At 53.9% G+C, this 88,142-nt stretch carries 84 protein-coding genes, 2 tRNA genes and 4 pseudogenes; 43 read left to right on the top strand and 47 right to left on the bottom strand.

Annotated features, from left to right (window positions below; all coding sequences use genetic code 11):
* Positions 1 to 487: 487 nt before the first annotated feature.
* Positions 488 to 688: pseudogene (locus BTJ39_RS19265) on the bottom strand (tyrosine-type recombinase/integrase); the annotation flags it as partial.
* A 198-nt stretch (positions 689 to 886) separates the two neighbouring features.
* Between BTJ39_RS19265 and yafN the strand changes: the two are divergent.
* From yafN to BTJ39_RS24655, 4 genes are all read left to right on the top strand, one after another.
* A complete protein-coding gene (gene yafN, locus BTJ39_RS19260) occupies positions 887 to 1,180 on the top strand; it encodes a type I toxin-antitoxin system antitoxin YafN (RefSeq protein WP_078004342.1) in 294 nt (97 codons plus the stop codon).
* A complete protein-coding gene (locus BTJ39_RS19255) occupies positions 1,177 to 1,581 on the top strand; it encodes a type II toxin-antitoxin system YafO family toxin (protein ID WP_078004341.1) in 405 nt (134 codons plus the stop codon). Before yafN ends, BTJ39_RS19255 begins: the two co-directional genes overlap by 4 nt.
* A 619-nt stretch (positions 1,582 to 2,200) precedes the next feature.
* Positions 2,201 to 2,830, top strand: coding sequence for a hypothetical protein (locus BTJ39_RS19250; RefSeq protein ID WP_078004340.1), 630 nt, complete (start codon positions 2,201 to 2,203; stop codon positions 2,828 to 2,830).
* A gap of 506 nt (positions 2,831 to 3,336) precedes the next feature.
* On the top strand, positions 3,337 to 4,029 hold the full coding sequence (locus BTJ39_RS24655) for a hypothetical protein (RefSeq protein ID WP_139356384.1): 693 nt from the start codon (positions 3,337 to 3,339) through the stop codon (positions 4,027 to 4,029).
* 91 nt (positions 4,030 to 4,120) lie between these two features.
* On the opposite strand, the pseudogene BTJ39_RS19245 reads toward BTJ39_RS24655, so the two are convergent.
* From BTJ39_RS19245 to BTJ39_RS19235, 3 genes and pseudogenes are all read right to left on the bottom strand, one after another.
* Positions 4,121 to 4,393: pseudogene (locus tag BTJ39_RS19245) on the bottom strand (transposase); the annotation flags it as partial.
* A 136-nt stretch (positions 4,394 to 4,529) separates the two neighbouring features.
* Complete coding sequence (locus BTJ39_RS19240) at positions 4,530 to 5,171, bottom strand: hypothetical protein (RefSeq protein ID WP_078004339.1); 642 nt, start codon at positions 5,169 to 5,171, stop codon at positions 4,530 to 4,532.
* A gap of 394 nt (positions 5,172 to 5,565) precedes the next feature.
* On the bottom strand, positions 5,566 to 5,952 hold the full coding sequence (locus tag BTJ39_RS19235) for a VOC family protein (RefSeq protein ID WP_078004338.1): 387 nt from the start codon (positions 5,950 to 5,952) through the stop codon (positions 5,566 to 5,568).
* 352 nt (positions 5,953 to 6,304) lie between these two features.
* Between BTJ39_RS19235 and BTJ39_RS19230 the strand changes: the two genes are divergently transcribed.
* On the top strand, positions 6,305 to 6,787 hold the full coding sequence (locus tag BTJ39_RS19230; RefSeq protein ID WP_078004337.1) for a cold shock domain-containing protein: 483 nt from the start codon (positions 6,305 to 6,307) through the stop codon (positions 6,785 to 6,787).
* Between the two features lie 105 nt (positions 6,788 to 6,892).
* Here the strand turns inward: BTJ39_RS19230 and yajD are convergent, their stop codons facing one another.
* Positions 6,893 to 7,240, bottom strand: coding sequence for an HNH nuclease YajD (yajD, locus tag BTJ39_RS19225; protein WP_078004336.1), 348 nt, complete (start codon positions 7,238 to 7,240; stop codon positions 6,893 to 6,895).
* A 235-nt stretch (positions 7,241 to 7,475) separates the two neighbouring features.
* The gene (locus tag BTJ39_RS19220; RefSeq protein WP_078004335.1) at positions 7,476 to 8,750 is read right to left on the bottom strand and encodes an AGE family epimerase/isomerase; all 1,275 of its coding nucleotides are present in this window, start codon (positions 8,748 to 8,750) and stop codon (positions 7,476 to 7,478) included.
* 451 nt (positions 8,751 to 9,201) lie between these two features.
* Here BTJ39_RS19220 and cspE point away from each other — a divergent pair, with 451 nt between their 5' ends.
* Together cspE and ymcF are read left to right on the top strand one after the other, a co-directional pair.
* On the top strand, positions 9,202 to 9,414 hold the full coding sequence (gene cspE, locus BTJ39_RS19215; RefSeq protein ID WP_078004334.1) for a transcription antiterminator/RNA stability regulator CspE: 213 nt from the start codon (positions 9,202 to 9,204) through the stop codon (positions 9,412 to 9,414).
* A 4-nt stretch (positions 9,415 to 9,418) separates the two neighbouring features.
* Positions 9,419 to 9,562 carry a cold shock small protein YmcF gene (ymcF, locus tag BTJ39_RS25190; protein ID WP_422386052.1) on the top strand — a complete coding sequence of 48 codons (144 nt, stop codon included), beginning with the start codon at positions 9,419 to 9,421 and terminating at the stop codon, positions 9,560 to 9,562.
* A 153-nt stretch (positions 9,563 to 9,715) separates the two neighbouring features.
* Here ymcF and BTJ39_RS19210 read toward each other — a convergent pair whose 3' ends face one another.
* The 8 genes from BTJ39_RS19210 to BTJ39_RS19175 form a co-directional block, all read right to left on the bottom strand.
* Positions 9,716 to 10,786: an ABC transporter ATP-binding protein gene (locus BTJ39_RS19210; protein WP_078004333.1), complete on the bottom strand. Its 1,071-nt coding sequence runs from the start codon at positions 10,784 to 10,786 to the stop codon at positions 9,716 to 9,718.
* Positions 10,779 to 12,548: an ABC transporter permease gene (locus tag BTJ39_RS19205; protein WP_078004332.1), complete on the bottom strand. Its 1,770-nt coding sequence runs from the start codon at positions 12,546 to 12,548 to the stop codon at positions 10,779 to 10,781. The genes BTJ39_RS19210 and BTJ39_RS19205 overlap by 8 nt, the downstream gene beginning before the upstream one ends.
* A gap of 88 nt (positions 12,549 to 12,636) precedes the next feature.
* On the bottom strand, positions 12,637 to 13,725 hold the full coding sequence (locus BTJ39_RS19200; RefSeq protein ID WP_078004331.1) for an ABC transporter substrate-binding protein: 1,089 nt from the start codon (positions 13,723 to 13,725) through the stop codon (positions 12,637 to 12,639).
* 167 nt (positions 13,726 to 13,892) lie between these two features.
* On the bottom strand, positions 13,893 to 14,603 hold the full coding sequence (locus BTJ39_RS19195) for a response regulator (RefSeq protein WP_078004330.1): 711 nt from the start codon (positions 14,601 to 14,603) through the stop codon (positions 13,893 to 13,895).
* Entirely contained in the window at positions 14,596 to 16,248 is a 1,653-nt protein-coding gene (locus BTJ39_RS19190; RefSeq protein WP_078004346.1) for an ATP-binding protein, read from the bottom strand. Before BTJ39_RS19190 ends, BTJ39_RS19195 begins: the two co-directional genes overlap by 8 nt.
* A 341-nt stretch (positions 16,249 to 16,589) precedes the next feature.
* Positions 16,590 to 17,972, bottom strand: a complete 1,383-nt coding sequence (locus tag BTJ39_RS19185; RefSeq protein WP_078004329.1) for an aspartate aminotransferase family protein — start codon at positions 17,970 to 17,972, stop codon at positions 16,590 to 16,592.
* A 94-nt stretch (positions 17,973 to 18,066) separates the two neighbouring features.
* Positions 18,067 to 19,464, bottom strand: a complete 1,398-nt coding sequence (locus BTJ39_RS19180; protein ID WP_078004328.1) for a purine-cytosine permease family protein — start codon at positions 19,462 to 19,464, stop codon at positions 18,067 to 18,069.
* A gap of 474 nt (positions 19,465 to 19,938) precedes the next feature.
* Positions 19,939 to 20,772: an oxidoreductase gene (locus BTJ39_RS19175; protein ID WP_078004327.1), complete on the bottom strand. Its 834-nt coding sequence runs from the start codon at positions 20,770 to 20,772 to the stop codon at positions 19,939 to 19,941.
* Between the two features lie 245 nt (positions 20,773 to 21,017).
* Here BTJ39_RS19175 and BTJ39_RS19170 point away from each other — a divergent pair, with 245 nt between their 5' ends.
* Positions 21,018 to 21,953, top strand: a complete 936-nt coding sequence (locus BTJ39_RS19170) for an AraC family transcriptional regulator (protein ID WP_078004326.1) — start codon at positions 21,018 to 21,020, stop codon at positions 21,951 to 21,953.
* A 39-nt stretch (positions 21,954 to 21,992) separates the two neighbouring features.
* Here BTJ39_RS19170 and BTJ39_RS19165 read toward each other — a convergent pair whose 3' ends face one another.
* From BTJ39_RS19165 to BTJ39_RS19155, 3 genes are read right to left on the bottom strand one after another with little or no spacing between them, the layout of a single operon-like run.
* Positions 21,993 to 23,543: a tripartite tricarboxylate transporter permease gene (locus BTJ39_RS19165; protein ID WP_078004325.1), complete on the bottom strand. Its 1,551-nt coding sequence runs from the start codon at positions 23,541 to 23,543 to the stop codon at positions 21,993 to 21,995.
* 11 nt (positions 23,544 to 23,554) lie between these two features.
* The gene (locus BTJ39_RS19160) at positions 23,555 to 23,989 is read right to left on the bottom strand and encodes a tripartite tricarboxylate transporter TctB family protein (RefSeq protein ID WP_176110377.1); all 435 of its coding nucleotides are present in this window, start codon (positions 23,987 to 23,989) and stop codon (positions 23,555 to 23,557) included.
* 32 nt (positions 23,990 to 24,021) lie between these two features.
* Positions 24,022 to 25,038 carry a Bug family tripartite tricarboxylate transporter substrate binding protein gene (locus tag BTJ39_RS19155; protein ID WP_078004323.1) on the bottom strand — a complete coding sequence of 339 codons (1,017 nt, stop codon included), beginning with the start codon at positions 25,036 to 25,038 and terminating at the stop codon, positions 24,022 to 24,024.
* A gap of 394 nt (positions 25,039 to 25,432) precedes the next feature.
* On the opposite strand from BTJ39_RS19155, the gene BTJ39_RS19150 reads away from it, so the two are divergent.
* From BTJ39_RS19150 to BTJ39_RS19130, 5 genes are read left to right on the top strand one after another with little or no spacing between them, the layout of a single operon-like run.
* Complete coding sequence (locus tag BTJ39_RS19150) at positions 25,433 to 26,803, top strand: MmgE/PrpD family protein (RefSeq protein WP_078004322.1); 1,371 nt, start codon at positions 25,433 to 25,435, stop codon at positions 26,801 to 26,803.
* 24 nt (positions 26,804 to 26,827) lie between these two features.
* Positions 26,828 to 28,153: an MmgE/PrpD family protein gene (locus BTJ39_RS19145; protein WP_078004321.1), complete on the top strand. Its 1,326-nt coding sequence runs from the start codon at positions 26,828 to 26,830 to the stop codon at positions 28,151 to 28,153.
* A 57-nt stretch (positions 28,154 to 28,210) separates the two neighbouring features.
* Positions 28,211 to 29,131, top strand: coding sequence for a LysR family transcriptional regulator (locus BTJ39_RS19140; RefSeq protein WP_078004320.1), 921 nt, complete (start codon positions 28,211 to 28,213; stop codon positions 29,129 to 29,131).
* Positions 29,128 to 29,715, top strand: coding sequence for a cysteine dioxygenase family protein (locus tag BTJ39_RS19135; RefSeq protein WP_078004319.1), 588 nt, complete (start codon positions 29,128 to 29,130; stop codon positions 29,713 to 29,715). The genes BTJ39_RS19140 and BTJ39_RS19135 overlap by 4 nt, the downstream gene beginning before the upstream one ends.
* Positions 29,712 to 31,307, top strand: a complete 1,596-nt coding sequence (locus BTJ39_RS19130) for a rhodanese homology domain-containing protein (protein ID WP_078004318.1) — start codon at positions 29,712 to 29,714, stop codon at positions 31,305 to 31,307. Before BTJ39_RS19135 ends, BTJ39_RS19130 begins: the two co-directional genes overlap by 4 nt.
* Here BTJ39_RS19130 and BTJ39_RS19125 read toward each other — a convergent pair.
* The 5 genes from BTJ39_RS19125 to BTJ39_RS19105 all read right to left on the bottom strand — a co-directional run bounded on the left by BTJ39_RS19125 (position 31,304) and on the right by BTJ39_RS19105 (position 39,516).
* The gene (locus tag BTJ39_RS19125; protein ID WP_078004317.1) at positions 31,304 to 34,495 is read right to left on the bottom strand and encodes an autotransporter family protein; all 3,192 of its coding nucleotides are present in this window, start codon (positions 34,493 to 34,495) and stop codon (positions 31,304 to 31,306) included. The genes BTJ39_RS19130 and BTJ39_RS19125 overlap by 4 nt on opposite strands.
* 186 nt (positions 34,496 to 34,681) lie before the next feature.
* Positions 34,682 to 36,100, bottom strand: a complete 1,419-nt coding sequence (locus tag BTJ39_RS19120; protein ID WP_078004316.1) for an HNH endonuclease — start codon at positions 36,098 to 36,100, stop codon at positions 34,682 to 34,684.
* Between the two features lie 135 nt (positions 36,101 to 36,235).
* Positions 36,236 to 39,205, bottom strand: a complete 2,970-nt coding sequence (locus BTJ39_RS19115; RefSeq protein ID WP_078004315.1) for a hypothetical protein — start codon at positions 39,203 to 39,205, stop codon at positions 36,236 to 36,238.
* 159 nt (positions 39,206 to 39,364) lie between these two features.
* Positions 39,365 to 39,439, bottom strand: a tRNA-Gly gene (locus tag BTJ39_RS19110).
* Position 39,440: 1 nt separating this feature from the next.
* Positions 39,441 to 39,516 (bottom strand) — tRNA-Lys (locus BTJ39_RS19105).
* A 258-nt stretch (positions 39,517 to 39,774) separates the two neighbouring features.
* On the opposite strand from BTJ39_RS19105, the gene BTJ39_RS19100 reads away from it, so the two are divergent.
* Positions 39,775 to 40,215, top strand: coding sequence for an Ivy family c-type lysozyme inhibitor (locus BTJ39_RS19100; RefSeq protein ID WP_078004314.1), 441 nt, complete (start codon positions 39,775 to 39,777; stop codon positions 40,213 to 40,215).
* A gap of 135 nt (positions 40,216 to 40,350) precedes the next feature.
* Complete coding sequence (locus tag BTJ39_RS19095; RefSeq protein WP_078004313.1) at positions 40,351 to 41,079, top strand: YoaK family protein; 729 nt, start codon at positions 40,351 to 40,353, stop codon at positions 41,077 to 41,079.
* 835 nt (positions 41,080 to 41,914) lie between these two features.
* On the opposite strand, the gene BTJ39_RS25455 is transcribed toward BTJ39_RS19095, so the two are convergent.
* On the bottom strand, positions 41,915 to 42,175 hold the full coding sequence (locus BTJ39_RS25455; protein WP_078004311.1) for a helix-turn-helix domain-containing protein: 261 nt from the start codon (positions 42,173 to 42,175) through the stop codon (positions 41,915 to 41,917).
* Positions 42,176 to 42,245: 70 nt separating this feature from the next.
* Between BTJ39_RS25455 and BTJ39_RS24650 the strand changes: the two genes are divergently transcribed.
* Positions 42,246 to 42,452: a hypothetical protein gene (locus BTJ39_RS24650; protein WP_139356383.1), complete on the top strand. Its 207-nt coding sequence runs from the start codon at positions 42,246 to 42,248 to the stop codon at positions 42,450 to 42,452.
* 384 nt (positions 42,453 to 42,836) lie between these two features.
* Here the strand turns inward: BTJ39_RS24650 and BTJ39_RS19075 are convergent, their stop codons facing one another.
* Positions 42,837 to 43,691: an alpha/beta fold hydrolase gene (locus BTJ39_RS19075; RefSeq protein ID WP_078004309.1), complete on the bottom strand. Its 855-nt coding sequence runs from the start codon at positions 43,689 to 43,691 to the stop codon at positions 42,837 to 42,839.
* On the bottom strand, positions 43,688 to 44,320 hold the full coding sequence (locus tag BTJ39_RS19070; RefSeq protein ID WP_078004308.1) for a pyridoxamine 5'-phosphate oxidase family protein: 633 nt from the start codon (positions 44,318 to 44,320) through the stop codon (positions 43,688 to 43,690). Before BTJ39_RS19070 ends, BTJ39_RS19075 begins: the two co-directional genes overlap by 4 nt.
* A 123-nt stretch (positions 44,321 to 44,443) precedes the next feature.
* Between BTJ39_RS19070 and BTJ39_RS19065 the strand changes: the two genes are divergently transcribed.
* The gene (locus tag BTJ39_RS19065; RefSeq protein WP_078004307.1) at positions 44,444 to 45,364 is read left to right on the top strand and encodes a LysR family transcriptional regulator; all 921 of its coding nucleotides are present in this window, start codon (positions 44,444 to 44,446) and stop codon (positions 45,362 to 45,364) included.
* Between the two features lie 12 nt (positions 45,365 to 45,376).
* Here the strand turns inward: BTJ39_RS19065 and BTJ39_RS19060 are convergent, their stop codons facing one another.
* From BTJ39_RS19060 to BTJ39_RS19030, 7 genes are all read right to left on the bottom strand, one after another.
* On the bottom strand, positions 45,377 to 46,612 hold the full coding sequence (locus tag BTJ39_RS19060; protein WP_078004306.1) for an MFS transporter: 1,236 nt from the start codon (positions 46,610 to 46,612) through the stop codon (positions 45,377 to 45,379).
* Between the two features lie 21 nt (positions 46,613 to 46,633).
* Positions 46,634 to 48,337, bottom strand: coding sequence for a D-lactate dehydrogenase (gene dld, locus BTJ39_RS19055; RefSeq protein ID WP_078004305.1), 1,704 nt, complete (start codon positions 48,335 to 48,337; stop codon positions 46,634 to 46,636).
* 27 nt (positions 48,338 to 48,364) lie between these two features.
* A complete protein-coding gene (locus tag BTJ39_RS19050; RefSeq protein ID WP_078004304.1) occupies positions 48,365 to 48,697 on the bottom strand; it encodes a SymE family type I addiction module toxin in 333 nt (110 codons plus the stop codon).
* Between the two features lie 280 nt (positions 48,698 to 48,977).
* Positions 48,978 to 49,202, bottom strand: a complete 225-nt coding sequence (locus BTJ39_RS19045; protein ID WP_078004303.1) for a hypothetical protein — start codon at positions 49,200 to 49,202, stop codon at positions 48,978 to 48,980.
* A gap of 90 nt (positions 49,203 to 49,292) precedes the next feature.
* Positions 49,293 to 49,499, bottom strand: coding sequence for a hypothetical protein (locus tag BTJ39_RS19040; RefSeq protein ID WP_078004302.1), 207 nt, complete (start codon positions 49,497 to 49,499; stop codon positions 49,293 to 49,295).
* A 59-nt stretch (positions 49,500 to 49,558) separates the two neighbouring features.
* Positions 49,559 to 49,738, bottom strand: coding sequence for a hypothetical protein (locus BTJ39_RS19035; RefSeq protein ID WP_078004301.1), 180 nt, complete (start codon positions 49,736 to 49,738; stop codon positions 49,559 to 49,561).
* Positions 49,739 to 49,916: 178 nt separating this feature from the next.
* Positions 49,917 to 50,552, bottom strand: a complete 636-nt coding sequence (locus tag BTJ39_RS19030) for a LexA family protein (protein WP_078004300.1) — start codon at positions 50,550 to 50,552, stop codon at positions 49,917 to 49,919.
* 89 nt (positions 50,553 to 50,641) lie between these two features.
* Here BTJ39_RS19030 and BTJ39_RS19025 point away from each other — a divergent pair, with 89 nt between their 5' ends.
* Positions 50,642 to 51,061, top strand: coding sequence for a hypothetical protein (locus tag BTJ39_RS19025; RefSeq protein ID WP_139356382.1), 420 nt, complete (start codon positions 50,642 to 50,644; stop codon positions 51,059 to 51,061).
* A 19-nt stretch (positions 51,062 to 51,080) separates the two neighbouring features.
* Here the strand turns inward: BTJ39_RS19025 and BTJ39_RS24915 are convergent, their stop codons facing one another.
* Positions 51,081 to 51,251, bottom strand: a complete 171-nt coding sequence (locus tag BTJ39_RS24915) for a hypothetical protein (protein ID WP_096777765.1) — start codon at positions 51,249 to 51,251, stop codon at positions 51,081 to 51,083.
* 659 nt (positions 51,252 to 51,910) lie between these two features.
* On the opposite strand from BTJ39_RS24915, the gene BTJ39_RS19020 reads away from it, so the two are divergent.
* Together BTJ39_RS19020 and BTJ39_RS19015 are read left to right on the top strand one after the other, a co-directional pair.
* Positions 51,911 to 52,477: a class I SAM-dependent methyltransferase gene (locus BTJ39_RS19020; RefSeq protein ID WP_176110375.1), complete on the top strand. Its 567-nt coding sequence runs from the start codon at positions 51,911 to 51,913 to the stop codon at positions 52,475 to 52,477.
* A 136-nt stretch (positions 52,478 to 52,613) separates the two neighbouring features.
* Positions 52,614 to 52,844 (top strand): hypothetical protein, encoded by a 231-nt coding sequence (locus tag BTJ39_RS19015; protein ID WP_078004298.1) that lies wholly within the window; start codon positions 52,614 to 52,616, stop codon positions 52,842 to 52,844.
* Positions 52,845 to 52,954: 110 nt separating this feature from the next.
* Here the strand turns inward: BTJ39_RS19015 and BTJ39_RS19010 are convergent, their stop codons facing one another.
* Positions 52,955 to 53,968: an acyltransferase gene (locus BTJ39_RS19010; RefSeq protein WP_241825944.1), complete on the bottom strand. Its 1,014-nt coding sequence runs from the start codon at positions 53,966 to 53,968 to the stop codon at positions 52,955 to 52,957.
* Between the two features lie 550 nt (positions 53,969 to 54,518).
* Here BTJ39_RS19010 and copM point away from each other — a divergent pair.
* Together copM and BTJ39_RS19000 are read left to right on the top strand one after the other, a co-directional pair.
* Complete coding sequence (gene copM, locus BTJ39_RS19005) at positions 54,519 to 54,872, top strand: CopM family metallochaperone (RefSeq protein ID WP_078004297.1); 354 nt, start codon at positions 54,519 to 54,521, stop codon at positions 54,870 to 54,872.
* A gap of 278 nt (positions 54,873 to 55,150) precedes the next feature.
* Positions 55,151 to 55,450, top strand: a complete 300-nt coding sequence (locus BTJ39_RS19000; protein WP_078004296.1) for an I78 family peptidase inhibitor — start codon at positions 55,151 to 55,153, stop codon at positions 55,448 to 55,450.
* A gap of 188 nt (positions 55,451 to 55,638) precedes the next feature.
* Here the strand turns inward: BTJ39_RS19000 and BTJ39_RS18995 are convergent, their stop codons facing one another.
* Positions 55,639 to 55,923: a hypothetical protein gene (locus BTJ39_RS18995; RefSeq protein WP_078004295.1), complete on the bottom strand. Its 285-nt coding sequence runs from the start codon at positions 55,921 to 55,923 to the stop codon at positions 55,639 to 55,641.
* Positions 55,924 to 56,098: 175 nt separating this feature from the next.
* Positions 56,099 to 56,767: a MarC family NAAT transporter gene (locus BTJ39_RS18990; protein ID WP_078004294.1), complete on the bottom strand. Its 669-nt coding sequence runs from the start codon at positions 56,765 to 56,767 to the stop codon at positions 56,099 to 56,101.
* A gap of 207 nt (positions 56,768 to 56,974) precedes the next feature.
* Here BTJ39_RS18990 and ppnP point away from each other — a divergent pair, with 207 nt between their 5' ends.
* Positions 56,975 to 57,259, top strand: a complete 285-nt coding sequence (ppnP, locus tag BTJ39_RS18985) for a pyrimidine/purine nucleoside phosphorylase (protein WP_078004293.1) — start codon at positions 56,975 to 56,977, stop codon at positions 57,257 to 57,259.
* Positions 57,260 to 57,295: 36 nt separating this feature from the next.
* Here ppnP and rdgC read toward each other — a convergent pair whose 3' ends face one another.
* Both rdgC and BTJ39_RS18975 read right to left on the bottom strand, forming a co-directional pair.
* Positions 57,296 to 58,207, bottom strand: coding sequence for a recombination-associated protein RdgC (gene rdgC / locus BTJ39_RS18980; protein ID WP_078004292.1), 912 nt, complete (start codon positions 58,205 to 58,207; stop codon positions 57,296 to 57,298).
* Positions 58,208 to 58,356: 149 nt separating this feature from the next.
* Entirely contained in the window at positions 58,357 to 58,749 is a 393-nt protein-coding gene (locus BTJ39_RS18975) for a hypothetical protein (RefSeq protein WP_078004291.1), read from the bottom strand.
* A gap of 151 nt (positions 58,750 to 58,900) precedes the next feature.
* On the opposite strand from BTJ39_RS18975, the gene BTJ39_RS18970 reads away from it, so the two are divergent.
* The 3 genes from BTJ39_RS18970 to BTJ39_RS18960 are packed head-to-tail and all read left to right on the top strand — an operon-like array spanning position 58,901 to position 60,596.
* Complete coding sequence (locus tag BTJ39_RS18970) at positions 58,901 to 59,587, top strand: CsgG/HfaB family protein (protein ID WP_078004290.1); 687 nt, start codon at positions 58,901 to 58,903, stop codon at positions 59,585 to 59,587.
* A gap of 14 nt (positions 59,588 to 59,601) precedes the next feature.
* On the top strand, positions 59,602 to 59,952 hold the full coding sequence (locus BTJ39_RS18965) for a DUF4810 domain-containing protein (RefSeq protein WP_078004289.1): 351 nt from the start codon (positions 59,602 to 59,604) through the stop codon (positions 59,950 to 59,952).
* Positions 59,952 to 60,596 (top strand): DUF799 domain-containing protein, encoded by a 645-nt coding sequence (locus tag BTJ39_RS18960; protein WP_078004288.1) that lies wholly within the window; start codon positions 59,952 to 59,954, stop codon positions 60,594 to 60,596. The genes BTJ39_RS18965 and BTJ39_RS18960 overlap by 1 nt, the downstream gene beginning before the upstream one ends.
* Before the next feature lie 45 nt (positions 60,597 to 60,641).
* On the opposite strand, the gene BTJ39_RS18955 is transcribed toward BTJ39_RS18960, so the two are convergent.
* Both BTJ39_RS18955 and sbcD read right to left on the bottom strand, forming a co-directional pair.
* Positions 60,642 to 64,307 carry an SbcC/MukB-like Walker B domain-containing protein gene (locus BTJ39_RS18955; RefSeq protein WP_078004287.1) on the bottom strand — a complete coding sequence of 1,222 codons (3,666 nt, stop codon included), beginning with the start codon at positions 64,305 to 64,307 and terminating at the stop codon, positions 60,642 to 60,644.
* A complete protein-coding gene (sbcD, locus tag BTJ39_RS18950; protein ID WP_078004286.1) occupies positions 64,304 to 65,530 on the bottom strand; it encodes an exonuclease subunit SbcD in 1,227 nt (408 codons plus the stop codon). Before sbcD ends, BTJ39_RS18955 begins: the two co-directional genes overlap by 4 nt.
* A 197-nt stretch (positions 65,531 to 65,727) precedes the next feature.
* Between sbcD and phoB the strand changes: the two genes are divergently transcribed.
* From phoB to proY (BTJ39_RS18920), 6 genes and pseudogenes are all read left to right on the top strand, one after another.
* Positions 65,728 to 66,417, top strand: a complete 690-nt coding sequence (gene phoB / locus BTJ39_RS18945; protein WP_078004285.1) for a phosphate response regulator transcription factor PhoB — start codon at positions 65,728 to 65,730, stop codon at positions 66,415 to 66,417.
* A 24-nt stretch (positions 66,418 to 66,441) separates the two neighbouring features.
* Positions 66,442 to 67,764, top strand: a complete 1,323-nt coding sequence (gene phoR, locus BTJ39_RS18940; RefSeq protein ID WP_078004284.1) for a phosphate regulon sensor histidine kinase PhoR — start codon at positions 66,442 to 66,444, stop codon at positions 67,762 to 67,764.
* Between the two features lie 11 nt (positions 67,765 to 67,775).
* Entirely contained in the window at positions 67,776 to 68,729 is a 954-nt protein-coding gene (locus BTJ39_RS18935; protein WP_078004283.1) for a PstS family phosphate ABC transporter substrate-binding protein, read from the top strand.
* A 338-nt stretch (positions 68,730 to 69,067) separates the two neighbouring features.
* Complete coding sequence (gene brnQ, locus BTJ39_RS18930; RefSeq protein WP_078004282.1) at positions 69,068 to 70,387, top strand: branched-chain amino acid transport system II carrier protein; 1,320 nt, start codon at positions 69,068 to 69,070, stop codon at positions 70,385 to 70,387.
* A 64-nt stretch (positions 70,388 to 70,451) separates the two neighbouring features.
* Positions 70,452 to 71,817: pseudogene (gene proY / locus BTJ39_RS18925) on the top strand (proline-specific permease ProY).
* Positions 71,818 to 71,991: 174 nt separating this feature from the next.
* Positions 71,992 to 73,380, top strand: a complete 1,389-nt coding sequence (gene proY / locus BTJ39_RS18920; protein WP_078004281.1) for a proline-specific permease ProY — start codon at positions 71,992 to 71,994, stop codon at positions 73,378 to 73,380.
* 6 nt (positions 73,381 to 73,386) lie between these two features.
* Here the strand turns inward: proY (BTJ39_RS18920) and BTJ39_RS18915 are convergent, their stop codons facing one another.
* The 3 genes from BTJ39_RS18915 to BTJ39_RS18905 form a co-directional block, all read right to left on the bottom strand.
* The gene (locus BTJ39_RS18915) at positions 73,387 to 74,652 is read right to left on the bottom strand and encodes a histidine-type phosphatase (protein WP_078004280.1); all 1,266 of its coding nucleotides are present in this window, start codon (positions 74,650 to 74,652) and stop codon (positions 73,387 to 73,389) included.
* A gap of 185 nt (positions 74,653 to 74,837) precedes the next feature.
* Positions 74,838 to 75,440, bottom strand: coding sequence for a peroxiredoxin C (locus BTJ39_RS18910; RefSeq protein ID WP_078004279.1), 603 nt, complete (start codon positions 75,438 to 75,440; stop codon positions 74,838 to 74,840).
* Positions 75,441 to 75,588: 148 nt separating this feature from the next.
* On the bottom strand, positions 75,589 to 76,170 hold the full coding sequence (locus BTJ39_RS18905; protein ID WP_078004278.1) for an acyl carrier protein phosphodiesterase: 582 nt from the start codon (positions 76,168 to 76,170) through the stop codon (positions 75,589 to 75,591).
* 147 nt (positions 76,171 to 76,317) lie between these two features.
* Between BTJ39_RS18905 and queA the strand changes: the two genes are divergently transcribed.
* The 5 genes from queA (at position 76,318) to secF (ending at position 81,824) form a co-directional block, all read left to right on the top strand.
* Positions 76,318 to 77,388, top strand: a complete 1,071-nt coding sequence (gene queA / locus BTJ39_RS18900) for a tRNA preQ1(34) S-adenosylmethionine ribosyltransferase-isomerase QueA (RefSeq protein WP_078004343.1) — start codon at positions 76,318 to 76,320, stop codon at positions 77,386 to 77,388.
* A gap of 100 nt (positions 77,389 to 77,488) precedes the next feature.
* Complete coding sequence (gene tgt, locus BTJ39_RS18895) at positions 77,489 to 78,619, top strand: tRNA guanosine(34) transglycosylase Tgt (protein ID WP_078004276.1); 1,131 nt, start codon at positions 77,489 to 77,491, stop codon at positions 78,617 to 78,619.
* A gap of 18 nt (positions 78,620 to 78,637) precedes the next feature.
* Entirely contained in the window at positions 78,638 to 78,970 is a 333-nt protein-coding gene (yajC, locus tag BTJ39_RS18890) for a preprotein translocase subunit YajC (RefSeq protein WP_078004275.1), read from the top strand.
* A 27-nt stretch (positions 78,971 to 78,997) separates the two neighbouring features.
* Positions 78,998 to 80,845 (top strand): protein translocase subunit SecD, encoded by a 1,848-nt coding sequence (gene secD / locus BTJ39_RS18885; RefSeq protein ID WP_078004274.1) that lies wholly within the window; start codon positions 78,998 to 79,000, stop codon positions 80,843 to 80,845.
* Positions 80,846 to 80,855: 10 nt separating this feature from the next.
* Entirely contained in the window at positions 80,856 to 81,824 is a 969-nt protein-coding gene (gene secF / locus BTJ39_RS18880; RefSeq protein ID WP_078004273.1) for a protein translocase subunit SecF, read from the top strand.
* A 57-nt stretch (positions 81,825 to 81,881) separates the two neighbouring features.
* On the opposite strand, the gene BTJ39_RS18875 is transcribed toward secF, so the two are convergent.
* Together BTJ39_RS18875 and lysM are read right to left on the bottom strand one after the other, a co-directional pair.
* Positions 81,882 to 82,427 carry a DUF3251 domain-containing protein gene (locus BTJ39_RS18875; RefSeq protein WP_078004272.1) on the bottom strand — a complete coding sequence of 182 codons (546 nt, stop codon included), beginning with the start codon at positions 82,425 to 82,427 and terminating at the stop codon, positions 81,882 to 81,884.
* A gap of 20 nt (positions 82,428 to 82,447) precedes the next feature.
* Positions 82,448 to 82,873 carry a peptidoglycan-binding protein LysM gene (gene lysM / locus BTJ39_RS18870; protein WP_078004271.1) on the bottom strand — a complete coding sequence of 142 codons (426 nt, stop codon included), beginning with the start codon at positions 82,871 to 82,873 and terminating at the stop codon, positions 82,448 to 82,450.
* A gap of 175 nt (positions 82,874 to 83,048) precedes the next feature.
* Here lysM and nrdR point away from each other — a divergent pair, with 175 nt between their 5' ends.
* From nrdR to pgpA, 6 genes are all read left to right on the top strand, one after another.
* On the top strand, positions 83,049 to 83,498 hold the full coding sequence (gene nrdR, locus BTJ39_RS18865; protein WP_078004270.1) for a transcriptional regulator NrdR: 450 nt from the start codon (positions 83,049 to 83,051) through the stop codon (positions 83,496 to 83,498).
* A 2-nt stretch (positions 83,499 to 83,500) separates the two neighbouring features.
* Complete coding sequence (ribD, locus tag BTJ39_RS18860; RefSeq protein WP_078004268.1) at positions 83,501 to 84,604, top strand: bifunctional diaminohydroxyphosphoribosylaminopyrimidine deaminase/5-amino-6-(5-phosphoribosylamino)uracil reductase RibD; 1,104 nt, start codon at positions 83,501 to 83,503, stop codon at positions 84,602 to 84,604.
* Positions 84,605 to 84,693: 89 nt separating this feature from the next.
* Positions 84,694 to 85,164 carry a 6,7-dimethyl-8-ribityllumazine synthase gene (ribH, locus tag BTJ39_RS18855; protein WP_078004266.1) on the top strand — a complete coding sequence of 157 codons (471 nt, stop codon included), beginning with the start codon at positions 84,694 to 84,696 and terminating at the stop codon, positions 85,162 to 85,164.
* A gap of 16 nt (positions 85,165 to 85,180) precedes the next feature.
* Positions 85,181 to 85,600: a transcription antitermination factor NusB gene (gene nusB, locus BTJ39_RS18850; protein WP_078004265.1), complete on the top strand. Its 420-nt coding sequence runs from the start codon at positions 85,181 to 85,183 to the stop codon at positions 85,598 to 85,600.
* A 51-nt stretch (positions 85,601 to 85,651) separates the two neighbouring features.
* Positions 85,652 to 86,629 (top strand): thiamine-phosphate kinase, encoded by a 978-nt coding sequence (gene thiL, locus BTJ39_RS18845; RefSeq protein WP_078004263.1) that lies wholly within the window; start codon positions 85,652 to 85,654, stop codon positions 86,627 to 86,629.
* Complete coding sequence (pgpA, locus tag BTJ39_RS18840) at positions 86,616 to 87,110, top strand: phosphatidylglycerophosphatase A (protein ID WP_078004262.1); 495 nt, start codon at positions 86,616 to 86,618, stop codon at positions 87,108 to 87,110. The genes thiL and pgpA overlap by 14 nt, the downstream gene beginning before the upstream one ends.
* Positions 87,111 to 87,246: 136 nt before the next feature.
* On the opposite strand, the pseudogene BTJ39_RS18835 reads toward pgpA, so the two are convergent.
* Both BTJ39_RS18835 and BTJ39_RS18830 read right to left on the bottom strand, forming a co-directional pair.
* Positions 87,247 to 87,864: pseudogene (locus BTJ39_RS18835) on the bottom strand (aldo/keto reductase); the annotation flags it as partial.
* 54 nt (positions 87,865 to 87,918) lie between these two features.
* Positions 87,919 to 88,142, bottom strand: a 224-nt coding sequence (locus tag BTJ39_RS18830) for a DDE-type integrase/transposase/recombinase (RefSeq protein ID WP_139356381.1), incomplete at its 5' end; no start/stop codon positions are given.

The raw sequence follows: 88,142 nt of genomic DNA, 5'->3' as shown, positions 1-88,142 counted from the left end.
CGCAGTGGCAATGGTTTTATAATCACGAACGTCCGAATATGGCGCTGAATGGCTACACGCCAATGCAGCATATTCAACGTATGACCTGATTCTACTTATCACCTCCGTTAAAAATGGGGGGATTACCCATAGAGTGATATCGCAAGAAGAATCTATAGGACTTGAAGAGCGCTGGCGTATTTCATCTTCTTTGAAGTGTAGAGGTATAGCTATAGCTTAAAGTGCTTCAATTCTAAACGGACCAGATGCTTCTACTAAATGGCATACCATTAGCTACAAGCTCGCCCAAAACCAGATTCGGGATGATAGGGGCATTGGTGCATATGTTATGCGTGTTTTTGAGCTTCGGTGATAGTGGGGGCATTATTGGGGGCATGTGATTATTCGAAATGTGAAATATTCATCTTTATCAGTAGTTTGTGAGTTTGGTTCCATTCCTATTATCGCACCAATAATTTCAATGGGTTAGGCGTGCTTAGTGCCTGGCTTATTTTCCATGTGGGACAGATTTGAGACAGACGCCAAAAAGAGCGTCAATCTGCTCAGCGTGCCCGGTCAGGTGGTTCGGTGCCAGGTGCGTATACCTGCGAACCATCTCGATTGATTCCCAGCCCCACATCTCTTGCAATACGGATATTGGCACTCCAGCCTGAATCAGCCAGCTCGCCCACCTATGCCGAAGATCGTGGCCTTGCAGACTTTGGCAACGCAAACAGAACCATACCTTCACAACACATATTGCGCTGGTAAGTAGACTTTAGTTATCTCCATATATTTTATAAACACAAAATTGATGCACACTTTGATATGTATTATTCTGTGCGTAATTAATTGTTCCTTGATGTACATTATACTGTCGTAAATTAAGCATACTTTTAGGTGGGTTATGGAACGCATCCTTGCAGAAAAATCTATCAACATCACCGAGTTAAGAAAGAACCCGGCGAAATATTTTATTGATGAACCGGTTGCTGTTCTCTCCAACAACCGTCCCGCTGGCTACATGGTCAGTGCCAAGGTGTTTGAAGAGCTAATCGATCTGTTGGAAGAAAAGCAGGGCCGGGTGCATACCGCTGCGCGATTCAGGCCAACGGCTGAACGTTTAAGCGATATTGCGGATAGCGGGCAGAAACTGCTGCAAAACGCTTCTGGCAAGGATCTGACCGAGTTCACGGAATGAGTGTCAGGATTTTCAAGTCAGCACTTATGCGCCAGCAACTAAGCCAACAAGAGCTTGATGATTTGGCGGCAGATTTTCTGTACTATAAAAAAGACGGCGTGTTGCCAGATACCTTTGGGCGTGATGCGCCCTATGATGATGACCGCACCTATCCCTTGGTAAAAGAAGAACAAGTGGCCCACATTCATCTTGCCGATGCGGATGCCCCTTTCCCGAAGTTTTTACGCCAGTTCAAACGAACCAGCGATCAGGCCCATTTGGTATACTGCCAAGGTGCGATGGATCCTGATGCCTACCTGCTGATTATCATCCTTAAACCCGAAGCGCATAAAATGGCTCGCAACAATAACCATATGCATAAGATCGGGATGATGGCCGAAGCGTTCAGGATGAAGCATTAAATTGGTCAAAAAACACCCTGTCATTTAGGGCAGAAAAACATATGGGGACATGTTGATAATTGAATCATAATATTATCAATGTGATATATGTCAGGTATTGTTCCTATTATCCACTTATACAAAAAATAATTAAAAAAAAAACAATAATTTGAAAAATTATTCGCTGCAAGGCAGCGATCTTTTTTTTAAGTTTTCAATGTCCAACAATTGCCACTATGGTTAACAGTGTTTATTCAAGGATGTTATCACGTAGCGGGTCTGTGGATGTAAAGCTAGAACAGATACACAGCGTGAACAGTCCTCTAGAACTGCTATTAACTCGAAGCTGATGATGCAGCCTACGTTTCCAAGTTATCCCGAAACAGATCGGTGACACGCATTTAAGCCCAATGCGTGGCTCTGTGAGCCACGTAAATAGGTGTTGAACGCGATATGCAGATTCTGTCAGTGCTTCACTCACATTCCGATAGGTACACGAGCACTCTGATAAGGTGTGAACCTTATGACAATCTGATGAAGTCTCTAAGCTTGTTGCTTATACTACTAATGGGGCTGAGTGCATTGTATAAAATCAGATCGCTGAGTAAAAAGCTGAATAAGTTTCTCATAAAGGACGTCGATGAAACACATTAAATTGGGCAAGTACGTGTTAATCTATCTTGCAGGGTTTCTAACCAGTTTTAGCGGGGTTTTAGATAGTTTAGTAAAAATTCCTTTGTCCTATGAGGAATTGAAGAAATCGTACGTCTACGATAATAAATTTTTAACGGGTCAATGGACAACAAACGCAGAATACTTGGCGAATAGTAGTGAGCTTGGATTAGATCCTTCACAACCAAAAATGACTCTGAGTATGAAGGTATTCGAGGACGGAAGCGCGAGCGGTGAAATGATGAGTGAAAAAATTTGTGACGCCTTACCGCTCACATGGAACATAAGACTTGAAGCCGACGCTCCAACATTTCGTGATTTCTTTTTTAATAGAAAGTTCTATTTGAAGCAGCTGCATAAGGGCAGAATACAAACTGTTGCAGAATTAGAGTTAGTCAATAAGGATAGAAAACACGGTTCAATGAAATTTAATGTTATTGGTGATGGCACCGGTGCATTACCTAAAAAAATAACGCTGGCTAAAAATCTTCCGCAGTATATATCTGACTTCAAAGAGTTATCTGATTATTGTGGAGAATCGCCGATACAATACTGGAAAGATTTTTATCCTAAGCGAGGAAAAAACATCCATAAATAGGGCATTGCTCCTTTGCTTTTCATTCTCGGAGATATCGAACATCCTGGAGTAAGAGCAGTACTTTTAGTGTGCTACAACTGTAAATAGGTAAATGCTGTTTTCGTATATGCAAAGTCGCTTCCTGCCCGATAACTCCTGTTCGTTGGGATTAGTCATCGTGGTTTTGCTTGCATGAGCAACCAACGACAGCAGGTTAAGTACAGAAATTAAGACATTCTTCATTTTCGTCATCCCCTACCTGTGGGAGCTTTCAGTTTACATGACATCCTCCCGTTGAAAATATCCCATGCTCTCTTATAGATTTGTCTGGCGTAGAGCGCACGCCAACAAGTTATTTAAAGCTTATCTGAGAAATATCAACTGGCTTCCTATCCCGACTCAGGGATTGCTGCCGGTAACGCCAATTTCATAAGTGATAATCTGGTGCTGGTAAGGGGAAGTGAAAATCTGTTGTTTTAACATTTTTGATGGCATAATTAAGGTATCGTAATTACTTGGATACCAAAATGTTCAAAAAAGAAATCCCCTTAGTAACCATCGCATTGATATTTTCCTATGCACTAGCGTATACTTTCCAAAAAGGAATGGCATCATTTTATGGTTTCCCATCGGATTTTATTGCAATTGATATTAACGTATTAGTTACATCTTTTTTTTCAGTGGCACTAATAGCAGTAGCCTTTCTAGGTTTATTACCTTTGGATATTTATAATCTTGAAATGACATTTTTTCGGTGGGTGGTTATTTTTGTTTTTATATGCTTACTCTCTTTCGTCCCATTTATTTTTTCTGCATCAGAGAGTTATGCTAAAATTCATCTTGAAAGAAGGTTGTACTTATCTATTATTGTTTTCTCTCTTTCCTTGGTTTTTTTGATTTCTGTTACGTATTATTGGATTAAGGGGGCGCGCATAGTTACATCGAGGAGAATTATAGTAGTAACTTTTTCAGCGGTATCGTTGTCTATGACTTTGGGGTGGATCTCTGCGTACTGGAACTCAACTATCTATTACGTAGGTGAAAATACGTATGTCATAACATCTTTTTCTGGTAAGTATGTTTTTGCTTCATGCAAAAAAGATAAAGCTGTATATCATATTGGTGATTTAGATAAATCCGTTAGTGTTGAAGCTGTTTCACGTAAGGTAAGTGATGAAATAAAAGTATGCTTAAACAACTCCGCTAACAATAGCTATTAACCTAATGGCCATAAAGTATCCTTCAAATTTTTGCTGTCCAGCACAGCCACGTTAAGGCCACCACGTGCAGCTGGTCAGTACGGCGGCTTGTCCGGTTCTCAAGGCTTAAATTAGCGAACATCTGCTTTAGACGATGGTTCTCGTCTTCCAGGTCTTTGGCCTTTTTAATATCACATGCTTCCATATCACCGTACTTAACCTTCCGGTTGTAGTAACGGGCTTCTGAAATTTCAGTTTCCCGGCAGACCTCCTTCACGGTTCTGATTGTTTCGACAGACTTCAGGAGGGTAATGATCTGGTGTTCAGTGAAACGGGCTTTGAGCGTGGTACTCTCCTTTGAGGCAAAGTGAGTATGTTGGAAGATCTCTAAATGTTGATGGCGCCATTATGCGGGATGGTTACACTTTGGATGGTCAAGTGACAGAAGCGGACATGCTAAAAAAATACCATGAGAACACTCTGCTTACCTATGTTATGCATAATAATTTTTAGATTATTAGTTAGTCTGATTTTAATTTTCCGGCTTTTACAAATATCTCACAGAGTGCTGTTGGGAGTATTGCACCACCATCGAACCTGCCATTATTTTGTCCAAGCCCCGCATTAACAAATGCAAGCAGAAGAGATTGCTCCATTCTTACAGACGCAGAAATATCACACGTCGAAAACGCAGCCAATGTAGGAATGTCAAACGCAGGAATACGTTCCAAAGCGACCAGCACACGGCGAAACTCAGAAAAACTAATCTCTTCACAGGCGAATGCCTTAAAAAAGTTTGCTGCCAACTCTGGCTTATCTTCACTCTCCATTCGATCGATTATTTCGATTATTCTTGCGCCAGCCTTTCCGGTAAATTTATCGTCCTCATTCAATTTATCGACCATAGCTTCTCGCTCGCTTTTCGAAAGCTCAGAAAATTGAGTCAAGAAACGAATGAGTTTCTCAGTGAATAGATAATCTCTTACAGAACCAACAGCATTAAATATCCCAACAGCAGTATTAACAAAAGGAATGTCTTTCAGAACGTCTGAGTCAATCAACATATCTAGTCCGTACTCAGCGTACTCCTTGCTAAGATTGACGACTGACTCTGATTTAATAGCACTTATCAATGCGGAACCGCGTTTGGTATCTTTTTCCATGTTTCCTCCGATGAGAATCAAGGCAGTCAATTTTGTTTAATTTAAGACGCCAACGAGGACAATGTTTAGGCGTCGAACATCATGAATGCGATAAATTCTATTTTACCTTATTAAGCATCGACTTTAAATCGACAAAGGGGCTATATCTAGCGACGTCCAAATGAACGCGACACATGGCCACGTTTTTGAGTTGTCCTGATCCCTTTGATTCATATAACGCGATACCAACATAGGAAGATATGTCCGCACCTCGCTCAGAGCGGACTGAGTACCTAACACCGACAGCAAGATATGCCAACTAGCGCCGGTAATCAGAAGCATGCTGTTACCGCGCGCCGTCATGTTGTAAGCGCCGTCTGTGAGGTCGGTCATGCTAATGTTCAAGGCTAGAATGTCAGGCAGGGATGCGCGCGAAGATAGCGAGTTTATTTCCGTAAGGATCACGCACATAGCTGACATAAAAATCATTGCCATATCTGGACCTGAACCCAGGCGCGCCTTCATTAGTACCTCCGTTCAAAAGCGCCGTTTGATGCAGCTTATCAACCATTTGCGAGGAGGCGACATCAAAAGCCAGCATCATGCCATTACCCTCGGTGGCTGGCAGACCATTAAATGGGACAGAAAGATAGAGGCTGGGTGAAAACGCTTTATCGGGATGACGGAAGGCCGGTAATGAATGCTCGGTGATGTATTCATATCCCATCGGACATAGCAGCGCTTTATAAAAACGCGTACTGACAGTAAGATCGTTTGAGCCAATATAAATATAATCCAGCATGGTTATTCCAGTTTTTGTTCTGTCCCTGAGGGCAGATTAATGACGGCTTAAGCCTATTTTAGTTGCAGTTGATACCTATGCGAAAATTCTCCTTTCGTGGCCACGGACGCTTATCCGGCAAAAAAGGACGGGTTTCACATCCGCAGCAGATTTGGCGCGATGTTGATACCCTTCTTGCACAGATGGGCACGGCGTTTCCCCAGCCAGAATGCATCTGCCGGGTCATTCAGACGGCGGCGTCTTTCGCTCGCCGCTGTCTGCCAGCAAGTCTTAAACCAAAGGCATAGTCTACGCAGGCATTGTGTTTTACACTTCACTGCAAAACTGAGTAGGTAACGATTGAGTAGGCGAAATGGCGATGAAAGGCACGATCACATCCTGGTTTAAAGACAAAGGCTTTGGCTTTATCAAAGATGAAAAAGGTGAAAACCGTTATTTTCATGTGATTAAAGTCACCAATCCCGACCTGATTAAGAAAGATGCCGCGGTGACTTTCGAACCCACTACCAATAACAAAGGGCTGTCCGCCTATGCGGTGAAAGTCTTGCCGGAGAGCAAATATATCTACATTGCGGGTGAGCGCCTTAAACTCACCGCGATCAAGTCTTATCTGGTTTACAGCGAAGAAGTGCCTGCCGATGGCCGTATCGATAAAGAAAATGCGGTACTGTCGGTGGGGGCGCTTATGGGAAATATCAGACCGAAATCAGCCGCCGTGCCTGGTGAAATGCGCTCGGTGAAAAAGCTGGCGATCACCACCTTTCAGGGAACGATATTAATTTTCTCGGAAGATGAGATCGATGTGGACGCCACGGTAAAACTGCTCAAGGTATGAAATAAATCAGGCAGGCTGTTTGCCGCAGCAGCGTTTTAGCCATTTCAGGCGCTGCTTTAAGAAAACAGCCAATCTGTACGCCAGCCCCGCCTGCGTCGTTCGCGTCTATTTCTTGTTGTTAAGTAATGACTTTAAATCAGCAAAGGGATTATAGGTGGCGGCGGCGACGTCTTTTTGCGCATCCTCCCCGGCCACAACGCTGGTGCCGTACTGGTCAGCCTCGGTGTACTTCGAGTGCTCGTGGTCGTGGCAAAACAGGCACAACAGCTCCCAGTTACTGCCATCCTCCGGATTATTGGTGTGGTCGTGATCGATATGGTGCGCCGTTAATTCGCGCAGGTTTGAATAAACAAACTCCCGCGAGCAGCGCCCGCAGACCCACGGATAGATTTTCAGTGCTTTTTCACGGTAGCCGCTTTCCAGTCGTCCGTAGTTTTTGGGGATTACTGCCATGGCCGATGTTACCTGTTATAGGAGGATAAAATTTCACAATAATGTTGCCAATATATCCCATAATCGCGCGCAAGGTGCAATGGAAGGGAAACGGGATATTTGTGTCAACCGAGAGGGAACCGGCGCTGGCCTCTGAGCTGTTGCCATTTACGCGCCAGCTGCGCCGGGAAAGCGGCAGCCCAGCCGTCTGTTTTTTGCTGTTTTGATACGGAATTTCCCGCTACGATCCAGCCTGCTATTGTTCTGATGGCTGGCCGCAAAGGGCAATAATCAGCTGTAGATTGCGCATGATGTGGAAGGGATCTTTCACCGGCAGCGCCACGACCTTATTCAGCGGCGCGCCGTAGCGGTCGCGGATTTGCGTCCATTCGCCGTGTTCGCGGTTCGGAAAGGTTTCCAGCACGTAGTCGGCGGTCTGCTGATAAAGAGAGAAAAATTCAGCGTTATCGCTGCGATCGGCCATCAGCAGCAGGGTATACAGGGCTTCGGAGTGTACCCACCAGATTTTGCTGCTCCAGGTTTCAGCAATCAGCGCTTCAAACGGGTCACCGCCCAGCAGCCGTCCGCTGGGTGGTGACCCGTCTGCCTGAACGTAGCGAAACAGGCCGCCGTAGGTTTTATCCCAGCCCATATGCCACATCATCGCGGTGATTTTTTCAATGGCGGGCAGGTATTTCCCGGTTTCGCCCAGTAACTGTGCGGTGTGCAAACAAAACCACATGTTCTCCAGCGTATGCCCCGGCGTTTTATGGCGCGCCAGCAGCGTATCGCTCAGTTCGGCAGAGACCTTCATTTCCAGCGGCATCAGCGTCTGCGGCTGGTGAAAGTCGCTAAACACGTGCGCCAGGCTGTGCCGGGCGATCGCCGTCAGCCGCGCCAGCGCCGGATGCTGGTGACGCTGCGCGTAACGCAGCAGTTCGCTAACGGTGCTGAGCATGATCATTTCATAGCCATACGGCTCGAATCCCGGCGGCGCAGGGTAGGGTTCGCTGCGCACCCGCCCCGATGACAGCCGCTGACGAACGTTGTCATACAGCGCTAAGGCCTGCTCAAAATACCGGCTCTCACCGGCGACAAACGCATACTCACATAGCCCGGCCACCACAAAACAGTCGGCATAAAAAGAGCTGTCGTATCCTTCTCCGGGAATCATTTCCAGCTTATTACCACGGCGATCGAGCAAAAATGCACAGTGGCCATTATCGAGAACGGCATGCGCCAGCAGAAAATCCGCTGTTTGCCGGGCATGCTCCAGCAGGGGGGCGGCGTCTCCCTGACATAATTCCGCCTGAATAAGCGCGGCCTGGCGGCTTTCATTCCACAGAAAGCGCCCCTGCGACCAGGTGAATTTATTGTCGCTTAGCAGGGTTGCGCCATCATTCCTAAAGCAGGTAAACACGCCGCCGTAGCTGGTATCCATTGCCCGCAGCCAGAATGGCAGAATATTTTGCTGCAGTTCCTGCAGCCAGAGTTGGTAGCAATGCGCGCGCTGTGCGGCGGTTAAACTCATCCTTATTACCCTCCGGCGTGACCCGGCGCGTGCGTCCGGGCTGTCGCCTGCAATGGTTCGATGTTGCTGCGCGCCAGTCGCGACGCGTCGCTATGACAACCGCTAAAGCATAGCGCAGCGGGACGTCGTCATGGGGGACATCTTCAGCGTTTTCCCACCCCCGTCACGGCGGCTGATGGGCGAACCGCCAGGATTTTAGCCTGCGGCCCGCGCCAAAGCGGTGTAGTTCCGCTGCCCGGCGTCAGCGGTTATTTTTTAGCTTGCATAGAAAATGTAGATGTGCGTTAATGCCGTGTTGGTCTGATTAGCAGACGGTTTCAAAGTTAGTTTTTTATTTCTCATCTATGTTAGTGCCGCCCTTAGCCTTTCTCTTTGAGTTTTATTCGAAATTTGATTTGTTTCTGCAACTCAGCCTCTATCGCCGAAAGGCTCATTGAAAAAGGTAATAATTATGTCTGATAAAATCACTGGCACCGTAAAATGGTTCAACGCTGAAAAAGGTTTTGGCTTCATCTCTCCTGAGAATGGCAGCAAAGACGTTTTCGTTCACTATTCCGCTATTCAAAGCAATGATTTTCGTACGCTTGACGAAGGCCAGCGCGTTGAGTTCTCAATTGAGAACGGCCCTAAAGGCCCGGCAGCAGCGAATGTAACAGGAATTTAAGATTATTTTAATTTTACAACATTTAAGATGTCCGCACTGTCATGGTTCACAGTACCGGACTTCTGCTTTTGATATTACTAAAGCGAATCCTTATGGTGCGAAATGTATTTTTTGCAAATCAATAATGGTTGCGCTTAAAGCCAGCTAGCTGGTGATTGAATTAAAAACTATGAGAAGGTTTAAATAAAAACCTTACAGGTTATCTTAGTTCTTGATATAGCATCGCCCCGGCGATGCTTTTTTTATGGCTGTTTGCCCGCGCGTCATCTGTTTGCGGGAGCGGAAAACCGCTCCCTGACTATCAGACTTTCGGGAAAATCCAGACGTGATTTTCTGGTAATGACAGGTGGCAATGCTGCGGATCCTGAACATCACTGCCATAGGCGCGGATAGCGAAGTCATCGCCTGACGTACGGAACAGGTATTCCCAGCGATCGCCAAGATACATGCTGGTCAGCAGCGGCAGCTCCAGCTGGTTTTCACCCGGACCATCGACCAGCGCAACGCGCTCTACGCGAATCACCGCCGTTGCTTGCTGGCCGTTTTGCACGCCTTCGCCAGCGCGTCCCCACAGCGCCCAGCCGTTACCTTCGATGCGCGCTCTGCCTTGGTGAATTTCCGTTATCTTGCCGTGCAAACGGTTGTTACTGCCCATAAACTCGGCGGTAAACAGGGTTTTCGGCGAGCCGTACATTTCCTGTGGCGTGCCCTGTTGCTCAATCTTTCCGTTGTTGAGTAGCAAAATGCGATCGGAAATCGCCATCGCCTCATTCTGGTCATGGGTAACCATCAGCGCAGAGAGACCCAGCTTAATAATCAGCTCGCGCAGAAAAACGCGCGCTTCTTCACGCAGTTTGGCATCCAGGTTAGACAGCGGTTCATCGAGCAGGATCACCGGCGGGTTATAGACCAGCGCCCGGCCAATCGCCACTCGCTGCTGCTGGCCGCCGGACAGCTGATGCGGATGGCGTTTGGCGAGATGTCCAAGACCGAGCTGATCGAGTACCTCCTGCACCCGCTGGCTTATCTCCTTTGCGGCGACTTTGCGCAGCTTCAGCGGGTAGGCGACGTTATCAAACACGGTTTTGTGCGGCCACAGCGCGTACGACTGAAATACCAGCCCGAGGTTACGCTCCTCGGCGGGGATCTCACTGCGCGGGCTGCCGTTGTAAACCGTATTTTTGCCGATGACAATCGAACCCTGGGTGGGCTTCTCCAGCCCGGCGACGGCGCGTAATAGCGTGGTCTTTCCGCTGCCAGACGGCCCTAATAAGGACACTACCTCGCCGCGCTGCAAATTCATCGAAACGCCTTTTAATACCGGGTTGTCACCGTAAGTTAAGTGCAGATTTTCGACCGATAATTCAATCATGTAATTTGACTCCGAAACGAAGGGCAATCCCCAGACCTAACACCACCAGCAGGATGTTAATAAACGACAGCGCGGCGACGATATCGATAGCGCCGGCGGCCCACAAAGAAACCAGCATCGAGCCAATGGTTTCGGTACCCGGAGAAAGCAGATAGACGCCGGTTGAATACTCGCGTTCAAAGATCAGGAACATCAGCAGCCATGAGCCAATCAGGCCGTAGCGTGAGAGTGGGATCGTCACGTGGCGGGTAATCTGTCCGCGCGTGGCGCCGGTGCTGCGCGCGGCTTCTTCCAGTTCCGGCCCTACCTGCAACAGCGTTGAGGAAATCAATCTTAGTCCGTAGGCCATCCATACCACGGTGTAGGCCAGCCAGACGCTGAAAATGGTACTGCGCAGCGATCGCAGCCAGACGATAAAGTGATCGCGCAGCCACTGCGACCAGGGAAGATCGGAAAGCCAGCCGGATTTCAGTGCGTTATCCAGCCACATCGGCAGGAACAGGAAAACCCAGAGAAACGCCAGGCCGGCGAGCAGGCCTGGCACCGCGCGCGGGACCAACACGCTGTAATCGAGAAAGCGGGTGGTATTGTCGGGCTTGCGGTGCATGGCGATGCCGACAAACAGATAGCAGACCACCGCTAACGCGCCGCCAATCACCCCGATGGACATTGAGTTGACGATCGCGCGCAGCAGGTTTGGCTGGGCCCAGATGGTGCGAAAGGTGCTGAGCGACAGCTCATCCCAGATGGAGACGCCAACGCCCCAGTTGGAGATAAACGCGCGTAGCGCCACGCCAATTAACGGCACGCCGATAGTGACGGTCAGCCATAACGCCACCACCGCGCCGGCTATCCAGCGCCATTTGCCCAGCGGCAGCGCCCGGGCCTGCGAAGCCTTGCCTTTAACGGTGACAAAGCGGTTAGCGGTACGCATCAGGCGGCGTTGCAGCGTGACCAGTGGAATGGTGATGCAAATCAGCACCACGGCAACCGCCGCCATCAGATGATAGGAGGGGGTGCCGAGGCGGTTGGTCAGCTGATACAGGTAGGTCGCCAGCACCATATTGCCTTCCGGATCGCCCAGCACCAGCATCAGACCGAACACTTCCAGTCCAAGGAAGAACAGCAACACCATGGCATACAGAATCGAGGGGCGCACCATCGGTAAGCTGACCGCGGTCATCACCTGCAGCGGCGATGCGCCGGCGACGCGTGCGGCTTCTTCGACATCTGAGCTGACGCTGCGCAGCGCTGAAGAGATATACAGATAGGCGTGGGGGACGTGGGTTAAACCGGCAATCACCACGATGCTCGACATGTCATAGATGTTCCAGGGGACGAAGCCAAGCAGTGATTGCGCCCATAGCGAGAAGAAGCCGACCGGCCCGGCGGCCACCACGTAGCCAAACCCCAGAACCATCGGCGAAACAAAGATCGGCACCAGGATCAGCGGCTCAATGATGCGCCTGCCCGGTAAATCGGTGCGCACCATCAGAAACGCCAGAATGCCGCCGAGCGGAATGGCGATGACCACCAGGCCGAATGCCAGGATAAAGCCGCTTTTAAGGGCTTTATAAAAATCGGGATCGGTAAATATGAAGCCGAAAGACTCCAGGCTCCACTCTTTGGAGGGCGCAAAGAACGGGGCGGATAAGAAACTTTGAATCACGATAAACGACAGGGGAGTGTAGATAACCAATGCCGTTATCAGCACCACAATGCCGCGCGGCAGGCTTTGCCACTTTCTGCGCAATGCATTCATATTGTGTTCCTGGTTTAGAGACCCAGAATGATGGAATCAGATAAGCGAAACCGGAGCGCGCCAACGGTTGGCGCCTCCGGCAACGAACTTATTTGGCAGCGGCGGCACGCCACTGTTTGATGTAATCCAGACGTTTTTTCGGCTGCAAGTATTCCAGCAGGGTTTCATCAACCGGAATCGGCTTCAGCGCTTTACCCAGCCGTTTGGTCATGCCGTCGATATCATTATTGCCTTCAATATCGTTGCGGATGGAGGGGATATCAGCCTGATTTGCCAGAATGCTTTGCCCTTTTTCAGATAATACGTAATCCAGCCACAGTTTGGCGGCGTTGCTGTTCTGCGCCTGTTGGCTAATAAAGGAAACCCGTGACAGCACCAGGGTGTAATCTTTCGGATAGGAAATGCCCAGTGACGGGTCGGTTTTGGCGCGGGCTTCGGCGTAGGAACCGAGGATGTTGAAACCAATCAGGTTCTCGCCGGAGGAAACCCTTTCCATCATGGTGCCGGTAGAAGACTGCACCGTTAAGCCACCTTTGGCGACGTCGGTCAGGGTTTTAAAGTAGTTGGGATCGGCTTTGGAATCCTGTACCGAAAGCATAAAGCCCAGGCCCGATTTTTCGATATCGTAAGTGGTTACTTTGCCTTTGAATTTGTCGGTCTGGCTGGCGATCAACTTCGCCAGGGCGGTGTGCGAATCGGGGACATCAGCGGCCGGAATCAGGCGTTTGTTATAGATAAACACCACCGGCTCGTAAGTGGTGCCATAAGCTTTGTCACTCCAGACCGCCCATTTTGGCAGCTGGCCCTGCTCCGGTGACTTGTACGGCTGGGCATAATCGGTTGCCAGCTTCAGCGCGGTGTCCATTGACGAGCTCCAGACCACGTCTCCGCTACCGCCGCCGGAAGCCTGTTCGCTAATATAACGGTTGTACAGCTCGGTGCTGTTCATATCGTTATATTCAACTTTAATGCCGGGGTAAGTCGACTCGAAGCCTTTGATCAGCGGGCCGGCGGCTTTAGTATCAGTGGTGGAGTACACCACCACTTTGCCTTCTTTTTTCGCCCCATCGACGACTTTTTGATAATCAGCGGGATAGCCTTGCGGTAAGGCAGACATTGCAGAGAAAGAGACCATAACGGCAGAGGTAATCAGCGAGATACGGAAGATGTTCGTCATTATTATTAACCTTTTAGTTACATTTACGGAACTAAGGGTCAACATAACCGATGGCTTTTCGCAGACAATAGGGCAGCAGATGTCATCTTGCCGAAGTGTGATTGTCGGCCTTTTTTCGGCAATTAACACCATTAAAACTACGAAAACGCAGCGGGCGGTGGTCGGTTTTACGACGGATCGTTTCCTTCGGTTGTTTTACGATACAGCCGCCGCGGATGGCCGATATTTCCGTAAAGCATTTCGACGCTGATAAAACCGGTTTCCACGCAGTATTCCAGATAGCGGCGGCCCGTGGTTTTGCTGATGCCAACTTCTTCTACGATTTGATCGACTGACCAGTTAACCTGCGGATTATTGGCAAAAAAGCGCTGGACGCGCTCCAGCGTGTTGGGCTCGATCCCTTTGCTGGACGGCGTCAGCGGTTTTTCGCCAGCGGGCAGATTAAACAGCCGATCGAGGGCGTGTTGATCAACCACCTTTACCTGGCGCATGGCGTGCATCAGCAGCATAAAGCGCTGTAGCGAAGCCTGCAGGCGATGGAAAAATACCGGCTTAATCAGGTAGTCGAACGCGCCGCTGCGCATCGCAAGGCTACAGGTTTGCATATCGCTGGCGGCGGTAATAAAAATCACCGAGCACTCAAAGCTTTTCAGCAGCGGGCTGGCGATAAGCTCAACGCCCTGACCATCCGGCAAATAGTTATCAAGCAGCACCAGCCGCGGCTGATGCTGGCGAATCAGCGTGCGGGCCTGCTCCAGCGTGGTGGCAATGCCAACCACGCGCAGATGAAAATTTTGCTCAATAAATTCACGGTGCAGCTCGGCAAGATGCGGTTCATCTTCCACAATGACAACATCAAGCGCCTGGGTGTTAGTCATGCTTTTGCCCTGATGAAATTGCAGTCGCGTAGGGGATAAACACCGAAAAAATGGTGCCTTGCGGCCGGTTGTCGGTTACTTCGATGCTGCCGCCAGCCTGGCTAACGTAGCCTGCCACCAGATACAGGCCGATACCGTGCGCTGAGCCGGCTATTTCGTCGTCGTTCGCCGGTTTACTGGTGAAGCCCTGTTCGAAGATATGTGATTTCATTGCGTCATCGACGCCGCAGCCCCGATCGGCAACTTCGATCAGCAGCTCCTGGTTACGGTCTGAAATATACACTTCCACCGACGCGCTGGCGGGCAGGGCTTTCAGCGTGGCATCCACGGCGTTATCCAGCAGGTTGCCAATGACCGACATCAGTTCGGTTTCGTTGATGCCGGGTGGCAGCCTGGTCAGGCGGCAGGCGGGATCAAACATCAGCTCAATGCCTTTTTCCCGCGCGCTGACGTATTTTCCCAGAAGCAGCCCGCACAGCGTCGGCGAGGTGAAATGCGCCGAGACAAAATCCAGCACTTTCTGCGCGCCTTCCGACTGCGCCTGAATGTAACGCATCGCATCGTCATAATGCTGCATTTGCAGCAGGCCGACGAGGGTTGCGGTCCAGTTCAGCTGCTCGTGGCGCATAATGCGCAGATTGTCTGCGTAATGCTTAACCTGGCTCAGCTGACTGCTGAGGGTATTGATATCGTTTTTATCGCGAAAGCTAAATACCCAGCCGCTTTCGCTACCCGGTTCCAGCTCAATGGCTACCCGGTTAACAATGACCTGCCGCTGATTAAGCACGGCGATCATATCGTGGCGGCCGCTATTATCCGGCGCCTCGTTCAAAGCAAAGAATCCCGGCGGCGTTTGCATCACTTCCACCAGCGGTTTGCCGATCAGCTGTTTCTCATCCTGACGAATATCCAGCAGCTCTCTTGCCGCGCGATTAATTAAAATCAGCTGTTTCTCTTCGTTAACGGCAAAAACGCCTTCATACATGGCTTCGAGCAGGGCTTTTTGTTGCAGAACCAGCAGCGCGATAGCTTTTGGCTCCAGCCGGAACATCTGTTTTTTAACGTTGCGGGTAAAGGTCCATGAGAAAATAAACAGCAGCAGCAATAATGCCAGGCCATATAAACCAGCCTGCCAGAGAATGCGGGCGTTAATATTGGCAATATAGGAAGTAAGATAGCCGACCGAGACGATGCCGATAACCCGGTGCTGAGCATCAAAGATTGCTGCTTTACTCCGTAATGAAACGCCGATCCCGCCCTGACGCACGGAAATAATGGTTTTGCCCTGCAGGACTTCAGCGTTATCACCGCCTATCATTGGCAGATTAAGACGTTCGGGTGATTCTGAGTGATATAAATGCTGCTCCTGCACGTCGCCAATGACAATATAACTGGCATCGCTTTGATCGCGCAGCGGCTGAATTAAATGGGCAATACCGGGAATATCCCGTGCCGCAACCCTCTCGGCCAGACCCGGCATTAAGGCGATTTCACTGGCCTGAACCCGTGCGCGCTGGCCCAGATCGTGATGGAGCTGCCTTTCCATAAAATGGAACAGGATAATGCCCAGCAGCGCCAGCAGCAGGGACGAAAATACCACCAGAGATAAAAATAGCTTTACCTGAAAAGGCAATCTGAGCGTCATATCACCTGCAGCAGAAAACCAGCGTGAATAATTATCTGAGCAGCCTACCATGTGATAATGATGCTGTGCGCCGGCAATCGCAGAGTTGTGAGCTGGCTACGCTCCCGGGGACATCGGCGGGTGGCGCATCGGGATGCAATGGCGCTAGCAAACCTTCAGCAGAGGGGAAATATTATCTGCCCGCTACGCATCAGCGATGCAAGCCCGCCCCCGATGATAACGGCAAGAAGAAATCGACGCCGCGCGCAGCTGACAAGGTTTACCCCCTGCGGGATGCCGCCAGCAGCGCGGCTGCGGCGGCGAATCGGACGGCGGTTTACCGTGAACTGCGGGCCGCCGGATTACAGAACGCCAATTTCGCGCGCCGTGCGATCCACGGCCTTTTGGGTTTTCTCCACCAGCTCTTCCAGCTCGCTGCGGTTAGCGATCAGCGCCGGGGCCATGATCATGCGTCCCAGGGTTGAGCGGATGATGACGCCTTCCTCAAAGCCAAGGGTGCGACAGCGCCACGCCAGCTCGTTTTCATTGGCGAAGCGTTTTCGCGTGGTTTTATCTTCGGTGAACTGCAGGGCCGCGACCAGACCCGCCCCCTGGATCTCGCCGACCAGCGGATGCTGGCTAAAAACCTCGCGCAGCAGGCTTTGCAGATAGGGTCCGCTGTCGTTTTTTACCTGCGGCACCAGCGCCTCATTTTGAATCGCCTGGATATTCGCAATCGCCACCGCGGCGGCAACGGGGTGGCCGGAGTAGGTCAAACCGTGGGCAAAGAGGCCGCCGCGCTCAACCAGCGCGTTAGCGATGCGTTTACTGAGCACCAGCCCGCCCATCGGCACGTAGCCTGAGGTCAGTCCTTTGGCGAGCGACAGGGTATCCGGCTCGAAGCCAAAGTGCTGGTGGGCAAACCATTCGCCGGTGCGGCCAAAGCCGCCGATCACCTCATCGGCGCAGAGTAAAACATCGTACTTGCGACAAATGCGCTGAATCTCTGGCCAGTAGCTTTCCGGGGGAAATATCATGCCGCCGGCGCCCTGGAAAGGCTCCGCAATAAATCCGGCCACGCGATCTGCGCCAAGTTCCAGGATTTTATCTTCCAGCTGCCGCGCGCACTGTAAGCCAAACTCTGCCGGAGAAAGGTCGCCGCCCTTCGCGTACCAGTAGGGCTCCTCAATGTGGGCAACGTCCGGGATCACCCCGCCCATCTCATGCATGAATTTCATGCCGCCCAGCGCGGAGGCTGCCAGCGTCGAACCGTGATAACCATTCCAGCGACCAATCATGATCTTTTTATCGGGCTTGCCCTCAACCTGCCAGAATTTGCGGACTGTCCTGATAAGCACTTCGTTCGTTTCAGAGCCGGAATTGGTATAAATCACGTGGCTGTAGTGGGCCGGCAGGAGGCTGAACAGCAGCTCGGATAGTTCGATAACCGGCGGGTGCGTGGTATGGAAAAACATATTGTAATAAGGCAGCTTGGCAAACTGCGCCGCCGCCGCTTGCGCCAGGTCCGCTCTGCCATAGCCGAGCTGGGTACACCACAAGCCGGACATGCCATCAAGGTAGCGTTTGCCTTCGTTATCCCACAGGTTCAGCCTGTCGCCACGCACGATCACCCGCGCGCCTTCCGCGTTTAACGCTTTCTGATCTAAAAAGGCGTGAATATGGTGGGCGGCATCGGCCTGCTGATAGTCCTGGGTACTGCGTTGACCGTTAATTGAATTTTGCATTGTCATATTCCTGATTATAAGCACTCATCGTGGCTTGTTTTCTGGTCGGTAACCGTTATGAACAGGTCATAAAGACCGGGATGCTACCGGCAGTTTAGGTCTTGCTTAATGCCGCGCTTTTTACGGACTTCATTTTAGACAGGTAATAATAAACCGGAGAGACGATGACCAATCCTATAATCCATGACAGGTCGGCACCGCCGAATGAAATGGCAACCGGGCCGGTATAAATCGAGGTAGACATAAAGGGAACCTCAACCATAATGCCCAGCGCATAGCAGAAAATGGCCGTCATATTAAAATAGCCATACTCCCCGCCATCTTTTTTGAAGAAAGACGCGACGTTATATTCGCCATGGGCCACCAGGTAATAATCGACGAGGTTTATTGCCGTCCACGGCACCAGGACATAGAGCAGGATGGTGATAAAGTTGGTGTAAATAACGAGGAAGTTCTCCTGACCATAAATGGCGAGGGTTATTTCCAGCATCATGGTGAAAATGGCCGTTATAATGCGGGCGCGCGCTTTGGGTGACCATCCGTCAATAAAGGTTTGTCCCAGCGTTAACGTGCAGAGCACGCCGCAGTACAGCATCATCGAGTTCGTTGCCGCGATGCCGAGGGCAAAGGCGATAATAACGATCGCGCCAAAGCTGCCGGTCAGCGTCATTATTCCGCCGATAATGTCATCGCCGCTAATGCAGCTGGCGACCAGCACGCCGAGCAGCATAGGAAGGTACGATCCCAGAATGCAGCCGGAATAGCTGGCGTAGAAGACGCTGCGATCGTTGGTGTTATAAGGCATATACCTCGAGTAATCAGAGACGTAAGGGGCATATGCCAGCTGCCAGAGCGCGGCGATAGACACTGCGCCGAGAAAGCCCACGCGGTTAAGCTCGCCGCGCTGGAAAAAGTCCGCCGGCAGTCCGTGGACAAAGATAATCCATATAAAGGTGGCGGCCAGAATAATGCCAGATATCCACGACATGATTCTGGCGTAGGAGTGAATAATTTTATAGCCGAAAATCGTGGCGAACAGGCTCAGCATACCAACAACAATAATGCCGATATCTGAATTCAGCGGACGATAAATCGCGTGTATTGACTGGCCGCCTAATACCAGACTGGATGCGGTAAAGCCGATGTACATCAGCACCACGATAGAGATAACTAACACCGATCCATAGGAGCCAAACTGGCCTTTGGTCTGCACCATTTGGGGCACGCCAAGCTTCGGACCCTGCGCCGAATGCAGCGCCATAAATAGCCCGCCAATCAGGCTACCGATAAAAAGCGCCAGCATTGCCCACAGGAAAGACAGATGGAAAATTGAGACTGACATCGCACCGGTAATAACCGTGAGCAGCATGATATTGGAACCAAACCAGATGGTGAATAAATCGCTGGCCTTACCATGGCGCATGTTTAAAGGGATCGGACGAATAGTATTGCTTTCAAGATTCTCAACAGGAACGGGTTGATGTTTAGTCATGATGCTCTCTCATTTTCCTAATCCACAAACGTTTAGGTTATTTATTCCAATGAGGAGTGCTTCCCTTAGCTCGTCATCGCCACATTACGACTGTCAATGTTGCAATTCTGTTGTGTTTTATAAATTAATAAAAATATTGCTAAGGCGTATAAAAAAAATCTATTTACACGGCGATAAAATTCACCTCCCAGTTTTTATGGTTTTATGTGCTTGTTTTGGTGTTTTTATCTTTCCGTGCAACTGCCATTGAGAATATTATTAGATAATAATGCTGGTTGTGATGCGATATGAAGGTGGATAGTCTTTCCTGAGGGTGATCGTCCGCTCACTATCTGGCCGGTTACGCTGGCTGAGAACGGTGCGAATTCGTGCGTCTGTTAACACTTTAAGATAATGGTTATTTATATGTTAAATATCGCCGCGCGGTAAGGCGTGAGCGCTTGCCTGCGGCGGCGCTTTGTTTACTGGCGGTTGCTAGCCGTCAGTTGAGCGGCTGAGGGTTTCCCAGGCGTCAATGTCAGCGGCCATCTGCTGCAGCTTTTCTCTGACCAGGGTGAGGGCGTCGCTGCCCAGCAGCAGAAATTCCGGCGGCTGCGGGCTATCAATGAGCTGTAACATCGCGCGCGCGGCTTTTAGCGGGTCGCCGGGCTGATGTCCGCTGCGTTTCTCGCGCGTTTCACGAATCGGCCCGAAGCTCAAATCGTAATCGCTGATGCTGCGCGGCGATCGCACCATCGAACGCCCGGCCCAGTCGGTACGAAACGATCCCGGTTGAATGGCGGTCACCGCGATGTTAAACGGCTTTAGCTCTTTGCTCAGGGTCTCGGATATGCCCTGCAAGGCAAACTTGCTGCCGCAATAATAGCTAATGCCGGGCAGGGTAATGAAGCCGCCCATTGAGGTGATATTCAGAATATGTCCGGCGCGACGGGTGCGAAAGTACGGCAGAAAGGCTTTGATGAGCGCCAGCGTGCCGAAAACGTTGACGTCGAACTGGCGCAGCGCATCCTCAAGCGGCGACTCTTCCATGATGCCTTCGTGACCGTAACCCGCGTTGTTAACCAGCACATCGACCGCCCCCACCTCCCGCTCAACTCTTTCGACCAGTGAGGCGGCACTGGCAAAATCGGTCAGGTCAAAGAGATAAGCGACGCTGCGACCCGGCGCCAGCGCTTCGAATTCCTCTTTCGCCTGCTGATTGCGCAGCGTACCCGCGACGCGGTGGCCGGCTTTCAGAGCCTCCTGCGCCAGCGCGCGTCCGAAGCCGCTGCTGACGCCGCTAATAAAAAACAGTTTGTCAGATTTCATTTAATTCCCCTCGCTAAGTTACAGGGGCAGGATAGGGGGAAGAGCAAAAAATCAGTAGCCCGGTTCCTCTGTAATCTTTGCCTGTTCCTATGAGCCATCTGGACGCATTTCGCCGCAGATGTCACACTCAGATCGCTTAGCCAGCGGCCCTGTTAACGGCAAACATCAACGTTGTTGTGCGCCCTGGCGGGCTTCGTGAAATGCGGCCGTTCGACCGCGTTAACCACTGTTTGCAGGGGCTTGTAATGGATACATCGTCAGTGATTGCCAGCCAGATGGTGGCGCTTTTGCATCAGCTGGCGCCGCGGGAAGGCTATAACCTGACGCCGCTGGCAGATGTGCGCTTTTTGCGATCTAATCGCCCGCTGATGCGCACGCCGGTGCTGTATGAACCGGGGATCGTTATCGTGGTGCAGGGCAGAAAGCGCGGGTTTTGGGGCGATGAAGTCTATTTATATGATGCCCGGCACTATCTGGCCGTGTCGGTTCCGGTGCCGTTTACGATGGAAACCGACGCCAGCGACGCCGAGCCGATGCTGGCAATCTATATCCGGCTGGATTTCAGCATGGCGGCGGAACTGATGTTGCAGCTGGGGGAAAGCGGGATAGCGACAGCGGCGCCAAAGAGTATGGTCTCCAGCCCAATGGATGATGCGATGAGCCGTTCAGTGCTGCGTTTTTTACAGGTGATGGCCGCGCCGCTGGACGCTGAGATGCTGGGACAGGCGATGCTGCGCGAACTTTATTACCGGGTGCTGACCGGCGCCCAGGGTCATGAGCTGCGCGCTGCGCTTAGCCTGCAGGGCCAGTTTGGCAAGGTCGCCAGGGCGCTGAAAAAACTCCACGCTGAGTATGACGCCCATCTGGATGTGGCCGCGTTGGCAAAAGAGGCCGGAATGAGCCTGCCAACTTTTCACAGCCACTTCAAAAGCGTAACAGACACCTCGCCGATGCAATACCTCAAGACTACCCGCCTGCATCAGGCCAGGCTGTTGATGCTGCGCAACGACCTTACCGCTTCTGCCGCCAGCGCGCAGGTCGGCTATGAAAGCGTTTCGCAGTTCAATCGCGAATTTAAACGCCTGTTTGGCCTGACGCCGGTCAATGAGGTTGCGCGTATGCGGCGCAACTTTGCCCTGCCGGCAGCCTCAGTTGCTTCCGGGTTTGTTTCTTCACATTGAAATAAAACGGCGTTACGCCGCTTTATGGTTTTTCGCGTGCTAGTCCTGCTGGCTGAGGGCTGAGCGTTCATCAATTGACTGAGACTGACGCTGCGCCTGCTCGCGACGGCGGGTGCGCCAGAGGGGAATGCCGAGGCTCAGCACCAGCGACAGTAGGGTTAAGATAAGAAACGTCAGGGCAATCGGGCTGGTGAAAAATACCCGCATATCACCGCCGGACAGGGTTAATGACTGGCGAAACGACTGCTCAAGGTTATTGCCCAGCACCAGTGCCAGCACCATCGGCGCCAGCGGCACATCGATCTTGCGCAGCACATAGCCCAGAATGCCAAAGCCGAGGACCAGATAGAGATCAAAGGCGCTGGACTGAATCGACCAGACGCCAATGCTGGCAATGGTCACAATCCCCGGCAGCAGCATGCCAGTCGGAATATATAACAGGCGGATAAACAAAAAGACCAGCGGCAGGTTAAGGATCAGCAGCACCAGGTTGCCGACGTACATGCTGTCGATCAGCCCCCAGACCATTTGCGGATGCTCCTGCATCAATAGCGGGCCTGGCTGAATGCCGAACATCACGAAGGCGCCGAGCAGCAGGGCCGAAGAGCTGCTGCTGGGGATCCCCAGCGTCAATAGCGGAACCATATGACCGCCCACGGCGGCGTTATTGGCGGCTTCCGGTCCGGCAACGCCTTCAATCATCCCTTTACCGAACCGTTCCGGCTGTTTGCTAAGCGACCGCTCCATACTGTAAGACAGCACCGTGGCAATAGTGGCGCCGCCCCCTGGCAGGATGCCTTTAGCAAACCCCAGGAAGGTTCCGCGCAGAATCGGCATACGCGAGCGCCGCCACTCCTGCCTGGTTAACCACAGCGACCCTTTAATCGGCTGCACAGGCTCGCTGCCTTTCAGATGGCGTTCAAAGTTAATTAACACTTCTGATATGGCAAACATGCCGACTGACGCCACCATAAAGGGAATGCCGCCCTGTAACTCGGCAATACCGCCGGTAAAGCGCGGCATCCCGCTTTGTAAGTCGATGCCGATAGTGGCGATAATCAGCCCCAGCACCATGGAAAACAGCCCGCGCGCGACGGATTTACCGCTGAGCGACGCTACCGCGCTAAGGGAAAACAGCAACAGCGCTGCAAACTCTATCGGGCCGATTTTCAGCGCGAAGGCAGAGAAAGGTCCGGCGAAGAAGCTCAGCAGCACGACGGCGATAGTCCCGGCAATAAAGGAGCCAAGGGCCGACACCGCCAGCGCCGCCCCGCCCCGGCCCTGGCGCGCCATCTGGTAGCCGTCGAGCGCGGTCATGACCGACGAGGATTCGCCTGGGGTGTTGATCAGTATGGATGCCGTCGAACCGCCATACATGGTGCCGTAATAAAGGCCACACAGCATGATCAGCGCGCCGCCTGGCTCCAGCCCGAAGGTGATCGGCATCATCAGGGCAATGCCCGCCGTCGGGCCTAATCCTGGCAAGACGCCCACGGCGGTGCCCAGCAGGCAGCCGATCAGAATATACATCAGGTTCTCTGGCTGAAAAGCGATGCTGAAGCCATGTAATATTTGTAACCACGAATCCATGATTGCCTCATTCAGGAAAAGAGCAGCCCGCCGGGCAGGGGAACGTCCAGCAGCTCGCGAAACAGATACCAGCTGGCGATCGGAAAGAGGATGGCGACCGTCACCGCCTGTCGCCGCTTCGGATGGCACCAGCCCATCGTTAGCAGTAAAAACAGGGTGGTATCGACCACGTAGCCTAGCGGTTTAAAGCCGATGAAATAGAGCGCAATGACCACCAGTGCCGCCAGCACCGGCGTGAACGAGCCGGAAAGGGCCGGGCGCGACGCCATTTTTTTACGCCCTTCCAGCAGTAGCAGCAGGCAACTAAACAGCATGGCAATGCAGAGTAATTGCGGAAACGCACGCGGCCCGAGCGGATCGCCCATACTCAGCTGGGGAATCGCCTGGATTCCCCAGTAGTAAATGGTCGTAATGATGATGCCAGCTAACGCCAGCAGGTAACTCACAGCGGAAGATCCTGCGCTGGCGGCGTTATTTTTCATGATTTTATAATACCCAGCGATTTATACAGTGCGCTCAGACGACGGGCGCTGTCATCGATCGCCTTGCTGGCCGCAGTATGGTCGCCATAGCCGGGATCGATATATTCCTGCTTAAGCTGCGCGCGCCATTCCGGCGTTGAGGTGATCTGCTGCAGCGCAGACTCCCAGAAGCGCACCTGTTCCGGTTTTAATCTCGGCGGGCCAACGACGATGCGCCAGCCGCTGGTCACGATATCCACGCCCTGTTCGCGCCATGTTGGTACCTCCGCCAGCGCGCCGCCCAGGCGTTGTTCGGTGGTGGAGGCTAATACCCGCATGCGGTGCGCCTGGTAGAAAGGCACCACGCTGGAAACGGTGGTGATCACCACGTCAACATGGCCCCCCAGCGTCGCGGTGACCCCTTCTGCGGCGGAGTTAAAGCTAAGCGCCTTTATTTTATGGATATCCGCGCCTGCGGCGCGAGCCAGCTCCATGGCGGCTGCGTAGTTTAACGTGCCAAGTCCGCTGGAAACCGAGAAGGAGACGCTAGCCGGATCCTTTTTCAGTCTGGCAATTAAATCTTTACCGTCTTTAATCGGCGAGTCGCTGCGCACGGCAAACAGAAAGTTTTCGCTAAACAGCAGACCGAGCGGGGTGAATTTTTTGTAATCGATCGGACTACGCCCCAGCAGTTTATTGGTGACAAATGGGCTATTAACAACCTGAATACTTTCGCCATCGGCAGGCTGACTTTGCAAATAACTCAGCGCCAGGGCGTGACCCCCGCCAGGACGATTGACCACTTCACTTGCGGCGGGAACTAATTTCGCGCTTTTCAGCCCGTCGCTGACCATTCTTGCGGTGCGATCCATCGAGCCGCCGGGACCGACGCCAACGATAATTTGTACCGGACGTTGCGGTCGCCACGCACTGTCGTCTGCGGCAACCGTCGCGGCGGAAAATAGCGCTGAGGTTATCAGCGGTAATAATAACCGCCAGCGTAAGGTGCCGGCGCGAAACGCACTTTTTTTCATTCTGTTTCCTTTTTCACTCAAGGCACGCTAAAGGGCTGTTACGGGTTTTATCTTAAAAATGGATAGCTGCCTGAAGACGCTATCACCGTAAATTAAATAAATTAAATGCATTTTACGTATAAGGTAATATGCGTAACTGTAATAATCGCTAAGCACAGAAAATTGCTGGCATTCTGCTTTTTTATCCGCGCGTTATTTATTTTACTCATTTGCAAAGCTGAAAATTTAATAAGACTTTTTTATATTTTTGCGGATTATTATCCCGTTAATTCATATTAGTTTTCGGCAATAAGCCGCCGCTGCGTTGGCGATAACGCCCGGCGCTGAGGGGAATTTTTCTTTTATTTATATGCCAGCAATTGCTGTTATTTCACCATTTAATTAAGGAGAGGCGATGTCTGCGACTCTGGCTCCAGCGGCTGCCCACCAAAGGTCAGGCGAATTAACCCGCTTTATTCAGCAAATGCGCGTACAACCGCTGCCCCCCGCCGTGCTGATGGAAGCCAAACGCGCGCTGGTTGACTGGCTGGGCGTCTCTATCGGCGCGCACCGCGCACCGGTAGTGAAAGCGGTACGTCAGGTAGCGCTGGGCTGGCAGGCAGCGGGCAGGGCGCAGATAATTCTCGGCGGTCAAACTACGCCGGCACTGGCGGCGCTGGTTAACGGCACGATGGCGCACGCCGCGGATTTTGACGATACCCATCCGGCCGGAGCCGGTCACCCCAGCGGCCCCTGCTGGTCAACGGCGCTGGCGCTGGGTCAATCGTTGCTGGCGACAGAACAGCAGGTGCTGCGGGCTTTTATCACCGGCTATGAAGTTATGGCCAGGCTGGGCGGCGGCGATTTTCACGGCGTCGGCAGAAATTTACAGCGGCGGGGGTTTCATCCAACGGCGATCGTCGGACGGGCTGGCGCGGCGGCGGCGGCGTCATCGCTGCTGGCGCTTGATGAGTCAGAGGCGGCCAATGCGCTGGGGGCGGCGGCAACCATGATGGGCGGATTAATGAAATCATCCGGCACGCACGGTAAGCCGTTTCACGCCGGCAAAGCGGCGATGGATGGCATTATGGCCGCTGAGCTGGCGAAGTCCGGCTTTATTGCCGCCCCGCACTTTTATGAGCCAGCCGGCTGGCTGAAATCGTTTATCCAGAGCGGTGAAACCAACGTGCCTCCGCTGGATTTTGACGCTGGCTGGGCGATCGCGTCTAACGGCTATAAGCTGTATGCCAGCTGCCGCGCCACCCACGCCTCGATTGAAACGGCGCGCGGCCTTTTCAACCAGCTTAACGGGCGGCAGATTGCGCGTATTCACGCACGCGTACATCCCATGTGTTTAGTTAACGCCGGGAATCCCCATCCGCAGACGCCGCTGGAAACCAAGTTCAGCGTGCAGCACTGCATTGCGCTGGCGCTGAGCGGCTATCAGCTCGGCGATCAGGATTTTACTGATGAAAAAACCGCCGATCCCGCCGCCAGCGCGCTGCTGGAAAAAGTTAGCGTCGAGGCAATTGAAGGTCAGGCGCCTCACGCGGCGATTATCGATATCGGGTTTACCAATGGCGAACAGCTGCGCGGTGAAACCAAAATCGTGCGCGGTCATCCGCTCAATCCCCTGACGCTTGATGAACTGCACGAAAAGTTCTCCCGGCTGACAAGGCCGGTGATTGGCGAGCGTAACAGCGAGACGCTGTTTGATACGGCGCTGGGCTTCGAACAGCCGGGCGCCCTGAATACCCTTAGCGGCCTGCTGGCCGGGCCGCGTTAAAACGCCAACATCCGGGAAAACACCATGACAATCGCTTTGCAATTTGCGCGAAATATCCACCATTTCTATCGCCGCCCGCTGGCCGCTGAAGCCGTTGAGCGCGCCCGCTATGCGCTTACTGACACGCTGGGGGTCATGCTGGCGGGCAGCGTACAGCCCGGCGCCCTTAAGCTGCGCCAGGTGATTGAACCCTATGCCGCCGCCGGCAGCAGCCGCGTTTTTGGCGGTGATTTACGCCTCAACGCCCCGGATGCCGCGCTGCTGAATGGCATGGCGGCCCATATGCTTGATTTTGATGATTCCAACTCGCGGTTGTATGGCCATACCTCGGTGGCGATACTTCCCGCCTTGCTGGCGCTGGCTGATGAAACGCAGGCGCCGCAGGAACAGGTGATTAAGGCCTATATTACCGGCTTTGAAGCCGCTTCACGGCTTGGGGATGCGGTTGGCCGCTATCAGTACACCCACGGCTGGCATCCGACCACGTCCCTTGGCCTGTTTGCCGCCGTTGCCGCCTGTGCCGCGCTGCTGGCGCTCAGCGAGGCGCAAACGGCGGTGGCGCTTTCCATCGCCACCTCATTTTCCTGTGGCATTAAGGCCAACTTCGGTAGTGAAACCAAGCCGCTGATCGTCGGACATGCTAATCGCAATGCGCTGATTGCCGTTAAGCTGGCACAGCAGGGTTTCACCGCCGGCGCGCAGGCCTTTGAGCATCATCACGGCTATCTCAACGTGTTCAACAGCGGCGCGGATAATTACGATATCGCACTGCTTACCGCGCCCTGGGAGGGCGATCCGGTTTTGCTGGACAGAACCCGGGGCATTAAGCAAAAGCGCTTTCCCTGCTGCTACGCCATTCTGCCGCCGATCGACGGCATCTTAGCGCTGCGGCAACAGCATGACCTCAAGCCGGAGGATATCGCCAGCATTCGCGTTGGCGTGCATCCGATCCGCTTTCCGCATATTAACGTGGCTGCGCCCGCCACGCCGCTGGCGGCAAAGTTCAGCCTGCATTACTGCGTTGCCCGCGCGCTGGAAGAGGGCGAGCTGGTGCTGGCGGATTTTATTGACGAGGCGCGTTTCTCCCGCGCGTCGACGCGCGCGCTGATGCAAACCGTGAGCCTGGAGCCCTATCAGTCTGATAACGCCGGCGGCGCAGAGGTGGTGATTACCACCCGCGATGGCCGCCATCTGAGCACCTTTATTCACAGTGCGATTGGCGCATCTTATGACAACCCGCTGCCGGCGGCGGAGAATCAGGCAAAGTTTCTGCACTGTGCGGCACTGGCTATCGGCGAAGCGGCCGCCGCTGAATTTTATCAGCGTCTCAGTCGCGGCGAGCTGTACTGATGAGCGGCCACGTCAGGCGCTGAAAAAGCCCGGCGACTTACTCTGAACGGAAATGCTATGAAACTTGACGATATGCAGGCTTTTATTGCGCTGGTGGAATTGCAGTCCACGCAGCAGGCCGCCGCGCACCTCGGCCTGACGCAGCCGGCGGTCACCCGGCGGGTACAAAATCTTGAACAGGCGCTGAACGTGACCCTGCTTGACCGGCAAACCAAACCGCTGACGCCGACCAGCGTTGGCCTGCAGGTTTATCGCCAGTGTCTGCGTATTGCGCAGGAGGTGCGAAACCTCCAGCATCAGGTCGCCAGCGATAACTTGCCGCACGGTGCGCTGAACATCGGCCTGCCTTACGTCCTTTCCGACGGCGGCGTGCTTGGCGCGCTCTCCCGATTGCAGCAGCGCTATCCCGACCTGAAACCGCAAATCCGCAGCGGCTGGGGACGGGATTTGCTGCGCCAGCTGCAACAGCGGGCGCTGGACGCCGCGCTGCTGCTTTTTCCTGCCAGCCAGCATTTTTCCGGAATATTACATGCCAGCTCGCTGGGTGACGTCGAGCTGGCGATCGTCGTCGCCGCCGATGCCGCCCGCAAGCCAAAAACCCTCGCCGAGTCTGCGCAATACGGCTGGGTGTTGAACCCGGACGGATGTGGATTCCGCGCCTCGGTGATGCGCGCGCTGGAGGATCGTGGGGTTCCCCTGCGGCTGAATGCCGAGGTGCAGGGCAGCGCGCTGCAGCTGGCGTTTATCGCCGAGGGACGCGGACTTGGCATTATGCCGCTTTCGGTGGTGAAAAAGGCGCGGCAGCGTTTTCCCCTTTCCGTGCTGTCGCTGCGTGATTTTAAACCGCATACCCAGCTGTGGCTGGTTCATCCCTCGCTGACGGCAAGCCAGCAGGCGGCAATGACGCTGTTTGGTAACCAGCTGGCCGCTGAGTTTCGCGGGGGCGCTTCTGCACACCTGAATGGAGCCGGATTATGAGCATATCTTTGTACCAGCCATTACGTCAGTTCGTTAACGACCTGGCCTGCCTGCTCGACCGTACCCGCGAGGAGGAACAGATACTGGCGCAGGGCACAACTCTACTGCAAACCCTGATCGCGCGTGATGACTGGCTGGACGCTGAATTTACCCGGCCGGACCCTGAACGTTATCAGCAGTATCTGCTGCATGCCGATGCGCAGCAGCGCTTTTCGGTGGTGAGCTTCGTCTGGGGGCCGGGTCAGACCACGCCGGTACACGATCACCGGGTCTGGGGGTTGATCGGCGTGCTACGCGGCGCGGAAATATCGCAGAACTACCGGCAAAATTCGGACGGATTACATCTTCACGGCGCGCCGGTGCGGCTGGAGGCCGGTAGCGTCGAGGCGGTTTCGCCGCAGGTCGGCGATATTCACAAAGTCAGCAATGCCTTTGCCGATCGGACCTCGATCAGCATTCATGTGTATGGCGGCAATATCGGCGGCATAAAGCGCGCCGTCTACCGGCCAGACGGTGAACAGAAGCCGTTTATTTCCGGCTACGACAACCACCACTTGCCTAATATTTGGGATTTTTCAAAATGAGCACAGCATTTTCATCACGTTCGGCGCAGACCATTTTGCAGGCGCTGCGTCAGGGGCAGGAAGTGGCGCTGATCGATCTGCGCGACGAAGCACAGTTCGCCAGCGGTCATCCGCTGTTTGCTGCCAATATCGCCTTTTCCCGCCTGGAAATTGAAATTGGCGATCGCGTGCCGCGCCTGAGCGCGCCGGTAACCTTGTACGATAACGGCGAAGGCCTAACCCAGCTTGCCGCGCACAGGCTACAGCAGCTGGGCTATAGCGATGTAGCCCTGCTGGAAGGCAATCTGGACGGTTGGCGACAGGCTGGCGGCGAGCTGTTTATTGACGTTAATTCGCCCTCTAAAGCGTTTGGCGAGCTGGTCGACAGTCGAAACCCTACGCCTTCGCTAACGGCTGAAGAGGTTGATGCGCTGCTTAAGGGCAAGCAGGACGTGGTGGTGCTGGATAGCCGTCGCTTTGATGAATATCAGACCATGTCGATTCCCGGCGCCATCAGCGTACCGGGCGGTGAACTGGCCTTAAGAATAAAAGACCTGGCGCCTTCAGCGCAGACAACGGTTATCGTCAACTGCGCCGGACGCACGCGCAGCATTATTGGCACCCAGTCGTTGATTAATACCGGCATAAGCAATCCGGTCTACGCACTGCGCAACGGCACTATCGGCTGGACGCTGGCCGGTCAGCCCCTTGAACACGGGCAGTCGCGTCGCTACGGCGCGCTAAGCGACGATGGGCGTCAGCTGGCGCGCCTCGCTGCCCGACGTCTGGCGGATCGCGCTGGCGTGGCGCGTATTGATGTCGCCACCCTGGCGAGATGGCAACAGGATGAAACCCGCACCAGCTATCTGTTTGACGTACGCGATCCGGCGGAATATGAAGCCGGGCATCTGCCCGCCAGCCGCCCGGTTCCCGGCGGTCAGCTGGTGCAGGAAACCGATCACTACGCCAGCGTGCGCGGCGCGCGGTTGGTGCTGGTTGATAATGAAGGCGTGCGCGCCGACATGACCGCCAGCTGGCTGGCGCAAATGGGCTGGGAAGTGGCGGTACTCGACGGGCTAAGCCCGACGGCATTGAGCGAAACCGGGCAGTGGAAGCCCCGCGCCGTGGCGCCGTCCGGTCTGGAGGAGGTCGCGATTCAGGAACTGGCTGACTGGTTGCAGCAAGGCGGAACCCGGATAATCGATTTTACCGCCAGCGCGAGCTTCGTACAGCAGCATATTCCCGGCGCCGCATGGCTTACGCGCGCGGCACTGCTGGCCGATCCCTCGCTGCTGCCAGCGGCGGAGCGCTACGTCGTGACCTGCGGCAGCAGCCTGCTTGCCCGCTTTGCATGGCAGGACGTTGCCAGCCTGACGGATAAACCGGTATACGTGCTGAGCGGCGGCGACTCCGCGTGGTTCAGCGCCGGTTATCCCCGCCAGACAGGCGAGGAAGGGCTGCTGATAGCGCGCCAGGATCGCTATCGTCGCCCTTATGAAGGGCTTGATAATAGCCTGCAGGCGATGCAGGCCTATCTTGACTGGGAATATGGGTTAGTCGCTCAGCTTGAGCGCGACGGCACCCATGGTTTCTTTGTACTGGGGTCTGATTAAAACGCGACGTTAACCCGCAGTAGGATACTTTGCGAACGTGAGTTGTTGTTATCCAGCCCCAGCATGCCTTGCCAGGCAATGCCTGGCGTAATGCCATGGGCTAGCAGGAAATCGACGCCGACGCCGAGCGACAGGGTGCTTTTACTCATGTCGCTCAGCTTCATATTCCAGCTGTCATTGCCGGTATCGGCATAACCAAGCCGCGCGTAGCCGGTATCATTCATCAGCTGCGCGTACTCAACACGACTTTGTAAACGCATCAGCCCCCAGTGAAGAGGCACGCCATACTGGCCGCGAATACCGGTCACGGCGGTGAATTGTGAAAATGCCTGCGGTGCAAACGCCAGGTTAAAGGCATCGGCATCTTTTTCTGCATAGCCGTCAAGCCAGGTGCGGTAGAACTGCAAGCCGACATAGGGAGAAACCACATGGCTCGGCGTCCGGAAATCGTAGCCTGAAATAACCGCGCCGAACAGCTGGCGGCCGCTGCGTTCGCCGCGAGCATAAGCGCCGGTTTCGCTGACGTAGCGCCGGCTGTCAAAATCCAGCCGGCTGTAGCCCAGCAGGCTGTCGACAAAAAACGCGTCAGGATGATAGCTGCTGTACAGCGCGGAGCTGATAGAACGGCCATTGTTGCGCGTCCCGTTATCGCCAATATCGCTGACATCGCGGCCAAACCCAATCCCCATACCTGCGGTAAAGTCTGGCGTCAGGCGATAATCGGCACCGGTACTGATCCCCACCAGCGTATGGCTAAAGCGAACCGAATTGTCTTTATCGGAACCAAAGTCAACGTAACCGCCGGTCCAGTATGCGAGCCGGCTATTGGCGGCGGCGGTCGGACCAAACGGGGAGGGCGGTGGTGGTGGCGCGTCGGCCAGCTGATTGTACTGCTGCAATCCGTCGCCGGGACGATCATTATCGGTGGTGCGTTGCTGGTGCGAGGTTGGCAGCGCAAAATGGATACCGTCTAAATTCGAGGTACTGTCCATGCCGTTGTGTAATTGTGTCAGGCGATCGCTGAAATTGCGGATCTGCGCCTGAGCAAAGTTTTGCGCTGCGCGTAGCTGCGCGCTGATCATGCCGATGACGTCGGCATCTTTTGACGGGTCCGGCCTGGCGGCTATGGTGATGCTCACCTGCGCAGGCTGTGAGGCGCCGCCGTTAGCGAGCAGCACATAGCGCAGCGCTGTCGTGCCGCTGGCCTGCGGCGCGGCTTTAAATACCAGGTTATAATCGCTGCCCGCCGACTCAACTTCCGCCGTTCCTACCGACGATGCCGGCTGGTCTAACAGCCTGGCGCCGGTAAATGCGCCGCCGGTCGCCCCTGCCGACAGGTTAATTTTCACCGATTGCCCGGCGTAAAGCGAAGCGGCATGATCCACGGCGACCGGCGCGGCAGCGTTAATTTCCAGCTGCCAGGTGGACTGCGCGCTAGCGCCGTTGGCATCGGTGGCCTGTAAGGTAAAGGCTACCGATGCGGCGGCCAGCGGCGTGCCTTTCAGCTCGCCATCCGCGAACGTCAGGCCATCCGGCAGGTTGCCGCTCAGATGCCAGCTGTAAGGCGCGCTGCCGCCGGAAACGCTGAAGGTCTGGCTGTATGCCGTGCCGACCGTGGCGCGCGGTAACGCGCCTGCCGCCGGAGAGAGCGTCAGGACTGCCGGATTAACCGTCAGCGTAACCGTGGCTTCCTGGGTGGTGCCAAAGTTGTTGGTGGCGGTGTAGGTAAAGCTGTCGCTGCCGGCGTAGCCACGCAGCGGCGTATAGCGGATTTTTAACCCGACGGCGGTTGCCGTGCCGTGTGAGGGCGGCTGTACCACGGCAACCGAGGTCGCTTCTCCTCCGGACAGCGGCAGGGTAATCAGGTTATCGCTGCTGTCGGTTGCAATCACTTCACTCACCGGTGCGGCTGAGGGCGGCAGAGCGTTAACCACCAGTGTATAGCTAGCGTTGACGCTATAGCTGGCGCTGTCGGTGGCGGTTATCTGGAAAGTATAAGTCCCTGCGCTAACCGGCGAGCCGGAAACCTCACCGCTGGCGGGATTCAGCGAGAGTCCGGGAGGCAGCCCGCTGGCGCTGTAAGTGTAGGGGCCGCTGCCGCCGGAGGCGGTGAAGGTCTGCGTCCAGACGCTGCCCAGCGTGGCGGGCGTCAGGGTTCCCGCTGTTGGCGTAAGGCTAAGGGTCGGCGCGTCAATCGTTATGGTTACGCTGGCATCCGCCGAGGTCCCCGCGTTGTTGCTGGCGTTATAGCTAAAGCTGTCGCTACCGGAATAGCCGGGCGTGGGGGTATAGATTATCTGTAAGTTATCGACCGTCACGCTGCCGTGGGCTGGCAGGGTGGCGATGGCAACGGAGGTGGCGCTGGCGCCGGAAAGCGCCAGAGTAATCGGATTATTACTGCTGTTTATCATTACGTTAGCAGCTACCGGACCGGCGGTGGGGAGCTGGCCGGCGCGGATCGCGTTGATGCTGTAGCTGGTGGTCGTGGCGCCGTCTGCCGCCATGACGACCACTGAAAGGGTATTGCTGCCTTCGGCCAGAGGAACGCTGGGCGACGGAGAACCGGAGATGACCGGCGTACCGTTAACGGTGATGCTGGCGCCGCTGTCGGTCGCCACCGGCGTCACCTGCAAGCTGCTGATGTTGTTGGCGACGTTGAGGCTGTAGCTGGTTCTGCCGGCGGAAAAAGAGGGGGACAGAGGGCCGGCGCTAACCGTAAGGTTGCTCAGGCTGGCATCCGTGGAGGCGGCCGGCGGCGTCGACGCCGAGGTGCAGCTGACGGTGACCGGACTGATATAGCCATTAGACGTGCTCACTTTAAAATAAAGCCCGTTAGCGGTCAGCTGCGCGCTGGTGGCCTGCAACATAAAGCTGCCGGCATGGGATGTGTCGCTGGTGTGTCTGCTATAGCTGGGAAAGCCGCCGTTACCGGCAAGAATAACGCTATCGGCGGTTGTGGGGTTGCCATTAAAGCCTAAACCGGTATCGCTGGAAGATACCGTCAGGCTCTCGCCGCTTTCAAAGTCTGACGGCTGATAGCGTAATAATCCCGAACTCAAAGGGCTGGCATTATTCAGCGCGCTACAGGCGGCGGACATTGCCTGCGCGGGCGCAGCGGCGAATAGCGAAAATATGGCGGCGGCGGTAATGAAGCTGGCTGCCGCTTTCCACGGGTTTAGCAGAGGCACGATGAATTCACCCTAAATATATTTATAATCAGCGGGATAGGTTATTTTAAATGATTTTATCACGCGACGGCTAAGCGCAATGCGGCTATAACCTGCGAATAAACGGCTATTTCCACCTATAGATGTTTTTTGTCGCGGGCTGAGCTAATTCTGCGTCGGGGCAGGCCAGCCAATGGCGTCTTGTTATCAGGTTGTCTGATCATCCGGATCTTCAATTTCAATGGTCGGCGGGCGGTAGGTGAAGGAGACGGCGGTTGCCTGACGGCCATTACGTATTGCCTCCATCCATTCATCCAGCTTGGGAATAACCTTATCTAAATAAGAAAGATCGGTGCCGGAAAAATGATGATGTAACACTTTAACCTGTCCGTAAGCGGCATATTCATCGGCAGATATTTGTGATGAAAATCCCAGGTTTTGCGCGGATTCAATGCCGATAAGATATTTGCTCCAGCTCTTTCTTTCTTCGATTAATTCTTCCAGCAAACGCAGGCTAAGCTTTTTATGTTGTTTTTTAGTATTGCAGCCGAGACATACCGCCAGCAGATTATTGCCATCGTGATATTGCACTTCATTCAGGCTGGATGGCTTAATATGATCGAGATGGAAGGCGCTTTCCGGATAAATACCCAGGCAATAGTAGCAGCCAAGGGCGAGATAGCCTTTTTGGGGTTCCGACATGACCTGCTGTTCGCCGAGATGAATGCGTAGCGCCATACCGCTTAGCGGTATTTCGCCATCGGTGCTGATGCGTTTGTCTCTTTTCTGTATCTCCTGCTCGGTTTCTATCAGCCTTTTTAACCGGCTTTGAGAGGGGAAATTAACTTTTAACGCCACGTTTTCAATCATCTGACTGTGGATTTCAGGCGCGCTGTCGGCAAGCATGGTGATGTCGTACAAGCTGTCGCGATCGTCATATTTGTAGCTGCGCGTGGAGACGCGCAGGCTGTAGGTATAATCAATATTGACCTTTACTGAAACAAATTCAGCCAGCCAGCTCACTGCCTCAAGCGGATAAAGCGGACGTTTATCTTCATAAGACTTAAAATGCAGCCGCTGGCTGGTCAGAAAGTCCATAATATCGCCCTGGGTGGTATAGTCACGCCCACCCGACCAGTAGTGGCCTATTTTGCAATACATACTCTGATGCGGCGGCATTGTATGGTTTATTTCATCGATTATTTTCGCTGACCGAATAAATTTATCCTCTGCCGGCGTATTTCTGGTGTGATCTTGTCCGGTAATAATCAGCGCGCGATTCAGGGTGTCGCTTTTTTTGGTATTGCAACTCTGACAGCAGAGGATAAAGTTATTTTCATCGGTTTCCGCATCTTCAAGTATTTTTTTTACGGATTTTTCGTTCTCGGTTAACACTTTATAACGGGCATAAACCGCATAGGGAATGATATGATCGACGTGTGCAGCACGCGGATGAATATCTTCATTGCAGTAAGGGCATTTAAAAAAGGCAACGTCGTCGAGCTTAAAGATCGGCAGCCGGTGAATAAAGTGCTCCCGCTCGGCGCTGCTAAACCCTTTGATGTTTTTATTACCGCTAATATCAAAGGGATTGTGATTAAAGCTGTAGTCCAAAAACGCTCTCATTGTTTTTCTCACGTTTCTTAGCGAGCCGACAGCGGCAGCCAGCGGCCCTGTGACCTGAAGTGATTAACCCCTGTCCCCGACGGACGGGCGCGAGATTTTTCCACGCACGCCGCTGCCGGTGACGCCGCCCCGATGTTACACCGGTTTACTGACCAGCATTTTCGGCGCCAGCAGCTGCTTGCTGCTGTCGTAATGCAGACCGATGCCGATCAGCGTTTCGCCCGCCGCTAAGGCTTTGCGAATAATTGGCTCGCAGGCAACCGCCAGATCTTCTGTCGGCACCTGAGATTTGGCCTGTGAACCGTTGCCGCTGCTTATCCACGGTCCCTTATCATGCTCCTGGTAACTGAATGTCAGCACTTTGCGTACATCGCCCTCAATCGACAGGCGAATGGCGTAGATCGGCCAGTCCGGCAGGTAGAGGAAATCCTCGTCGATATAAACCGGCGCGTATTCCGAAAACAGCTGGTTAGAAGCATTGGGCGCGGCGCCAATATGGCTGGATACATGATTGCCGCCGGCGGCCAGATCGGCGGTAATATGCATTTGCAGCGCATAGCCTTCGCCCGCGCCGAGGCCCATAAAGTTATACATTTTGCGGTCGGTTACGAAAAGCTGTAGCGAGGTCAGGGTGCCGTTGACCACCAGCGGACGGGAATCAACGGTAAACACGTCTTCGGTATGAACATTCCCCGTCAGCGTGCGGCTCTCATAAGTCTGGATCGGCGGATTTACCGCTGTCACTACCTGCTTCCAAATGACGTCGGCTGCGCTGACGTCTTCTGTCATTTCAATCGCATTACAAAAATCGCGCCGTTTGATGGTGGCTTTCGCATTAAAAAAGGGACCGGATGCGGGAGATAAATGGTCATTGAAGTTGCTCTTCCAGCGCTGATGGCGCCAGTTATCATAAGAGCTGGCGACCAGGCGAGGATCGGCCGCTTCGCCGGACGTTGACAGATAAATATCCGCGGAAGCGTCGGTTTGCAGCAGCGATTTAATATCGCCATCGGCGCCAATTCGCCACAGCTGGTGCAGGCCGTTAATATCTTTCTGCGCGCATACCGTATAGCTGGTTCCTTGCTGCAGGTGGTCTTTACCGGCGCCTTCAAGAATCGACAGCACCATTTTGCTATTGGCGCAAAGAAACTTAACGAGGGTATCGGCCACCGCCGGTGGTTTCAGCGCGGCGATTTCTTCCACGCTGTATTCATGAAAACTCCACAGCAGGCTGAGCGGCGCCTTGCCGGCGCGTTTCGCCAGCACCAGTTTTTCTGCGCTTTCGGCAATCAGCAGATAATCACTGGCGAAGCCGACGCAGGTAATTTCTCCGGCGTCGGAGCAGTTCCAGCGCTGATGGTCTGCGCGACCGAGCTGTTTAACCACCACCGGATAGCTATCTGTGTTGTCTCCCTCGGAGCGATCGACGCTGAGGGCAAAGGCAATGTTCTGGCGTTTGCCCGTGGCGCCGGGTTGCACGGTGATATAACTCACCAGATGACCTTCGGCCGATAGCCGCCAGAGCTGAGCATGGGAAAGCGCCGGACGCGAAAGAATTGTCGCGTCGTTTTGACGTGGTGGAAATGATGATAAAGATATCGCCGCAGGCCGCGCCACGTTCTCAATCGTGAAATAGACTTCGCTGGCAAGGCTGCCTACTTTGTCGCCGTAGGCGCCATAGAACAAAAAGGCGGCGTTATCTTCATGCAGCAGCTGCCTTTTAGTGGCATTAGCGGCGTATTTAGCCAGTAGCGCCCATGCATCCTCGCTCAGAGTCTGCGGCAGCAGATCAATCGTCGGGATCAGATTTTCGCGTTGAACCACTGACCAGCGGCGGTAGTCATACAGCGACTCAGCCCACAACGCGGCATTTTGCACCACGGCGCCTTCGCCGCCGACCGCCTGGAAAGTCAGCTTTTGACTCTCATTTGCGTTCTTCTGGCTGGTGGCATTCTGGGTTGATACCTCCCTGCTGGCTGAGATTTCAGCGCCGACGGAGGGGGTCGCCAGGCTGGCTTTAACCGCGCCGGCAAAGCGCGAGGTGATATCAGATTCCTTTTCGCCGGCGACGAAAACTTTCTCTTCGGTGGCATACAGGCGACCGCCGATCAGGGTCTGGCTGGCAACAAAGTGGCCGAAGGTATCCAGCACTTTTTTCAGCGCTCTGAAGCGCGCGGCGCTAATAGTCGCATCATTGGGGTTGTTATCTGCAACCTGCAGCGTCAGTGCGTGGGCGCAGGCGTGCATAAATTTATCGTTAGCGCAGGGCGCGGCATCATCAAACGACAACTCAATCTGCGGCAGAAAGAAATTAGCGGTGGTGTAAATGGTTTTACCAATGGCGCCGCTGCTGCTGTTCTCCAGCTGGCTGGTACTCGCGCTGATGCCAACGCCGCCCGCTTTGACCAGCCCGCCCGCCGATACCGCGAGTGAAAAGCTGAGATTAGTGATGCCATTTTTTTGCATCTGATGAACGGATTCATCGCTGGTAAAGTGGTTTTCAAAATAGCCAGAAAAGTTCGGGCGGCGATAAAGCACGCTTGCCGCTTCGGTCTGCGGCGCTTGCTGCTCGTTGTCGGCCATATCGGGGCGTTTAAGCACTTCCCGGAATCCCGGCTCAACCGGGTTAGACAGGCTCTGGTCGATAACAATACCGCGATAAAATCCAATACGATCGAGTAAATCCTCACGCTGTGCCGGATTAAGATCGAAAAAATCATGGGCTTCTTTCAGGCTGACGTTGGCCACTTTCAGCAGCTCTACCGCATCGCGGCTGCTGAAGCCACGATCCTGATAAGCCAGGGTTTTCATCTTGTCGAACAGCGGATGGCTGATATCTGGCGTACTGACGCGCACCGCATTCAGCAGCTGAGAGCGACGGTCGGCGGCCTCTTTTTCCTGTGCGCGTTTACTTTGCGCAGCCTCACGCTCTTCTTTTTCAATATGGTTAATTTCTTTCTGATTTTGCAGGTCGGCAAGGCGCTGGGAAACGCTGCGCTTCGCGCCGTCGGACTTAGCTGCGCCATCGCTATCATCATCAATGGCGACCGCGCGACCTGGCAGCAGACTGTCGCCAGACGCCGGTTTTTTTTGATCGTTGCTCATAGGGTTGTGGCCTTAGTCCTGGTCGTCACGTAGCGAAATAACATTCTAAGGATTATCGGCAGGATGGCAGGCAGCTTTAATCAGCCACGTTAAGTCAGGCAAACAGGCGCAAGGATGGGGGCGTGCCGAATGCCTTACCCGGCGGGCGCAGGACAAGGCTGGAGCGGTCAGCGGGAATCGAACCCGCATCATCAGCTTGGAAGGCTGAGGTAATAGCCATTATACGATGACCGCATGGTGAGTCGTACAGGATTCGAACCTGTGACCGATTGATTAAGAGTCAACTGCTCTACCAACTGAGCTAACGACCCACTGCGCAGGCTATCATAGCCTGAATTCAGCATAATTGTCTGATCAATATCAATATAATGCCGTCGAACCCGTATCGCAGGGACAAGGCTGCGGCAGAATGCTGTGTGCTGGCGGACAATCAGTCGCTATAGCCGACGGATGGGAAAAGTTGCAATATAATTTATTAGGTAAATGCTGGCCGCTGCTGATAAATCCGTTGCGGTGTGCTGCCAGTCATCATTGATTTTATCGACCACCAACGGAATGGAAATTAATCCATGAAAAAGCTGATTATCGCCAGTGTACTGACGTTATTTCCTCTGCTGTCATCAGCTAAAGCGCTTTATCTGGCGGATTTTGCCAAGGCGCCGCAGACGCAAAAAGTCTATAGCGCGTTGATTGCGCAGGCGGGGCTGCCGGCCTGGGTAAAACAGGGGGGTACCGGCTCTGCGGCCAGCGAAGTGGTGCTTTCCGGCGTCAGATACCAGGTTTTATCCGGCTGCAAGCCGCATAGCTGTGCCTCGCAGCAGATTGCGCTGATCTATTCGCCGCAAACTCACAAGGGGTACGCAGTTTATTCGCAGTTTGATGAGGAAAGCGCGACGCAAAGTTTGCGCTGGCTGAATGGCGGGCAGGAACTGCCGATTGATATTCGCACCGTGCTGTTTGCCCGTCTTTCTGGCAGCCTTGAGAATCATCCTGACAGCTTTAATTACTGACAGGCGGCGTTACCCCGATTTGAGGTCTTCAGAAGACCATCAGATAAATTCGCGCAGAGAAACGACAACCTTGCTTGTACCGCATCTGAAACTGGAAGATTATAGGGCCTTCTGCGTTTTATCTGAGTTTGGTCAATGTTAATCAGAACCGATGAGGCCAGGACTATCAATACTGATAGTCGTCTGGCCTGTACTTTAGCCGCTGTGGCCGGGGCGCTAAATACGGCGGCATTTGAGATCGTGGGCTTCTTTTCTGCGAACATGACCGGAAACGTTTCCTCACTGTCCGACCATCTTGCCAAAGCGAATCTGCAGGCGGGCGTATTCTTTCTGGCGGTCGTTTGTCTGTTTATTTCCGGCGCGACCTGCTCGACCATTATTATTAACGCCGGTAGACGCAGGGGGATTCGCAGCATTTATGCTTTTAATATTCTTATTGAGGGCATTGCGCTTATTATTCTCGGCGCGCTGGAGAGCTGGCTGACGCTCTCTTCGCCTGGGGTCGTGCTGATCCTGAGCCTGAGCTTTTTGATGGGAATACAAAATGCCGTGGTCACGCGTATTTCAAACGCGCGGGTACGCACAACGCATGTTTCAGGTACAGCGACCGATATTGGTATTGAGCTGGCTATGCTGTTTGACGTGTTACGCCGCAAAGAATCCCCCAAAGATGCTCCGCTTTACCTTGAAAGGCTGGGTCTGCACTTTTTTACTATCATCGCATTCCTGGCGGGAGGTATTGCCGGAATTTGGCTATTTCATCTGCTCAGCTATAAATTTTTGATACTGGTCGGGCTGGGGCTGATTTACCTGGCGGCTGCGGCAATACTGAAGAATAAGCCAGCGCATTTACATCATCTTTAAGCAGGGTCTGAAGGTTATCGTTGCCTCGTGCACAGGCTGAGCCTGGGCGCAGCATGCAACGGCAAACGACTCGCGGTTATCACCAGGCGCTGAAGCAGCGTCTGCGGATTTTTTATGCGCCTGGCAATATATAGACGCCATCGTTGAAGGGAAGGCTATCTTCCCGGGGCAGGGTGCCTGGCGCTACGTAGTCATCTCTGTACCAGACCACGTCCTCAATATTCACCGGCAAGGCGCATTTTTCGCAATACATGCGCGCCACACGGTCATCTTGCGATGAATCCGTCGCAGCTCTGAAGCGGTCACAGCCGCACTCCTTGCAGTGTAATTTTATCACCGGCATGATGGGTTGCCTGAAAGTTTAAAGAGAATCATTAGGAATGCTCTTAAAGTAGTTCTAATTTTGAAGTTCAGCAAGTTTTAGTTTTAATTTATATATTTAAGATTATTGTGCTTTCTAACTGTTTTTGTCTGTTTTTTTATATTTCCTTCTGGTGATTTGCAGCAGGATGTATAAACCTAAGTGCAAAAGTAAGTACACAATGCGGCTGGGAAATTATTGATCTTTATTTTTTGTTGTCATTTGCAGGGCGTTTTACCATGCCGGGGGTGCTGAAGTTATTCATTCCGGCGGTAAATCGCTGCTCAAAGCCGGGCGGGCGCGCTGTTTCTGAAGGCCCTGCCGTCGGATGAGATCGCTAGCAAGCAATGCGGCTCCAGCGCTTCGGCTCCGGTAACGGCCCGTAGTCAACGCTTTCTGAAGGTGTTAAAGCCACTGGCAGTATTTTTTGTCAGCGGCTTGTCTGACTCTGCAACGACTGGCGTTGCACAAACGTCATTTAGTAAACGAGATGGCTTCGCTGAGACATTTCTCAATAATAGAATGAGGGCTAACCTCAAGCAGCAGGCATATCTCGAGGAAAAGGTCGATTCTCACCGGTGACACGCCTCTTTCTATACGCGAGATATGTTGTTGACTGTAGCCTAAAATCGAGCTGAACTCCGTTTCAGTGAACCTTCTCATACGCGCTTTTCTGATTTCTTTACCTATTAACTTTCGTGATGTTGCTATTAAGCTTTCGTCTTCCAACAACATTATTTCTCCCTATTTTTCTCTCCTGTTAAATGTGTTTTTTTAGCTGATAATTTCCAGTTTTATATGGACTGTGAATAATGAAGATAAACAAGATGGCAAGGATTATCGTGGTCGCTTACTCGCCAGTATGCTCGTTATTGACAGCCGCCTGGCGATTTTCTCACTGTCTTTACCCGGTTGGGCGGATCGGATAGTCATCTCCCCACGTGAGATTTCCGGAAAGAATGTTCTGGCTGTTGTTGAGAATAAATTTTCCGATGAAAAGTTTACTGGTTAACAGGTTGTTTATAAGGTGAGTCAGATCATCTTTAAAGAAGTTTTTTTTCAATGAAATTAAAAGCCTGCTCGTCATCATGAAGTTGATTTCTTTTCTTTAAAGAAGCTAATGATTTACGAAGTGTTCATTGGTTATCAAGCATTTTTTAATTTATTTTTAATTACGTAATTAATGGCTGGTTAATAAGTTTTAATAAGATTTTTTTTCTTCTCATACTCACCCTAAGAGTAAATTACGCGTCTGATGCCAGATGATTTTTTTGCGGTTATTTTACGAGGTAAACCATTTTAGCTGGCGCTTTGTTGCCTGACAGAATACGAAAGAATATATTATGTAACGCTGCGCAGGATAAACAACCGGCGCCTGAAGCGCCGATAATCTTAGTTAGTCAGCCATAAAGTCAATAATGGCCCGCGCGATCGTTTCGGCATGCGTGTCGAGGGCGAAATGCCCGGTCTCCAGCATCTGCACCTCAGCATTCGGCAGATCCCGTTTGTAAGCCCCGGCTCCGGCTGGCAGGAAAAAGGGATCGTTTCTTCCCCAGATGGCTAACAGTTTTGGCTGATACTCGCGGAAATAACGTTGAAAATCGGGATACAAAGCGACGTTGTTGGCGTAATCAAAAAACAGATCGAGCTGAATCTCGTCGGCGCCGGGGCGCTGCATAAACCAGATGTCCAGTTCGCTGCCGTCGGGTGAAATCACGCTGGTATCCGCAACGCCATGCTCATACTGCCAGCGGAAAGACGCCGGCGTCAGCAGCTGGCGAATCGCCTGGCGATTGCTATCGGTAGGTTCGCGCCAGTAGCGCTGAATTGGATCCCAACCCTCGGCCAGACCCTCTTCATAGGCATTGCCATTTTGCGAGACGATCCCGGTAATGCGTTCGGGATGCGCCAGCGCCAGCCGGAATCCAACCGGGGCGCCGTAGTCAAACACGTAGATAGCATATTTCTTGATGCCAATAATTTCAGTAAAGCGCGCGATGACGTTAGCAAGGTTTTCAAAACTGTAAGTGAATTGCTCGCGCGGTGGTAGCGCTGACAGGCCGAAGCCGGGCAGATCGGGCGCGACCAGATGAAAATGCGCGCTCAGATGCGGGATCAAATCGCGAAACATATGGCTGGAGGTGGGAAATCCATGTAGCAAAAGCAGCGTGGGTTTCTGCACATCGCCAGCTTCACGATAGAAGATTTTAAAGCCGTCAACGTCGGCGTTACGGTAAAAAGTGGTGCTCATAATGATGCTCCTTGGTTAGTCAGACGGGCGCGCAGCCCGGCATTTTCGGTTTCAAGCTGTGCCAGCCGATCGCGCAGCGGCTGGATAACGTTGGTTATCTCCTGCGCGCTGTAGCGTGGGGTAATATGCTGGGGGCAATTCCAGTCGAATGCGTCCAGATGTAAACGGAAAAGCCGTTCAGGTTTAGCCCGATAACCGCTGTCGCTGACCTGTTCAAGTAGCGCTGGCTCGTCATCAAGCGCCAGCGTTTCGACGTGGGCATAAATTTTGAGTCGGGTGCGACGTGGATAATCCACCAGTATCAGGCAGGCACGCTTGCTGGAGGAAAGGTTACCGGTGGTGATGTACTGACGATTTCCCCGATAGTCGGCAAAAGCCAGCGTATGCGGGTCAATCAGCTTCAGAAAGCCCGGCGGACCGCCCCGGTGCTGAACATAAGGCCAGCCAGTTTGCGAAATCGTGGCAATATAAAAACTGTCGCGCCTGGCAATGAAAGAGTCTTCGGCTGCGCTAAAACGCGCGGTTTCTGTCGGCTTTGGTCGATGCTGCCAGAGAAGCTCGCTACCCATTGCGGCCTGCGCGGCGCGCACCTCGGGTGTGATGGCGATATCAAGAAAATCAAAAGACATTTTTAACCTCCCCTGAGACATAAACACACGCTGCTCAGCGCGATGGGGAGATTATGCTGCTTTCCATTTATATTTATAATCCACTAAAATTAAGAATCTTATTCTCAATAAATGGAAGAATAGATGGACCGTCTTGAAGCGATGTCAATGCTGATAGCCGTAACCGAACACGGCAGCCTGTCGGCGGCCAGTCGTACGCTGCAGGTGCCGCTGGCTACGCTCAGCCGAAAGATTTCCGATCTGGAAAGCTTACTGGGTACACGCTTGCTGATCCGTACAACGCGCAAGCTGACGCTGACCGATGCTGGCGTGTCTTACATTGAGGCTGCGCGGCGCATTCTGGAGCAGGTGACAGAAGCCGAGCGCCAGGCATCAGGGGAGTTTGTCGCGCCGAAAGGCGAGCTGGTGATTACCGCGCCGGTGATGTTCGGGCGGCTGCACGTGCTGCCGCTGGTGGTGGATTTTCTGGAACAGTTTCCTGAAATCAGCGTCAGGTTATTGTTATCTGACCGCAATGTCGATTTGGTGAATGACCACGTTGATATGGCCGTACGCATCGGCAGGCTGCCGGACAGTTCGATGATTGCCACCTCGGTTGGCTCAATGCGCACCGTTACCTGCGCCAGTCCGGGACTGATTGCGCGCTATGGTCAGGTAAACAGCCCGGAGGATCTGGCGAGCCTGCCTTGCATCACGCTTGAAGCGCCGATGCCTACCTATTGCTGGCGCTATCGCCACCCGCAGAACAACCAGCCGCTGGAGATTGCCATTCAGTCACGGCTGACGGTGACCACCACCGAGGTGGCGGTGCAGGCCGCGATACGCGGCGTTGGTGTAGCGCGATTGCTGCATTATCAGGTGGTTGATGCTGTCGGACGCGGGGAGCTGAATATGCTACTGGCACAGTACGAACCGGAAATCGTGCCGGTTCATCTTATCCACGCTTCACGCGGGCAGATGCCGCTTAAAATGCGGCGCTTTCTCGACTTCGCCGCGCCTCAGCTGCGTGAGCAGTTGAGGCGTATCGTCGGCAGGGCGGATTAGACGCCTGCCGTGCTAGCCAGCTTTACGGTGCGTCTGCGGCATGAACAGCGTGGCCAGACCCAGCAGCGGCAGGAAAGCGCAGGCGCTGTATACGGCGGCAATACCGTATAAATCAGCCAGCTTACCCAGCGCGGCGGCGGCGATGCCGCCGATGCCGAACATGGTGCCAAACATAATGCCGGAAACCATTCCGGTGCGCCCTGGCACGATCTCCTGGGCATAAACCACTAAAGCAGCGAAGGCTGATGACAGAATCAGGCCAATGGCGACAGTCAGGATTATTGTCCAGAAAAGGTTGCTATGGGGCAGCAGCAAAGAGAAGGGAATTACGCCTAAAAAGGAGATCCAGATAACGGCCTTGCGACCGATGCGATCGCCCACCGGACCGCCGACAAACGTCCCGATGGCTACGGCGGCAAGAAAAGCAAACAGGCAGTATTGCGCCTGTTCCAGCGGCAGGCTGAAATGCTGTATCAGATAGAAGGTGTAATAGTTGCTGATTGAGGCGATATAGGTGAATTTTGCTAACAGCAGCACGCCGATAACGCCTAACGCCAGTATCACCTGTTTGCGCGCCAGTGGCTGTAGCGTCGTGCTGTGCCTTTTCATCTGCGTGTGGCCGTGGGTAATCGTCCAGGCGCTAACCCGCGAAAGAACGATGATCGCCAGTAGCGCGATGACCATTAGCCAGGCCACGGAAAGCTGACCGTGCGGAAGAATTAATAGCGCAGCCAGAATGGGGCCAAAGGCCGTTCCCGTATTGCCCCCTACCTGAAAAGCGGACTGCGCGGTGCCGAAGCGACCTCCCGAGGCCATCCGGGCCACGCGTGATGCTTCGGGGTGGAAGGTTGAGGAACCCACGCCAATCAGCGCCGATGCCAGCAAAATTATCATAAAATTACCGGCAACCGACATCAGGCCGATCCCTGTAAGCGTTACGCCCATGCCGGCGGGAAGCAGGAAAGGCATGGGATGCTTATCGGTATATAAACCAACCCACGGCTGCAATAACGAGGCGGTTATCTGATACACCAGCGCAATCAGCCCGATCTGAGTATAAGAGAGGGCGAATTCCGCTTTTAGCAGCGGATAAATCGCCGGCAGCGTGGCCTGGATCATATCGTTGCAGCCATGGGAGATCGCTACGGCAGCAACAATTTTCGTCAGAAAGCCTTGCGTTTCAATCGCATTCGATGACAGCGGCGGCGCTGTCCTGTCTTTTTTAGTCTCCGGGGAGGACCATAGCATGATGTTTTTCCGTCAGTCTGCTTATTGCCAGAATTTGCGCTTGCTGGTTTTGCCAATGCCGGGATTATAGCTGTTGGTTGGATCAAGCTGACGCAGATGCTGTTCGTGCTCACCCGTTGCGTGGTAAAGGTGGCCGACGTTGTGCTCGGCCGGGTAGCGTGCGCCGCGAGCCTCGATACAGGCAATCACCTCGTCTTTAAACTTCTTCGCATCGACGCCCGGTCGCAAAATATAATCCTGATGATTCACAAAGCAGAAGAAATGGCCGCAGCAGGACTCTTCGAGTACCTGATCTGCCAGATGAGCCGGCAGTTTAATGCGCCAGTCAGCGTCATTACGACGCAGCGCCACGTCAAAAGCCACCAGCCGTTGATTGGTATCCATAGCAAAATAGTCGCAGTAGCAAATGGTACAGCCGCCAACGCCGAAGCGAATTAAAAAAGCGTCTTTTTGCTCGCGGCTGTCGCAGCGGAACCAGTCCCCCTGACGCTGGGTGAAGAAGGTACTGACCAGCGATTCAAGCTCGGCCGTATCCCGGGCATCGCATTTAATCATCAGGTGATGCTCAAAGCGATTGCGCCACTGCAGAAGGCGGGGCGCAACCGCTTTAGGGGTAAGGCGATTGACCATTTGCAGCATGCGATCAACCGCATTGTGGGGCAGGATGCGTAAATTTTTTACCCGGACATCCCAGCGGGCTTTGCGCGCCAACAGCGTCGGCAATGCTTCAGGGCCGAATCTGTCGATAGCCCGGTACATATGCTTTGCGTAGCGAATGGTCAGGTCAAACGCATTTCGATGAATATATTCGGCCTGCAGCGGCAGCGAACTGAGCTTCTCCAGTAGAAAGCGCCGCAGGGCGACCAGTTCGCTTTCATCGTGGGTGCCGATATAAATGGTATCGGTGCTTTCACAGGCGTCAAAGGTCGCCAGCCGGACGGCGAAAACCGCGAGCTTTCCCGCACAGCCGGCGCTGTCATGCAGATAGCTGGTATTGCCGTTGTAGCGCGCCGGGCTGTCGGCATCGACGTCGCGCAGGATGTCGGCATAGTCATCAGCCCAGATTTTCCCCTGCCAGTCCTGCTGATGCCCGGTGGTATAATCCTGCTGCTCAATGCGGCGGATCATCTCTTCTGGCGTGTCACCAAGATCAATTCCCAGATGATTGACCAGCTGCAGCTCGCCGTTGGCGGTTATCTGCGCAAACAGCGATTTTTCGGTAAACGCCGGGCCGCGACGGATCAACGAGCCGCCGGAATTATTACAAACGCCACCGACGACGGAAGCGCCAATGCAGGATGAGCCAATCACCGAGTGCGGCTCTTTATGATGCGGACGCAGTGCATTTTCCAGCTCGGTAAGCGTACTGCCCGGCAGCGCAATGACCTGGCGGGCCTCGTCGATGATATGTACCCCTTTGAGCAGGCGCGTGCTGACGACCACCAGCTCCCTGTCATAGTCATCGCCATCTGGCGTTGAGCCGCCGGTAACGCCGGTATTCGAGGCTTGCATCAGAATAATGGTGTCGGTTTCTACGCAAATTTTCAGCACCTGCCAGAGTTGCAGTAGCGTCTGCGGCAACGCAACGGCCAGCGCTTTCCCCCGGCCTACCCGAAATCCTTTGGTATACCATGCCTTATCATCTTCACGAACAAGCAGGTGGGAAGCGGGGATAATTTGCTGGAGGCGCAGAATGACTTGCGGCTGACTGACGGTACTTCCCACGATTAAAGGCTCCTGAACAAAATAGAGTTAGGATAACACCAGCAAGGGGTGCTGGATGATACGGCCGAAACGCAGTATCTCAACACTACAGGAGTAGGGTGTCAGATGTGAAGAGGGCGGGGGGGTATTTTCCTGACCCTCTTGTAGCGTAATCACCAACCTGCCAGCCTGCGCTTCCACCCGTACGGCTTTGCCCGGCAGAAAGCCAAAGCCGGCCAGCCAGTTACCGGCCAGTTTGATTTGTGGTTTCGCCGCGCCTTTTCCCTGATTAGGCAGATAGCCTACGTGCAGAAGACGGGTTTGTGGCGCGGGTGTCGCGTTGCGGGCGCTGCATTGACGAGGTTTCTGTCTGCCTGGCATCTGATATTCCCTGTTCACTAAACGCAAATATAACCACGTCAGTGTAACCAGCTCAGAAAGATTAAACGTCAGACAGCCATAGAAAATTAGCTATTTGCGGGCTGGCTCGCAAGGCTGGAGAGAGGCGAACCAGAGACGAACTCGCTGACAATAAACCCCCCGCTGCTGGCTATCGCAGTCATCACCATACCTTGCTGAAGGTAAAGCAGGAGAGTCATAGGGATGGCAGAGGAGATAACGCTATCGATATCGATTGAGCGAGAATAAGCCAACTCAATGTTTAATCGATCTGTTTACCCAGAAGTCGGCTGACGATCTGCCTGGCTTCCTGAACTCGGTTTTGCGCTTCATCGTCTCGGCTGGCTGCACCACGTTGATAAAGAGAAAACTGGGTTCCCGCCTCGCTGGCTATCAGCTGCAGATAAGCTTTTGGTACAGCATTCAGTACCGATTTCAGTAAAATTTCATGGGCAATAATATGCGCCGCCAGCTTTTCACTCGACATAATTTCTCCGCGATAACGATCTCCCCAGCCTTCGAGGATGCTGAGTTAATTATCGGCAGGAGGCGGCAAATCTTTTGCGTTGAGGAAAAATTAATGTACGCGCTGGCTGTTGGCATAGCGACGACGCAGGAAGTCTTCGCAGCAGCCGCGATCGCAAAAGTTACCGCGACAGATTTTTTCATTACACCAGTAACACCTGCCGGTAAAAGGCATGTTGGGACGAGAGCGATTCGCCAGGGCAACCTGACGGTCTAATTCTTCCACTGTGGAAGCCATATCATTGTGATCGGCACACATATTTTTTCTCCAGGAGTGTAAACCGCGCCCTGAGGACGCGGTGAGCTTGATGGAAAATGTCAGGATTGCGTGTCTGCGGCGGCCATCGAGCGCGCTAACGCTTTGATGACGCGCGGAGGGCAGCCGCCGCTAAGCGCTGAATTGAGCTTTTGTTCAAATTGTCGCGCCGCCTGACGGGCAGCGCGTTCGGCCTGGCGTCGGGCCAGACGACGTTGTTTACAGCGGTTTTTGACATTCACGGCAAACCTCCGTTTAAAACAGGCAACACCTTTCGGCATAGCGGCGGAATTATTAAAGAGCGGTGGGCTGAAGCTGAAAGAAATGATCACATTTAGTGTTTGTGGTGTCAACACTAAATGTGATTAATTTGCTCACGGAAGGTGTTTAATCGGCAGCGTTGCCGGCAGGAAAGGGGGGTTATACCAGTTTCATCATGGTCTGAACCGCGACGCCAATAATACGGCAGTTTGCATCCAGCTCTTTCATCGGCCAGGTGGGATTAAGCCCTTTAAGGTATTTAATGCCACCATCAATGATCAGTTTTTTGAACGTCGCTTCATTAGCATCAATCAGCTTGGCGATGACCAGACTGCCATTCACCGCCTGACGGCCGGTGTCAACCAGCACCAGGGTGCCCTCCGGAATACTCAGGCCGGAGGGGGCGGTCATTGAATCCCCCTCTACGCGCAGCCAGAATGCCGGACCCAGCACTTTGGTTTCCGATTCATACCATTCATCAACATCCTGCAGGCTGTAGGGTTCAATGGCTTCACTCCATATGCCGGCGCTGACCCAGCTGAGCAGGGGATAGCGATCGCCGGGGCGGTAAGTGCCGGCAAAATCCTCCCCCAGCAGCAGCCAGGCCGTGCTAACGCCCAGCGCATTAGCCAGGATTTCTGCATCTTCAACGCTGACATTGCGCAGGCGTGATTCATAGTTTCCTATTCTCGACTGGGCACTCCAGCCGCAGCGTTCCGCCAGCGCCCGTTGCGAAAGCCCCTGCGCTTCCCTTAGCTGCCTGATGCGCGCGGCGATATCTTCTGATGGATGCATTTTATTTATCACAATTCGTGTTGATCCTGGTGCGTGATTGTGCTTTGATTAAAACACAATATGTGTTCACTGACAAACTGGAGGTGACGATGCTTGCTCAATTGCCCGCACACTGGTCGCTGACATTATTAGCTCAGACAGGCTCAGGCCTGCTGTTGCCCCCTTCGCTGACTCAGCTTTGTCGTATCACGTCGGCTGATGGCGAGGCGCGGATCTTGAACTGTTCGGTAACCGGATTAACGCCACGGCTGCGCCGGCAGCTGATGGGAGGGAATTTTTGCCGGCTAAGGCTGAGCGTAAGAAGGGGGAGAGCGCGCGCGCCTGATACGCTATTTGAGGGCGATATTTGCTATTTACTGGCGGCTCGCATCAGCGCGGCCGAATCCTCTGTTTCTTTTCAGGCCACGGAGGATTTTTATCATTACAAGCCCGGCTCTCAGAGGTGGGCGCCAGCCGTAGCTGATAACTCCACCGTGGCCGGTGAGATGATAGATCGCTGCCTGCCGTGAGCATTCGCTGGCGCCATGTTCACCTGTAAACTTCGCCGCAAAGTAATACGACATTCGGGCGGCGCTGATGGACCCGTGCCGCCATTTGCTCGCAGGCGATGCGGGTGGGAAAGATATGTTCTGATACCGGCAGTGCTTCGCAGGCATCGTGACCGCAGGCGCTCACCAGTAAAACAAAACCAATTAGCATGATGCTCTCCTTAAAACAGCAAGGCCTGATGTCTCTAAGTATAGGTGATAAGCCAGACGGCTGCCGTCTGTATCAGCCTGTACTTAATGGAAAATTAATGTGATCCGCGCTTATGATAACGCGCTATTCATTAAACGTTGGCTAAAGCAGATGAAATACGTTTAAAACCGCACAATCCGCACAGGGTGGCGCGCCTCTGAGCAGCGGGCGGATAAATTTGCGTTGATTTATCCGATGTGAAGGGGGCAGACGAATCTGTAGCGCAATTTTGGCGTCAGGTGATTACATAGCGGAAGTTCTGGCTCAATCTGACCTGCTGGTTGAATAATGCGCCGGTCAGCCAGCCTGGTTAAATTAATTGCTGCAACGTCAGGATGCGCATATTAATCAGGCCCTGTTTCTGAAGGCTAACGTTTAATTTCATTGACGCTTACGCTTTATCATTCAGCATGCGCGGCGTACATCTGATGGTACGGAAGAATCCTGATGCTGCCATTGAATGTATTCAGGTAACAAAATTTATCAAAATGAAAAAATAAATGTGCCAGACGCGGCCCAAAATGCGATTATTCCTGGTTTTAACCGCAGCGTGGATAATTTAAGAACTTCTTAAGCGATTTATGGCCTACTGTCGAAGTCATATAACGGGAGCTTTAACCATGTTGTTGTCTGCTTTTTCCTATATCAAAAATAAAACGGGTTATCTGCAGGAGTTTATTTCCGATCCGCGTTCGACAGGCACTATCGCCCCTTCTTCCCGCTCTCTGTGTAAAACCATGTCTGATGCCGTTGACTGGCAAACTGCGCGCTCGATCGCTGAACTGGGGGCCGGAGATGGCGTTCTGACCCGCCATTTGCTTGAGCGTATGCACGCCAACGCGTCACTTTCTGCGTTTGAAACTAATCCGCGTTTTTATGACAAGCTCTCGGCGTTCGGCGATGAGCGCCTGACGATCCTCATTGATTCGGCGGAAAATATTGAACCTGGCTATGATGTTATTTTTTCGGGATTGCCGCTGCTATCTTTACCAGAATCAACTCGCCACCATATTTTGCAGCGGGCTTGCGCTGCGCTGAATCCTGGCGGTATTTTTATTCAATTTCAATACACTGCACTTTCTGAATCTCTGCTCTCGCAATATTTTAACTGGACGCGTGCGCGTGTAATATGCAACTTTCCTCCGGCACTCGTATATCGTTGCCACAGTATGCAGGCTGCGATTTGAGTCGCCAATAACGCTGTCGGCTAACGGTATTAATGACGATAAAATAGATAAAATGTTTCAAAATGTCATTATATGGTTCTCAGCCTGGAAACTTCACAATTTTTGCTATGCTTAAGTTTTAACCGTGGAGGGCAAAATGGCGACTGAGACAGAAGTACCCGTATCCAACGAAGAGGAAGTTTGCAGCATTATCGGTAAAGCTGTAATGGATCTATCAATGACAGGTCAGCCGGTCAATAGAGCAACGCTTTCGCTTAAGCTGTTGTCGATGGCCGATAATGACCGTGATGATGAGCGTGTACTGCTCTATTGGATTGCCCGCCGTGCATTAAGTCAGCCGCGATCTCTTTCACATGCAAGATGCTAAGCATGCTGATTTAACTCCATTTTTATACTGATTTTATTGAAAAGTTTGGCCAGTCGCCGTAGCGTGAAGCTCCGCAGGCGACTGGCTTTATTTTCATCGCAATAAGATATCTACACAACCCTGCGTAACCCTGGAATCAGGTGCAGCAGCGCGACTATTGCGGCTGAGATTCCATACACCAGCAGCGCTATTGCCGGAATAGTCAGGGTTGAGTAGTGGCCCTCAAAGTCGATGTTGAAATAGCGCAGCAGGCTTTGCAGTATCAGCAGGTGAATAAAGAAAATACCCGTACTGTACATAGATAACGTACTGATGATTTGCTGTTGAGTATTCGAAAAATTAATCTTTGCGCACAGCAGCATAAAAAAGAATGACACTGAAACAATGACCAGGGTAGGGGCTGAGTAGTAAAGAAAGATTTGGTTCGGTGAGAACGTGCTTATCGATAAAGAATAGGTCAGTACCGCCGTCAGTACGGCGCTAAGAATAAAAATAATGGCTGAGATTGGGACCTTAGGCGTGATTTTAAAGCGGCGAATGACTCCGCCCATAATGTAATATCCGGAAAGATAGACGACCTGGTCAATATTGCTGGGATGAGGAATGCCATGACCCAGTAGCAGGTTTTCTTTGATGTTATCAAACAGCATATACACTGATGCCATGACGAACCACAGTACCAGAATGTAATTCAGCCGCTGGCGACTCCCGTTTTGAATAAACGTATTAAGCAGTGGCGTTACCAGATAAAGCAATATCATGGTGTAAATAAACCATAAATGCGAATAAGCCGGGCGGCTAAGCAGGCTGAGCAAACTGACCGGGCGATCGTTGCCGTTGATGAAGCGGTCATAAAGCAGGTAGACCACTGACCAGATAACCAGGGGGATCAGTAAGTTCATTACCCGGCTTTTCAGCGTGCTGAGCAGCGACTCATCTTTATTCAGCGAAATATAGCCCGCCACCAGCAGAAACAGCGGATAGGCCATGCGTCCAATAGCTTCATAGGCCACAGAAACTGACCAGGCGAGGTGAAAATAGCTGAACGGAATCGCTGCGGTGCTAAGCAGCGTAACGAAAAATGTAGCCAGCAATGTAATGAACTTCAGGTTGGTATTTTTCAACCGCAGACTCCCGTGTCGTCCCGACAATCTGCCAGCAGCGGCAGCAAAATATCCATCAAACTACCATAATCCGAGCGGATGACGAATCAGAGAGATTAAAATTACGCTTACGCCGCTGCTTTTATGCGCGAGAGAAGGCGTAATGGGCGATAAATTCGCCAGCAAAGTCGCTGCGAGACAGAGATTTTTTGTTAGTCATAGAGGTCAGGGTAAGCGCAGTTGTACCGGATGTGTACAGATTTTAGCGGCTATAAGCTGTACGTATTTGCCTGATCAGGCAGAGGATGGAGAAAAAAATGCCTCTGGAAGTGGAAACCCAGCAACACTTCCGGAGGCGATGCAAATGCATAATTCGTTACGATGCAAACTGTAATTGTATTTCTATTGGTGTACAAGTTTTCATTTTTTATGTACAGGTTTTAAGCACTTTTTGTTAAAAATGAAATTAACGCAAATTGATTTATACGCTGGCGAAGTATCTGGGTGAGAGGCCTTGACCTTACAGCAGGGGCAGGCTTTATCCTGCTTTTTTGCACAGGAGGTAATGCATATGAATAAGTTGCTGTTTTTGATTGGCTGCCTGCCGGCGGTGGCCTTTGCCAGTCCGCAGATGGATATGTCGTCCCATCAGCCTGCCCCCACTAGCGCACAGCAGGCATACCAGGCGGGGATGGACAAAATGCATCACGACATGATGTCAGCGATGAGTAGCCACAATCCCGATGTTGCCTTTGCTAAGGGCATGCGTGCGCATCATCAGGGGGCGATTGAGATGGCTAAAACGGAATTACAGTACGGCAAGGATCCCGAGATGCGCGCGCTGGCAAAATCGATTATCGCCGCCCAGCAAAAAGAAATCGCCCAGATGGACAAATGGCTGAAAGCGCATCCTGATACGCATTAAGTACGCCAGAATACGTACCAGAGCATCGCGGCGTCGGGAAACAGATTATTCTCCATTGAGTTGTTTGCATGCGGTGTAAGCCCGAAAAGCGCTTCTGGCAAGGCGACAGAGATTAGCCATGCGCAAACGGTGAGTCGGGCTGGCGCCTGCGCGTTGTCTGGATCAGTGTGCCATAATTCCGTCGCAGTTCAGGCTGAAAACATCCCGTGCTCCTTTTCCCCCTGCTTAGCAATCTGCTAACCTCATCGGAGCAATAAATTTACTTCAGGAGTTAATTAATGAAATTTCATGGAAAAATTGCGCTGCCGGTAATCATGCTGCTGCTGGCTGGCTGCCAGTCCGGACATAAGGGGACGGATAAAGGCGTCGCGTCGGTGGACCCCGCTGCGGATCGCTGCGGCGCGTCGCAGTATCAAAACTATCTCGGCAAACCTCTTGAATCCGTCAGCTCGCTGCGTTTTAGCACGCCGGTTCGCGCTATTCCTTATAACTCCGCGGTTACCATGGATTTTAACCTACAGCGTCTGAATTTCCTTGGCGACAGCGATGGCAAGATCGCCCGTGTTTATTGCGGATGAGCAACGACAGAATTCCGGCATAGCGGATGTAAATATTGGGGATTGTCACACTGCTGCAATGCGTAGCCGCTAGTTTAGCAATGCACACAAAAGTGATTTCCTCGTCACTTTCATCTAAAGATATGCAATGCTCGTCTTATTCCCGCTTCGTGCGGGTTTTTTTTATCTGCTGGCTTAGCGGGTTTCCGCTAATAGCCCGACGCTTCAGGCGCGGATGCGGAGCGCTGTTTTTTATGGCTGGCGCTGACCCTGGCCAGAACCATGCAATAGGTTTGCCGCATGGCGTCGTCCGGCTCTTCATTTAGCTGTGCGGCAATGCGTTCAATCAGCAGGCTATTTATCGCAGATTCGCTTTGTCGCATCATCTCGGTCATTAACGCCGCCAGCAGGTCACTTTCCTGCGGAGCATGCCAGGCATTGCTATTAAAATAATCGGTGATTGCGCGCCCTGCACTGATACTTCGTCTACTCATATTCGATCTCCGGCAACGCAAAAAACCGCAGCGCTTGTCGCTACGGAATCAAGAAAACGTTAAGGAGTTGAGTCGCATCCAATCCGGCGCGACCCGTCACTGAATTATGGCAAGGGGTAACTCTATTTACTGTAGATTGCCGTTGGATAAATGCCAGCGGCTCAGCACAATTTTTTTAATGAGGAAAGTTAGCCACCACTTCCTCAATACCATTAATGACAAACTGCACGCCCATACACACCAGCAAGAAGCCCATTAGTCGTGATATCGCTTCAATGCCGCCTTTGCCTACCAGGCGGATAATCGCCCCGGAGCTGCGCAGGCATAGCCATAAAAGAACGCTGATGCATAAAAAGGTCAGCGGCGGGGCCGCCATCAGTACCCATTGCGGGAAGGTGTTGTTGTCGTGAAAGGTTGAGGCGGTGCTGATTATCATGGCGATAGTACCGGGTCCGGCGGTACCGGGCATTGCCAGCGGCACAAAGGCGATGCTAACCGACTTTTGCTCGTTCATCTCGTTCTTTTTATGCTCTGCTTCCAGAGTTCGTCCTGCCTGATGAGGCGGAAACAGCATGCGAAAGCCAAGAAACACCACGATGAGTCCGCCTGCAATACGCAAGCCGGGAATCGAGATGCCAAAGGTATCCATCACGATATTGCCGGCATAAAAAGCCACCGCCATGATGATGAACACGTAGACAGAGGCCTGCAGCGCCTGGCGATTGCGCTCGCTGAAATTCATGTCTCCGGCGAGGCCAAAAAACAGGGCGACGGTAGTAAGGGGATTGGCCAGCGGCAGCAATACGATGAGTCCGAGCCCAATCGCTTTTAATAATTCCATTATTACTCCTGACTTATTGATGCACTATACCGGTTTCCTGCCAGCGTTAAGGGCGCAAGTTTAAGGGAAATAATACAACTTGTTATAGCCTAAAACGGCTAATTTACCTCGCGCTGACGGCAACGTAGCCCGCGTAGGGAAATTTTCGTGACAGCCGTGGGAGAATAACTCTACACTGCCAGTCTGACTGCAACGGATTCAGGGGATGTTATGCTCAATGTGAATGAGTATTTTGACGGTAAGGTTAAATCAATTGGTTTTGACAGCGCCAGCACCGGTCGCGCCAGCATCGGCGTTATGGCGGAAGGTGAGTATGCCTTCGGCACTGGCCAGAAGGAAGAGATGACGGTAGTCAGCGGGGCGATGAACGTGCTGCTGCCGGGAGAGACCGAATGGAAGGTCTACTCGGCCGGAGAGAAATTTGTCGTGCCGGGGCACAGTGAGTTTCATTTACAGATTGCAGAACCGAGCGCTTATCTCTGTCGTTATCTGTAATCGGGTTATAAAAAGGCGGCGAACCGCCTTTTTTACTTAGCGTTGGGCTTCTCCTCCCAGCGCTTCCACCAGGTTGGCAATCAATGCTGCCAGTTCGCCGCTCATCAAAATGAAATCCGCGTCAAAGCGCTGTGCGACGTCATCGCGATCGATGTCATCGTTCTGATCGCGCAGGGTATCGGCAAATTTCAGTCGCTTAATCGATGCATCATCGGACAGCACCAGCTGAATGCGTTCCTGCCAGTCCAGAGCAAGTTTAGTCACTAACTTGCCCGCTTCGATATGATGGGCGATTTCATCACACACCAGCTGCTGTTTTTTGCAGCGGATCACGCCGCCGTCTTCCAGCAGGGCCTTGAGTTCCGCCTCGTCCATCAGCGTGAAACCGGCCGGCAGCTCTCCGGAGCGAACCCATTCGGTCAGCGTCAGTTCAATTGGGCTTTCAAGCGTAAGGGGAACTACCGGCAGCGAGCCGAGGCTTTTACGCAGCAGCGCCAGGGTATCCTCTGCTTTTTTGGCGCTGGCGCAGTCGATGGCAATCAGATTATTTTCACCGTCAATCCACAGGTAGGTCTGACTGAAGCGACTGAACGCGCGCGGTAGCAGGCTGTGCAGCACTTCATCTTTCAGTGCGTCTTTTTCGGTCTTTTTCAGCTTACGCTGCTGCTCGGCTTCCAGTTTTTCAATTTTGGCTTCCAGCGCTTGTTTTACCACCGGCGCAGGCAGGATTTTTTCCTCTTTGCGCGCGCAAATCAGGATCTGATTATTATTAACGTGGGTCAGAGCGTCGCTGCGGGAGCCCATTGGCGCAACCCAGCCGGTCTTTGACATATCCTGGCTGCCGCAAGGGCTGAACGTGAAGGCGGCCAGCTGCTTTTCTATCTCTTCCGCCGATAAGGGGATATCGCGATTCAGCCGATACACCATCATATTTTTAAACCACAGCATTGTGCGTTCCTTCTTCGGCGCGCAATAGCGGCGCGCAGCGTTTACAGTAAGCGCGCATAATAGCGAATCGGCGGGCGGGTTTCATCGCCTTTGCGCCGCGCCGGCTAAAATGGGTAGCAAGAAAAGGGCTGAACGCGCCAGGTGGCGTATCACCCCGGGGTGAAATTAAGCATCAGCTGGCCCTTGAGGTCCGGCGGCGGCGGCGGCAGATCGGGCGTGGCCCCAATAGTCTGCCAGGCTTTTAAACAAACGCGTTCATCGCCTCTGGTTGCCAACACGTTATAACGCTGATGACCGTCGTCCCAGATAATGGTGACCTCGCATTGCAGTCCCGCGTCGTGGTCACTGCGGCGGAAGTTTTGCCGGGTACGCCATGTCATTTCGCGCAGAAACTGGCAGTTGCGCTGGTTTTTTGCCTGCTGATTTTGACACTGTGCCGCAAAATCAGGCAGTTGGTTGGTTGATTGTGGTTTTTCTTGTTGCTGGCAGGCGCTTAACAGCATCAGCACAAATAGCGAGATAAACCGAGCCGCATAGCGCATTTTGTACCCTTACTTATTTCATAATATCGGCTTCCAGTTTAGCGAGTTAATTTAAAGTTAACAGCCTTAACTATGAAAATGAGATTGTTACCTATATAATCCCCTGCGGATATGGAATCCATTCGCTTTATTTAATATTCAGGGAACTGAAATGAAACCGCAATTAATACGCATTAGTTTAATCCTGCTGAGCGGCGGGCTGCTTAGCGCTTGCGCAACTGAATCATCGCGTTCAATTGAAACTGTCCGGCTCGCCCCTGTAAGTCAATCTGCCTGGCAGGGCGTACAGCATCAAATTGCCGTCGGTAAATTTGATAATCGCTCGACGTACATGACCGGTATTTTTTCTGACGGTGTCGATCGGCTTGGTAATCAGTCAAAAACTATCCTTATTACTTATTTTCAGCAAACCGGGCGTTTTAACGTTCTCGATCGTGGCAATATGGCTGAAATTAAAGCTGAAGCCGGTTACGCAAATAGTTCGCAACGTATTAAAGGCGCTGATTATATTGTTACTGGCGATGTGACTGAATTTGGCAGAAAAGAAATTGGCGACCAGGCGCTATTCGGTATTCTTGGTCGGGGGAAAACGCAGATAGCCTATGCCAAAGTTAATCTTAATATTGTTGATGTCAACACCTCAGAGGTGGTTTATTCAGCTCAGGGCGCCGGTGAATATCAGCTCTCTAACCGCGAGATTATTGGTTTTGGCGGAACCTCAGGCTATGACTCCACGTTGAATGGTAAGGTATTAGACCTTGCTATTCGCCAGGCTGTGGAGCAGTTGGTTACTGCGATGGACTCCGGCGCATGGCAGCCGAAAACCCCAGGGAAATAACAGGGAAAATTAAAATGGAATTAAGAAAAATAACGCTGGCAGTGCTGCCATTGATGCTGGCCGCCTGCGCGGCGAAAAACACCACGCAATATCACTGGGGAGAATATCAAGCGGCGCTGTATAGCTATTACAAACATGATGGTAGCGCAGATAAGCAGATTGAAATGCTAAATAAAGTGCTGGAAGAGTCAAAAGCTAAAAATAAAATTCCGGCGCCGGGTCTGCACGCTCAGCTGGGCATGCTTTATGCCGAAAGCGGACGGCGAGATAGAGCCTTTGAGCAATTTTCCGCAGAGAAGTTAGCTTATCCGGAATCAGCGCACTATATGGATTTTCTGATGCGCAATCATAAAGGAGGTGTGTAATGAGCCAGTTTATATTTTTGTTAACTCTGTGTGGGGCATTATTATTAAGTGGCTGCGCTAAACATAAATCTTATGATTATACCGCGTTCCGTGCCAGCAAGCCGGCATCTATTCTGGTATTGCCTGCGGAAAACAGTACGCCAGATATTAATGCCGCTAATAGTTTTATTTCCGGTGTCACCAAACCGCTGGCCGAAGCCGGTTATTATGTATTCCCGGTGGCGGTGGTCGATGAAACGTTTAAACATAACGGCCTGACCAACGCTCACGATGTGCGAACCGTTAGCCTGGCAAAACTGCGGGATATATTTAACGCAGACGCGGTCCTCTATATTGATGTTAGCCAGTACGGTTCAAAATATCGCGTTGTCGACAGTATGACGGAGGTTGCTGCGTCGGCTAAGCTGGTCGATCTGCGCAATGGCTCAACCCTGTGGCAGGGAACAAGTTTCGCCTCCGATCAGAATAATAACAGCAACAACAGCCTGCTGGGCATCGTGGTTGGCGCGGTGGTAAAACATGTCGCCAATAATATTACTGACGAGAGTCATAAGATAGCCTTGCGGGCTGCCGATTTATTGTTTGCGACGAATGACCAGGGCGGATTGCTTCCCGGTCCGCGCCGTCATCTCTCCGGCGGCTAACTAAATGCGCGAAGCAAAGCGGGCGCCGCGGCGCCCGCTTTGTTTTTAAGGCAGTTCCAGCTTGCTGTAGCCCAATCCGTTTTGCTTGCGGACTTTAATCTGTACCGGGATCCTCTCCTTCATTGCCTCCACGTGGCTAATCACCCCGATAGTTTTGCCGCTGGCGTTCAGGGCATCCAGGGCATCCAGCGCGATATCCAGCGTTTCGGCGTCGAGAGTGCCGAATCCTTCATCAAGAAACAGTGACTCAATGCGCGTTTTATGACTCACCAGGTCTGATAGCGCCAGCGCCAGCGCGAGGCTGACCAAAAAGCTCTCGCCGCCGGAAAGGGTACGGGTATCGCGCAAGGCATCTGCCTGCCAGGTATCAATCACCTGAAGCTCCAGCGCCTCGCTGTTTTTGCGTTGCAGCATATAGCGGCCGTGCAGGCGAATCAGCTGGTTATTCGCCAGCCATACCAGATGGTCAAGCGTCAGCCCCTGCGCAAAGCGGCGAAAGCGATCGCCGGTTTGCGAACCGATGAGCTGGTTCAGCCGGCTCCAGTCAGTTAATCGCTGTTCATCGGCGGCTATGCGCTGTAAAACAGCCTGCTGCTGTGTACGTCGACGCGCATCGCTGGTGAGCTGCTGAGTGACTTCGCCCTGGTGCAGCGCATTCTCCCGCAGCTGCTGGCGCAGGGATTCCAGTTCTGACGGCAGCAATTCCGGCGTTGAGGTTAGCGTCTCCGGCCTGCGCGCCTGATGTTGCTCCTGCGCCAGCAGTGCCTGAGCCAGCAGCGCTTTTTGCTGCTGAAGATGGTGATCCAGCTGTTGCTGGCTGGTTTGCAAGCGCTGCTGCTCCGCCGGTTCTAACAGCGCATCCAGGTACTGCTGCTCGCTGCTGAAGTCCGCATGCTGAAGGGCGAGGGTGAACTCACTTTCCAGCGTCGTTGCGCGCTGGTTAACCTGCTGAAGCTGGGCGCTAAGCGTTTGGTACTGGCCATCCAGGGTGTTGCGCTGCTTTTCCGCTTGCTGCCAGTTTGTCTGTCGCTCAGCGCGCAGGCTTTCGCTCTGCTGACGCTGCTGCTGCCACTGACTGCGCGCCTGTGACGGCAGCCTGTCGCCAAACAGCGCCCGGCGCTGGAGAGCGCTTTGCTGGTGGCGCTGCTGCAAGGCATCGGACTGCTGTTGCAGCTGCTGCAGGCGCGCGGCCTTCTCTTCACAATCCGTAGTAAGCACCTGCTCACGTACCTGATATTCGCCCAGCTGACGTATATTCTCATTGAGCGCCCGTTCGTTATGCTGCCATTGCTGCCACCGCTGCTCGCACGCCTCCAGCCAGGACTGCCAGTCGTCCACCGGCAGCGACAGCCCGCTGTCGTTCAGGGTGTTCTGCCAGTCCTGCAGCTGTTGCTGGTAGGCCTGCTGCTGAGCGCCCAGCCGGTCGTCGAGGGCAATAAGCTGTTCTGCCTGCGTTTGCTGGCGTTGCAGCAGCATCTGGTGCTGTTGACCCGCCTGCATAAGCTGTTGCTGCTGCTGCTGATAGTCCTCACGGGCCCGGTGCCAGCTGCGTTCGGCCTCCTCAAACTGCTGCAAAATCTGCCGGCACTCTCCTTCCTGCCCTTCCTGCTGCAGCTGCCAGTCGGCCAGCGCTTCTGATTGCGCCAGCGGCAAACTGAGCGGTAGTTCGGCGCAGCAGCGCTGCCACTCAGTTGTCAGATCCACAAGCTGACGGGCGATCTCTTCCGCCTCCCGGCTATCCTGCTGATGCTGTTTTTCCAGCGTCTTAAGCTGTTCGCTGCTGACGCTTTCCTGCTGTGCCAGACGGGTCAACTCAGATCGCAGCGCTAACAAGCAACTGGCGGTGTCATCGGCGACCAGCTCGCGGTATGACTCGACGGCGGGATGTTGGCAGGAGCCGCATAGCGGGCAGGGTTCGCCGGCAACCAGTCGCTCGCGCTCGGCCTCCAGTTCAATGATTCGCAGCTCAAGGGCCTGCTGTTTTTCCACCGCGCTGACTTGCTGTTGCTTTGCTTCATAGCGCTGGCGCAGCGTTTGCGTTTCCTGCTGTTTTTCAGCGAGCGCGCTCTGCTGTTGCGCTGCGCTCTGATGCAGCGCCTGCTGGCGTCGGATCAGCGGCTGTGCTTGTGAGTCCAGCAGCAGCAGTTTTTGCCGCGCGGGGCGCTGGCTGGCGAGCAGGTTAAGATCATCCCGACGGGTTTGCTCATCATGCTGTTGCCGCAGTGAAGTAAGCGCCTGCTCTGCTGCCTGGCAGTGAATACTCGCCTGTGCTTCACGCTTTTGTAGCGGTTCCATGCGCTGACTTTGCTGGCTGATTTGCTGCTCTAATTGCTGCTGCTCGCCCGCTGCCAGCCGTTGCTGGTGAGCGAGCTGCTCTGACTGCTGATGCTGCTGCTGTAAATGACGCAGCTGCTGGCGCCAGCCGGCGAGCTCCGGACCCCAGCTTGCCACTTTCAGCTGCTCTTTTTGCCACTGTCGCTGTTGCTGCTGCTGATGTTGCAGCGCCGTGATATCAGACTGTAGCTGTTGGTGCTGCCCACGACGCGTTTGCAGCGCCTGCTGCTGAGTGGCCTGGTCGCGCGCCAGTTCCTGTTGCTGCTGGCTTAACGTCGCCAGCTGGTGATCGAGCGGAATAACCTGCTCATTGAGCAAGATTTCCTGCTGATTAATCTGCTGTTCCAGCTGCTGATGTTGGTCACCGGCTTGTTGAAAAGCCACGGCGGCGTTACCCAGGGCTTTATCAGCCTCTTCCAGTTGTGAAAGTAACTGCTTACTTTGCTCAGCGAGGGTCAGTCGATCCTGCTGCAGCTGGCGCTTTTGCGTCCATAGCGGACGCAGGGCCTCTGCCGGTGCGGCCTGCGTCAGTCGGTCTCGTTCAGGCTGTGTTGCCTGCCACTGCGCGTGCAGATTTTGCTGACGACTTTGCGCCTGCCGCAGCTGTTCCTCAAGGCTGATACTTTGTTCCAGCCAGCGGCTTTGCTGTTGGCGCTGCTCATATTGCTGGGTGAGCACTTGCTCCGCAGCCAGCAGCTGTTGCTGCTGAGCTAACAATGCCTCGCGTGCATCGTTATCCAACAGTTCCATCGCGCCGGCCTCGGTTTTTAGCAGCTCAAGTTCGCTGCGCGCATTTTTATGCTGTTCATAAACCCGGGCGGAAATCTGGCCATATATTTCGGTGCCGGTAAGCTGTTCGAGTAATTCTGCGCGGTCTTTGGCATCGGCATTTAAAAAGGCGGCAAACTGCCCCTGCGATAGCATCATCGAACGGGTAAATCGGGCAAAGTCGAGGCCGGTGAGCTTCTCTAACATCAGCTTTTTATCGTTGACCTTATCGGCAACGATTTGGTTATCCGAGCAGCGCACCAGCTCCACCCGTGGCGGCTGCAGGTTACCGTCGGCCGCGCCGCGCGCCCGGTTTTGTCCCCAGAAGGCGCGCCAGCGTTCGCCTTTCACCTCAAATTCCACTTCAGCCAGGCATTCCGCCGTATTGCGGGTCATCAGATCGTTTTGCGTCTGCGACAGTCCGCCGAGGCGCGGCGTGGCGTGATACAGCGCCAGGCAGATAGCATCCAGCAAGGTAGTTTTTCCGGCGCCGGTGGGACCGGTGATGGCAAACAGACCGTTACTGGCGAAAGGGCCGGTTGAGAAGTCAATCCGCCATTCTCCGCGCAGCGAATTGAGATTTTTAAATCGCAGGGTGATGATTTTCATTCTACGATCCCCTGTTCGCGGACGTCGGCAACTACCTGATTAAACAGTTCGGTAAGACGCCCGGCGCTTTCCGTCCCTTCCTCGGGTTCGCCGGTCAGGCGGCGGGCGAAGACGTCTTCGACGCTGAGTTCGGCCAGCGTTTCGTTATGCTGGCGGGCAATAGTGTTCTCACGCTGTTCGCGGCTGCGGCGAATCAGCAGAACCTCCACCGGCAGATCGGCGGTGATGGCCTGAATACGCTGCTGAATGTCGCTGAGGTAATCCTGGCTGGCGATTTCAATATCCAGCCAGACGGGTTTATTTCCCTCCGGCACCACCAGGGCCGCCAGCTGATCTTCAATTTCCTTCTGCGACCCTTTAATCATCCGCATGGGTTGAAAGCAGGGGATGGTAAGCAGCTCAAGCGCGCTGAGCTGGTCGTGCTCGAAGTCCACCATGCAGACGCTTTTTTCGCTGCCGAGCTCATCAAAACTTAATGCAATGGGGGAGCCGCTGTAGCGAATATGGGACTGACCATTTATTTTCTGCGGGCGATGAATGTGCCCCAGCGCAATATAATCCGCGGCGGGAAACGCCTGGGCTGGAAATGCATCCAGCGTTCCGATGTAGATGTCGCGCACCGCTTCACTTTTGCTGACGCCAAGCGCGGTCAGGTGACCGGTGGCAATAATCGGTACGTTCAGCTGCTCTTCAGTGCGGCGGGCCAGCGCATGTTGGTAGCACTGCTGATAATGGGCGGTGATGGCCTCCAGCAGCGACTGTTGTTTTTGCTGCGCGTTTTGTCCGGCCTCGCTACGCAAGATGTCGCGCGGACGCAGAAAGGGGATGGCGCAGAGCAGCGCCCCTGGCTTGCCATGACGATCGTTGAGCAGCAGAACCTGCTGCTGCGGATTTTCGCTGGCGCTGGCGATAACCTGGGTATTCAGGCAGGCCAGCAGTTCGCGTGATTCATTCAGCGTCGCGACGGAATCGTGGTTTCCGCCCAGCACGATCATCTGGCAGCCGCTACTTTGCAGCTGCACCACAAACCGGTTATAGATTTCGCGGGCATAGCTGGGCGGCGAGCCGGTATCGAAAATGTCGCCGGCGACGATAAGTGCATCAACCTGATGGGCCGTGATTTGCTGATACAGCCAGTTGAGAAAATCCTGATGTTCCGCCGCGCGACTTTTGGTGTAGAAAAACTGGCCTAAGTGCCAGTCAGACGTATGAATAATGCGCATTGGTCTACCTCTCTGGCTAAAGAGCGTTGATTATACGCAATTTGTTTTTAAAGCGGCAGCGCGCCGGCGTTTTTTACCGTCATAATTCTGTTATTAATACGTTACTTGTCAGATGCATTTTTCATAAATATGTCATAAAACTGACGCATAATGTTGCCGCATATTAAGCGACGATCGTCGCGTTAGCAGGAGCAATGATGGCAAAGCGTATTCTGGTAATTGAAGACGAAACCCCGATTCGGGAAATGTTATGTTTTGTCCTTGAGCAAAATGATTTTCAACCTATTGAAGCTGAAGATTACCACAGCGCTATCAGCCTGCTGATTGAGCCCTGGCCCGACCTGATATTACTCGACTGGATGCTGCCCGGCGGCACCGGCATTCAGTTTATTAAACATATGAAGCGTGAAGCGATGACGCGGGATATTCCGGTTATTATGCTGACGGCGCGCGGCGAAGAAGAGGACCAGGTGCGCGGACTGGAGGTCGGCGCCGATGACTATGTCACCAAACCCTTCTCACCAAAGGAACTGGTCGCGCGCATTAAGGCCGTTATGCGACGCATCTCACCGATGGCAGTGGAAGAGATTATCGAGATTCAGGGGCTAAGCCTCGATCCCTCTTCTCATCGCGTTATGTCCGGTGATATGCCGCTGGAAATGGGGCCGACTGAATATAAGCTGCTACATTTCTTTATGACTCATCCGGAGCGCGTCTACAGCCGCGAGCAGCTGCTGAATAACGTCTGGGGAACCAACGTCTATGTGGAAGATCGTACCGTTGATGTGCATATTCGCCGGCTGCGTAAAGCGTTGGAAGTCAGCGGTCACGATCGCATGGTGCAGACAGTGCGCGGAACAGGATATCGTTTCTCTGCCCGTTACTGATTTTTACTCTCTGGAGTTTATACGGTGCTGGAACGCCTTACCTGGAAAAGATTAGCTCTGGAGCTGATGCTGGTCTGTTTGCCCGCGTTGATTGCCGGGCTGCTGTTCGGCTACCTCCCCTGGCTGCTGGTGCTGGCATTACTGGCGTTAATGTTCTGGCACGCCAGGAACTTACTGCGCCTTTCCCACTGGCTGTGGGTTGATCGCAGGATGACGCCGCCCAGCGGCCATGGCAGCTGGGAAACGCTGTTTTATGGTCTCAATCAGATGCAATCGCGCAACCGCCGCCGCCGCCGCGAGCTTCGCCAGCTGATTAAGCGTTTTCGCAGCGGCGCCGAATCACTGCCCGATGCGTTGGTGCTGGCAACGGAAGAAGGGATCATTTTTTGGTGTAACGGCCTGGCGCAACAAATTCTCGGTTTGCGCTGGCCGGAAGATTATGGTCAGAATATCCTCAATCTGCTGCGCTATCCTGAGTTTGCCCGCTACCTGCGCGAGCGTGATTTTAGTCGGCCTCTGACGCTGGTTATCAGCCACAGCCGTCATATCGAATTCCGCATCATGCCCTATAGCGAAGGCCAGTGGCTGATTGTGGCGCGCGATGTCACGCAAATGCACAAGCTGGAGGGGGCGCGGCGTAACTTTTTTGCTAACGTCAGTCATGAATTGCGCACGCCGCTCACGGTGCTCCAGGGATATCTGGAAATGATGCATGACGGTGATATGCCGCCCGCGCTGCGTGATAAAGCGCTAAATACGATGCAGGAACAGAGTCGGCGCATGGATACGCTGGTTAAGCAATTGCTGACTCTCTCACGCATTGAAGCTGCGCCGTCGTTTGAGTTGCAGGATAAAATAGACGTTCCGGTGATGCTAAGCATGCTGCAGCGGGAAGCGGAAACGCTGAGTGCTGGTCGCCATCAGATCTATTTCCATACCGATCCCCATTTGCGGGTGTTAGGCAATGATGAGCAGCTGCGCAGCGCAATATCGAATCTGGTTTATAACGCGGTTAATCACACTCCTGAAGGGACGCGTATTGATATCAGCTGGCTGCGCACGCCGCAGGGTGCCGCGCGCTTTGCAGTGAAAGATAACGGGCCGGGGATTGCTGCCGAACATATTCCCCGACTAACTGAACGTTTTTACCGGGTTGATAAGGCGCGTTCGCGCCAGACCGGCGGCAGTGGATTAGGGCTGGCGATCGTCAAACATGTGCTCAGCCACCATAATGCCCGGCTCGATATTACCAGCGAACCTGGCGAAGAAACGGTATTCAGCTTTACGCTGGCGCCGGGATTAATTGTCGCGCCGGCGCTGAAGGACAATGTGGCTGGCGATCGTTAACGGATAACGGAATGAAAAAGCTGGCTTTTGTGATACTGCTATTGCTGAGTGCCGGGGCGGTGGCGGCTGAGCAGCCGCTGGTGGGCAACCTCACCAGCGTCGGCTCGGATACCTTGGGGGGGCTGATGTCCCTGTGGGCGGAGAATTTTAACCGGCAGCATCCGGGCGTCAATGTTCAGGTTCAGGCCGCAGGATCTTCAACCGCGCCAACGGCGCTGGCGGCCGGCGCCGCGCAAATCGGGGCGATGAGTCGTCCAATGCAGGCCAGCGAACGCCAGCTGTTTATCGACCGTTTTGGCTATGCGCCGCTGGCAATTCCGGTGGCGACCGATGCCCTGATGGTGATGGTTAACCAGGATAACCCGCTGCGCGGTCTGCGCCTCAGGCAGCTTGACGCGCTATTTTCGATAACCCGCCGCTGTGGTCCCGGCCCCGTGCCGGTTACATGGCAGGATTTAGGCGTCACGCAGCCTGGCTGGGCGGCGCTGCGCATTCAGCGATTTGGCCGTAATTCCGCTTCCGGTACCTGGGGATTTTTCAAACATCGGGTGCTGTGTCAGGGGGATTTTCGCAACGATGTTGCCGAGTTTCCTGGCTCTTCCGCCGTGGTTCAGGCGGTGGCTAACACCCGCAATGCCATCGGCTATGCCAGCATTGGCTTTCAGGCAAGCGGTGTGCGCATGCTGCCGCTGTCCTATAACGGTGCTGACTGGATAGCGCCCGATGAAGCGAATATCCGCAGCGGACGCTACCCGCTTACTCGCCAGCTTTATCTGTACGTTAATAAGGCGCCGGGCCAGCCTCCCGACCCGTTAACCCGGGCGTTTTTACAGCAAATCCTGTCGCCAGAAGGACAGGCGCTGGTGCGCCAGTCAGGCTATTTACCCCTCTCCGAAATGCAGCGACGGCAGGCGCTGAAAGAGATCGAAGGCCAGGGCAGCGCTGCCAGCTTCAGCCGCCGCTAATCCCGCGATAGCCAGCCGCAGCAGTGAGATAAGCGGCTTGCCTGTGAGGTTTGAAAATAACCTTATATTGTGCCAAAGGCGCGTCATGGCGGCGGTTTGCCGCGAGCAATGGCGTGTTGCCTGGAAATTATACAAATCATATGGCGCTATAATGGCGTTGGTTGAACGGATTCACTGGTTTTTTTCTTAAATGTACTATATCACTCTGCTTTTCCAATGTAGTGTTGCCTTTCTACGCTACAAACGCTTTACTAGCGCCCGCTTATAACAACAATTCTACGCAGTACGTACCAGTACATAACCTCCACGACTCAAGTTTTACAGGCAACACCACGGATATGACACATTATTTAAAGACTAAGGATATTCTTGCGCTGGGCTTTATGACGTTTGCGCTGTTTGTTGGCGCAGGCAATATCATTTTCCCCCCCATGGTTGGCATTCAATCCGGTGAGCACGTCTGGATAGCGGCGGCGGGTTTCCTGATAACCGCAGTCGGACTGCCGGTTATCACGGTTATTGCGCTGGCCCGGGTGGGTGGCGGCATTGATGCGCTCAGCTCGCCGATTGGCAAAAAAGCCGGCGTGCTGCTGGCGACGGTTTGTTATATGGCGGTTGGCCCGCTGTTTGCAACGCCGCGCACCGCAACCGTATCATTTGAAGTCGGCATCGCCCCAATTACCGGTGATGGCGCCAGCCCGCTGCTGATTTACAGCCTGATCTACTTTGCGCTGGTGATCCTCATATCACTGTATCCGGGCAAGCTACTGGATACCGTCGGCCATTTCCTCGCGCCGCTGAAAATCGTTGCGCTAACTATCCTGGGCGTTGCCGCACTGCTCTGGCCTGCGGGCGGACTGGTGCCGGCGACCGTCGACTATCAGCGCGCCGCGTTTTCCAGCGGTTTTGTTAACGGCTACCTCACCATGGATACGCTGGGCGCGATGGTGTTTGGCATCGTTATTGTTAACGCCGCCCGCTCTCGCGGCGTTGAGCAGGCTTCTTTGCTGACGCGCTACACCATGATTGCCGGCATTATCGCCGGTATCGGCCTGACGCTGCTTTATCTCAGCCTGTTTAAGCTCGGCTCCGGCAGCGGCGCGCTGGTTGAGCAGGGGGCTAACGGCGCGGCGATTTTACATGCTTATGTGCAGCACACCTTTGGCGGCTTCGGCAGCTTTCTGCTGGCGGCGCTGATCTTTGTCGCCTGTATGGTGACGGCGGTGGGGCTGACCTGCGCCTGCGCCGAGTTTTTTGCGCAGTATCTGCCGTTTTCCTACCGGACGCTGGTGTTCATTCTCGGCTTGTTTTCGATGGTGGTGTCCAACCTTGGTTTGAGTCACCTTATCCATATTTCGGTACCGGTGCTGACGGCTATTTATCCGCCGTGCATCGTGCTGGTGGTGCTGAGTTTTACGCTGAACTGGTGGAATAAAAGCAGCCGTCTGGTGGCGCCGTCGATGTTGGTCAGCCTGCTGTTTGGCATCGTGGATGCGTTTAAATCCAGCAACGTCACCAGCATGGTGCCGGCATTTTTCCAACGTTTGCCGCTGGCGGATCAGGGACTGTCCTGGCTGCCGCCGACGCTGGTGGTGGCGCTGATCGCCGCCATCAGCGATCGGTTGCTGGGACAAAAGCAGCAGACGGCGCATCAGTAATCGTTTTCAATACCCGCCGTAACCACGGGCTTGCCCGTGGTTTTTCATTTGAAGGTTGAACGGAATGCAACAATCAAATCGCTCACTCAAACGAGGATTGAGTTCCCGCCATATCCGCTTTATGGCGCTGGGATCGGCAATTGGCACCGGGTTATTTTATGGTTCCGCCGATGCCATTCAGATGGCCGGGCCCAGCGTGCTGCTGGCCTATATTATCGGCGGCGCGGTGGCATATATCATTATGCGCGCGCTGGGCGAAATGGCGGTGAATAACCCTCAGGCCAGCTCTTTTTCGCGCTACGCCCAGGATTATCTCGGCCCGCTGGCTGGCTATATAACCGGCTGGACCTACTGCTTTGAAATCTTGATCGTTGCCATTGCCGATGTAACCGCGTTTGGCGTTTATATGGGGGTGTGGTTTCCGGACGTGCCGCACTGGATCTGGGTGCTCAGCGTGGTATTGATTATCGGCGCGATTAACCTGATGAGCGTGCGGGTATTTGGCGAGCTGGAGTTCTGGTTCTCTTTTTTCAAAGTGGCCACTATCGTACTGATGATTCTGGCCGGGTTCGCCATCATTATCTGGGGGATCGGTAACGGTGGTCAGCCCACCGGTATCCATAACCTGTGGAGCAACGGCGGCTTTTTTGCCCATGGCATCGTGGGGATGCTGCTCTCTTTGCAAATGGTGATGTTTGCCTACGGCGGCATTGAGATTATCGGCATTACGGCAGGCGAGGCGAAAGATCCCGCGATTTCCATTCCGCGCGCGATCAACTCGGTGCCGCTGCGTATCCTGGTGTTCTATGTCGGCACGCTGTTTGTCATCATGTCTATCTATCCGTGGAATCAGGTAGGCACCCAGGGCAGTCCGTTTGTGATGACCTTCCAGCATATGGGGATTGCGGCGGCGGCCTCGATCCTCAATTTTGTGGTGATTACCGCCTCCCTTTCAGCGATAAACAGCGACGTCTTTGGCGTCGGGCGTATGCTGCATGGCATGGCCGGCGCCCCGGGCATTTGGTCAGGTCTCAAAGCGCGGCATTCCCTGGCTGACGGTGGTGGTGATGATGGTCGCTCTGCTGATCGCGGTTTATCTCAATTACTTGATGCCGGAGAAGGTTTTTCTGGTTATCGCTTCGTTAGCCACTTTTGCCACGGTGTGGGTATGGATCATGATCCTGCTGGCGAATATTGCTTTTCGTCGCCAGCTCACGCCGGAGCAGCGTAAGTCATTGCAGTTTGCTATGCCCGGCGGGCGCTTTACCGCGGCGGTCGGCGTGTTGTTTCTGGCGTTTATCATCGTGCTGATCGGCTACTTCCCGGATACCCGCATATCGCTGTACGTCGGTGCGGCCTGGTTGCTGCTGTTGGTTACAGGCTGGCAGCTGGTTCTCAGGGCGGCAGCGCGGCGCGCTTCGTCATCATAATCTCTCTTTACAGGTTTACGGCACCCGGTTAATGGGTGCCGCGCAGACTAAAATTTCCCTTTAATTTTCAAAACTGTGAGCTGAAGCGATACCAGTCAAAGATTTATCATTGCCCTTGTTTCCCGCGCTGACTATGTTGCACATGACCTTACACGTATAGACAAGTGGGGAGTTATGGCTTTAAAGAAGGGATTGAGCGTTCGGCATATCCGTTTTATGGCGCTGGGATCGGCTATCGGCACCGGGCTGTTTTATGGTTCGGCGGAGGCCATCGAAATTGCCGGGCCAGCAGTGATACTGGCTTATCTGATCGGCGGCGGTGCCGCATGGATTATTATGCGCGCCCTCGGCGAAATGGCGGTAAATAATCCTCAGGCCGGTTCCTTTTCCCACTACGCCCATCACTACCTTGGTCCGCTGGCCGGCTATATTACCGGCTGGACCTACTGCTTCGAAATCCTGATCGTGGCTATCGCCGACGTGACCGCCTTCGGCGTCTATATGAGCGTGTGGTTTCCTGAGGTGCCCCACTGGGTATGGGTGCTGAGCGTAGTGCTGGTCATCGGCGCCATCAATCTGATGAGCGTCAATATTTTTGGTGAAGTGGAATTCTGGCTGTCGCTGGTGAAAGTGGTGGCGATCGCTTTAATGATCGTCGCTGGTTTGGCCATCATTATTTGGGGGATCGGTAACGGCGGCCAGCCAACCGGCATCGATAATCTCTGGCGCCAGGGCGGCTTTTTTCCTCATGGCCTGGCCGGTATGTGGCTTTCGCTACAGGTGGTCATGTTCGCCTATGGTGGTATTGAAATCATCGGTATTACCGCCGGGGAAGCGCGCGATCCGGACAAAGCGATTCCGGCGGCGATCAATGCGGTACCCCTACGCATCCTAGTGTTCTACGTGGGGACGCTGTTTGTAATTATGGCTATTTACCCCTGGAATCAGGTCGGTACCCAGGGCAGCCCTTTTGTACTGACATTTCAGCACCTGGGCATTGCTGCTGCGGCGTCATTGCTTAATTTTGTGGTGATTACCGCCTCGCTTTCGGCGATTAACAGCGATGTATTTGGCGTTGGAAGGATGCTGCATGGCATGGCTGAACAAGAGCAGGCGCCGCGTATTTTTCAGCGCGTTTCGCGTCGGGGCGTTCCCTGGGTGACCGTCAGCGGTATGATGCTGGCGATGTTGCTGGCGGTTTTACTGAATTACCTGATGCCGGAAAACGTCTTTTTGCTTATCGCCTCGCTGGCGACCTTCGCCACAGTCTGGGTATGGATGATGATTCTGTTATCGCACATCGGCTATCGCCGTAGCCTGCGCGCTGCGGGCAGCCCGATGCCGCGTTTTCCCCTGCCGGGAGGCGTGCTGACGGCAGCCATCGGTATACTGTTTCTGATCTTTATCATTGTATTAATTGGTATCCGGCCGGATACCCGGATTTCGCTGTATGCGGGCGGTATTTGGGTACTGTGGTTGCTGCTGGCCTGGAAGCTGTTGTATCAGCGTAAAATTCAGCGGATAGCGCCTGTCCCCCAACCTGAAGAGGACACATCGGCTTAAATCCCTTCAGGAAGAGGGCCAGCTGAACGGTTGCAGCACCTCGCTATCCAGCCGTTGCGAGAAGGTTTGCAGGCTGGCGTCCAGCGGACAGAGAATGCCCGCGTCGGTGTGCCGACAGCCGGGCTGGCTATATTCCGTTTGCAGCAGATCGCTGATTGATTTTAGCGGGGTGAGATGGCGAATTTGCGTCAGCCGCTGGGTGCGGAACAGGATGCGCAAATAGCGTTTGCCGCTGAAATTATCGCGCCAGCGTTCAAAGACCAGGCTTGCGCCGGGGGGAATATTTCCCTCAGGATAATCTGCCTGCTGCCAGTGGAAACGCAGCAGGGTGCGTAAATAAGCGATGTTATTATCGTGGGCCACCAGCAGCAGCCAGCGTTGCCCGACGTCACTGGGGCGCTCTGATTCCAGCGCCGCGATAATTTGCGCCAGCAGGCGCGAACCCTGGCGGCTGGCAATATAGGGGACGTCGTTGCTATAGCGGTACTTCACGCTGTTTAGCTCCAGTAGCGGGGTTAAATCGCGTTGCTGCCTGACGCTGCCAAAGCCTACCTGTGCCGCCGGAAGACCTTCACTCCAGGCCAGACGCAGCGTTTCGGCTGCGGCTGCCTGATGGTCAAGAGCCGGCACAGAAACGTTGCCGGGATGGTTAACGTTTAGCGCCCAGGGCGTTGAAAGCAACGGACAGGGACGGCCTTGCTGGCATAGCGCCCGCGCCAGGCGGTTAATCTCAGGCTGCCAGCGCCGTTGTGCCGCCTGTACGCTGCCGCCCATTGCCTGCAATACGGCGGCTTTCGCTTTCGTGCCGTCCAGCGGGATGCGCTGAGAGCCGGTGAGAAACAGCGGATCGTTGCCGCTTTGCTGATAATGTACCTGCAGCTGACAGCCGGGGAAGGCGCCCTGGCTTAGCGCGTCGGCAGTTGCCCGCGTGCGCTGCAGCGGGCTGGCATAAATATAGACATCACGCGCCGTAGGACAATCTTTGTCGATCAGGCCAAGCCGGCGATAGTGCTGGCCTTCCAGCTGACCTTTAATGGTGGCCGCCAGCCGGCCGTGCTGCGTCAGCTCTCCGTCAGGCGTAGACCAGCGCGGCCAGCTCCGGCCGGTGTCGGCTTCTATTGCGCGTCTGTCCCATGATACCGGCGGGCGCACGCCGTGGCGGGCAATTTCTACCACTTTTTCCAGCTGCCACTGCGGCGCGGACTGAGCAAGGCACGGCGCGCTCACTGCTGATAGTAAGAATAATAAACCCGCGCTCAGCCACTGCCTCATCGATCTGTTTCCTGTCGGTTACCATAATCCCGGATTGTAGCGGCGTGGTGGTCTGCCTGATATGCAGCATGATCCGAAAACAGCCGTTACCCGTTCGCTGTGAAGGGTGGCGGCCAACTTGCAGGCAAAAAAATACCGGCCACAGGGACCGGTATTGAGATAGCCAGAAATGAATCTAAGGCAGGTTACAGCTTAGAGGCGTTCTCGCTGAGGTATTTAGCCACGCCTTCCGGAGACGCGCCCATACCTTCCTGACCTTTCTGCCACTGAGCCGGGCAAACTTCGCCGTGCTCTTCGTGGAACTGCAGCGCATCAACCATACGCAGCATTTCATCAATATTGCGACCCAGCGGCAGGTCGTTAACGACCTGGTGGCGAACCACGCCGTCTTTATCAATCAGGAAGGAGCCGCGTAGTGCGACGCCTGCATCCGGATGTTCGATGCCGTAAGCTTTCTGAATTTCACGCTTAACGTCGGCAACCATCGCGTATTGTACCTTGCCGATCCCGCCGTTATCGACCGGGGTGTTGCGCCAGGCGTTGTGAACGAATTCAGAATCGAAGGATACGCCGACAACTTCCACACCCTGCTTTTTGAATTCTTCGTAACGTTTGTCAAAAGCAATCAGCTCTGACGGACAAACGAACGTGAAATCCATCGGCCAGAAAAACAGTACGGTAGGTTTGCCTGCCGTGTGCTTTTTGAAGTTGAAATTTTCAACGATTTCACCGTTACCTAATACTGCGGCAGCGGTAAAATCCGGGGCTTGACGAGTTACCAGGACCATTTTCACTCCTGTTAGTTGGTTAGGTTTTAATGACAAGACGGCGGCAGTATAAGCGAGGCGAGGTTGGAAACCAATGTAAATAGCGCCCGCCTTTACTGTAGCCAAATTGTTAGCGTCAAATTAAAGCGCTGCTGGCTATCGGCGGCTGTCAGAGCTGGCCGCTGTGCGCCTGCGTCATCATCCGGGGATAAAACTGCCAGAACGCTTGCTCAAGTTCGGGGTAATTATCGCAAAAATCCAGCCAGGAGTCGCGTAGTGCTGACAGCCGCGGACGCCGGTTGGCCATTCCATTGAATACCTGTTGCAGATAGTCCCGTTCGGCATAGCGTTGCAGCCAGTTTTCCTGCCACAGATAGCGATTCAGATTCTGAAATGCAGCCGGGGTGTGCGCCAGCTGGGGGACGATGCTGGCCTCGGCCTGCTGCAGGAAATCCGCCAGCGATTGCTGCGGGTTCAGCCGATCCCAATGCCGTGACAAAAAATGGTCCCAGACGACGTCCAGGGTAATGGGGGCAACGCGCCGGGTTGCGGGGCGAAAGTGCGCTCGCATCGCTTTCACCTCCGGCAGGCCGTCGGTCAGTACGTCAATACGGCGGTGCAGGGCGATGCCTGCCGCGATCGGCGGCGGCCAGCTATGATAAGGATCGCCGCGCACAAAGTCGGCCATCAGGTTTCCCAGCAGCGAGCTGTTCGCCAGGCTGGCAAGGTGAAGATGAGCAAGAAAGTTCATCGCGGCAGTATATTGGCAATTTGCCGCCCCCGGCGATATTTTTTTGCTGTCGCGCAGGTTTCGCGGCAATCGGCGATGAGAAAGGTTCTGCTGCGGGGGCTTTTCCGTTAAACTATGCGCCCTGTTTTAACTCTGCCAAAAATAACCATGCGCGTTGCTGATTTCTCATTTGATTTACCTGACTCTCTGATTGCCCACTATCCGCAGGCCCAGCGTAGCGGCTGCCGTTTACTGTCGCTTGACGGAGAAACCGGCAATCTCAGCCATGGGGTATTCACCGACCTGCTGGATAAACTTCATCCGGGCGATCTGCTGGTGTTTAACAATACCCGGGTTATTCCGGCACGCGTTTACGGGCGCAAGGCCAGCGGTGGCAAAATTGAAGTGCTGGTAGAGCGGATGCTGGATGATAACCGTGTGCTGGCGCACGTCCGGGCATCCAAGGCGCCTAAGCCGGGCAGCGCGCTTTTGTTGGGTGATGACGAGAGTGTCAATGCTACGATGGTGGCGCGTCACGATGCGCTGTTTGAAATCGTCTTTGCAGATCCGCGTCCGGTGCTGGAAATTCTTAATGCGGTAGGGCACATGCCGCTGCCGCCTTATATTGATCGTCCCGATGAAGAGGCCGATCGCGAGCTTTATCAGACGGTATACAGCCAGAAGCCCGGCGCGGTTGCCGCGCCGACGGCCGGGCTGCATTTTGATCAGCCGCTGCTGCAGGCGCTGCGTGCCAGGGGCATTGAAACCGCCTTTGTTACGCTGCACGTGGGCGCCGGTACCTTTCAACCGGTGCGGGTTGATAGTATTGAAGACCACATTATGCACGCCGAGTATGCCGAGGTGCCGCAGGAGGTGGTCGACGCGGTGCTGGCCTGTAAAGCACGCGGCAATCGGGTGATCGCGGTTGGCACAACTTCGGTCCGTTCGCTGGAGAGCGCCGCGCAGGCGGCACAGAATGCGCTGATTGCGCCGTTTTTCGATGACACCAGCATCTTTATCTATCCGGGCTACCACTATCAGATAATCGATGCGCTGGTGACGAATTTTCACCTGCCTGAATCGACGCTTATCATGCTGGTTAGCGCATTTGCCGGCTATCGCCATACCATGCACGCTTATCAGCAGGCCGTGGCGCAACAATATCGCTTTTTCAGCTACGGGGATGCGATGTTTATCAGTCGCAACCCCGCCGCGCCGGATGAACGCGTCGGCGAGTAAAGTTTCGGCGGCTGAGGTGTATAGCAAGCCGCGTGTAGCATTGATAGAATGCGCTTCTTTTGATTAGTCGCCGGACTGTTTCTCTGGTGATGGAGTGAATGTGAAATTTGAACTTGATACGACCGATGGTCGCGCCCGCCGCGGCCGTCTTATTTTCGATCGCGGCGTGGTAGAAACGCCGGCTTTTATGCCGGTAGGCACCTACGGCACGGTAAAAGGTATGACGCCGGAAGAAGTGCAGGAGACCGGCGCACAGATAATACTGGGCAATACCTTCCATCTCTGGCTGCGTCCCGGTCAGGAAATTATGAAGCTGCACGGCGATCTACACGATTTCATGAACTGGCCTGGGCCAATTCTTACGGATTCGGGGGGATTTCAGGTATTCAGCCTCGGTGATATCCGTAAGATAACCGAAGCCGGCGTTCATTTCCGCAATCCAATTAATGGCGATGCTATTTTTCTCGACCCCGAGAAGTCGATGGAAATTCAGTACGATCTCGGCTCTGATATCGTCATGATCTTCGATGAGTGTACGCCCTATCCGGCGGAGTGGGATTATGCTAAACGCTCGATGGAAATGTCGCTCCGCTGGGCGAAACGCAGCCGTGAACGTTTTGATGCATTAGATAATAAAAATGCGCTGTTTGGCATTATTCAAGGCAGCGTTTACGAAGATTTACGTGATGTTTCCGTCAAGGGGCTGGTGGATATAGGTTTTGATGGGTACGCTGTGGGCGGCCTGGCGGTCGGCGAACCGAAAGCGGATATGCATCGCATTCTTGAGCACGTCTGCCCCCAAATCCCGCAGGATAAACCACGTTATCTGATGGGCGTGGGCAAGCCGGAAGATCTGGTAGAAGGCGTGCGGCGCGGCATTGATATGTTCGACTGCGTGATGCCGACGCGCAATGCCCGCAACGGCCATCTTTTTGTGACGGACGGCGTGGTGAAAATCCGCAATGCCAAACATAAAGATGATACCTCTCCGCTCGATGCCGAATGCGATTGTTATACCTGTCGCAATTACAGCCGCGCATACTTGCATCATTTGGATCGTTGTAACGAAATACTCGGTGCCAGATTGAACACGATTCATAATCTGCGTTACTACCAACGCCTGATGGCGGGTTTACGCAAGGCTATTGAAGAGGGTACATTAGAGCGCTTTGTTTTGGGATTCTATCAACGGATGGGTAAGACGGCTGCGCCCTTATCCTCTGATAATTAACAATTGAGGGAAATTTTGATGAGCTTTTTTATTTCTGATGCCATGGCCGCTACCGGCGCCCCTTCGCAGGGGAGCCCTTACTCTCTGGTTATTATGCTGGTGGTTTTCGGCCTGATTTTCTACTTTATGATCCTGCGTCCGCAGCAGAAGCGTACCAAAGAACATAAGAAGCTGATGGATTCTATCTCCAAGGGCGATGAAGTGCTGACAACCGGCGGGCTGGTTGGCCGCGTGACTAAGGTTGCTGAAACCGGCTATGTCGCCATCGCTCTGAACGACACGACTGAAGTGGTCGTTAAACGTGATTTCGTGGCTGCCGTTCTGCCGAAAGGTACAATGAAGGCGCTGTAATTATCTGTTTTCCCTAAGGGAACTACCGTGTTAAACCGTTATCCTTTGTGGAAGTACGTTTTACTGACCGTGGTATTTATCGTTGGTCTGGTTTACGCACTTCCCAACCTTTATGGTGAGGATCCGGCCGTTCAGGTCACTGGCGTGCGCGGAGCCGCCGCCAGTGAACAGACGCTGGACCAAATCCAGAGCGTTCTCAAACAAGATAATATTCCGGCGAAGTCGGTTGCGTTGGAGGAAGGTAATATTCTGGCGCGCTTTGCCAATACCGACGTTCAGCTGCATGCGCGTGAGGCGCTGACCAAAGCGCTGGGCGATAAGTATGTCGTGGCGCTCAACCTCGCGCCGGCAACCCCGACGTGGCTGAAGCTGCTTAATGCGGAGCCGATGAAGCTGGGGCTTGACCTGCGCGGCGGTGTTCACTTCCTGATGGAAGTGGATATGGACACTGCGCTGAGCAAGCTTCAGGAACAGAATATTGATGGCCTGCGCAGCGATCTGCGTGAAAAAAATATCCCTTACACCACCATCAACAAAGCGGCTAATTACGGCCTGCAGATCCAGTTCCCTAACTCAGCCGACCGCGATGCGGCTATTAGCTATTTATCTCCGCGCCACCGCGATCTGGTTATTTCCAGCAGCGGCGATAATGTGCTGCGTGCGGTAATGACTGATGAGCGTCTGCGTGAAGCGCGGGAATATGCGGTGCAGCAGAATATCAATATCCTGCGCAATCGCGTGAACCAGCTTGGCGTCGCCGAACCTCTGGTTCAGCGTCAGGGCTCAGACCGCATTGTGGTTGAGCTGCCGGGGATTCAGGACACGGCGCGGGCGAAAGAAATTCTTGGCGCAACCGCGACGCTTGAGTTCCGTCTGGTTAATACCTCGGTTGATGCCAGCGCGGCGGCAAACGGCCGCGTGCCGGGCGATTCCGACGTGAAATATACCCGCGACGGTCAGCCGGTGGTGCTGTACAAACGCGTAATTCTGACCGGCGATCATATTACCGACTCCACCTCCAGTATGGATGAGTACAACCAGCCTCAGGTGAATATTTCACTTGATAGCACGGGCGGTAACATCATGTCTAACTTCACCAAGGACCACATCGGCCAGCCGATGGCGACCCTGTTCGTGGAGTATAAAGACAGCGGTAAGAAAGATGCTAAAGGGCACGCTATCCTGGAGAAACAGGAGCAGGTCATCAACGTGGCGAATATCCAGTCGCGTCTGGGTAACAGCTTCCGTATCACCGGCATCAGCAACCCGAATGAAGCCCGCCAGCTTTCACTGCTGCTGCGCGCCGGTGCGCTGATCGCGCCGATCCAGATCGTTGAAGAACGCACCATTGGCCCGACCATGGGACAGCAAAACATTACCCAGGGGCTGGAAGCCTGCCTGTGGGGGCTGCTGGCGTCAATCCTGTTTATGGTGGTGTTCTACAAGAAATTTGGTCTGATCGCCACCTCTGCGCTGTTGGCTAACCTGGTACTTATCGTCGGCATTATGTCGCTGATTCCCGGAGCGACGCTGACGATGCCGGGTATCGCGGGGATCGTGCTGACACTGGCCGTTGCGGTTGATGCTAACGTACTGATTAACGAGCGTATTAAAGAAGAGTTACGTAATGGGCGCAGCGTGCAGCAGGCGATTCATGAAGGCTATAAAGGCGCCTTCTCCAGTATCGTCGATGCTAACGTAACGACGCTGATTAAAGTCATCATTCTTTATGCTGTGGGCACCGGGTCGATCAAGGGGTTTGCGATTACCACTGCAATTGGTATCGGCACCTCTATGTTCACCGCGATCCTGGGTACCCGCGCCATCGTTAACCTGGTTTACGGCGGCAAACGTATCAGCAAGCTGTCAATCTGAGGAGCGAGTTGTGGCACGTGAATACAATATTGAGCAGCTGAACCACGGGCGTAAAGTCGTCGACTTTATGCGCTGGGACGCGCTGGCTTTTATCATCTCCGCTCTGCTGATCGTTGCGGCCATCGCCATTATTGGCGTGCGTGGCTTTAACTGGGGGCTTGATTTCACCGGTGGTACGGTGATTGAAATCAACCTGGAAAGGCCCACCGAGCTTGATACGCTGCGCAGCGCCTTGCAGACGGCAGGTTTTGCCGAGCCGCAGGTGCAGAACTTCGGCAGCAGCCGCGATGTGATGGTGCGTATGGCCCCAACCAAAGGGCCGGCCGGGCAGGAGCTGGGCAACAAGGTTGTGACGGTTATCAATCAGGCGTCCCACCAGGATGCCACCGTGAAGCGCATTGAGTTTGTCGGTCCGAGCGTGGGTAGCGATTTAGCGCAGGCCGGTGCAATGGCGCTGCTGTCTGCGCTGGGCGCCATCCTGATCTACATCGGCTTTCGCTTTGAGTGGCGTCTGGCGCTGGGGACGGTACTGGCTTTGATCCATGATGTCATCATCACGGTAGGACTGCTTTCGCTGTTCCATATCGAGATTGACCTGACGATTATCGCGTCGCTGATGTCGGTTATCGGCTATTCGCTTAACGATAAGATCGTGGTTTCAGACCGTATTCGTGAGAACTTCCGCAAGATACGTCGCGGCTCTTCTTATGATATCACCAACGTTTCTCTGACCCAGACCTTGAGCCGTACCATTATCACCTCGGCGACCACCCTTGCCATGGTGCTGATTTTGTTCGTCTTCGGCGGCGCTTTGCTGAAAGGCTTCTCGCTGACGATGCTGATCGGCGTCACCATCGGTACCATCTCGTCAATTTATGTCTCTTCCGCGCTGGCGCTGAAGCTGGGCATGAGGCGCGAGCATATGATTACCCAGAAGGTGGAAAAAGAGGGGGCGGATCAGCCTTCGATTTTACCGTAAGCGACCGCTCCGGCTGATAAGCAGTAACAACCAACGGCACCCCAGGGTGCCGTTTTATTATTGGCCGCTGTCCGGCACGATGTCATGGACCCGAACATATCCCAGCTGTTCTGGCTGGATGCCGTTTAGCTGCAGCGTCACCGTTATGCTCTGGCTCGCCGTCAGCCCGCCATCGACGTGGATCTGCTGATTTTGATTACTGCCCGGCAGCGGTTTTCCGCTGGCGCTGTCGCGCTCGCCCCACTCAATCCGTGCGCTAAATGGCTGCAGGCGGCTGGCATCTTTAGCCTGGATGTGCAGCCGTATTTTACTACTGCCGTCATCCGCTTCAGGGGCAGTCAATGACAGGTTCAGATCGCCCATCTGGCTTTGTAACACCACCGGCGTTTTCGCGCCGGGGATTAGCCAGGCTCCCTGACTGGAGTTGACGTTCAGGCTGTTCTGCTGCTCCAGCGCGCTGGCCTGGCGGGTTAGCTGGCCCATTTCTTTATTCAGTTTGCTGACTTGATTATGCAACTGATTAACCTGGTGCGGCGGCGCTGTCGTGCAGCCTGCCAGTAGCATGGCTGTCGTCAGCGCCGCAAAATAATTCCTTACCATCATTAGGCGATATCCATTAAGACTTAATCAGGGATGCGCAAAACCTGTCCGGGATAAATTTTATCCGGGCTGGTCAGCATCGGCTTGTTAGCCTCGAAGATTTTATTGTATTGGTTGGCATCGCCATAGACTTCTTTCGATATTTTGCTCAGGTTATCGCCGGATTTAACGCTGTACGTACGGATTTCGCGCGTATCGCTGGTGGTTACCTGGTCATCGACGGTTTTAATGCCTTCCACGTTGCCCGCCGCCACCAGGATTTTTTCTTTCACCTCCTGTGACACGCCGTCGCCGCTAATCGTGACTTTATCACCATCAACTTTAACGCTGACCTTGTCGCTGCCCGGCAGGTTAAGTTCCTGAATGTGCTTTTGCAGCGCGGCGTTTTTGTCCTCTGCAGCGCCGAAAAGCTTGGTTCCCACCGTTTCGAGAAAGCTAAACAGTCCCATATTCGATCTCCTCTTAGTTAGGCTCCTTTAATGGAGCAGCAACTTAAGGATAGTCAATTTTACCGGTTGTAACATTTATCGGCGCCGATCGCGGCGCGGGCCGGAGGGGTAAACGTTTCAGTTAGCAGCAACTTCGCGCTAAACTGCGCTTTATTTGGTGAAACCAGGAAGCGTTATGCATTGCCCATTTTGCTCTGCTATTGATACGAAAGTGATTGATTCCCGCCTGGTGGGTGAGGGAACCTCGGTAAGGCGGCGGCGTCAGTGTCTGGTGTGCCATGAGCGCTTTACCACTTTTGAAGTGGCGGAGCTGGTCATGCCGCGGGTGGTGAAAAGTAATGATATCCGCGAGCCTTTTAATGAAGACAAACTGCGCAGCGGCATCATGAAGGCGCTGGAAAAGCGCCCGGTCAGCGCCGATGCGGTAGAAGACGCCCTGAGCCATATCAAAACTCAGCTGCGCGCCACCGGCGAGCGTGAAATTGCCAGTAAAATGATTGGCGGGCTGGTAATGGATGAGTTGAAAAAGCTGGATAAGGTTGCCTATATTCGCTTCGCGTCGGTGTATCGCAGCTTTGAAGATGTGCGCGAGTTTGGTGAAGAGATCGCCCGCCTGCAGGATTAACTATGAGCGATGAGCTGTTTATGGCGCGCGCGCTGGAGCTGGCGCGGCGCGGTATTTATACGACGACCCCCAATCCGAACGTCGGCTGCGTTATCGTCCGCGACGGAGAGATCGTTGGCGAAGGCTGGCATCAGCGCGCCGGCGAGCCGCATGCCGAAGTTCATGCGTTGCGCATGGCTGGCGAACGCGCGCGCGGCGCAACGGCCTATGTAACCCTGGAACCCTGTAGCCATTTTGGTCGCACGCCGCCCTGCTGTGATGCGCTGCTGGCAGCCGGCATCAGGCGAGTCGTTGCGGCTATGCAGGACCCTAACCCGCAGGTAGCCGGGCGCGGACTTTATCGCCTGCAGCAGGCTGGCGTTGATGTCAGTCACGGCCTGATGATGCAGGAGGCTGAGCGTCTCAATCGGGGATTTCTCAAGCGGATGCGTACCGGTTTTCCCTGGGTGCAGCTTAAGCTTGGCGCATCGCTGGATGGCCGTACCGCGATGGCCAGCGGCGAGAGCCAGTGGATCACCTCGCCGCAGGCCCGCCGGGATGTGCAACATTTTCGCGCCATGAGCTCTGCTATTCTCTCCAGCAGTGCCACCGTACTGGCTGACGATGCTTCGCTAACCGTACGCTGGCAGGAGCTTAACGCCGACCTGCAGCAGCAGCTGGCGCCTGATAGCCTACGCCAGCCAGTGCGGGTGGTTATTGACAGCAAGAATCGAATTACCCCGCAGCAGCGGCTGATTAATCAGCCGGGCGAAACCTGGCTGGCGCGTCTTAACGAGGATCATCAGACGTGGCCGGCGTCGGTGCATCAGCTCAGTTTGCCCGCGGTTAATCAGCGAGTGGATATCGTTTCATTGCTGATGCTGCTGGGAAAACGGCAGATTAATACGCTATGGGTTGAAGCCGGTGCAGAATTGACCGGGTCCTTGCTGCAGGCCGGCGTGGTTGATGAGCTTATCGTTTACCTGGCGCCGAAGCTGCTGGGCGACGCGGCGCGCGGCCTGTGTCAGCTTCCGGGATTAAGCTATCTGGCTGATGCGCCGGGCTTTATCTTCAGCGACGTTCGCCAGATTGGACCGGATGTGCGCCTGATTCTGACGCCGCAGTAGCGCGTTGCGCAAAAGCGGAAGCAGAGCGCGTGAGAATATGATAAAATCCGCCCCCCTCGGGGCCATTACCGAATCCGATAAGGAACTCTATGAAAGTTATCGAAGCTGCTGTTGCGTCGCCTGATGCGCGCGTTGCTATTGTGATTTCCCGTTTCAACAACTTCATCAATGATAGCCTGCTGAGCGGCGCCATTGATGCGTTAAAGCGCATCGGCCAGGTGAAAGAAGACAACATCACCGTGGTCTGGGTTCCGGGCGCTTATGAACTGCCAATGACGGCACGGGCGCTGGCGAAGGCGGGGAAACACGATGCGGTCGTGGCGTTGGGAACCGTTATTCGCGGCGGCACTGCCCATTTCGAATACGTTGCCGGCGAAGCAAGTTCAGGCCTGGCCAGCGTATCAATGAACAGTGATATTCCGGTGGCGTTTGGCGTTCTGACAACCGAAAACATCGAGCAGGCGATTGAACGCGCCGGCACCAAAGCGGGCAACAAAGGGGCGGAAGCCGCACTGACCGCTCTGGAAATGATTAACGTACTGAAAGCCATCAAGGCTTGATTTTAAGGGGAATTTCGTGAAACCTGCTGCCCGCCGCCGCGCACGTGAATGCGCAGTCCAGGCACTTTACTCCTGGCAGTTGTCGCACAATGACATCGCCGATGTTGAATATCAGTTTCTGGCGGAACAGGATGTTAAAGACGTTGATATTGGTTACTTTCGCGAGCTCCTGACTGGCGTAGCGACCAACAGCGCCTATCTTGACGGGTTAATGAAGCCTTACCTCTCGCGCCAGCTGGAAGAGCTGGGGCAGGTCGAAAGGGCTGTCCTGCGCCTGTCGCTGTATGAACTGAGCAAGCGTAGCGACGTTCCCTACAAAGTGGCGATTAACGAAGGCATTGAGCTGGCGAAAATCTTCGGCGCTGAAGACAGCCATAAGTTTGTCAATGGCGTACTGGATAAAGCCGCGCCGCAAATACGCCCGAATAAGAAGTAATCCTGCAAGGCCGGTTTCCCGGCCTTTATCTTTTACTCACGGAATCTCACTATGGTCTGTGGCGAATTTGAACTCATCGCGCGTTATTTTGATCGTGCAGCCGGTTCGCGTCGCGACGTCGAAAAAGGCATTGGTGACGACTGCGCCCTGCTGAACGTTCCTGAAAAGCAAACGTTGGCGATCAGTACCGATACGCTGGTCGAAGGCATCCATTTCCTGCGTGATATCCATCCGGCTGATTTAGGCTATAAAGCGCTGGCGGCGAATCTTAGCGATCTTGCGGCGATGGGCGCCGATCCCGCCTGGCTTACGCTGGCGCTTACCCTACCGCAGATTAATGAAGACTGGCTGCGGGATTTTAGCGACAGTCTGTTTGAGCTGATGGATTACTTCGGCGTACAGCTGATTGGCGGCGACACGACGCGCGGGCCGCTGAGTATGACGCTGGGCATCCACGGCCTGATACCGACGGGCAGAGCGCTAAAACGCTCGGGCGCCCGGCCGGGCGACTGGATATATGTCACCGGAACGCTCGGCGACAGCGCTGCCGGGCTGGCGCTGCTGCAGCATCATCAGCGTCTTAACGATCCGGTGAGCAACGAGGCGCTGATAAAACGCCATCTGCGTCCGATGCCCCGCATTTTGCAAGGTCAGGCGCTGCGCGGCCTTGCCAGCGCGGCGATTGATATTTCCGATGGCCTGCTGGCGGATTTAGGCCACATCCTTAAAGCCAGCGACTGCGGCGCCAGCCTGAATCTCGATGCGCTACCGATTTCAGATACCCTGCAGGCGCACTTCAGTCGTGAGCAGCAAATAAGCTGGGCGCTGCACGGCGGTGAGGATTATGAGCTGTGCTTTACCGTGCCGGAGGTAAACCGCGGCGCGCTGGACGTAGCGTTAAGCCACTCTGGCGTGCCTTATACCTGCATCGGCCAGATGAGGGCGGCGGCCGAGGGCGTAACCCTGTTGCGCGACGGGCAGCTGGTAAGCAGTGGTAAAAAAGGATTCGATCATTTTGCTGGTAAATAAAGATGAGGCGAAAAGCCGCCTCAGCATGCGTAATCCCTGGCACCTGCTGGCGACTGGATTTGGCAGTGGGCTGAGCCCCTGGGTGCCCGGCACGATGGGATCGCTGGCCGCCATTCCCTTCTGGTATTTACTCAGACTGCTGCCGCTTGAGCTTTATTCGCTGCTGTTGCTGCTGGCAATCAGCATTGGGGTTTATCTCTGTCATCGCACCGCCAGAGATATGGGCGTTCACGATCACGGCAGCATCGTCTGGGATGAGTTTATCGGCATGTGGATCACGCTGCTGGCTATCCCGGTTAACAGCTGGCGTTGGGTGCTGGCGGGCTTCGTGGTGTTTCGCATTCTCGATATGTGGAAACCCTGGCCGATTCGCTGGTTCGATCGCAACGTACATGGCGGCATGGGTATTATGGTGGACGATATCGTGGCGGGAATTATCTCGGCGGCGATCCTCTGGCTGGCCGGCAGCTGGTTCTGTTAACGCGCAGACGATTTAGCTTTTGCTGAATACGCCGCTCGCTGGTAACGGGCGAGCGGCGCAGCGTCTGAGCGAATCCGCAGGTCATGCGGCAGCGAGGCCCCATGACCAAACGCCAGGAAGCGCCTGGCTTAACGCTTTATTCAAAGCCACTGACTGCATGAGGCTGATAAACGCTCTCCAGTTCGGCTATCTCTTCAGGCTTGAGCTCCACCTCAACCGCTTTGACAACATCTTCCAGCTGCTCGGCGCGCGACGCGCCAACAATCGGTGACGTCACCGCCGGCTTATGCAGCATCCACGCCAGCGCAATCTGCGCGCGGCTGACGCCTTTATCACGCGCCAGGTTAGTTACCCGTTCTGCGATTGCGGCGTTGTTCTCTTCACTGCGGTCGTAGAGGGTTTTGCCGAACTCATCGGAAACCGAACGAGCGGTGGTCTCGCCCCATGGGCGCGTCAGGCGACCGCGAGCCAGCGGGCTCCAGGGCATTACCGCAATGTTCTCAGCCTGGCATAGCGGATGCATTTCCCGCTCTTCTTCACGCTGGATCAGATTATATTGATCCTGCATGCTGACGAAGCGCGTCCAGCCGTGTTTATCGGCGGTATAAAGCGCTTTGGCAAACTGCCAGGCGAACATTGATGAAGCGCCGATATAGCGCGCTTTACCGGATTTAACCACATCATGTAGCGCCTCCAGCGTCTCTTCAAGCGGGGTGTTGTAGTCCCAGCGGTGGATCTGCAGCAGATCGACATAAGGTTCTGTCGCATTAACGCCAGCAGGTTGACAGAAAGCCTGGATGGTGATTGTTTACGCAACAAGAAGATAAAACTGCTCTGCCGGGGACAAACCGTCTCTGTGCGGATTCTGAAGCTGCCCTTTGCGTAGCATGTGGATGATTTCGATACCTGCCAGTATCGCCTGCGCCCTCCGGAATGATTTGAACCCCAGCATCTGGCGTATCCGACGTTTGATATTCCGGTGCTCCTGCTCCACCAGGTTGTTCAGATACTTACTCTGCCTGACCTTAATGC

The organism is Izhakiella australiensis, assembly GCF_002006995.1.
In the GTDB taxonomy this organism is placed as follows: Bacteria; Pseudomonadota; Gammaproteobacteria; order Enterobacterales; family Enterobacteriaceae; genus Izhakiella; species Izhakiella australiensis.
This window is presented reverse-complemented; position numbering and strand designations above follow the sequence as displayed.

Bases quoted from the DNA above. Each gene is read 5' to 3' on its own strand.
- yafN (WP_078004342.1), top strand. From the start codon at position 887: ATGGAACGCATCCTTGCAGAAAAATCTATCAACATCACCGAGTTAAGA.
- BTJ39_RS19255 (WP_078004341.1), top strand. From the start codon at position 1,177: ATGAGTGTCAGGATTTTCAAGTCAGCACTTATGCGCCAGCAACTAAGC.
- BTJ39_RS19250 (WP_078004340.1), top strand. From the start codon at position 2,201: ATGAAACACATTAAATTGGGCAAGTACGTGTTAATCTATCTTGCAGGG.
- BTJ39_RS24655 (WP_139356384.1), top strand. From the start codon at position 3,337: ATGTTCAAAAAAGAAATCCCCTTAGTAACCATCGCATTGATATTTTCC.
- BTJ39_RS19240 (WP_078004339.1), bottom strand. From the start codon at position 5,171: ATGGAAAAAGATACCAAACGCGGTTCCGCATTGATAAGTGCTATTAAA.
- BTJ39_RS19235 (WP_078004338.1), bottom strand. From the start codon at position 5,952: ATGCTGGATTATATTTATATTGGCTCAAACGATCTTACTGTCAGTACG.
- BTJ39_RS19230 (WP_078004337.1), top strand. From the start codon at position 6,305: ATGGCGATGAAAGGCACGATCACATCCTGGTTTAAAGACAAAGGCTTT.
- yajD (WP_078004336.1), bottom strand. From the start codon at position 7,240: ATGGCAGTAATCCCCAAAAACTACGGACGACTGGAAAGCGGCTACCGT.
- BTJ39_RS19220 (WP_078004335.1), bottom strand. From the start codon at position 8,750: ATGAGTTTAACCGCCGCACAGCGCGCGCATTGCTACCAACTCTGGCTG.
- cspE (WP_078004334.1), top strand. From the start codon at position 9,202: ATGTCTGATAAAATCACTGGCACCGTAAAATGGTTCAACGCTGAAAAA.
- BTJ39_RS19210 (WP_078004333.1), bottom strand. From the start codon at position 10,786: ATGATTGAATTATCGGTCGAAAATCTGCACTTAACTTACGGTGACAAC.
- BTJ39_RS19205 (WP_078004332.1), bottom strand. From the start codon at position 12,548: ATGAATGCATTGCGCAGAAAGTGGCAAAGCCTGCCGCGCGGCATTGTG.
- BTJ39_RS19200 (WP_078004331.1), bottom strand. From the start codon at position 13,725: ATGACGAACATCTTCCGTATCTCGCTGATTACCTCTGCCGTTATGGTC.
- BTJ39_RS19195 (WP_078004330.1), bottom strand. From the start codon at position 14,603: ATGACTAACACCCAGGCGCTTGATGTTGTCATTGTGGAAGATGAACCG.
- BTJ39_RS19190 (WP_078004346.1), bottom strand. From the start codon at position 16,248: ATGACGCTCAGATTGCCTTTTCAGGTAAAGCTATTTTTATCTCTGGTG.
- BTJ39_RS19185 (WP_078004329.1), bottom strand. From the start codon at position 17,972: ATGCAAAATTCAATTAACGGTCAACGCAGTACCCAGGACTATCAGCAG.
- BTJ39_RS19180 (WP_078004328.1), bottom strand. From the start codon at position 19,464: ATGACTAAACATCAACCCGTTCCTGTTGAGAATCTTGAAAGCAATACT.
- BTJ39_RS19175 (WP_078004327.1), bottom strand. From the start codon at position 20,772: ATGAAATCTGACAAACTGTTTTTTATTAGCGGCGTCAGCAGCGGCTTC.
- BTJ39_RS19170 (WP_078004326.1), top strand. From the start codon at position 21,018: ATGGATACATCGTCAGTGATTGCCAGCCAGATGGTGGCGCTTTTGCAT.
- BTJ39_RS19165 (WP_078004325.1), bottom strand. From the start codon at position 23,543: ATGGATTCGTGGTTACAAATATTACATGGCTTCAGCATCGCTTTTCAG.
- BTJ39_RS19155 (WP_078004323.1), bottom strand. From the start codon at position 25,038: ATGAAAAAAAGTGCGTTTCGCGCCGGCACCTTACGCTGGCGGTTATTA.
- BTJ39_RS19150 (WP_078004322.1), top strand. From the start codon at position 25,433: ATGTCTGCGACTCTGGCTCCAGCGGCTGCCCACCAAAGGTCAGGCGAA.
- BTJ39_RS19145 (WP_078004321.1), top strand. From the start codon at position 26,828: ATGACAATCGCTTTGCAATTTGCGCGAAATATCCACCATTTCTATCGC.
- BTJ39_RS19140 (WP_078004320.1), top strand. From the start codon at position 28,211: ATGAAACTTGACGATATGCAGGCTTTTATTGCGCTGGTGGAATTGCAG.
- BTJ39_RS19135 (WP_078004319.1), top strand. From the start codon at position 29,128: ATGAGCATATCTTTGTACCAGCCATTACGTCAGTTCGTTAACGACCTG.
- BTJ39_RS19130 (WP_078004318.1), top strand. From the start codon at position 29,712: ATGAGCACAGCATTTTCATCACGTTCGGCGCAGACCATTTTGCAGGCG.
- BTJ39_RS19120 (WP_078004316.1), bottom strand. From the start codon at position 36,100: ATGAGAGCGTTTTTGGACTACAGCTTTAATCACAATCCCTTTGATATT.
- BTJ39_RS19115 (WP_078004315.1), bottom strand. From the start codon at position 39,205: ATGAGCAACGATCAAAAAAAACCGGCGTCTGGCGACAGTCTGCTGCCA.
- BTJ39_RS19100 (WP_078004314.1), top strand. From the start codon at position 39,775: ATGAAAAAGCTGATTATCGCCAGTGTACTGACGTTATTTCCTCTGCTG.
- BTJ39_RS19095 (WP_078004313.1), top strand. From the start codon at position 40,351: ATGTTAATCAGAACCGATGAGGCCAGGACTATCAATACTGATAGTCGT.
- BTJ39_RS25455 (WP_078004311.1), bottom strand. From the start codon at position 42,175: ATGTTGTTGGAAGACGAAAGCTTAATAGCAACATCACGAAAGTTAATA.
- BTJ39_RS19075 (WP_078004309.1), bottom strand. From the start codon at position 43,691: ATGAGCACCACTTTTTACCGTAACGCCGACGTTGACGGCTTTAAAATC.
- BTJ39_RS19070 (WP_078004308.1), bottom strand. From the start codon at position 44,320: ATGTCTTTTGATTTTCTTGATATCGCCATCACACCCGAGGTGCGCGCC.
- BTJ39_RS19065 (WP_078004307.1), top strand. From the start codon at position 44,444: ATGGACCGTCTTGAAGCGATGTCAATGCTGATAGCCGTAACCGAACAC.
- BTJ39_RS19060 (WP_078004306.1), bottom strand. From the start codon at position 46,612: ATGCTATGGTCCTCCCCGGAGACTAAAAAAGACAGGACAGCGCCGCCG.
- BTJ39_RS19050 (WP_078004304.1), bottom strand. From the start codon at position 48,697: ATGCCAGGCAGACAGAAACCTCGTCAATGCAGCGCCCGCAACGCGACA.
- BTJ39_RS19045 (WP_078004303.1), bottom strand. From the start codon at position 49,202: ATGTCGAGTGAAAAGCTGGCGGCGCATATTATTGCCCATGAAATTTTA.
- BTJ39_RS19040 (WP_078004302.1), bottom strand. From the start codon at position 49,499: ATGTGTGCCGATCACAATGATATGGCTTCCACAGTGGAAGAATTAGAC.
- BTJ39_RS19030 (WP_078004300.1), bottom strand. From the start codon at position 50,552: ATGCATCCATCAGAAGATATCGCCGCGCGCATCAGGCAGCTAAGGGAA.
- BTJ39_RS19025 (WP_139356382.1), top strand. From the start codon at position 50,642: ATGCTTGCTCAATTGCCCGCACACTGGTCGCTGACATTATTAGCTCAG.
- BTJ39_RS24915 (WP_096777765.1), bottom strand. From the start codon at position 51,251: ATGCTAATTGGTTTTGTTTTACTGGTGAGCGCCTGCGGTCACGATGCC.
- BTJ39_RS19020 (WP_176110375.1), top strand. From the start codon at position 51,911: ATGTTGTTGTCTGCTTTTTCCTATATCAAAAATAAAACGGGTTATCTG.
- BTJ39_RS19015 (WP_078004298.1), top strand. From the start codon at position 52,614: ATGGCGACTGAGACAGAAGTACCCGTATCCAACGAAGAGGAAGTTTGC.
- copM (WP_078004297.1), top strand. From the start codon at position 54,519: ATGAATAAGTTGCTGTTTTTGATTGGCTGCCTGCCGGCGGTGGCCTTT.
- BTJ39_RS19000 (WP_078004296.1), top strand. From the start codon at position 55,151: ATGAAATTTCATGGAAAAATTGCGCTGCCGGTAATCATGCTGCTGCTG.
- BTJ39_RS18995 (WP_078004295.1), bottom strand. From the start codon at position 55,923: ATGAGTAGACGAAGTATCAGTGCAGGGCGCGCAATCACCGATTATTTT.
- ppnP (WP_078004293.1), top strand. From the start codon at position 56,975: ATGCTCAATGTGAATGAGTATTTTGACGGTAAGGTTAAATCAATTGGT.
- rdgC (WP_078004292.1), bottom strand. From the start codon at position 58,207: ATGCTGTGGTTTAAAAATATGATGGTGTATCGGCTGAATCGCGATATC.
- BTJ39_RS18975 (WP_078004291.1), bottom strand. From the start codon at position 58,749: ATGCGCTATGCGGCTCGGTTTATCTCGCTATTTGTGCTGATGCTGTTA.
- BTJ39_RS18970 (WP_078004290.1), top strand. From the start codon at position 58,901: ATGAAACCGCAATTAATACGCATTAGTTTAATCCTGCTGAGCGGCGGG.
- BTJ39_RS18965 (WP_078004289.1), top strand. From the start codon at position 59,602: ATGGAATTAAGAAAAATAACGCTGGCAGTGCTGCCATTGATGCTGGCC.
- BTJ39_RS18960 (WP_078004288.1), top strand. From the start codon at position 59,952: ATGAGCCAGTTTATATTTTTGTTAACTCTGTGTGGGGCATTATTATTA.
- BTJ39_RS18955 (WP_078004287.1), bottom strand. From the start codon at position 64,307: ATGAAAATCATCACCCTGCGATTTAAAAATCTCAATTCGCTGCGCGGA.
- sbcD (WP_078004286.1), bottom strand. From the start codon at position 65,530: ATGCGCATTATTCATACGTCTGACTGGCACTTAGGCCAGTTTTTCTAC.
- phoB (WP_078004285.1), top strand. From the start codon at position 65,728: ATGGCAAAGCGTATTCTGGTAATTGAAGACGAAACCCCGATTCGGGAA.
- BTJ39_RS18935 (WP_078004283.1), top strand. From the start codon at position 67,776: ATGAAAAAGCTGGCTTTTGTGATACTGCTATTGCTGAGTGCCGGGGCG.
- brnQ (WP_078004282.1), top strand. From the start codon at position 69,068: ATGACACATTATTTAAAGACTAAGGATATTCTTGCGCTGGGCTTTATG.
- proY (WP_078004281.1), top strand. From the start codon at position 71,992: ATGGCTTTAAAGAAGGGATTGAGCGTTCGGCATATCCGTTTTATGGCG.
- BTJ39_RS18915 (WP_078004280.1), bottom strand. From the start codon at position 74,652: ATGAGGCAGTGGCTGAGCGCGGGTTTATTATTCTTACTATCAGCAGTG.
- BTJ39_RS18910 (WP_078004279.1), bottom strand. From the start codon at position 75,440: ATGGTCCTGGTAACTCGTCAAGCCCCGGATTTTACCGCTGCCGCAGTA.
- BTJ39_RS18905 (WP_078004278.1), bottom strand. From the start codon at position 76,170: ATGAACTTTCTTGCTCATCTTCACCTTGCCAGCCTGGCGAACAGCTCG.
- queA (WP_078004343.1), top strand. From the start codon at position 76,318: ATGCGCGTTGCTGATTTCTCATTTGATTTACCTGACTCTCTGATTGCC.
- yajC (WP_078004275.1), top strand. From the start codon at position 78,638: ATGAGCTTTTTTATTTCTGATGCCATGGCCGCTACCGGCGCCCCTTCG.
- BTJ39_RS18875 (WP_078004272.1), bottom strand. From the start codon at position 82,427: ATGATGGTAAGGAATTATTTTGCGGCGCTGACGACAGCCATGCTACTG.
- lysM (WP_078004271.1), bottom strand. From the start codon at position 82,873: ATGGGACTGTTTAGCTTTCTCGAAACGGTGGGAACCAAGCTTTTCGGC.
- nrdR (WP_078004270.1), top strand. From the start codon at position 83,049: ATGCATTGCCCATTTTGCTCTGCTATTGATACGAAAGTGATTGATTCC.
- ribD (WP_078004268.1), top strand. From the start codon at position 83,501: ATGAGCGATGAGCTGTTTATGGCGCGCGCGCTGGAGCTGGCGCGGCGC.
- ribH (WP_078004266.1), top strand. From the start codon at position 84,694: ATGAAAGTTATCGAAGCTGCTGTTGCGTCGCCTGATGCGCGCGTTGCT.
- thiL (WP_078004263.1), top strand. From the start codon at position 85,652: ATGGTCTGTGGCGAATTTGAACTCATCGCGCGTTATTTTGATCGTGCA.